Origin of the sequence: Amycolatopsis iheyensis (assembly GCF_024703995.1) — a bacterium.
Lineage (GTDB): Bacteria > Actinomycetota > Actinomycetes > Mycobacteriales > Pseudonocardiaceae > Amycolatopsis > Amycolatopsis iheyensis.
On sequence record NZ_JAMXQV010000014.1, the window covers coordinates 111463 to 224763 of the forward strand.

General features: G+C 71.5%; 112 protein-coding genes, 1 tRNA gene and 1 pseudogene (2 of these 114 cut by a window edge). 70 read left to right on the top strand and 44 right to left on the bottom strand.

Annotation, left to right across the window (positions count from 1 at the left end; all coding sequences use genetic code 11):
- Both M8542_RS25840 and M8542_RS25845 read left to right on the top strand, forming a co-directional pair.
- Window positions 1–334 carry the 3' portion of an ArsR/SmtB family transcription factor gene (locus M8542_RS25840; protein ID WP_257922824.1) on the top strand. 662 nt of this gene lie to the left of the window's left edge, so only the last 334 of its 996 coding nucleotides appear in the window; its start codon lies off the left edge, out of view; its stop codon occupies window positions 332–334.
- A 111-nt stretch (window positions 335–445) separates the two neighbouring features.
- Window positions 446–835 carry a hypothetical protein gene (locus tag M8542_RS25845; RefSeq protein ID WP_257922825.1) on the top strand — a complete coding sequence of 130 codons (390 nt, stop codon included), beginning with the start codon at window positions 446–448 and terminating at the stop codon, window positions 833–835.
- Window positions 836–884: 49 nt separating this feature from the next.
- On the opposite strand, the gene M8542_RS25850 is transcribed toward M8542_RS25845, so the two are convergent.
- Complete coding sequence (locus M8542_RS25850; RefSeq protein WP_257922826.1) at window positions 885–1643, bottom strand: SDR family NAD(P)-dependent oxidoreductase; 759 nt, start codon at window positions 1641–1643, stop codon at window positions 885–887.
- Window positions 1644–1785: 142 nt separating this feature from the next.
- Here M8542_RS25850 and M8542_RS25855 point away from each other — a divergent pair, with 142 nt between their 5' ends.
- The 3 genes from M8542_RS25855 to M8542_RS25865 all read left to right on the top strand — a co-directional run bounded on the left by M8542_RS25855 (window position 1786) and on the right by M8542_RS25865 (window position 5402).
- The gene (locus M8542_RS25855; protein WP_257922827.1) at window positions 1786–3090 is read left to right on the top strand and encodes a UDP-glucose dehydrogenase family protein; all 1305 of its coding nucleotides are present in this window, start codon (window positions 1786–1788) and stop codon (window positions 3088–3090) included.
- 124 nt (window positions 3091–3214) lie between these two features.
- The gene (locus M8542_RS25860) at window positions 3215–3607 is read left to right on the top strand and encodes a VOC family protein (protein ID WP_308210287.1); all 393 of its coding nucleotides are present in this window, start codon (window positions 3215–3217) and stop codon (window positions 3605–3607) included.
- A gap of 28 nt (window positions 3608–3635) precedes the next feature.
- Complete coding sequence (locus M8542_RS25865) at window positions 3636–5402, top strand: gamma-glutamyltransferase family protein (protein ID WP_257922828.1); 1767 nt, start codon at window positions 3636–3638, stop codon at window positions 5400–5402.
- Window positions 5403–5795: 393 nt separating this feature from the next.
- Here M8542_RS25865 and M8542_RS25870 read toward each other — a convergent pair whose 3' ends face one another.
- Genes M8542_RS25870 through M8542_RS25890 form a run of 5 tightly spaced genes read right to left on the bottom strand, consistent with a single transcriptional unit; the run spans window position 5796 to window position 8147 of the window.
- Entirely contained in the window at window positions 5796–5960 is a 165-nt protein-coding gene (locus tag M8542_RS25870; RefSeq protein WP_257922829.1) for a hypothetical protein, read from the bottom strand.
- 36 nt (window positions 5961–5996) lie between these two features.
- Window positions 5997–6374 carry a hypothetical protein gene (locus M8542_RS25875; protein WP_257922830.1) on the bottom strand — a complete coding sequence of 126 codons (378 nt, stop codon included), beginning with the start codon at window positions 6372–6374 and terminating at the stop codon, window positions 5997–5999.
- Between the two features lie 46 nt (window positions 6375–6420).
- Window positions 6421–7299: a VOC family protein gene (locus tag M8542_RS25880; RefSeq protein ID WP_257922831.1), complete on the bottom strand. Its 879-nt coding sequence runs from the start codon at window positions 7297–7299 to the stop codon at window positions 6421–6423.
- A complete protein-coding gene (locus M8542_RS25885) occupies window positions 7292–7816 on the bottom strand; it encodes an RNA polymerase sigma factor (RefSeq protein WP_257922832.1) in 525 nt (174 codons plus the stop codon). Before M8542_RS25885 ends, M8542_RS25880 begins: the two co-directional genes overlap by 8 nt.
- A 4-nt stretch (window positions 7817–7820) precedes the next feature.
- The gene (locus M8542_RS25890) at window positions 7821–8147 is read right to left on the bottom strand and encodes a hypothetical protein (protein WP_257922833.1); all 327 of its coding nucleotides are present in this window, start codon (window positions 8145–8147) and stop codon (window positions 7821–7823) included.
- Window positions 8148–8258: 111 nt separating this feature from the next.
- On the opposite strand from M8542_RS25890, the gene M8542_RS25895 reads away from it, so the two are divergent.
- On the top strand, window positions 8259–9086 hold the full coding sequence (locus tag M8542_RS25895) for a helix-turn-helix domain-containing protein (protein WP_257922975.1): 828 nt from the start codon (window positions 8259–8261) through the stop codon (window positions 9084–9086).
- A 23-nt stretch (window positions 9087–9109) separates the two neighbouring features.
- Window positions 9110–9310: a DUF397 domain-containing protein gene (locus tag M8542_RS25900; protein ID WP_257922834.1), complete on the top strand. Its 201-nt coding sequence runs from the start codon at window positions 9110–9112 to the stop codon at window positions 9308–9310.
- On the opposite strand, the gene M8542_RS25905 is transcribed toward M8542_RS25900, so the two are convergent.
- Window positions 9276–10700 carry an MFS transporter gene (locus M8542_RS25905; protein ID WP_257922835.1) on the bottom strand — a complete coding sequence of 475 codons (1425 nt, stop codon included), beginning with the start codon at window positions 10698–10700 and terminating at the stop codon, window positions 9276–9278. The genes M8542_RS25900 and M8542_RS25905 overlap by 35 nt on opposite strands.
- 102 nt (window positions 10701–10802) lie before the next feature.
- Between M8542_RS25905 and M8542_RS25910 the strand changes: the two genes are divergently transcribed.
- From M8542_RS25910 to M8542_RS25930, 5 genes are all read left to right on the top strand, one after another.
- Window positions 10803–11636, top strand: a complete 834-nt coding sequence (locus tag M8542_RS25910) for a helix-turn-helix transcriptional regulator (RefSeq protein ID WP_257922836.1) — start codon at window positions 10803–10805, stop codon at window positions 11634–11636.
- A gap of 66 nt (window positions 11637–11702) precedes the next feature.
- The gene (locus M8542_RS25915) at window positions 11703–12821 is read left to right on the top strand and encodes a sensor histidine kinase (RefSeq protein ID WP_257922837.1); all 1119 of its coding nucleotides are present in this window, start codon (window positions 11703–11705) and stop codon (window positions 12819–12821) included.
- Window positions 12818–13486, top strand: a complete 669-nt coding sequence (locus M8542_RS25920) for a response regulator (protein WP_257922838.1) — start codon at window positions 12818–12820, stop codon at window positions 13484–13486. The genes M8542_RS25915 and M8542_RS25920 overlap by 4 nt, the downstream gene beginning before the upstream one ends.
- Window positions 13487–13683: 197 nt before the next feature.
- Entirely contained in the window at window positions 13684–14679 is a 996-nt protein-coding gene (gene gmd / locus M8542_RS25925; RefSeq protein ID WP_257922839.1) for a GDP-mannose 4,6-dehydratase, read from the top strand.
- Window positions 14676–15599: an FkbM family methyltransferase gene (locus M8542_RS25930; protein WP_257922840.1), complete on the top strand. Its 924-nt coding sequence runs from the start codon at window positions 14676–14678 to the stop codon at window positions 15597–15599. Before gmd ends, M8542_RS25930 begins: the two co-directional genes overlap by 4 nt.
- Here M8542_RS25930 and M8542_RS25935 read toward each other — a convergent pair.
- The 6 genes from M8542_RS25935 to M8542_RS25960 form a co-directional block, all read right to left on the bottom strand.
- Window positions 15593–17932, bottom strand: a complete 2340-nt coding sequence (locus M8542_RS25935) for a glycosyltransferase family 4 protein (protein WP_257922841.1) — start codon at window positions 17930–17932, stop codon at window positions 15593–15595. The genes M8542_RS25930 and M8542_RS25935 overlap by 7 nt on opposite strands.
- Entirely contained in the window at window positions 17929–19011 is a 1083-nt protein-coding gene (locus tag M8542_RS25940; RefSeq protein WP_257922842.1) for a hypothetical protein, read from the bottom strand. The genes M8542_RS25935 and M8542_RS25940 overlap by 4 nt, the downstream gene beginning before the upstream one ends.
- Before the next feature lie 20 nt (window positions 19012–19031).
- Window positions 19032–20309 (bottom strand): alginate O-acetyltransferase AlgX-related protein, encoded by a 1278-nt coding sequence (locus tag M8542_RS25945; RefSeq protein ID WP_257922843.1) that lies wholly within the window; start codon window positions 20307–20309, stop codon window positions 19032–19034.
- Window positions 20306–22672: a glycosyltransferase gene (locus M8542_RS25950; protein ID WP_257922844.1), complete on the bottom strand. Its 2367-nt coding sequence runs from the start codon at window positions 22670–22672 to the stop codon at window positions 20306–20308. Before M8542_RS25950 ends, M8542_RS25945 begins: the two co-directional genes overlap by 4 nt.
- A 1-nt stretch (window position 22673) precedes the next feature.
- Window positions 22674–23891 (bottom strand): hypothetical protein, encoded by a 1218-nt coding sequence (locus M8542_RS25955; RefSeq protein ID WP_257922845.1) that lies wholly within the window; start codon window positions 23889–23891, stop codon window positions 22674–22676.
- 109 nt (window positions 23892–24000) lie between these two features.
- Window positions 24001–25137, bottom strand: a complete 1137-nt coding sequence (locus M8542_RS25960) for a hypothetical protein (protein ID WP_257922846.1) — start codon at window positions 25135–25137, stop codon at window positions 24001–24003.
- A 211-nt stretch (window positions 25138–25348) separates the two neighbouring features.
- Here M8542_RS25960 and M8542_RS25965 point away from each other — a divergent pair, with 211 nt between their 5' ends.
- From M8542_RS25965 to M8542_RS25975, 3 genes are all read left to right on the top strand, one after another.
- The gene (locus M8542_RS25965; RefSeq protein ID WP_257922847.1) at window positions 25349–27121 is read left to right on the top strand and encodes a hypothetical protein; all 1773 of its coding nucleotides are present in this window, start codon (window positions 25349–25351) and stop codon (window positions 27119–27121) included.
- An 89-nt stretch (window positions 27122–27210) separates the two neighbouring features.
- Window positions 27211–27834: a hypothetical protein gene (locus M8542_RS25970; RefSeq protein WP_257922848.1), complete on the top strand. Its 624-nt coding sequence runs from the start codon at window positions 27211–27213 to the stop codon at window positions 27832–27834.
- Window positions 27835–27904: 70 nt separating this feature from the next.
- Window positions 27905–29464 (top strand): serine/threonine-protein kinase, encoded by a 1560-nt coding sequence (locus tag M8542_RS25975; protein ID WP_257922849.1) that lies wholly within the window; start codon window positions 27905–27907, stop codon window positions 29462–29464.
- Here the strand turns inward: M8542_RS25975 and M8542_RS25980 are convergent.
- Window positions 29449–30126: an alpha/beta hydrolase gene (locus M8542_RS25980; protein WP_257922850.1), complete on the bottom strand. Its 678-nt coding sequence runs from the start codon at window positions 30124–30126 to the stop codon at window positions 29449–29451. The two genes, M8542_RS25975 and M8542_RS25980, sit on opposite strands and share 16 nt — an antisense overlap.
- Window positions 30127–30260: 134 nt before the next feature.
- Between M8542_RS25980 and M8542_RS25985 the strand changes: the two genes are divergently transcribed.
- From M8542_RS25985 to M8542_RS25995, 3 genes are all read left to right on the top strand, one after another.
- Entirely contained in the window at window positions 30261–30800 is a 540-nt protein-coding gene (locus tag M8542_RS25985; RefSeq protein ID WP_257922851.1) for a DUF2716 domain-containing protein, read from the top strand.
- Between the two features lie 33 nt (window positions 30801–30833).
- On the top strand, window positions 30834–31235 hold the full coding sequence (locus tag M8542_RS25990) for an immunity 7 family protein (RefSeq protein WP_257922852.1): 402 nt from the start codon (window positions 30834–30836) through the stop codon (window positions 31233–31235).
- Between the two features lie 74 nt (window positions 31236–31309).
- On the top strand, window positions 31310–31600 hold the full coding sequence (locus M8542_RS25995) for a YiaA/YiaB family inner membrane protein (RefSeq protein ID WP_257922853.1): 291 nt from the start codon (window positions 31310–31312) through the stop codon (window positions 31598–31600).
- Between the two features lie 37 nt (window positions 31601–31637).
- Here M8542_RS25995 and M8542_RS26000 read toward each other — a convergent pair whose 3' ends face one another.
- Both M8542_RS26000 and M8542_RS26005 read right to left on the bottom strand, forming a co-directional pair.
- Window positions 31638–33098, bottom strand: a complete 1461-nt coding sequence (locus tag M8542_RS26000; RefSeq protein WP_257922854.1) for a phosphocholine-specific phospholipase C — start codon at window positions 33096–33098, stop codon at window positions 31638–31640.
- 209 nt (window positions 33099–33307) lie between these two features.
- Window positions 33308–33380: transfer RNA gene (locus M8542_RS26005), tRNA-Gly, on the bottom strand.
- Between the two features lie 188 nt (window positions 33381–33568).
- Here M8542_RS26005 and M8542_RS26010 point away from each other — a divergent pair.
- From M8542_RS26010 to M8542_RS26085, 16 genes and pseudogenes are all read left to right on the top strand, one after another.
- Window positions 33569–35101 carry a sigma-70 family RNA polymerase sigma factor gene (locus M8542_RS26010; RefSeq protein WP_257922855.1) on the top strand — a complete coding sequence of 511 codons (1533 nt, stop codon included), beginning with the start codon at window positions 33569–33571 and terminating at the stop codon, window positions 35099–35101.
- 113 nt (window positions 35102–35214) lie between these two features.
- Window positions 35215–35655, top strand: coding sequence for a DUF983 domain-containing protein (locus tag M8542_RS26015; RefSeq protein WP_257922856.1), 441 nt, complete (start codon window positions 35215–35217; stop codon window positions 35653–35655).
- A gap of 39 nt (window positions 35656–35694) precedes the next feature.
- Entirely contained in the window at window positions 35695–36555 is an 861-nt protein-coding gene (locus M8542_RS26020; RefSeq protein ID WP_257922857.1) for an Fpg/Nei family DNA glycosylase, read from the top strand.
- 248 nt (window positions 36556–36803) lie between these two features.
- Window positions 36804–38129: a histidine kinase gene (locus tag M8542_RS26025; protein WP_257922858.1), complete on the top strand. Its 1326-nt coding sequence runs from the start codon at window positions 36804–36806 to the stop codon at window positions 38127–38129.
- A gap of 19 nt (window positions 38130–38148) precedes the next feature.
- Window positions 38149–38994 (top strand): S49 family peptidase, encoded by an 846-nt coding sequence (locus tag M8542_RS26030; RefSeq protein ID WP_257922859.1) that lies wholly within the window; start codon window positions 38149–38151, stop codon window positions 38992–38994.
- Between the two features lie 48 nt (window positions 38995–39042).
- Window positions 39043–40635: an acyl-CoA synthetase gene (locus M8542_RS26035; RefSeq protein WP_257922976.1), complete on the top strand. Its 1593-nt coding sequence runs from the start codon at window positions 39043–39045 to the stop codon at window positions 40633–40635.
- Entirely contained in the window at window positions 40636–41742 is a 1107-nt protein-coding gene (locus M8542_RS26040) for a TetR/AcrR family transcriptional regulator (protein WP_257922860.1), read from the top strand. It abuts the gene before it with no gap.
- 117 nt (window positions 41743–41859) lie between these two features.
- Entirely contained in the window at window positions 41860–42786 is a 927-nt protein-coding gene (locus M8542_RS26045; RefSeq protein ID WP_257922861.1) for a glycoside hydrolase family 16 protein, read from the top strand.
- A 254-nt stretch (window positions 42787–43040) separates the two neighbouring features.
- Window positions 43041–43214 (top strand): annotated as a pseudogene (locus M8542_RS26050) (carbohydrate-binding protein); the annotation flags it as partial.
- 75 nt (window positions 43215–43289) lie between these two features.
- Window positions 43290–44126, top strand: coding sequence for a LytR/AlgR family response regulator transcription factor (locus tag M8542_RS26055; RefSeq protein WP_257922862.1), 837 nt, complete (start codon window positions 43290–43292; stop codon window positions 44124–44126).
- A 12-nt stretch (window positions 44127–44138) separates the two neighbouring features.
- Window positions 44139–44663 (top strand): hypothetical protein, encoded by a 525-nt coding sequence (locus tag M8542_RS26060; RefSeq protein ID WP_257922863.1) that lies wholly within the window; start codon window positions 44139–44141, stop codon window positions 44661–44663.
- A gap of 30 nt (window positions 44664–44693) precedes the next feature.
- Entirely contained in the window at window positions 44694–46484 is a 1791-nt protein-coding gene (locus M8542_RS26065) for a sodium/solute symporter (RefSeq protein ID WP_257922864.1), read from the top strand.
- A 116-nt stretch (window positions 46485–46600) separates the two neighbouring features.
- A complete protein-coding gene (locus tag M8542_RS26070) occupies window positions 46601–46951 on the top strand; it encodes a DUF485 domain-containing protein (protein WP_257922865.1) in 351 nt (116 codons plus the stop codon).
- On the top strand, window positions 46948–48576 hold the full coding sequence (locus M8542_RS26075) for a monocarboxylic acid transporter (RefSeq protein ID WP_257922866.1): 1629 nt from the start codon (window positions 46948–46950) through the stop codon (window positions 48574–48576). The genes M8542_RS26070 and M8542_RS26075 overlap by 4 nt, the downstream gene beginning before the upstream one ends.
- 208 nt (window positions 48577–48784) lie before the next feature.
- Entirely contained in the window at window positions 48785–49144 is a 360-nt protein-coding gene (locus tag M8542_RS26080; protein ID WP_257922867.1) for a rhodanese-like domain-containing protein, read from the top strand.
- A gap of 2 nt (window positions 49145–49146) precedes the next feature.
- The gene (locus tag M8542_RS26085) at window positions 49147–50169 is read left to right on the top strand and encodes a DUF4328 domain-containing protein (RefSeq protein ID WP_257922868.1); all 1023 of its coding nucleotides are present in this window, start codon (window positions 49147–49149) and stop codon (window positions 50167–50169) included.
- On the opposite strand, the gene M8542_RS26090 is transcribed toward M8542_RS26085, so the two are convergent.
- Window positions 50166–50756, bottom strand: coding sequence for a TetR/AcrR family transcriptional regulator (locus M8542_RS26090; protein ID WP_257922869.1), 591 nt, complete (start codon window positions 50754–50756; stop codon window positions 50166–50168). The two genes, M8542_RS26085 and M8542_RS26090, sit on opposite strands and share 4 nt — an antisense overlap.
- Before the next feature lie 96 nt (window positions 50757–50852).
- Here M8542_RS26090 and M8542_RS26095 point away from each other — a divergent pair, with 96 nt between their 5' ends.
- Window positions 50853–52199, top strand: a complete 1347-nt coding sequence (locus M8542_RS26095; protein WP_257922870.1) for a DHA2 family efflux MFS transporter permease subunit — start codon at window positions 50853–50855, stop codon at window positions 52197–52199.
- A 347-nt stretch (window positions 52200–52546) separates the two neighbouring features.
- Window positions 52547–53398, top strand: a complete 852-nt coding sequence (gene mca, locus M8542_RS26100) for a mycothiol conjugate amidase Mca (RefSeq protein WP_257922871.1) — start codon at window positions 52547–52549, stop codon at window positions 53396–53398.
- Here the strand turns inward: mca and M8542_RS26105 are convergent.
- Entirely contained in the window at window positions 53388–54563 is a 1176-nt protein-coding gene (locus tag M8542_RS26105; protein WP_257922872.1) for a cytochrome P450, read from the bottom strand. The genes mca and M8542_RS26105 overlap by 11 nt on opposite strands.
- A 53-nt stretch (window positions 54564–54616) precedes the next feature.
- Here M8542_RS26105 and M8542_RS26110 point away from each other — a divergent pair, with 53 nt between their 5' ends.
- From M8542_RS26110 to M8542_RS26125, 4 genes are all read left to right on the top strand, one after another.
- Window positions 54617–55498 carry a DUF5926 family protein gene (locus M8542_RS26110; RefSeq protein WP_257922873.1) on the top strand — a complete coding sequence of 294 codons (882 nt, stop codon included), beginning with the start codon at window positions 54617–54619 and terminating at the stop codon, window positions 55496–55498.
- A gap of 231 nt (window positions 55499–55729) precedes the next feature.
- Entirely contained in the window at window positions 55730–56083 is a 354-nt protein-coding gene (locus tag M8542_RS26115; protein ID WP_257922874.1) for a DUF952 domain-containing protein, read from the top strand.
- A 186-nt stretch (window positions 56084–56269) separates the two neighbouring features.
- On the top strand, window positions 56270–56782 hold the full coding sequence (locus M8542_RS26120; protein ID WP_372508605.1) for a SigE family RNA polymerase sigma factor: 513 nt from the start codon (window positions 56270–56272) through the stop codon (window positions 56780–56782).
- Window positions 56779–57600, top strand: coding sequence for a hypothetical protein (locus M8542_RS26125; RefSeq protein WP_257922875.1), 822 nt, complete (start codon window positions 56779–56781; stop codon window positions 57598–57600). Before M8542_RS26120 ends, M8542_RS26125 begins: the two co-directional genes overlap by 4 nt.
- A 110-nt stretch (window positions 57601–57710) precedes the next feature.
- Here M8542_RS26125 and M8542_RS26130 read toward each other — a convergent pair whose 3' ends face one another.
- The 4 genes from M8542_RS26130 to M8542_RS26145 all read right to left on the bottom strand — a co-directional run bounded on the left by M8542_RS26130 (window position 57711) and on the right by M8542_RS26145 (window position 60981).
- A complete protein-coding gene (locus tag M8542_RS26130) occupies window positions 57711–58265 on the bottom strand; it encodes a ferritin (RefSeq protein WP_257922876.1) in 555 nt (184 codons plus the stop codon).
- A gap of 145 nt (window positions 58266–58410) precedes the next feature.
- Complete coding sequence (locus M8542_RS26135; protein ID WP_257922877.1) at window positions 58411–58944, bottom strand: DUF4262 domain-containing protein; 534 nt, start codon at window positions 58942–58944, stop codon at window positions 58411–58413.
- Window positions 58941–60128 (bottom strand): arginine deiminase, encoded by a 1188-nt coding sequence (locus M8542_RS26140; RefSeq protein WP_257922978.1) that lies wholly within the window; start codon window positions 60126–60128, stop codon window positions 58941–58943. The genes M8542_RS26135 and M8542_RS26140 overlap by 4 nt, the downstream gene beginning before the upstream one ends.
- Before the next feature lie 40 nt (window positions 60129–60168).
- Window positions 60169–60981, bottom strand: coding sequence for a CPBP family intramembrane glutamic endopeptidase (locus tag M8542_RS26145; RefSeq protein ID WP_257922878.1), 813 nt, complete (start codon window positions 60979–60981; stop codon window positions 60169–60171).
- A gap of 22 nt (window positions 60982–61003) precedes the next feature.
- Between M8542_RS26145 and M8542_RS26150 the strand changes: the two genes are divergently transcribed.
- The gene (locus M8542_RS26150; RefSeq protein ID WP_257922879.1) at window positions 61004–61465 is read left to right on the top strand and encodes a PPOX class F420-dependent oxidoreductase; all 462 of its coding nucleotides are present in this window, start codon (window positions 61004–61006) and stop codon (window positions 61463–61465) included.
- Here M8542_RS26150 and M8542_RS26155 read toward each other — a convergent pair.
- A complete protein-coding gene (locus tag M8542_RS26155) occupies window positions 61457–62251 on the bottom strand; it encodes a DUF2470 domain-containing protein (RefSeq protein WP_257922880.1) in 795 nt (264 codons plus the stop codon). The genes M8542_RS26150 and M8542_RS26155 overlap by 9 nt on opposite strands.
- A 155-nt stretch (window positions 62252–62406) precedes the next feature.
- Here M8542_RS26155 and M8542_RS26160 point away from each other — a divergent pair, with 155 nt between their 5' ends.
- Window positions 62407–63438 carry a hypothetical protein gene (locus M8542_RS26160; RefSeq protein ID WP_257922881.1) on the top strand — a complete coding sequence of 344 codons (1032 nt, stop codon included), beginning with the start codon at window positions 62407–62409 and terminating at the stop codon, window positions 63436–63438.
- On the opposite strand, the gene M8542_RS26165 is transcribed toward M8542_RS26160, so the two are convergent.
- On the bottom strand, window positions 63405–64322 hold the full coding sequence (locus M8542_RS26165; RefSeq protein WP_257922882.1) for a LysR family transcriptional regulator: 918 nt from the start codon (window positions 64320–64322) through the stop codon (window positions 63405–63407). The genes M8542_RS26160 and M8542_RS26165 overlap by 34 nt on opposite strands.
- 500 nt (window positions 64323–64822) lie before the next feature.
- Here M8542_RS26165 and M8542_RS26170 point away from each other — a divergent pair, with 500 nt between their 5' ends.
- Complete coding sequence (locus M8542_RS26170) at window positions 64823–66037, top strand: MFS transporter (protein ID WP_257922883.1); 1215 nt, start codon at window positions 64823–64825, stop codon at window positions 66035–66037.
- On the opposite strand, the gene M8542_RS26175 is transcribed toward M8542_RS26170, so the two are convergent.
- The 3 genes from M8542_RS26175 to M8542_RS26185 form a co-directional block, all read right to left on the bottom strand.
- On the bottom strand, window positions 66034–66771 hold the full coding sequence (locus tag M8542_RS26175; protein ID WP_257922884.1) for a sensor histidine kinase family protein: 738 nt from the start codon (window positions 66769–66771) through the stop codon (window positions 66034–66036). The genes M8542_RS26170 and M8542_RS26175 overlap by 4 nt on opposite strands.
- A gap of 1 nt (window position 66772) precedes the next feature.
- The gene (locus tag M8542_RS26180; RefSeq protein WP_257922885.1) at window positions 66773–68578 is read right to left on the bottom strand and encodes a substrate-binding and vWA domain-containing protein; all 1806 of its coding nucleotides are present in this window, start codon (window positions 68576–68578) and stop codon (window positions 66773–66775) included.
- A 72-nt stretch (window positions 68579–68650) separates the two neighbouring features.
- Entirely contained in the window at window positions 68651–69820 is a 1170-nt protein-coding gene (locus M8542_RS26185) for a homogentisate 1,2-dioxygenase (RefSeq protein ID WP_257922886.1), read from the bottom strand.
- An 86-nt stretch (window positions 69821–69906) separates the two neighbouring features.
- Between M8542_RS26185 and M8542_RS26190 the strand changes: the two genes are divergently transcribed.
- Together M8542_RS26190 and M8542_RS26195 are read left to right on the top strand one after the other, a co-directional pair.
- Window positions 69907–70761, top strand: coding sequence for a hypothetical protein (locus M8542_RS26190; protein ID WP_308210292.1), 855 nt, complete (start codon window positions 69907–69909; stop codon window positions 70759–70761).
- The gene (locus M8542_RS26195) at window positions 70758–71393 is read left to right on the top strand and encodes an IclR family transcriptional regulator (RefSeq protein WP_257922888.1); all 636 of its coding nucleotides are present in this window, start codon (window positions 70758–70760) and stop codon (window positions 71391–71393) included. Before M8542_RS26190 ends, M8542_RS26195 begins: the two co-directional genes overlap by 4 nt.
- Here the strand turns inward: M8542_RS26195 and M8542_RS26200 are convergent.
- Together M8542_RS26200 and M8542_RS26205 are read right to left on the bottom strand one after the other, a co-directional pair.
- Window positions 71390–72037, bottom strand: a complete 648-nt coding sequence (locus tag M8542_RS26200; RefSeq protein ID WP_257922889.1) for a DUF998 domain-containing protein — start codon at window positions 72035–72037, stop codon at window positions 71390–71392. The genes M8542_RS26195 and M8542_RS26200 overlap by 4 nt on opposite strands.
- 61 nt (window positions 72038–72098) lie before the next feature.
- Window positions 72099–72686, bottom strand: a complete 588-nt coding sequence (locus tag M8542_RS26205) for a TMEM165/GDT1 family protein (protein ID WP_257922979.1) — start codon at window positions 72684–72686, stop codon at window positions 72099–72101.
- 185 nt (window positions 72687–72871) lie between these two features.
- On the opposite strand from M8542_RS26205, the gene M8542_RS26210 reads away from it, so the two are divergent.
- The 5 genes from M8542_RS26210 to M8542_RS26230 all read left to right on the top strand — a co-directional run bounded on the left by M8542_RS26210 (window position 72872) and on the right by M8542_RS26230 (window position 81610).
- Complete coding sequence (locus M8542_RS26210) at window positions 72872–73864, top strand: S41 family peptidase (protein WP_257922890.1); 993 nt, start codon at window positions 72872–72874, stop codon at window positions 73862–73864.
- Window positions 73865–73903: 39 nt separating this feature from the next.
- The gene (locus tag M8542_RS26215) at window positions 73904–75376 is read left to right on the top strand and encodes a cytochrome ubiquinol oxidase subunit I (protein ID WP_257922891.1); all 1473 of its coding nucleotides are present in this window, start codon (window positions 73904–73906) and stop codon (window positions 75374–75376) included.
- 413 nt (window positions 75377–75789) lie between these two features.
- On the top strand, window positions 75790–76797 hold the full coding sequence (gene cydB, locus M8542_RS26220) for a cytochrome d ubiquinol oxidase subunit II (RefSeq protein ID WP_257922892.1): 1008 nt from the start codon (window positions 75790–75792) through the stop codon (window positions 76795–76797).
- Entirely contained in the window at window positions 76794–80279 is a 3486-nt protein-coding gene (locus tag M8542_RS26225) for a thiol reductant ABC exporter subunit CydD/CydC (RefSeq protein ID WP_257922893.1), read from the top strand. Before cydB ends, M8542_RS26225 begins: the two co-directional genes overlap by 4 nt.
- Window positions 80280–80353: 74 nt before the next feature.
- Window positions 80354–81610 carry a GAF domain-containing sensor histidine kinase gene (locus tag M8542_RS26230; RefSeq protein WP_257922980.1) on the top strand — a complete coding sequence of 419 codons (1257 nt, stop codon included), beginning with the start codon at window positions 80354–80356 and terminating at the stop codon, window positions 81608–81610.
- Window positions 81611–81822: 212 nt separating this feature from the next.
- On the opposite strand, the gene M8542_RS26235 is transcribed toward M8542_RS26230, so the two are convergent.
- The gene (locus tag M8542_RS26235; RefSeq protein ID WP_043788689.1) at window positions 81823–82449 is read right to left on the bottom strand and encodes a response regulator; all 627 of its coding nucleotides are present in this window, start codon (window positions 82447–82449) and stop codon (window positions 81823–81825) included.
- Between the two features lie 214 nt (window positions 82450–82663).
- On the opposite strand from M8542_RS26235, the gene M8542_RS26240 reads away from it, so the two are divergent.
- Complete coding sequence (locus M8542_RS26240; RefSeq protein WP_257922894.1) at window positions 82664–83146, top strand: excalibur calcium-binding domain-containing protein; 483 nt, start codon at window positions 82664–82666, stop codon at window positions 83144–83146.
- Entirely contained in the window at window positions 83143–83775 is a 633-nt protein-coding gene (locus M8542_RS26245; protein ID WP_257922895.1) for a class F sortase, read from the top strand. Before M8542_RS26240 ends, M8542_RS26245 begins: the two co-directional genes overlap by 4 nt.
- Here M8542_RS26245 and M8542_RS26250 read toward each other — a convergent pair.
- Both M8542_RS26250 and M8542_RS26255 read right to left on the bottom strand, forming a co-directional pair.
- Entirely contained in the window at window positions 83772–86024 is a 2253-nt protein-coding gene (locus M8542_RS26250; protein ID WP_257922896.1) for a helicase-associated domain-containing protein, read from the bottom strand. The two genes, M8542_RS26245 and M8542_RS26250, sit on opposite strands and share 4 nt — an antisense overlap.
- A 14-nt stretch (window positions 86025–86038) precedes the next feature.
- The gene (locus M8542_RS26255; RefSeq protein WP_257922897.1) at window positions 86039–86812 is read right to left on the bottom strand and encodes a thermonuclease family protein; all 774 of its coding nucleotides are present in this window, start codon (window positions 86810–86812) and stop codon (window positions 86039–86041) included.
- A gap of 191 nt (window positions 86813–87003) precedes the next feature.
- On the opposite strand from M8542_RS26255, the gene M8542_RS26260 reads away from it, so the two are divergent.
- Genes M8542_RS26260 through M8542_RS26270 form a run of 3 tightly spaced genes read left to right on the top strand, consistent with a single transcriptional unit; the run spans window position 87004 to window position 89334 of the window.
- Window positions 87004–88410 (top strand): 3'-5' exonuclease, encoded by a 1407-nt coding sequence (locus M8542_RS26260; RefSeq protein ID WP_257922898.1) that lies wholly within the window; start codon window positions 87004–87006, stop codon window positions 88408–88410.
- 10 nt (window positions 88411–88420) lie between these two features.
- Window positions 88421–88981, top strand: a complete 561-nt coding sequence (locus tag M8542_RS26265; RefSeq protein ID WP_257922899.1) for a P-loop nucleotide/nucleoside kinase family protein — start codon at window positions 88421–88423, stop codon at window positions 88979–88981.
- 23 nt (window positions 88982–89004) lie between these two features.
- The gene (locus M8542_RS26270; protein ID WP_257922900.1) at window positions 89005–89334 is read left to right on the top strand and encodes a DUF3024 domain-containing protein; all 330 of its coding nucleotides are present in this window, start codon (window positions 89005–89007) and stop codon (window positions 89332–89334) included.
- Here M8542_RS26270 and M8542_RS26275 read toward each other — a convergent pair.
- Window positions 89331–89648, bottom strand: coding sequence for a nucleotide pyrophosphohydrolase (locus M8542_RS26275; RefSeq protein WP_257922901.1), 318 nt, complete (start codon window positions 89646–89648; stop codon window positions 89331–89333). The genes M8542_RS26270 and M8542_RS26275 overlap by 4 nt on opposite strands.
- 134 nt (window positions 89649–89782) lie before the next feature.
- Here M8542_RS26275 and M8542_RS26280 point away from each other — a divergent pair, with 134 nt between their 5' ends.
- The 3 genes from M8542_RS26280 to M8542_RS26290 all read left to right on the top strand — a co-directional run bounded on the left by M8542_RS26280 (window position 89783) and on the right by M8542_RS26290 (window position 93883).
- Window positions 89783–90703: a nitrate- and nitrite sensing domain-containing protein gene (locus tag M8542_RS26280; RefSeq protein ID WP_257922902.1), complete on the top strand. Its 921-nt coding sequence runs from the start codon at window positions 89783–89785 to the stop codon at window positions 90701–90703.
- Window positions 90704–90791: 88 nt separating this feature from the next.
- Complete coding sequence (locus M8542_RS26285; protein ID WP_372508601.1) at window positions 90792–92129, top strand: hypothetical protein; 1338 nt, start codon at window positions 90792–90794, stop codon at window positions 92127–92129.
- A gap of 242 nt (window positions 92130–92371) precedes the next feature.
- Complete coding sequence (locus M8542_RS26290) at window positions 92372–93883, top strand: hypothetical protein (RefSeq protein WP_257922903.1); 1512 nt, start codon at window positions 92372–92374, stop codon at window positions 93881–93883.
- 3 nt (window positions 93884–93886) lie between these two features.
- Here M8542_RS26290 and M8542_RS26295 read toward each other — a convergent pair whose 3' ends face one another.
- From M8542_RS26295 to M8542_RS26305, 3 genes are all read right to left on the bottom strand, one after another.
- The gene (locus tag M8542_RS26295) at window positions 93887–94033 is read right to left on the bottom strand and encodes a hypothetical protein (RefSeq protein WP_257922984.1); all 147 of its coding nucleotides are present in this window, start codon (window positions 94031–94033) and stop codon (window positions 93887–93889) included.
- A 220-nt stretch (window positions 94034–94253) separates the two neighbouring features.
- On the bottom strand, window positions 94254–95186 hold the full coding sequence (gene coaA, locus M8542_RS26300; protein ID WP_257922904.1) for a type I pantothenate kinase: 933 nt from the start codon (window positions 95184–95186) through the stop codon (window positions 94254–94256).
- 114 nt (window positions 95187–95300) lie between these two features.
- Window positions 95301–95921 carry a macro domain-containing protein gene (locus M8542_RS26305; RefSeq protein WP_257922905.1) on the bottom strand — a complete coding sequence of 207 codons (621 nt, stop codon included), beginning with the start codon at window positions 95919–95921 and terminating at the stop codon, window positions 95301–95303.
- A 98-nt stretch (window positions 95922–96019) separates the two neighbouring features.
- On the opposite strand from M8542_RS26305, the gene pheA reads away from it, so the two are divergent.
- The 3 genes from pheA (at window position 96020) to M8542_RS26320 (ending at window position 98309) form a co-directional block, all read left to right on the top strand.
- A complete protein-coding gene (gene pheA, locus M8542_RS26310) occupies window positions 96020–96928 on the top strand; it encodes a prephenate dehydratase (protein WP_257922906.1) in 909 nt (302 codons plus the stop codon).
- Complete coding sequence (locus M8542_RS26315; RefSeq protein ID WP_257922907.1) at window positions 96925–97542, top strand: histidine phosphatase family protein; 618 nt, start codon at window positions 96925–96927, stop codon at window positions 97540–97542. The genes pheA and M8542_RS26315 overlap by 4 nt, the downstream gene beginning before the upstream one ends.
- 122 nt (window positions 97543–97664) lie before the next feature.
- A complete protein-coding gene (locus tag M8542_RS26320; RefSeq protein WP_257922908.1) occupies window positions 97665–98309 on the top strand; it encodes a DUF4232 domain-containing protein in 645 nt (214 codons plus the stop codon).
- On the opposite strand, the gene M8542_RS26325 is transcribed toward M8542_RS26320, so the two are convergent.
- The 4 genes from M8542_RS26325 to M8542_RS26340 all read right to left on the bottom strand — a co-directional run bounded on the left by M8542_RS26325 (window position 98306) and on the right by M8542_RS26340 (window position 101544).
- Entirely contained in the window at window positions 98306–98785 is a 480-nt protein-coding gene (locus M8542_RS26325) for a hypothetical protein (RefSeq protein ID WP_257922909.1), read from the bottom strand. The genes M8542_RS26320 and M8542_RS26325 overlap by 4 nt on opposite strands.
- A gap of 38 nt (window positions 98786–98823) precedes the next feature.
- Window positions 98824–100068, bottom strand: coding sequence for an MFS transporter (locus M8542_RS26330; RefSeq protein ID WP_257922910.1), 1245 nt, complete (start codon window positions 100066–100068; stop codon window positions 98824–98826).
- 100 nt (window positions 100069–100168) lie between these two features.
- On the bottom strand, window positions 100169–100519 hold the full coding sequence (locus M8542_RS26335; protein WP_257922911.1) for a metallopeptidase family protein: 351 nt from the start codon (window positions 100517–100519) through the stop codon (window positions 100169–100171).
- Window positions 100519–101544 (bottom strand): septum formation family protein, encoded by a 1026-nt coding sequence (locus tag M8542_RS26340; RefSeq protein WP_257922912.1) that lies wholly within the window; start codon window positions 101542–101544, stop codon window positions 100519–100521. Before M8542_RS26340 ends, M8542_RS26335 begins: the two co-directional genes overlap by 1 nt.
- Window positions 101545–101699: 155 nt before the next feature.
- Between M8542_RS26340 and M8542_RS26345 the strand changes: the two genes are divergently transcribed.
- Genes M8542_RS26345 through M8542_RS26360 form a run of 4 tightly spaced genes read left to right on the top strand, consistent with a single transcriptional unit; the run spans window position 101700 to window position 104888 of the window.
- Window positions 101700–102251 (top strand): hypothetical protein, encoded by a 552-nt coding sequence (locus M8542_RS26345; RefSeq protein ID WP_257922913.1) that lies wholly within the window; start codon window positions 101700–101702, stop codon window positions 102249–102251.
- The gene (locus M8542_RS26350; RefSeq protein WP_257922914.1) at window positions 102252–103418 is read left to right on the top strand and encodes a glutathionylspermidine synthase family protein; all 1167 of its coding nucleotides are present in this window, start codon (window positions 102252–102254) and stop codon (window positions 103416–103418) included.
- Window positions 103419–103461: 43 nt separating this feature from the next.
- Entirely contained in the window at window positions 103462–103914 is a 453-nt protein-coding gene (locus M8542_RS26355; RefSeq protein WP_257922915.1) for a DUF350 domain-containing protein, read from the top strand.
- Between the two features lie 59 nt (window positions 103915–103973).
- Window positions 103974–104888 carry a haloalkane dehalogenase gene (locus M8542_RS26360; protein ID WP_257922916.1) on the top strand — a complete coding sequence of 305 codons (915 nt, stop codon included), beginning with the start codon at window positions 103974–103976 and terminating at the stop codon, window positions 104886–104888.
- Here the strand turns inward: M8542_RS26360 and M8542_RS26365 are convergent.
- On the bottom strand, window positions 104885–105724 hold the full coding sequence (locus M8542_RS26365) for a helix-turn-helix transcriptional regulator (protein ID WP_257922917.1): 840 nt from the start codon (window positions 105722–105724) through the stop codon (window positions 104885–104887). The two genes, M8542_RS26360 and M8542_RS26365, sit on opposite strands and share 4 nt — an antisense overlap.
- Window positions 105725–105825: 101 nt before the next feature.
- Here M8542_RS26365 and M8542_RS26370 point away from each other — a divergent pair, with 101 nt between their 5' ends.
- Entirely contained in the window at window positions 105826–106752 is a 927-nt protein-coding gene (locus M8542_RS26370) for an SDR family NAD(P)-dependent oxidoreductase (RefSeq protein WP_257922918.1), read from the top strand.
- On the opposite strand, the gene M8542_RS26375 is transcribed toward M8542_RS26370, so the two are convergent.
- Window positions 106720–108012 carry an aspartate aminotransferase family protein gene (locus tag M8542_RS26375; RefSeq protein WP_257922919.1) on the bottom strand — a complete coding sequence of 431 codons (1293 nt, stop codon included), beginning with the start codon at window positions 108010–108012 and terminating at the stop codon, window positions 106720–106722. The two genes, M8542_RS26370 and M8542_RS26375, sit on opposite strands and share 33 nt — an antisense overlap.
- A gap of 120 nt (window positions 108013–108132) precedes the next feature.
- Between M8542_RS26375 and serS the strand changes: the two genes are divergently transcribed.
- Together serS and M8542_RS26385 are read left to right on the top strand one after the other, a co-directional pair.
- A complete protein-coding gene (serS, locus tag M8542_RS26380; RefSeq protein ID WP_257922920.1) occupies window positions 108133–109395 on the top strand; it encodes a serine--tRNA ligase in 1263 nt (420 codons plus the stop codon).
- A gap of 64 nt (window positions 109396–109459) precedes the next feature.
- Window positions 109460–110464: a DUF3558 family protein gene (locus M8542_RS26385; protein ID WP_257922921.1), complete on the top strand. Its 1005-nt coding sequence runs from the start codon at window positions 109460–109462 to the stop codon at window positions 110462–110464.
- On the opposite strand, the gene lhgD is transcribed toward M8542_RS26385, so the two are convergent.
- Window positions 110461–111645, bottom strand: coding sequence for an L-2-hydroxyglutarate dehydrogenase (gene lhgD, locus M8542_RS26390; RefSeq protein ID WP_257922922.1), 1185 nt, complete (start codon window positions 111643–111645; stop codon window positions 110461–110463). The genes M8542_RS26385 and lhgD overlap by 4 nt on opposite strands.
- Before the next feature lie 80 nt (window positions 111646–111725).
- Here lhgD and M8542_RS26395 point away from each other — a divergent pair, with 80 nt between their 5' ends.
- Window positions 111726–112334, top strand: a complete 609-nt coding sequence (locus tag M8542_RS26395; protein ID WP_257922923.1) for a TetR/AcrR family transcriptional regulator — start codon at window positions 111726–111728, stop codon at window positions 112332–112334.
- Window positions 112331–112813, top strand: coding sequence for a nuclear transport factor 2 family protein (locus tag M8542_RS26400; RefSeq protein WP_257922924.1), 483 nt, complete (start codon window positions 112331–112333; stop codon window positions 112811–112813). Before M8542_RS26395 ends, M8542_RS26400 begins: the two co-directional genes overlap by 4 nt.
- Window positions 112814–112818: 5 nt before the next feature.
- Here M8542_RS26400 and M8542_RS26405 read toward each other — a convergent pair whose 3' ends face one another.
- A protein-coding gene (locus tag M8542_RS26405; protein WP_257922925.1) for an AfsR/SARP family transcriptional regulator crosses the window boundary here: on the bottom strand, window positions 112819–113301 show its 3' end. Its footprint extends 2607 nt past the window's final position; the window shows 483 of its 3090 coding nt (coding positions 2608–3090); its start codon lies off the right edge, out of view; the stop codon is at window positions 112819–112821.

A 113301-nucleotide genomic window follows, 5' to 3' on the forward strand; every position in this document is an offset into this window, starting at 1 on the left:
GCACCACCCGGTGGCGCTGGCCGACCCGCGGCTGCGCCCGGTCCTGGTGTTCCCGATCGACGCCGGGGCGCGCCTGCTGGCCGCCACGCGCGGCGGCGGCGACCGCGTGAGCGCACTGCTCGGGCCGACCCGCGCCACGATCCTGCGTTCGGCCGTCACCGGCGGCACCACCACGCGGCTGGCGCGCGAGGCGGGGGTCGCCCCGGCGACGGTCAGCCACCACACGAACGTCCTGCGCGACGCCGGGCTCATCACGACCGACCGCCACGAGAACCTCGCCACCCACGTCATCACTTCGCTCGGCCTGGCGGTGCTCACCTCCGGCGACACCTAGCCCGCCAGGAGTGTTTCGAGCGAGTTCGAAGGAGGCCGCCCACCGGTGGCCGCGGTGCCAGAGTCACCCCGGATCTCCTGGTCCGGAACCACGATTCGAGTGGAGGGTGAGATGAAGGTGCTGAAGTGGGGGGCCGCCGGCGCGGCCGCGATCGGCGCGCTGGCGCTGGGTGCTCCGGTGGCGGGGGCCGCGGTCGCCACGGACGTCGCGACGCCGTCCCAGAGCGCTCAGCTGAAGGCGATTCCCTGTGAGAACTGGACGCTCAAGATCGCCGAAGGGCACGCGTCGGGGACGTGGTGCAACAACTACAAGACCGTGAGCGGGACGGTGACCGACGACAAGGCCGACGGCCGGTGCCCGTACGTCCGCTCGCACTGGAGCAACGGCGGGGTCAGCGACAGCGCCTCGATCGGCCCGAAGGGCGCGTCCCGGTCGTTCACGCTGAACGCGCCGTCGGGAACGACGTCGACGCAGGTCACGATCCACTACGTCTTCTGCTGAGCCACGATTCGGGGGCGGCACTTTCACGTGAAAGTGCCGCCCCCGAAGGTCAGCGCGGGGCCATCCGGAGCGAGCCGTCCATGCGGACGACCTCGCCGTTCAGGTAGTCGTGGTCGATCAGCGACAGCGCGAGCTGCGCGTACTCGTCCGGGCGCGCGAGGCGCTTCGGGAACGGGATGCCGGCAGCGAGCGTCGCGCGGAACTCCTCGCTGACCGTGGCGAGCATCGGGGTGTCGACGATGCCCGGGGCGATCGTCAGCACGCGGATGCCGTGCGAGGCCAGGTCGCGGGCCGCGGGGAGCGTCATGCCGACCACGCCGCCCTTGGACGACGAGTAGGCGACCTGCCCGATCTGGCCGTCGAACGCCGCGATCGACGCGGTGTTGATGATGACGCCGCGGGCGTCGTCCTCGAGCGGCTCGGTCTTCGCGATCGCCTCGGCCGCGACGGTCAGCACGTTGAACGTCCCGACCAGGTTGATCTGGATGACCTTCGCGTACAGCGCGAGGTCGTGGCGGCCCTTCTTGGACAGGATCCGCGCGGACGGCCCGATGCCGGCGCAGTTCACCACGGTCCGCAGCGGCACGCCGGAGCCCGAAGCGGTCGCGACGGCGGCCTCGACCTGCTCGACGTCGGTGACGTCGGCCTCGACGTAGGTGATGCCGTCGACCTGCTCGGCCTTCTCGATGGACGGCGCGAGGTCGAGCGCGAAGACCTTCGCGCCCTTGGCCGCGAGGGCCTTCGCCGTCGCGCCGCCGAGGCCGGACGCGCCCCCGGTGACCAGCGCCGCCGTGTCCGTGATCTGCATCGTTGCGGTTCCCTTCGTGCTCCGATTCGCCGCCTCAGGTTAACGCTCGTTCGCATGGGAGGTTCGTGTCTTCGCTCACCGCTCCCGGGGGCGACCGGTTCCGTTAGCGTCGTGGTCAACTCCGGCTGTCACCTTCAGCAGCATGACGCCAGCTCGGATCGTGGTGGTAGGAACGGGTTACGTCGGACTGACCACGGGGGCCTGCCTGGCCGGCCTGGGTCATAACGTCACCTGCGTGGACGTCGACCGCGCGAAGGTGTCCCGGCTGAGTGCCGGCCGCGTGGACATCCTCGAACCGGGGCTGGCCGAGCTGGTCGCCCGCGGGCTGGCGGCCGGGCGGCTCCAGTTCGTCGTCGGCGCGCGGGACGCGGTCCGCACCGCCGAAGCCGTCTTCCTCTGCGTGCCGACGCCGATGGGCGCGGGCGGCTCCGCGGACCTGCGCGCGGTCGAGGCGGTGACCACCGAGATCGGCGACGTCCTGCCCGCCGGCTGCGCGCTCGTCACCAAGTCGACCGTGCCGGTCGGCACCTCGAAGCGGATCGAGGCGATGCTCGGCCGGTCCGACGTGCCGGTCGTGTCGAACCCCGAGTTCCTCCGCGAGGGCACCGCGGTCGCGGACTTCCTCGGCCCGGACCGGATCGTGGTCGGCTCGGACGACCGCGCGGCCGCGCACTGGGTCGGCGAGCTGTACGCCGAGCTCGACGCCCCGGTCGTCGTCGCCGACGCGGCCAGCGCGGAGCTGGTGAAGTACGCCGCGAACTGCTTCCTCGCGCTGAAGCTGTCCTACGTCAACTCGATCGCCGAGCTCTGCGAACGGCTCGACGCGGACATCGACCTCGTCACCGAGGGCATGGGCCACGACCGCCGCATCGGCCGCACGTTCCTCAAGCCGGGCCCGGGCTGGGGTGGCTCCTGCCTGCCGAAGGACACCAGCGCGCTGGTCAAGGTGGCCGAGTCGGTGAACTACGACTTCAAGATGCTGACCTCGGCCATCGACGAGAACATCGCCCAGCGCGACCGGATCGTCGCGAAGATCGCCGGCGCGGTCGGCGGCACGCTGGCCGGCGCCCGGATCGGCGTGCTCGGCCTCGCCTTCAAGGCCGGCACGAACGACCTGCGCGACTCGCCCGCGCTCGCCGTGTCGTCGGTGCTGTGCGCGCTGGGCGCCGAGCTGATCGCCTACGACCCGGCGGTCGACGGCGACATCGCCGGGATGACCGTGGTCGACGACGCCTACCAGGTCGCGAAGGACGCGGACGTGGTCGTCGTGCTGACCGAGTGGGCCGAGTTCAAGCACCTCGACTGGGCCGCGATGGCCGAGCTGATGGAGGGCATCGACGTCGTCGACACGCGGAACCTGCTGGACCCGCGGGTGATCGTCGACGCCGGGCTGTCCTGGCAGGGCGTCGGGCGGCCGCGGGCGGCGGCGCGGATCAAGGTTTCCTGACTTCGCCTCGACGGTTAAGGTGATCGGCACGGCATCGCGTGTCGGTCACCGGCTGGGTGAGGCATGGAGGTGGCGGGAGTGCCCCGGAGGCATTTCACCCGTGTCAGTTTCTGTTTCCGTTGAGTTGAACCATCTGATCGTCCCGTCCCGGAACAACCGGGAATCCGCCGAATTCCTGGCGAACCTGCTCGGCCTGGAAGTGGGCGAAGAGTGGGGTCCGTTCATCCCGGTCGAGACCCGCAACGGCGTCCGCCTGGACTTCGCGACCATCCCCGAAGACGACCTTCGCCTGCAGCACTACTGCTTCCTGATCCCCGAAGCGGACTTCGACGCCGTGTTCGCGCGGCTCGTCGAAACCGGCGTGACCTACCACGCCGACCCGATGGGGAAGCAGGTCGGCGAAATCAACCACAACCACGGCGGCCGTGGTGTCTACTTCCTCGATCCCGGCGGGAACGGGATGGAGATCATCACGCAGCCGTACGAGCCGGAGCGGCGTCGCCCGACGGCTTGGTAATTCCTTAGCAATGCGTACTATCGGGGGCATGTTCACGACGAGGCCGGAGCTGGCCGGCACCTTCGGGATGGTGGCATCGACGCACTGGCTGGCCTCGGCCACCGGGATGGCGGTGCTGGAGGACGGCGGCAACGCGTTCGACGCGGCGGTCGCCGCCGGGTTCGTCCTGCAGGTCGCCGAGCCGCACCTGTGCGGCCCGGCGGGCCAGGTGCCCGGCCTCTTCGTGACGGCGGACGACCCGACCCCGCGGGCGCTGGCGAGCCAAGGGCCGTCGCCCGCGGGGGCCACCGCGTCGCACTTCGCGTCGCTGGGCCTGGACCTGATCCCGGGCAGCGGCCTGCTCCCGGCGACCGTCCCCGGCGCCTGGGACGGCTGGCTCCTGCTGCTGCGCGACTACGGCACGAAGCCGCTTCGGTCGGTGTTGTCGTACGCGATCGGGTACGCGCGCAACGGCGTCCCGCTGGTGTCGCGGGTCGGCGACACGATCAGCGCGGTCTCCCGGTTGTTCACCGAGCACTGGCCGACGTCGGCGGCGTTGTGGATGCCGGACGGAAAGCCGGCGTCCGGCCTGCACAGGAACCCCGTGCTGGCCGACACCTGGGAGCGGCTGCTGCGCGAGGCGGAGGTCGTCTCGGGCCGTGAAGCGCAGATCGACGCCGGACGTCGTGCCTGGTCCCAGGGTTTCGTCGCTGAGGCGATCGATTCGTTCAGTCGCCAGGCGTTCCGCGACGACTCGGGCCGCGACCACGCGGGCCTGCTGACCGGCGAGGACCTGGCGTCGTGGTCGGCGTCGTACGAGGAGCCGGCGTCCGCGGACGTCGGCGACTGGCGGCTGGTGAAGATGGGCGGCTGGACGCAGGGCCCGGCGCTGCTCCAGCAGGCGCTGTTGTTGCACGGCCTCCGCGACGAGCTGTCCTATGTGGACGGAATCCCGTCGGAACGCACGGTGCACCTGGCGACCGAAGCGGCGAAGCTGGCCTTCGCGGACCGCGAGGCCTGGTACGGCGACACGGACGTCCCGCTGGACGTGCTCCTGTCTTCTGCTTATACGGATTCCCGACGGGCTTTGATCGGCGACACGGCGTCTGCCGCACTCCGGCCCGGCGACGCCCGCGGCCCGGCCCGGCTCCCGGCGATCCTGGACTCGCTGCAAGGGGTGCGGGCCGAAGGCGGCGCGACGGGCGAGCCGACGGTCGGCCCCCAGGGCCAGACCCGCGGCGACACGGTCCACCTGGACGTCGTCGACGCGGCGGGCAACCTGGTGTCCCTGACGCCGTCGGGAGGCTGGCTGCAGTCGAGCCCCACGATCCCGTCGCTCGGCTTCTGCCTGGATTCCCGCGGCCAGATGTTCTGGCTGGAGCAGGGGCTGCCGAACTCACTGGCCCCGCGCAAGCGCCCCCGCATCACGCTGTCGCCATCGTTGGCACTGCACGACGGCACCCCGACACTGGCGTTCGGCACCCCGGGCGGCGACCAGCAGGACCAGTGGCAGCTGTGTTTCTGGCTGGCCCACGTGTACGGCGGCCTGAACCTCCAGGAGTCGATCGACGCGCCGGCCTGGCACACGACGGCGTTCCCGAGCTCGTTCTACCCGCGCTCGTGGAACCCGCGCGAGCTGGTGGCCGAGTCCCGGCTGGGAGTGTCCACAATGGACGCCCTCCGCGACCGAGGCCATTCACTGGTCGACGCGGGCGACTGGGCACTGGGCCGCTTGTCGGCAGTCTCCCGCTCGGACGGCTTGTTGCGGGCGGCGGCCAACGCCCGTGGCATGCAGGGCTACGCGGCGGGGCGCTGAAGGGAAGCCCGGCCGTGGTCGGCGAAGTTGCTTGTCAAGCGCGATCGCCCCGCGACAGCCGAGTTGTCCACATCCACTCCGGCTGTCCACAGATTTGCCGCACCACCGTTTTTCAGCCCCACCACCGATACGCTGGAAGCGGGGCCGGCCCCCAGAGGAGGGCGGGGGCTGGGTAGTGACCCAGACAGGCGTTTCCGCGGGGCTGTTTCGGCCAGATCCTCGCCGACGAGCCGAGTTCGAGCCACCGCTGCCACCTGCGGTCAGCTCGTCGTGGTCACGCGGCACCTGCCCGGTCACGTCAACTCCGCGGCGAAGTCCAGCCGCCGCAGTGTCCGCACGCCGAGGGCGTAGTCGCCGTTCAGCAGCTCGGCGCGCTCGTCGTCGAGCGGGCGGCTACAGCTTCCACGTCCAGCTCGCGGTGAGGTCCATCGACGGCACCAGCGCGGCGACAGCGGCATCCGGCGACCCACCCACGGCCAGGATCTCGTCGCAGGCGCCCATCAGCTCGCGCAATCCCCGCACCGCCTCGGTGGGTGGAGGGGCCAGCGCACGAGCCACCCGGCGATCAGCTCGCCGGGGTCACGTGGCCGGCCGCTAGAGCGTCAGCGAGGTCCAGCCACCGCCCTCGGCGAGCAACCTCCGCACGCCGAGTGCATGGTCGGCGAACCCGGCGAGATCGCCGTGCAGCAAGGCCATCCGCTCGTCATCGAGCGCGGTCGTGTCGCCGGACCACAGCTCGCACGTCCAGCTCGCGGCCAGGTACATCGACCGCCCGAGCGCGGCCACTTCGGTCCCCTCGGCCGCGGAAGCGATTTCGTCGCACGCCTTCACCAGATCCCGTAGCCCGCGCACGGCTTCGTCCGGGGTGCCGTCCCAGTCCGGCCTCGGCCACACCGACGAGCCGAGCTCGAGCCACAACCGCCACCCCGCGGTCAGCTCCTCGTGGTCACGCGGCACCCATTGCCCGGCCATGCTTTCGAGTGTGCGCCCGAACGCACGACCCGGCGGATGGGATTCCTCACTGCGCGGGCTGCTGCCAGAGCCAGAACTCGATGCCCTGGTTGTCGGCGCAGTCGGCGGTCAGCCCGTACGGGTGGTTCTCGACCTCGCCCGCCCGGCCGCCCTGTTCGCGCACCCGCGCGAGAGCCGCGTCGAGGTCGTCGACCGCGAACATCAGCTTCCAGCCGATCTGGCGGTCGCCGGCCCACAGGCCGCCTTCGAGGCCGGGGCCCGAGAAGCCCCACGCGTCCGGCACCCGGCCCGGGGTGAACTCCCAGCCCAGCACCGCGCCGTAGAACGACTTCGCCGGCTCGGCTTCGGGCACCTGGAACGTGAAGTACATGGCCTCGCCTTGGCCCGGCGACGGCGCGGCGGGCGGAGTCGCCTGCGAGACCAGCCAGCGCTGGCCGAACGGGTCGCGGAACGAGCCGCCCCGGCCGTACGGCGAGTCGCTCACCGCGCGGATCAGCGTCGCGCCCAGCTCCAGCGCGCGGTTCACCGAGACGTCCGCGTCCGGCACCTCGACCCGCACCGACGCGCCCCCGGCCTGCGGCGCGACGTGCCCGATCTCCGGGTACTCCTCGGCGAGCATCAGCACGGCGTCGCCGATGGCCAGCTCGGCGTGCCCGATCCGGCCGTCGTCCATCAGGATCGGTTCGCCTCGCCGCACAGCGCCGAAGACGTCGACGTAGAAGTCGAGCGCGGCCCGCGCGTCGGACACGGCCAGGTACGGGGTCAGGGACCGCAAAGCGGCGGTTGGTGCCGCTGAAGTCGTGGTGGTCATATCGGCTCCGTTCAAGAGGACGCGACGCAGGTTGTCGCGCAGTTCGGCGGCGAAGTCCGGGTCGGGGTCGACCCGCTCGGAGGGCCTGCGAAGCGCGTCGTAAGGCTCAGGCATCGCGACCCTCCTTCTCCTCGTAGGCACGCCGGAACGCGGCACGGGCCCGCACGAGCAACGCCTCGGTGGCGTGCACGCTGCGCCCCAGGTGGCCGGCGACCTCGGGCACGCCGAGGCCGTCGACGTACCGCAGGGTCAAGGCCGCGCGGTGGTGCGGCCCGAGGGCTTCGAGCACTTGTCTGGCGCGCAGGGCGTCGAGCTGCTCGTCCCACGGGTCGTCGACGTCCGGCTCGCTGTCGTGCACCAGCCGCAGCCCGCGTTCCTCACGTTCTTTGCGCCGCCAGTGGTCGGCGAGCTTGTGCCGGGCGACGCCGATCAGCCACCCGGTGCTCACTGGAGGTGCGTACTCCTTGCGACAGGCGGCGACCGCCCCGAGGAACGTCTCGGAAGTGAGTTCCTCGGCGAGCGTGCGGTCACCGCACCGGGACAGCAGGTACCCGTAGACCTCCGGCAGCGCGGTTTCGTACAGCCCGAGCAGCGCGAAGGCCGGGTCCGGTCGTACCCGAGGTTCCGTCACACCCTCATCGTCGTCCGGCGCGCGGCTTTTCCGACGGGTGAACTTTGGCTTTTTTCGGCGGCCAGGTCACCCGGATGGTGACGACGTGGTCCCGCCGCCCCGGAAACAGCCGGTAGACGGAGACGACGAAGGTCCCGGGCCGGGCGCGTTTGCGGGACAGGTAGTCGTGCGCGCAGGCGGTTCCGTACCGCACGGTCCAGCCTTGGTACCGCTCACTGCGGTGCTCGAGGACGAACCCCATGTCATCGACGAGTTCGGTGTATTCGTGCACCCGCCCGCCCTCGGCCTCACGCCGGTACTCGAGCTCGTGGGGGTAGCCGTAGACGTCCATGACCTGCAGGTTCTCGCCGCAAGTAAGCACGACACGGCGATAAACGGGGAATCCCACATCGGTACGCCCGCCCTACGATTCGTGGTTGATCGACAGCGAGGGGTGACCACCATGGAGCGGCGGACCAAGCCGACCTACCGGCGACGGCAGCTCGGCCGCACCCTGCGCAAGCTACGCGAGGCGGCCGGGCTGAGCCAAGAGGACGCGGGCCGCCCGTTGCGGTTCTCCACGTCGAAGATGAGCCGGATCGAGCAGGGCCACATCCCGGGCTACAACGACTTCCTGGCGCTGCTCGACCGCTACGGGATCATCAGCTCGGACTACGGCGAGTACGTGCGGATGTTCGACTACGCGAAGGAGAAGGGCTGGTGGCAGGCCTTCGGGCTGAGCGATCGCGGTTTTGTGAGCGTGGAAGCCGAGGCGAGCGCGATCTTGACCTACGAGCTGGGTTTCGTACCCGGGCTGCTTCAGGGTGAGTCGTACATGCGCGCCACCTTCGCCGGCACCCGCGAGCCGCTGGATGAGACTCGCCTCGAGAACCGGTTGAAGGTGCGGTTGCAGCGGCAGCGGAGGCTCCGCGAGGAGCCTCCGCTGCGGCTGCACGCGATCATCGACGAGACCGCCTTGCGGCGGCGGATCTGCGATCGGCAGCAGCTCAAGTTGCTGCTCGATGCCGCCGAGCTGCCGAATGTGGATGTGCAGGTCATCGCCGAGTCGGCGGGTTCGCACGATGGCTTGTGCAGCAATTTCACGGTGGCGAGGTTCGCAGATCCGGCGGAGCCGGATCTGGCATACATCGAATACGGGTTCGGTTCGCTGCAGATCGAGAAGGAGGCCGAAGTCTCCGCTGCTAGGCTGATGTTCGCCCACCTCGCCGATCGCGCATTGGATGATCAGGACTCGGCCACACTGATCCGGCGGCTGATCGACGAAAAGTGATCCGAGTCCAGGAGGCGAACTCCGTGGCGATCTGGCTCAAGAGCAGCTACAGCGCCGGCTCCGGCGAGAACGGCAATTGCGTCGAGGTGGCCTTCCGCGACCGCGCCATTGCCGCCCGGGACTCGAAAGCCCCCACGGCCGGGGCACTCGAAGTGCCGCCGGCCGCGTGGTCCGCCTTCCTCTCCGCCGTCACACCCGGGGGTCCGGCAACCGCCGCGCGGTGACGGTCACGATCGCCGCCAGCACCGCCACCACCCCGATCACCAGCGCGAACGCGTCCCGGGTCCCCAGCGACTCCGAGAACCCCGCGTACAAACTCCCCAGCACGGCCACACCCAGCGCCAGCGACGTCTGCTGATTCGTCGTCATCACACCCGACCCCACCCCGGCCAAATCAGTCGGCACGTGGGACAGCACGATCCGGAACAACGTCGTCATCGCGAGGCCGTTGCCCACGCCGATCGCCACCATCGACGGCGCCAGATCGAGAATGGTCACCTGAGGCCAGGCCGCCAGCGTCGTGCACAGCAGCGCCACCATGCCGACCACCACGATGGCCCCGCCCACCGGCACCACCTTCGGCCCGTACCGCGCCACCAGCCGGCTGCTGAGCATCGACACCGTGAAGTACGCGACCGCCATCGGCGTCAGCGCGCCGCCCGCGCCCAGCGGGCCGAAGTGCAGGCCCTCCTGCAACGTCATCGCGTACACGAACATGAACGAGCCGAACGCCGCGAAGAACGGCACCGCCACCATCAGCCCGCTTCGCACGCTGGGCAGCCGCATCACCGACGGCGGCAGCAGCGGTGTGCCGCCCTGTCGTTCCATGCGCCGTTCCACGTGGACGAACGCCGCCGCCGCGAACGGGGACACCACCAGGAGCGCGATCGTCCACGCCGGCCAGCCCAGTGCGCGGCCCTCCATCAGCGGCAGCAGGAGCGAAATCAGCGTCACCGCCAGCAACACCGTGCCGAGGCGGTCGACGCCCAGGGGGTTGTGCGCGCGGCTTTCCGGCAGGCGGCGGGCCAGCACCAGCACCACCAGGCCGATCGGGACGTTCACCAGGAAGATCGGCCGCCAGCCGGTGCCGAACAGGTCCGCCGCCACCAGGGCGCCGCCCGCCAACTGCCCGACGACCGTCGAGAGGCCGCCTGTCGCTCCGAAGAGACCCAGGGCCCGCGAACGCTCTTCGCCCGACGTCGTCGCCTGGATGATCGAGAGCACCTGCGGCAGCAGCAACGCCGAAGCCGCCCCCTGCGCGGCGCGGGCGATCACCAGCGTCGTCGCCGTCGGGGCGAGTCCGCAGGCCAGGGACGTCAGCGTGAAGAGCCACAGCCCGGTCAAGAACAGCCGGCGACGGCCGAACGAGTCGCCGAGGCGGCCGCCGACCACCAGGAGCACCGCGTACGCGATCCCGTACGCCGCGACCACCAGCTCCAGGGTGGCGGTGGACGCATGAAGATCCGCGTTGATCGTCGGCAGCGCGACGTTGACGATGAAGAAGTCGATGATGGGCAGCGCCGCCCCCAGCAGCACCGTGACCAGGCCGGCGGGGGTCAGTCCCGGCCGAAATTGAGCTCTGGCCGAGATCGGCGCGAGTTGAGTCGTGGTCATGACTACTACGATCGACCTCGATTTAACCTGGTACCAGTTGCTGCTTATCCGGGTACCAATCACTACCTGGTACCAGGTTCGATGGCGTGCGATCATGGCACCATGACCACCGCTGTCGAATCCGAACTCCGCCGCCAGGAGCTCGCGAGGTTCCTGCGGAGCCGGCGCGAGCGGATCACGCCCGAGCAGGTCGGCCTCCCGCTCGTGGGCCGCCGCCGGACGCCGGGCCTGCGCCGCGAAGAGGTCGCGCAGCTCGCCGGTGTCGGGGTCACCTGGTACACGTGGCTCGAGCAGGGCCGCGACATCAACGCGTCCGAGCAGGTGCTGCAGGCGGTCGCCCGCACCCTGCGGCTCGACCCGCACGAGCACACCCACCTCTTCCGCCTGGCCGGCGCGCCCCAGCCGGAGAGCGAGAAGGACTGCCAGGTTCTTTCGCCGCAGCTGGAGCTGATGCTGAAGAAGCTGGAGCCGTACCCGGTGGCGGTGCGCAACGCCCGCTGCGACCTGCTCGGCTACAACCGCGGCTACACCTGGCTGATGGGTGACGTCGACGCGATCCCGTTCGAAGACCGCAACACCCTGGTCCAGTGCTTGCTCAACCCGCAGTGGCGCGAGCGGATGCTGGACTGGGAGACGAACATCCCGCGCGTGATCGCGTCCTTCCGCGCGGCGATGGCCGAACACGTCGCGGAGCCGGCGTGGAAGAACCTGGTCAAGCGCCTGAAGGCCGAGTCGCCGCTGTTCGCCGAGCTGTGGCCGCACCACGACGTCAACTCCGAGCCGATCCGCACCAAGCGGTACCTGCACCCGGACGTCGGGCTGCTGCGCTTCAACTTCACCTACCTCTACTCGGGCCGCCGCTCGGAGATCACGGTCTCGACCTACACCCCGGCAGACGACGAGACAGCGGCGAAGCTCCCGCTGATGTTCGACTGACGACGTACGCGGACTGTCGCCCTGTGACGGACGCGCGGACCCGGCGCGACCGGTAGTTTTCGCGACATGAGATGGCAGCCGGGCTGGTCACCGTGGGTGGGGCGCGTGGTGCGCACCATCGTGGTCACGGGGTTCGTGCTCGGCGCGACCAGCGGTGCCTCCCGATGGGATCCCGCCGCGCCGAAGATGACGGCGGGCGCCGCGCTGTGGCTGGTCGCCACCACGCTCACCCTGCTGCTCGTCCACCGCTTCCCGCTGACGCTCTTCCTGGTCACCGCCGGCTCCGCGTTCGGCTACTACGCCTCCGGCCTGCCCGGCGGGCCGGTCATCCTCGTGCCGACCATCGCGTTGTTCGTGCTCACCCGGCAACGCGGGCCGCTCACCGCGGGCAGCACCGGAGTCGCCGCGCTCGCCGCCGCCTACGTCGCGCACGTCGTGATGACCCGGTCGTTCGTGCTGGAGGCCGGCGCCGCCTTCGTCGTCGTCTGGCTGACCGCCGTGATCGGGGTCGGGACCGCCGTCCGGTACCAGCTCGACGCCGTCGCCGCCCGTCGCGAGCAGGCCGACGAGCACCGGCACCGGCTCGCCGAGCAGGAACGGCTGCGGATCGCCCGTGAGGTGCACGACGTCGTCGCGCACAGCCTCGCCATGATCAACGTCCAGGCCGGGGTCGCCGCGCACGTCGCCGACCGGCGGCCCGAGCAGGCCAAGGAGGCGCTGCTGAACATCAAGGCGGCCAGCGCGTCCGCGCTCAAGGACCTGCGCGCGACCCTCGCCGTGCTGCGCAGCGGTGAGGACAAGGCACCCGCGCCGAGCCTCGCCCAGGCCGCCGAGCTGCTGGCACACGCGCGCGACGCCGGGCTCACGGTCGACGTCCACGGCGAGCCCGGTGACCTCCCGGCGCCCGTGGACGCCGCCGCCTACCGGATCCTGCAGGAGTCGCTGACCAACGTCGTGCGGCACGCCGACCAGCCGAACCACGTCGACGTCCGATTCGAACGGAAACCCGGCACTTTCGTCATGAAAGTGCGCGACGACGGCCGCGGCACCGCCCAGCCGACGCCCGGCCACGGCCTGCGGGGCATGTGCGAACGCGCCGCCGCGCTCGGCGGGCAGTGCACCGCCGGGCCGGTCGACGGCGGGTTCGAAGTGCGCGTCGAGCTACCGATCGAGGGGGAAGCATGATCCGCGTCCTGCTGGCCGACGACCAAGTGCTGGTCCGCGCCGGGTTCCGCGTGCTGCTGGAGACCGAAGACGGCTTCGAGGTCGTCGGCGAGGCCGGCGACGGCGAGCAGGCCGTCGCCGGCGCGGTCGAGCACCGGCCGGACATCGTCGTGATGGACGTCCGGATGCCCGGCGTCGACGGCCTCGAAGCCACCCGCCGGATCACCGCGAACCCCGACCTCGCCGGGACGAAGGTGCTGGTCCTGACCACCTTCGACGTCGACGAGTACGTCTACGAGGCCCTGCGCGCGGGCGCCAGCGGGTTCCTGCTGAAGGACACCGAGCCGGTCGAGCTGCTGCGTGCGCTGCGGGTCGTGGCGAGCGGCGAGGCCCTGCTGGCGCCGACGGTCACGCGCCGGCTGATCCAGGAGTTCGTCGGCCGGCCGGAGAACCGGCGCATCGACACCAGCGCCGTCCGCGAGATCACCGACCGCGAGCGTGAGGTCCTCGGCCTGGTCGCGGGCGGCATGTCGAACGACGAAATCGCCGCCCACCTGGTGATTTCGACGGCGACGGCGCGCACCCACGTCAGCCGGATCATGACGAAGATCGGGGCCCGGGACCGCGCTCAGCTGGTGGTGCTCGCCTACGAGTCGGGGCTGGTCACGCCGCGTCGCCCCGCCTGACCCGGCGGACCACCCGCACGGCGCGGACCAGGAACACGAGCGCGAGGACGCTGACCAGGCAGATCCAGATCACGGGGCCTCCTCTCCCGGCCGATGCTCTGCTCAGAAGGCGTCCGAGGGTGGGACCGCGTTCACCGACACGGCGGAAGTCACACCTTCGGGCTAAGTCGATGTGGCTTCCCGGCTATCCTCAGCGGGTGCGTCGTGCGTTGATCACCGGAATCACCGGTCAGGATGGGCAATACCTCGCCGAGCTGCTCCACGAGCAGCAGTACGAGGTCTTCGGCCTGGTCAAGGGGCAGAACAACCCCCGGATCGACATGATCCGCACGGAGTACCCGTTCGTCGAGATCGTCGAGGGCGACCTGCAGGACCTCTCCAGCCTGGTCGGCGTCCTGGAACAGGTGCAGCCCGACGAGGTCTACAACCTGGGCGCGATCTCCTTCGTCGCGCTGAGCTTCAAGCAGGCCGAGCTCACCGCGAACGTCACCGGGCTCGGGGTGCTGCGGCTGCTCGACGCGGTCCGCATGGTCGGCGGCAGCCAGAACAACCCGATCCGCTTCTACCAGGCGTCGAGCTCGGAGATGTTCGGCAAGGTCCGCGAGTCGCCGCAGACCGAGGAGACGCCGTTCTACCCGCGCTCGCCCTACGGCGTGGCGAAGGTGTTCGGGCACGACATCACGGTCAACTACCGCGACAGCTACGGCCTCTTCGCCTGCTCGGGCATCCTCTTCAACCACGAGAGCCCGCGTCGCGGCATCGAGTTCGTCACCCGCAAGGTCACCAACGCCGTCGCGCGGATCAAGCTGGGCCTGCAGGAAAACCTGATGCTCGGCAACCTCGACCCGCGCCGCGACTGGGGCTTCGCCGGCGACTACGTCCGCGCGATGTGGCAGATGCTGCAGCAGGACGAGCCGGGCGACTACGTCGTCGCGACCGGTCGCACGCACAGCGTCCGGAACTTCGTCGACCTCGCGTTCAAGCACGCCGGGATCGACGACTGGGAGCGGTTCGTCCAGCAGGACCCGCGGTTCTTCCGGCCGGCCGAGGTCGACCTCCTGGTCGGCGACGCCACCAAGGCGCACACCGAGCTCGGCTGGAAGCCGGAGGTCGGCTTCGAGGACCTGGTCGCCATGATGGTCGACCACGACCTGCACCTCGAAGCCAAGAAGGCCGGGATCTCGCTCCCGTGATCTCCTACGCGCAGAACGCGGAGGACGTCGTCCTGGCCCGGGTCTTCGCCGGCCAGGCCAACGGTCGCTATGTCGACTTGGGCGCCGGCTATCCGACGCGCGACTCGGTGACCAAGCACTTCTACGACCTGGGCTGGCGTGGCGTCAACGTCGAGCCGGAGCCGGCGCTGGCCGACGAGCTCGACCGGGAGCGGCCCGAGGACGTCAACGTCCGCGTCGCCGTCGGGGCCGCGCCCGGCACGACCGTGCTGCACGTCGTCGACGGCCAGTGGGGCCGCGCGACCGTCGACGACTCGCTCGCCCAGCAGTACAGCGAGGACTGGGCGGTCCGGGACGTCGAGGTCGAGGTCGTCACGCTGGCCGAGCTGCTCGACCGGCACCCGGGACCCGTCGACTTCCTCAAGGTCGACGTCGAAGGCGCGGAACGCGCGGTGATCGAGGGCGCCGACTGGACCCGGCACCGGCCGCGCGTGCTGGTCGTCGAGGCGACCGAGCCCGGTTCGCCGAAGCCCGCCCACGACGAGTGGGAGCCGATGCTGCTGGCCGCGGGCTACCGCTGTGGGCTCTTCGACGGCCTCAACCGCTTCTACGCCCCGGCCGAGGACTCCGACGCGCTCGCGGCGTTGGCCGCGCCCGCGAACGTCTTCGACGACTACGAGCGCTACGCGGCGTTCGAGATCCGCGAGGAGCGGGACCAGCTGCGTCAGGCCCGGCCGTCCGAAGTCGCCTACATCCGGCGGCTAGAAGAGACGGTGGAAGCGGCGCAACAGGCCCGTGGCGAGCTGGGTGCGCAGCTGGACGCCGCCCAGCGGGAGCTCGCGCAGGCCCGCCGGACGGCCGAGGAGCACCGCCGCCGTGCGGCCGCGCTCGAACACCGCGTCGCCGAGCTGGAAGCCCAGCCCGGCGTCCGCCGCTACTGACGTTCGCGCGCGAGCTGCGCCAAGCGGTCCGTCATGACCTTGCCGACCGCGGCCGGGCTGGACCAGTCGCGGATGGCCTCGATCGCCCGCGCACCCATCGACGCGCGCAGCCGGGGGCTGTCGGCGAGCCGGCGCAGCCACTGCGCGGCCTGGTCGAGGTCCGGCTCCGCCCACAGCTGGCCGACCGAGTACCAGTCGCCGAACTCGGCGCCGAAGCGGTGGTCGTGCTTCGAGATCGGACGGACGTCGTAGCCGACGACCGCGGCCGAGCCCGGCGGCATGTAGTCGGTGTTGGCGCTGAACCCGGTGGCCACCACGGGTTTGCCCATGGCCATCGCCTCGGCCATGCCCATCCCGAACCCCTCGGACCGGTGCAGCGACGCATAGATGTCGCAGCTCGCGAGGAGCGTGTCCATGTCGCCGCGGGACATCTCGCGGCGCAGCAGGATGCCGTCGACGGAGGCGACCGCCGCGGTCAGCGCCGCGTCCAGCTCCGGGAAGCGCTCGAGGTTGTTCACCTTGAGCACCAGGTGGGCTTTCGTGCCGCGCTCTTCCGGCGGGAACGCGCGGCGGAACGCCTCGACCAGCGCCCACGGGTTCTTCCGCGCGTCGCTCGAAGACGCGCTGAAGGTGTACAGCACGATCAGGCCGTCTTCGGGCAGCCCGAGCCGCGCCCGGTCGGGCGTGCTGTCGGGGGCCGGCGGGATCACGCTGGGCACGACGAGGATCGGGATGTCGGTGACCGTGCGGAAGGCGTCCGAGACGAACGACGACAGCACCCACAGCTCGTCGATGCCGGGCAGGTGCGGCAGCGCGTGCGGCGGGGGTTCGGGAAGTTCCCACGCCCACAACGCGATCGTGTACCGGTCCAGCGCGTGCTCGGGGATCAGCTGCCACTCGTTGACGTTGACGATCCAGAGGTCGACGTCGAACTCCTTGCCGCGGCGCAGTGCGGCGATGTCCGGCGGGATTTCGACCGAGCGGTACGGCGCCTGGCTGTTGAACTCGGTGTAGGTGAGGTTCGTGCCCGTGGCGGCGAGGGCCTGGATGTGCCGCCGCGCCGATTCCGACAACCCCGTGCTGGCGCGGGCGTCGGCGAAGGTGTTCACACCGTCTCGACGCACTTCGGGCGCCGGTTCGGACAGTGCCGACTCGATGGCCTTCGCGTAACCCTGGGCGGCGATCGGCCAGCTCGCGTTGTCCTGGACCCACTTCCGGGCCAGGTCGCCGGCCGCGCGCAGCTCCTCCGGCCAGGCCATCCCGCGTTCCAGCAGCCGGTAGAGCCAGGCCGCCTCACCCGCCGGGTCGGTCGGCACGGTCCAGACGAACGCCGGGTCGAGGTGGCGGTGCTGCGGCAGGTCGCTCGCGATCACCGTCCGCCCCGCGCCGAGGGCCTGCATCATCACCGCGCTGGTCTCGCCGGCGGTCGGCCAGCGGAGGCTGATCACCGCGTCGGTGGCCAGGATCAGCTCGTCGAACCGGCCTTCGTCCGGCGACAGTTCGATGTGGACGGACCCGGCCGCGCCGCTCTGCTCGATCACCTCGCGAAGTTCTTCCAGCAGCCCGGGTTCGCCGGCGTGCCCGGCGACGACGAGCCGCGCGTTCGGCCAGCGGCGGCGCAGCTCGGCGAAGGCCAGCACGGCGGCCGGGACGCGCTTGTACCGGACCAGGCTGCCGAACACGCCGAACACGACCTGGTCGTCGGTCCAGCCCAGCTCGGCGCGGATCGCGTCGCGCCGGGAGCCGTCGAGCAGGGTCGCGCCGAGCGGCACGGCGTGCACCGGGACCTGGGGGTAGCGCGCCTGCAGGAACTTCGCCGTGTGCGGGTCGTGGACGAGCACCCCGCGGCTGTTCGCGACGAGCCGGCGTTCCATTGTCAGCGTCGCGTAGTCGAGCGTCTTGACGCCGTCGACCTCGATGGCCGGCATGCCGTGCAGCAGCGCGGGATCGGTGGAGTGGCCCCAGATCGGGCCGTGCGCGTACCGCACCTCCGCCCGGAACGCGTCACTGGTGTAGCTGCCGAAGTACCCGGCGTGGAAGTCGACCAGGGCCGGGTCGTGCAGCACGACGACGCCGGGGTTCTCGATGGCCTCGCGGTAGATCTCGCCGTGGACCCCGGCGTGGTTGCCCATGTGGTAGACCGGCACGCCGTCACCGGGGTCGTCCGGTTGCCGTAGCTCGACGCCGTCGGGCACGCGCGCCGACGGCGACTCGTGCACCGCGGTGACGTCGACGAGTTCGGAAAGCGCTTCGAGCAGCCGGTAGCTGTAGTCCGCGATGCCGCTGGTCTGCGGCGGCAGCGGTGTCCACACCGCGGCCCGCGCCCTGCTCATCGGCGGGCGACCAGGCGCAGCCGCTCGCCGAGCCCGTGCGGGGCGTCGACCGAAGCGACCTCGACGTCCGCGAAGCCGGACGCTTCGGCGAGGAACCGCAGGTAGACAGCGGGCAATGCCTTGCGCGCGAACGGATCCAGCTTCAGGTCGGCGTCGGACGCCGGCGTCTCGACGACCAGCACGCCACCGGGCTGCAGTGCCGTCGCGGCGAGGTCGAAGAAGCGCGCGAGGACGTCCGGCGCCAGGCGCTCGGCGTACCGGAACGCCGTCACCGCGCCCAGCGAGCGCGGCGGCCGGGCGGCGAGCGCGGCCAGCGGCTCGCGGGCCTCGACGTCGAAGCCGAGTCCGGCGCAGTGCTTCCGGACCAGCGCGTTGTCCGAGGCCGTCGTGAACGGCAACCCGGCCGAGCGCAGGACTTCCAGCCACTCGCCGCGGGCGGGCGCGACGTCGAAGACCGGGCCGGTGACGAGCGGCAGGTAAGCGCGGCGAGCTTCGCGGACGTGGTCCGCGGGACCGTCGAGCAGCTCGATCAGCGCCAGCTCCAGGAAGGACTCCCGGTCGGCGGCTTCGACTTCGGCGGGCTCCGCCCCGGCGCGGACGCGGTCGAGCGCGAGGTCCAGCTGCGCGTGCCGGAGCCGGACGTCGGTGGCCGCCGACGTCAGCGCGGCGACCTGCGTCTCGAGGGCCTTCAGCCGCTGCTCGACGTCGTCGCCGGTCTCGGCGCTTTCCGCGTGGCGCAACCGGAGCTCGCTCAGCTGCGACTCGACCCGGCCCAGCCCGGAGTACAGCCGCTGGTTGAGCCCGGCGGTCATCGTCTGGTCGTGCCGGCGCAGCTGCTCGATCTCGTGGACCAGCTCGGAGTGCCGCACGAGCCGGCCTTCGCCGCCCTGGGTCTGCTGGTGGACGGCGTCGAGCGCGTCGCGGATCGCCAGGTTGGCCTCGATCTGCCACTTCACCTGACGCTTCCACAGGAACTTCAGGGCCAGCCGGCCCAGCACGTCGCTCTTGCGCAGCGGCAGGTGCAGCTCGCGGTGTTCGTCGAGGCGGGCCAGTGCGGCGGCCACGCGGTCAGCAGGCATTTCGGGTTCCCCGGTCCGGTCTATGGGTTGAGCTTGCGCGAGACGTTCTTCTGCACGGCCGGCGACAGCAGCGAGACCGAGCCGGAGGTGAACCCGCGCTCGGTCAGCTCGAGCACCACGACGTCACTGCGCTGAAGCAGGTTCGCGATCTCCTCGCCGCTGTCGTGGTCGGCCGTGCTCGTGTGGAGCGCGGTCAGGTCGCCGAACGACGCGGCGAGGTAGGGCAGGGCCCGGATGGTGAACGAGTCGCCGATCCAGGCCGTGCGCAGGCCGTAGGTGCCGTCGCCGCTCGTGCTGTCGGTGTGCACCGGCGTGACGTAGTCACTCGGCATCGTGCGGGTCCGGTCGGTCCTGCCGTCGGGCATCAGCGCGTAGTGCGTGCCCGAGGTGACGCCGGTCTTGCCGATCAACGGCGGCAGGTCGGCCGGCAGCTGCCAGTCGGCCTTCGGCTGCAGCCGCCAGCTCTTGCTGATGCCCGGCCGCAGCTTCTCGGCGACGGCGCGGACCGCGGTGATCGCGCCTTCGTCACCCCAGTGCGCGTCCTGCGGGCCGTAGAGCGGCTCACCCTTGCGGTTCGCCCAGTCCTGCATGCCGCCGCGGACGTCGAGCATGAAGTTCTCGCCGTCCACCCGGCGCCAGAAGTCGTCGGCGACCTTCTGGCGGCAGTCCTTGCCCAGGTAGTTGTCGGGCAGGTGCTGCGGGACCATGCCGATCTTGTCCGGCGCGACGACGACCACGAACTGCCGGCCGGACGCCTCGACCGTGTCGCGGAAGCTGCGCAGCCGGGCGAACGTCGTGTCGAGGTCGACCGCCTGAACGCAGTGGCTGGTGGCCTCGTCGCCGAGGTAGAGCCAGCCGTCCTTGCCCTCGATGACGTCGGGGAACTGGCGCGGGTCCATCTTCGTGGGCGCGGTGTCGGCGGGCACCTGCAGCGGGCCCTGCTGGTTTTCCTGGTGCAGTGGCGGCGGTTCGCCGAACACGCCGCGGCTGATGCCGTCGGCGGCGTGCACCGCCTGCTCGCGGAACACCAGGTGGTCGGTCGTCCAGGCGCTGAGCTGCGTGAAGAACGACCAGCCCTGGCCGATGCTCGGGAACGGCGTCAGCTTGCGGTTCTCGAACTCCGACGGCCGCGCGCCGAGGATCGCCGACAGGGCCGGCGTGGCGAAGAAGATCGTCGCGCACAACAACGCGGCCAGCTGCTTGCGGCCGTGGCGCGGCCGGTACAACGCGTGCTCGCGGGGGAGGAACGCCTCGTAGACGGGCGGCAGCGTGGGCTTCGGGCCTTCGGTGCGCGTCACGACGTCACCCCCAGCCGGCGGGCGGCGGCGCGGACCGGCCGGAGCGCGCGGCGGGCGCCGGCGACCAGCGGATGCCGCTGCGGCGCCGGCTGCGGCCGGCCGGCGAGCCACGTCTGGTGGGCTTCGGTCAGCCGCTCCCGCATCCACGCCGCGGCGGTGTCGGTCGAGCGCGTGCGCAGGATGTGCGCGCGGGCGGCCTGCCCGCGCCGGCGAGCCTCGTCCCGGTCGTCGGCGACGGCCCGCATGGCCGCGGCCGCGGCGTCGAGATCGGGGTCGGCCCAGCGGCCTTCGGGCTGGTACGGCGGCCAGTCCGGGCCGACGTCGGTCATCGTGTACGGCACCGGCCAGCCGTGCTCGGACCCGAAGAACTCCGCCGTGCCCGAATAGTCGGTGGCGATCACCGGTATCCCCCTGACCATCGCCTCCGCGACCGTGAGTCCGAATCCCTCGCTGCGGTGCAGCGACACGTAGGCGTCGGTCCCGGCATACAGGGCGCCGAGTTCGGTCACCGTAAGATAACGCTCCCGCAGCTCGATCCGCGGGTCGCCCCCGACGGCGCGGCGCAGGCGCTCGACCGCGGGCGTGTTCAGGTGCCCGTTGGTGGCCTTGAGCACCAGCCGGACGTCTTCGCGGCCGGGGAACGCGCGGTGGAACGCCTCGACGACCCCCCACGGGTTCTTCCGGCCGCCGGTCGAGTTGAAGTCGAAGATGAAGAGGAACTGCGTGACCGGACCCGGATCGCGGGTGGGCTCGCCGGGGTCGGGCACGCCCACCGGAATGGTCCGGACCGGCACCGGCGAGTGCGCCGCGATCGCCCGGGTCGCGAAGTCGCTGGGCGTCCAGATCTCGTCGACCAGCGTGAAGCCGTCGTGCATCTTCGCCGGGAAGTCCTCGAGCTCCCACGCCCACAGCCCGATCCGGTAGCGGCCCGCGCCGGTGTCCGGGTGGGTGTCGAGGATCAGCCGCGTGAAGTCCGAGTTGACGGTCAGCAGGCTGACGCCGAACCGGGGCGCGCCGACGTCGTCGGGCGCGGCGAGCCCGGTGCGGACCGAGCCGGACAGCGAGTGCTCCTCGACGACCGACACCATCGGCACGCCGGCCGCGGCGATGGCCCGCTGGGTCACCCGCGCCATCTCGCCGATGCCGAGCTCGGCGGTCAGGTAGCCGGCGACGTTGACACCGAAGTCGGGCACCGGCGGGACCGGCGCCGGCGGCTCGGCCGGCACGGCCCACTCGGGCACGATGCCTTCCTCGGCGCCGTGGGTCGCGCACCACTGCCGGAAGTTCGCCCGGTCCGCGCCACGCGGGTGCGGGAACACCGCCTGCAGGTCGACGCGGGCCAGCCAGACAGCCGCGGCCAGCCGGGTCAGCCCGGTGGCGGCGTCGAGCGGCGACGCGGGTTCGGCCAGCCACTGCCGGAACGCGCGCCCGCCGTCTTCGCCGAACGGGTGCGGTGGCAGCTTCTCGGCGACCCGGCCGAGCGGGTCCGGCGTGTGGCGCAGGTGTTCCGCGCGGCTCCAGGTGTCGTGGTAGAGCTGCCGCATCTGGGTCGTGATCGGGGTGCCGTCGGCGAACGCCTGGTACCGCGCTTCGGTGTCCTCGGTGGACTTGACGCGCTCGCCGTAGCTCTCGCAGAGTGCGCGCAACGCCGGGTTCGCCGACAGCCGGACCCGCGGCCGGTGCCCGCAGTCGGTGGTCAGCAGCCACGGCGTTTCCGGGTCGTAGCCCCGGAAGACGAGGAACTTCGGCGGACCGGAACGCTCGTGCAGGTTCCAGTAGCCGACGGCCAGCCCGGGATCACGCACGACGAGCGGGTCGAACACCCCGGCCGCGAGGTCCGGCCACCGCCAGGTCGGCTCGGTCCGGTGCGGCGAGCGCAGGCGGGCCTGCCCGGCCCAGTGGTCGAGGAACGGCCGGGCGCCCTGACCCGCGGCGAGGAACCCGTCGAAGACGCCGGGCACCTGCGCCGGCTCCAGGCCGTCGTCCGGCAACGGCTCGAGCAGCGCCGCCGCGACGACCAGCCCGCGCTCGGCCGCGAGCACGCTGACGTCCTCGAACGGCGCGTGCACCTCGGCTTCGGGGTCGAGCAGGACGACGACGTCGTATTCGTCGAGGAGGGTGCGCACGAGCAGCGGCCGCAGGACGTCGGCGAGGTCCGCCCCGGCGTGGCAGGTGACCAGCCGGTGGTACTCGTCCGGGTCGAGGCCGAGCCGGGCGGGCACCGCGTCGCCGTCGGCGGCGAGCACGGTGAACCCGTGGCCGGGGTGGTGCGCGCGGTAGGACGCGGCGAGCACGTCGGCGACGGCCCGCCGGTCCCCGGTGACGACGGTGCAGCCGGTGATCCGGGGACCGCTTCCCGGCATGTCAGCTGCTGGCGGGCAGCTCGGCCAGCTGCTTCGCGAGGATTTCGTCGAACACCTTCGAAACGGTGGCCATGTCGGGCCCGTCGACGTGCACGCGCACGACCGTCTGCTTGTGGACGTAGTGCGCGCGGACGATGGCGACACCGTCCTTGTCCAGCTGCATGACCTCGACGCCCTGCGGCGTGGTGCCGGTGTACTTGACGAGCTTGAACTTGACCTGCTGGTCGGTCAGCCCCTCGACGGCGTTCGACGCGGCGGACGCGTCGGAGGCCAGCACGGTCAGCACGACGGCGGTCGCGCCGGACGGCAGCTTGGACACCGACTGGCGGGCCTTCGTCGGGTTCGCGTCGGCGAGCGCGGTGAACTCGCCTTCGGTGAGGGCCTTGGCCGCCTTGAGGTCGTCGAAGGACGCGAAGTCGTTGGTGGCCAGGACGTTCCCCGGCAGCTTCGCGATCTCGAGGTCGTCCTTCGGCTTCTGCGTCGGCTTCGGCGCCGCGCTCGAAGACTGCGCGACCGGCGGGTTTTCGCCACCCGAGTTGCCGGAGAAGAGGAAGTACCCGCCGACGCCGAGGCCGGCCAGCACGACGACGGCGAGCACGATCGCGATGACCTTCTTGCCGCCCTTGGCCGGGGCCGCCTCGAACGACGGCTCCGGGCCCTGCGCGACCCAGTTGGTGTCGGCCGGGAACTCGGAGCCGCCCCACGGGGTGCTGGTGTCCTGGCTCGGCACGTTCCACGGCATCTGCTGCTGCTGGCCGCCCTGCGGCGGGTGGTACTGCGGGGTCTGCTGGGCGGGGAACCCACCGGAGCCCTGGCCCTGCGGCCGGTAGCCGCCGGCGACCGACTGCGGCGGCACCCCCGGCACGACCTGCGTGCGGTCGGCGTCGCCGGCCTGCGCGCCCGGGGCCCAGCCCTGCGGCGGGCCCTGGCTGACGGCCTGGGTGCGCTCGCCGTCGCCGAAGTTCGAGTTCACGATCTGGGTCTGGTCGGCCGCGGTGGCGCCACCGGGCTGCGCCGGTGTCGGCCCGCTCTGCGGCGCGTTGACCGGGGCGATGATCTGGGTGCTCTCCGCCTGACCACCCTGAGCCGGTGCGGCCTGGGGATCGGCGTTGACGGCCGCGGACAGGACACTGTCCCGGCGCAGCCGGTAGTCGTCGGCCGAAATCTGGCCAGCGGCCAGCTCTTCGTCCAACCGGCGCAGTTCCTCCTGCCAGGACAAACCCGGCCCCCTATCTCGTCAGCGGTTGCCAGCTGAGCCAGCTCACGCATCATTGTGCACTCAGCCCTGCTCACCGGGGCCCGGAGGGTCGTTTCGTGACCCTCGGCCCTCAGCCCGCCGGCAGGACGCTTTCGAACTGCTTCAACATCCCGTCCAGCTGGCCGCTCATCCCGGACTGACCCCGGTAGGGCAGCCCGACGCCGATGACGACGGCGTTGCTGCCCGAGCCGTACCAGCTGGTGTTGAGGAACTGGTTCTCGAACTTCCCGGAGATGGTCCGGACATCGGCGCCGACCGGGCGCATCCCGGACGAAAGCGCCTGCTGGTAGAGCGTCTCGACGACGGTCTGCGCGTTCTGGGCGCTGCCGGTCGGGATGACCAGGGTGAGGTAGTTGACCTCGCCGTCGGAGCTGCCGCGGAACAGCATCTCCTTGGCGCCGTTGGAGGTGAACAGCTCCGCCGTCGGCGCCGGGATCAGCTTGAGCTCCTGCGCCTTCGCGATCGTCAACGTCGAGTTGTTCGGGTTCTGCTCGCCGGGCAGCTTCGGCAGCCGGTCCTCCAGCGGATCGGGCTTGATCCCGGACGCCGACGACGTCCCGGGCGCCGGGGCGTTCGCCGAGGGCGTGTCGTCACCCGAGCCGAGCCACGCGGTCACGCCGACGACCAGCGCCAGCACGACCAGCACGCCGAGGCCGAGGAACAGCCAGGTCGGCCGCCGGCCGTCGCCGGAACGGTGCTTGCCCGGCACCTCTTCGGGCTCGTCGGGCCGGTGGTGCACCGGGCGGCCGAGCGGCGGGAAGCGGCTGATCGGGTCCGGCGCCGGCCCTTCCACCTTCATGTAGCGGGTCGGGTTGATGTCGGCCGGGCTCGGCGCCGTCGTGAGGTGGTCGGGGACCGGCGGGACCACGTTGCTGTGCTGGGAGAGCGTTTTCTGCGCCGCCGAATTGGTGCGCTGCCACGGCGGGGGCGGCTGCGGCCGCTTGTGCCAGCCCGCCGGCGACTCGATGCGCTGGGGCGGCGCGGTCCGCGGGTCGACCGGCGGCTGCTGGTGTGGTTGCGGCCCGGCGGGGTTCGCGCTGTGCCACGCGGTCGCGGGCCGCCGCAGTGGTGAGGGGACCGGTGAGGGCACCGTCGAACCCGACGCCTGCGCGAGCAGCTCGTCGCGTTGTTTCCGGTGCGCGGCCGGCTCGATCCGGCCGGCCGCCAGGTCCGCGTCGAGTCGGCGCAGATCTTCCTGCCAGCTCATCCTTCGACCCCCATCCACCGTTCGGGGCATCAGTCTGGCACGTGCGGCCGACCTGCGAGGTTGCGGTTTGAGGTTGATCGGCAACGTAGCGCAAGTGGCGGGAAATCGGGAGTCCTCGCCGCGCCCGCTTCCCGGACCGGCCTCCGGTACAGTCCGGCTGCCCAGGTCACGGCGGTCGGGGAGCCGGCTGGGCGTTCAGAGGGGAGCCCACGTGACCACCGAAGCACCACCCAGGCCGCCGCGCGCGCTCGGCCGCCTGCGCCCGACCAGCCGCGCCCGCGAAGGCCTGTTCTCGCTGATCGTCGGCGGCGTCCTGGCGGCGCTGTTCAACTACCCCGTGCTGCTGCACCCGAAGTCGGCCGTCACCGCCGACCTCGGCGACCCGCTGCTGCAGGCGTGGCAGCTGGCCTGGCAGCACAACTTCGCCACCGACGGCGGGCCACTGTGGACGGGCAACACGCTCTTCCCGGCGATCGACAGCTTCGCCTTCTCCGACTCGCTGCTCGGCTACCTGCCGCTGACGCTCTTCGGCAACGGCCAGTACGCGGCGATCTTCCGCTACAACATCGTCTTCCTGATCGCCTTCGCGATGGCGTACGCGGGCGCGTACCTGCTGGTGCGCCAGCTGGGCGGGAACTGGCAGGCCGCGGCGCTCGCCGGCGTCGCGTTCGCATGGGCGCCCTGGCGGCTGACCCACATCAGCCACCTCAACATCCTTTCCTCGGGCGGGATCGCCCTCGCGCTCTTCGCGCTGGCCCGCGGGCACGGCTACTCCCTGCGGCACGGCCGCCGTCCCGAGCTGGCCCGCCCGTGGTGGGCGTTCGTCGGCTGGGTGGTCGCGGCCTGGCAGGTGACGCTCGGGTTCGCCGTCGGCCTCCCGTTCGTCTACCTGCTGGGCGTCGTCGGGCTCGTGATCCTCGTGGTGGCGCTGCGGAACTGGCGGACCTTCGGCACCCGGCTGGCGGTCCTGAACGGCGCGGGTGTCGTGGTGTTCCTGGTCGTCACGTACCTGATGACCATCCCGTTCCGGCAGGTCGTCGCCGACTACGGGTTCAACCGGCCCTGGGAAGAGGTGAAGGTCTTCTCGCCACCGGCGGACGGGCTGTTCACCACGCTCAGCTCGACCTGGCTCTGGCAGGGCACCCCGCTGGACCCGAACACCGGCATCCTGGTCGACTCGAACTGGCTCATGCAGCCCGGCGCGTCCGAGAAGGTCCTGTTCCCCGGGCTGGCGCTGCTGGTCGTCGCGCTGGTGGGGCTGTTCTACAGCGCGTGGTCGGTGCGGGTGCGGGTGTCCTTCGGCGTCGCGTCCGTAGTGGTGTTCGTCTTCGCGATGGGCTCGCAGTTCTTCGGCGGCGACTACACCTATTACATCCTGTGGAAGTACCTCCCGGGCTGGGACGCGCTGCGCACGCCCGGCCGCCTGATGCTCTGGGTGATCCTGCTGCTGATCCTGCTCGCGGCGGGCGCGCTGACCCGCGCCGGCGAGTGGCTGCGCGACCGCGACACGACCTACGACCGCGGCCGGTTCCTTCAGCTGCTGCTCGTCGTGCCCGCGCTGTTCGCGCTGGTCGAGGGCATTCCGGACGTGCCGCACCCGTCACCGCCGGGCATCCCGCCGGACCTGGCCGCGACCTTCCGCGACGACCCGCGCCCGGCGGCGATCCTGCCGATGGTCCAGGAGCCCGACCGGCCGTTCAGCGAGTTCGTCTACCAGTTCTGGTCCGTCGAGGGCTTCCCGAAGCTCGCCAACGGCCACAACGGGCTGCTGCCGCCGGAGTACCTCGAGATCAACGCGGCGTTCAAGACGTTCCCGGACGTCCACAGCGTCGACGTCATGCGCAAGTACGGCATCCCGCGCGTGCTGGTGCTGAAGGTCGGCGCGGCCGGGACGCCGTACGAGCAAGCGCTCACCAAGCCGCTGGACGGCCTGCCGCTGACCCGGACCGAGTCCACCGACCTGGTCACCTTCACCCTGCGCTAGTCACCTCTTCGGCCCCGGAAACTGTCGTACATATGTTCTAAAATGGGCGGTGTCCAGGGGAGATGCCGCCCGCACCCGCGGGTGGCGTGATGGAGGAAGGCAGGGCCATGGCCTACATCACCCTGCCCACGTTCGTGGGCTACAGCGCGAGTTCCGGTCCGTCGCGGTCGTCGTTCGTCCGGCGGCAGCGCCGGCTGTACGAGGACCCGGCGCGGGCCGCGTTCAACTACTACCGGCGGGCGGCCAACGCCGTGCGCTCCGGCCGGGCGGCGAACCAGGACGAGGTCGCGCTGCGCGCCCTCGTCAACGCGGCCGACGACCGGACGAAACCGCACTACGCGGCAATCGCCGAGGGCTGGCTGCGCTACCTCGGCCGCAAGTCGCCGCGGCTGGTCGAGGTCGGCCGCGGCCGCTGCCGGATCGGTGAGCTCGAGATCGGCGTCAGCCCGCAGCTCGGCCTGCGCAAGAGCGATGGCCGCCGCTACGCGACCTGGCTCTACTTCAAGGAGGAGCCGCTCACGAAGGACTCCGCGCAGCTCGCGCTGTGGGTGCTGGAGCAGGCGATGCCGGACGTCCTGCCGGGCGGCCACGCGCTGGTGATCGACGTCCGGCGCAGCAAGGAGTTCCGGCTGTCCGACCGCGACCGTGAGCGGCTGCGCCCCTGGGCCCGCAGCGAGGCGTCGGCGTTCCTGACCCTCTGGGACGCCGCCTGACCCGGGGAGGCGCCGGACCCGTCCGGCGCCTCCCCGTTAGCATCGCCCCCGAGCGTTCAGGGGGGCGACGATGAGACTGGTCGCGGGGCGGTACGCGATCTCGGCCGAGCTGGGCCGGGGCGGCATGGGCGTCGTCTGGCGCGCCGAAGACCGGGTGCTCGGGCGGCCGGTCGCGCTGAAGGAGCTGGCCACCCCGCCGGGCACCAACCTCGAGCGCGTCATGCGCGAGGCGCGCACCGCGGGCCGGCTCAACGACCCCGGCGTCGTCACGGTGTACGACGTCGTCAGCGAGCACGGCGCCACCTTCATCGTCATGGAGCTGGTGGTCGCGCCCACGCTCGCCGACATCGTCGGCCGCGAGGGGCCGCTGGCGAACGACCGCGTGGCCGCGCTCGGCCTGCAGGTCCTCAGCGCGCTCGAAAGCGCGCACGCGGCCGGCATCGTGCACCGGGACGTCAAGCCCAGCAACATCATGGTGCTGCCCGGCGACCGCGTGAAGCTCGCCGACTTCGGCATCGCGCGGGCGATGGACGACCCTTCCTTGACCCAGACCGGCGGCGTCATGGGGTCGCCCGGCTACATGGCGCCGGAGCTGTTCGCCGGGGCCGGCCCGTCGCCCGCGACGGACCTCTGGGCCCTCGGCGCGACGCTGTTCCACGCCGCCGAAGGCCGCGCGCCGTTCCAGCGCACCACCACGGCCGCCACGCTGCACGCGATCATGTACGACCAGCCGGTGTTCGAGAACTGCCGCGGCCCGCTCGCCGACGCCGTGCGCGGGCTGCTCACGCAGTCCACTTCGGACCGGCTCGGCGCGACCGGCCTGCGCGGGCTGCTGCAGGCCGCGCGCAGCGCGATCACCGACTCGCCGACCCAGGCCGTCGACCCGGCTTCGCTGCCGACGATCGTCTTCGAACCCGTGACGGCGAAGGTGGCCGCGCCGGCACCGACCACAGTGGACTGGGACCGGCCGCGCAAGAGGCGGCTTCCGTTGGTGCTGACCGGCGTCGCGGTGGCGGTGGTCGCCGCGCTGGGCGCGATCTTCCTGCTGAAGCCGGACACCACGACGCCGGTGACCGCGGGCGCCCCGGGTCCGGCGGGCACGACGACGACGTCGACCTCCGCGACGCCGACGCACCCGAAGTCCAACCCCAAGAAGTCTTCGGCGCCGCCGACCACGAGCGCGTCGGCGTTGCCGGGCGCGAGTTCCGCCGCCGTCCCGCCGCCGTCGAGCGCCGGCGACAAGCCGCACCCCGCCGAGGTGCCGCTGATCCGCTACCACCACCCCGAAGGCGGGCACTTCAGCGCCACGAAGAAGGTCGGGCCGCCGGCCGGGTTCACGAAGGAAGGCGTCTTCGGCTCGCTCGTCGCGACGGCCGAGCCGGGCACGCGGAAACTGTTCGCCTGCAAGGTGAAGGACCAGAAGGACTGGTTCACCTCGACCGACCAGAGCGGCAAGTGCGAAGGCCAGCAATCGCTCGGCCTGCTCGGCCACATCTACGCGAACCCGCCGTCGTGGGCGGGGGCGCGGGCGCTCTACCGCTGCAACGCGGGCGCCAGCCACTTCGACTCGCTCGACGCGGGCTGCGAAGGCAAGACGAAGGAGTTCCTGATGGGCTACGTCGTCGTCTGAAGCAGCACCTCGGCCACCAGCTCCGGCCGCGTGACGAACGGGTGGTGCGCCACCGGCAGCTCGACGACGTCGGTCGCGCGCGCCGCCTGTTCCCGTTGCTTGTCCGGGGGAGTCGCGCGGTCCTCGCCGCACACGACGTAGGTCGACGGGACCGCGTGCCAGGCGGGGTTAGTCACCGGCTGCCCGAACACGACCTCGTTCTGCGGCGCCAGCCGGTCCACGGCCGCCGCGTACGTCGCGTCGTCGAAGTCCTGCGCGAAGAGCGGCCGGACCAGTTCCTCACGGACGCTCGCGGTGCCGTCGCCGTGGCTGAGCTGCCACGGCGGGGGCTCGCCGGGGCCGAAGTCCGCGAGCGCCTGGCCGGCGTCGGGCAGGAACGACGCCACGTAGACGAGCCGGTGGACCGCCGGGTGGTCGCCGGCTTCGGAGAGCACCACCCCGCCGTAGGAGTGCCCGACGAGCAGCGTGGGCTCGTCGGAGGCGTCGAGCAGGGCGCGGACGGCCGCGACGTCGTCGTGGAGATCGCCGCGCGGCTCGCGCTCGCAGCTCGGCAGCACCGCCGCTGAACTGCGCAGACCGTGCCGCTCGAGGACGTCGGCGGTCGGCTGCCACCACCAGGCGCCGTCGCGGACGAAGGCCCCGTGCACGAAGAGAACCCGCATGGTGACAATCTGGCAGAACCCACCCGGTCGAGTGACACAGTTCGCGCGCAGCGGACGAGGACTGGACAAACCGGAGGTCGAACACGAAGCTTTCGCGTGTTCTTCCGCGCCTGGCCAACTCGAAGGTCGAAACAGTGAATGCTGCCTGGGAAGCCGTCTCCCGCGTCGCCGACGAACCCGCCTGGTACTGGGTGTACGACAAGCTGGCGTTCTGGCCGAGCACCTACGCCCACGCCTGGCCGGGGTTCCGCGAGCCCGCGCCGTCACGCACCTGGGACCTCTCGCCCGGCGACCTGGACCGCGCCTCGGCCGAGTTCCGCCTCGGCCCGTACGCCGTCGAAGAGCACCAGGTCGCGGCGATCGCGATGGCGGCGTTCCGCGAGGTCTGCGGCCCGGACGGCTGGCTGTGGGCCCTGCACTGGCAGCACCAGTCCTACCGGGTGCGCCCGCACCTGATGACCCCCGGCGCGCGCTGGCCGGTGCCGGTGTTCCCGCGCGCGGACTACCACTTGTTCGTGGCGTCGGACTTCTCGTTCGGCACGCTCGGCCACCCGTGGGAACGCACGCTCTGCGTGTTCGGCGACAAGCTCGTGCCGGCGTTCGAGCGGCACGGCGAAGGCGTGCTGACGAACGTCCTGCGCCGCGACGGGAAGCCGTCGGCGCTGGCCCGCTGAGCTCGCGGTTGATCTCTTGCTACCGTTCTGCGGGTGTTCGAGTATCACGGCTGGGCGACCATCCAGGCGACCGCGAGCGGCGACGACGACGCGGCGTTGCTGGAGCGTCTCGTCGACCGCGTGCACCGCGCGATCCGCGACGCGGGCGACTTCGACCTGGTCGACCTCCGCTGGAGCGCGGGCATGCCGATGCTCCACTTCGGCGGCTTCGACAAGCACGGCGGCCGCCTGGCCCCGGAGCTCCTGGAGCTGTTCACCCGGGTCGGCGAGCTGGCCCCGGGCTCGTACGGCCTGATGTACGTCTGGGACGACCAGGACACCGAGCACGACAACGACTTCCGCGTCTACCGCATGGCCCGCGGCCAGGTGACCGAACGCGAAGACCCGCACCTGACCCCGGTGGCCCCGACGGTCCTGGACGTCTACGAGCTGTAGCTGTAGCCGCATCGCAACCGCGGCTGAGTAGAACTGCTCAAGACACCCGCGGGCCCCGGCGAGACCGTGGTCACATGACCAAATCCGGAACTTCGTCCCCCACCACGACGGCTTTCTACATCCAGGCGGCCATCTCGTTCGGCTTGGCGCTGGCCGCGGTCATCGGCGGCATCGCGTACCTGCCGGTCGACGGCTGGATCCGCGGTTTCCTCGCCCTCGGCGCGCTCTACCTGGTCACCTCGACCTTCACCCTCGCCAAGTGCGTGCGCGACAGACAGGAGGAGACCTCCGTGGTCTCCCGCGTCGACCAGGCCCGGCTCGACAAGCTCCTCGCCGAGCACGATCCCTTCCAGAGCGCCGTGTGAAACCGGGGACGGCCGGAAGCCGGCCGTCCCCCGCACATCAAGGCAACCGCGGCCGGCGGCCCGGCTCCTGCTTCGGCGGCTTCTGGTCGGCGCCCGGGAACGTCGGCGCCGGCAGGTTCGCCTGCTCGTAGCGCGACAGCGTCAGCGGGCCGGCCGTGTCCGGCAGCACCGGCGGCTGCGCCTTGCGGTCGTGGAAGCGGAACGCCGAGGTCAGGTCCCCGAAGGTGCGGCGGCGCCAGCCGGAGATGTTCGGCTCCGCCACACCCGTCACTTTTTCCAGGAACCGCAGCGTCGACGTGTGGTCGAAGTTCTCACTGCACACCCAGCCGCCCGCGGTCCACGGCGAGACGACGATCGCCGGGACGCGGTAGCCCGCGCCGACCGGGAGACCGCCGCCCGCGGTGCCGCTCGGGGACGTCTTCGTGACGAACTCACCCGGCGTCCCGGCCGGCGGCGTCGGCGGGACGACGTGGTCGAACAGCCCGTCGTTCTCGTCGTAGTTGAGGATGAACACCGTCTTGGCCCAGACGTCCGGGTTGGCCGCGATCGCGTCGATCTTCGACGCCACGAACGCGGCGCCCTCGGCCGGCGTGTACTGCGGGTGCTCCGACGCCGTCGAGGTGCAGATGATCCAGGAGACCGTCGGTAGCTTGTCGTTGCGCGCGTCGTACTCGAACTGGCCTTCGGGGCGGTGCGTGAGGCCGTTGACCACCAGCGGCGAGTCCGCCGGCGCGTTCCGGAAGTTCGCGAACTGCTCGAGCATGTTGCAGCCGTAGGTGTCGCTCTGCTCGTACACCTTCCAGCTGACGCCGGCCGCCTGCAGCCGCTCGGCGTACGTCGTCCAGGTGTAGCCGCCGGCGGGCGCGTGGTTGTCGAGGATCGGGCCGCCGTGTTCGCCGTCGGGGTCGACCGTGCCGGTCATCCACATCATCCGGTTCGGCCAGGTCGGGCCGAGCACCGAGCAGTGGTAGGCGTCGCAGATGGTGAAGGCCTCGGCGAGCGCGAACTGGAACGGCAGGTCCGCGCGGGTGTGGTAGCCCATCACGTACGGCCCGTTCTTGCCGTCGGCCTTGCGGTGCGCCGGCAGCCAGCTGTCCATCTTGCCGCCGTTCCAGGCGTCGTGCTGGACCTGCCAGGCGTGCGACGTCGACGGGATCTTCTGCGCGTTGGTGGCGTGCGTGTCGAGGTGGAACGGCAGTGCGTAGCCCGCCGGGTTCTCGGCGTCGGGCTGGTAGAAGACGGGCTTCCCGTTGGGCAGCTTCGCGGCGTGCGGGTCCCCGAACCCGCGCACCCCGGACAGCGTCCCGAAGTAGTGGTCGAAGGACCGGTTCTCCTGCATGAGCAGCACGACGTGCTCGATGTCCCGGAGCGATCCGTGCTTCGGCGCGCCCTGGGCGAGGGCCCGCTGGACGTTCGGCGGCAGCAGGGTGGCGGCGGCCGCGGTGGCGGCGGCACCGGCGGCCCCACCGAGGAGACGACGACGAGTCAGTTCGGTCATGCCAGCACGATCACGCCCGAGCATCACCCGAAGAGGTGGCTTCCGGCGAACCCCGTCGGAACACGAGATGAAAACGAGTACCGAACCCTGACAAACCCCGTCAGAAGGTAACGGCGACCCCTGTGATGGCGGTCACGTCCGGCGGCGAAGCAGGGTGCGAACGTGAAAAATCCCTGCCCGGATGCCCCGAGCAGGGATTTTCGATCTTGAGCGGATGACGGGATTCGAACCCGCGACCCTCACCTTGGCAAGGTGATGCGCTACCAGCTGCGCTACATCCGCACTGCCTTGCTGATGGAAGAGACTCTATACCCTCCGCCAACTGCTCCGATGAGCGGGTCCCCCAGTGCCCTGACCCGGTGCTTCGGTGTCACAGCTGGCGTACAAGGGGTGACGACGGCTGATTCCCTCCGTATGGTGTCCCCATTCGACCGAATGGGGAGACCTTCGGGGAGGAGGTGCCGGGCCGGATGACCGAGCTGGGCACGGTGCCGCCACCAGCGGCCTCGGAATCCGACGAGCAGGCACTGCTGCAACGGCTTCGCAACGGTGAGGACGCTGCCTTCGGGGAGCTGTTCGAGCTGCACGCCGCCGCCGTCCGGAGACTGGCGCAGAGCCTCGCCTCCGACCGGTCCGAGGCCGAGGACATCACCGCGGAGACGTTCTTCCGCGTGCTGCAGGCCCTCCGCCGTGGCTCCGGCCCCCGCGACTACGTCCGCGCCTACCTCCTCACCGTCGCCCGCCGCGTCTCCTGGGAGTGGCACGGCGCCCGCCGCGACGTCCCGGTCTCCGACGACGAGCTGACCTTCCGCGCCGGCGCGGGCACCGACACGCACGCCCGCACGGCCGAGCACACGCTGATCACCACCGCGTTCACCAGCCTGCCCGAGCGCTGGCGGACCGTGCTCTGGCAGACGGAGGTCGAGGGCGAGCAGCCCGCGATGGTCGCCACGCACTTCGGGCTGAGCGCGAACGCGACCGCGGCGCTGGCCCGGCGGGCCCGGCAGGGCCTGCGCGCGGCCTACTTGCAGGCCCACCTGTCGGTCAGCCGCGGGCCGGACTCGTGCCGCGCGGTCGTCGAAAAGCTCGGCGGGTTCACCGCGGGCAGCGTCACCGGCGCCGAGGCCGAGCGGATCAAGGCGCACCTGCACGGCTGCGTGTCGTGCCGCGCCACCCAGGACGAGCTGCGCGACGTCTGCTCGTCGCTGCGCGCGCACGCCGGGGTGCTGGTGCTGCTGGTGCCGGCCGCGGGTGCCGCGGCGAGCGGCGGCGGCGTGCTGACCGGGCTGGGCGCGGCGGTCAAGGGTGTGCTGGTCGGCTCGAAGGTCAAGATCGGGCTCGCGCTGGCGTCGACCGCGGCCGTGGGCGCCGTCGGCGTCGCGGCCGGGCCGGTGTTGTTCGGCTCGACCCCGGTGCAGGACGTCGGGCTGACCGGCGGGGCGCCCGAGCTCGTGGTCGTGCCGCCGTCCGAGACGCACCACCAGCCACCGCCCCAGCAGCAAGACCCGCACATCGGCATCGGCGTGCTCAACGGCCGCGGCACCGGGGTCTCGGTCCCGGTGCGGCCGCGGTCCGGCGGCGGCCACCTCGGCGCCGACGAGGTGCCGTACGTGCCCGCGGGCGACGTCCCGGCCGGCAGCGTGGACGAGCCCAGCGGCGAAGAGGGCGTCGGCCCGCGTGACGACGTGCCGACGTCGTCGACGTTCAGCACCCCCGACCACTCCTCGACGTCGCCGCGGCTCGACTCGGAGACCCCGAGCCCGGACATGACGATCACCAGCGACTCGCCGACGCCGGACAGCGCCGGCACACCCGAGCTGTCGCCGACCGACTCGTCGCCGACGACGACCAAGCCCGAGCCGACCGACGACGGCACCGAGACGACGAAACCGTCGACGACGGTGACGCCGACGTCCGGCAAGCCCTGGCCGACGCGCCCGTCCGATGTCACTGGTTCGAGCGAACCGGCGGATTCGACCGCGACCGAGCCGTCGGGTTCCTGAGCAGCGGTGATCAACTTCGCGCGGTGGGATGTCCGATTCCGCCCTCGCGCGGTCGAGCCCGCGCACGGTACCGTTGTGCTGCTCACCCTGCGGGCGGCCCTGGAGGCAACTGAATGAACCGGCTGGTACGCGGCGAAGACGGCCGCGACTGGGTGGTCCGTGCCCAGATGGAATGGCGCGCGCCGGCGACGGCCGACGACTTCGAACACGACGTCGCGGGCAGCTATGGCCCGGGCATCGCGATGATCGTGGTCACCGCGCTGCTGGCCGTAATCCTCGTGGTGTGGACGCCGAACGAGGTCAACATCCCCGCGTGGGTGCTGCTGGCGCTGCTGCTCGTGGTGCTGTTCTTCCCGCTGCGGTGGATCCTGCGCCGGCCCTGGACGGTCGTCGCGGAGACCGAAGGCGACATGACCGGCGACCGGCCGTCCGAACGCTGGGTCGGCACCATCCGCGGCATGTTCACCGTGCAGGGCGAGGTCAAGAAGATCTCCAAGACCATCCAGCGGCACTCGCTGCCCGACTTCGACGGGCCGCTGCACCCGGTCGAATAGCGAGTACCGGAATTCGGCCGAAGGGGTGAAACTGGGGGTATGCCCGAGCTGCCCGAGGTCGAAGCACTGGCCCACCACCTGCGTGAGAACGCCGTCGGCGAGACGATCTTCCGCATCGACGTCGCGTCGCTGAGCGTCCTCAAGACCGCGACCCCGCCGTGGACCGACCTGCACGGCCGCGAGATCACCGGCGCGACCCGCCACGGCAAGCACCTCGACGTCGTCGCCGGCGATCTGCACATGGTCGTCCACCTGGCCCGCGCGGGCTGGCTGCGCTGGTCCGACGGCCTGGCCGCGGCGCCGCTCAAGCCGGGCAAGGGCCCGATCTCGCTGCGCGTCCACCTCGAGTCGGCCACCGGGCCGGGGTTCGACCTCACCGAAGCGGGCACGAAGAAGGGCCTCGCGGTGTGGATCGTGAAGGACCCGCAGGAGATCGCGAGCGTGGCGCGCCTGGGCCCCGACGCGCTCGTGCTGGACGCGGGCCGGTTGCGGGAGCTGTTCGCCGGCAAGAACACCCGGCTGAAGTGGGCGCTGACCGACCAGTCGCTGATCGCCGGCATCGGCAACGCCTACTCCGACGAGATCATGCACCGAGCGAAGCTCTCGCCGTACGCGACGATCGGCAAGCTGGACGACGGGGCACTGGAGACCCTGGCGGAAGCGATCGTCGAGATCGAGTCCGACGCGGTCCAGCGCTCGGTCGGCCAGAAGGCGGCGCGGCTGAAGGGGGAGAAGCGCTCGGGCCTGCGGGTCCACGCCCGAACGGGCCTCCCGTGCCCGGTCTGCGGCGACACGATCCGCGAGATCTCGTTCGCCGACAAGTCGTTCCAGTACTGCCCGACCTGCCAGACGGGCGGGAAGCCACTGGCCGACCGCCGGATGTCGCGGCTGCTGAAGTAGCCAGATTCGCCCGTTCGGCCGCACGTGCTGCGCCAGGCGTCCCGAGCACCGCCGTCGAAGCTGTCGAAACCGCGTTCTTCCTGCGGTTTTCACTGGACGGGGTGGAACAGGCCAGGCCCTCCGCGTGTTGCGGACAGTGACCGTGACGGGCTGGTTCCGACTCTGAGTAGGGTCAGCTCAACCCTCGGTCATCACAGTTGGACAGAAAGTGGGAACAGGCCTTGCACCCGGTTGGTCGAGCGCAGAGCATGGACGCCGTGTCCGGGTTTCCGCTTGCGCAGATCATCCCGTGGGGTGTCGCGGTACTGCTCCTCATCGTGGTGGTCGTGCTGCTCGTGAAGCAGCGCAAGCCGGCCAGTGTGGTCGAGGACGCGATGCTGCAGGCCGTGCACCGGATGTCGAAGGCCGCCCCCAACCTCCGCTCGGGCCTGGACGAGGACGCCGCCGACAAGATCACCACCCAGCTGCTGCAGATGCTCGACTGCGTTGCCGTCGGCATCACCGACAGCGAAGGCACGCTGCTGTCCTGGGACGGCGAGGCGAACGAGCACTACGTCGACCTCGTCGACGCGATCGGCGCCGCCATCCGCAAGCACCGCCGCGAGGTCGTCGCGCACGACCGGATGCCCTGCAACCACCGCGGCACCTGCCGGATGAAGACCGCGGTCATCGTGCCGCTGCTGGTCGAGGGCGAGACCGAGGCGGCGCTGATCGTCGTCGGCCGGACCCGTGGCCGGCTCGTGCAGATGGCCGACGCCGTGGCGCAGTTCGTCTGCACCCAGTTCGAGCTGTCCCGGCTCGACGAGTCGAAGCAGCAGCTCCAGCAGGCCGAGATCAAGGCGCTGCGCGCGCAGATCTCGCCGCACTTCGTCTACAACGCGCTCAACACGATTTCCGCGCTGATCCGCACGGATCCCGAAGAGGCGCGAGAGCTGCTTCAGGACTTCGCGGACTTCACGCGCTACTCGTTCCGGACGTCGGGCATGTTCACCTCGCTCGCCGAGGAGCTGCGCAACATCGACCGCTACCTGACCATCGAGAACGCCCGCTTCGGCGGCCGGCTCGAGGTGCGGATGAAGATCGCGCCCGAGGTGCTCAGCGTCGTCGTGCCGTTCCTGATCATCCAGCCGCTGGTGGAGAACGCGGTCAAGCACGGCCTGGCCAGCAAGCCCAGCGGCGGCTGCGTCACCGTCATCGCGCAGGACCACGGCACCGAGGCCCTGATCAGCGTCGAGGACGACGGCATCGGCATGGACCCGCGGCGGCTGCGCGACGTCAAGAACGCGCACAGCACCGGCGCGCACGTCGGGCTCGGCAACATCAGCCAGCGCATGCAGCAGGTCTTCGGCAGCGACTACGCCGTGATGGTCGAGACCGCGCCGGGCGCCGGCATGAAGGTGACGCTGCGGGTGCCGAAGTTCGTCCCGGGTGTCCGGCCCAACATGCCGGACTACAGCGCCGAGAGCGACACGGGCGAAGCCGACGTCCCGGCCCAGGCCGGCCCGGCCCAGCTGAACGGTGCTGAAGTGAACGGCGTCAACGGCACGCGGTCGGGCATCCTCCCCATGGGCTGAATCCCGCTAGCCTGGGGTTATGAGCGTTACGGACAAACTGGCTTCGCGGATCCCGGTGCTCGCCGACCGGGTCGAGCGCAAGGACGTCGTGGCCGTGGTGAAGCTGCACGGTGTGATCACGCCGTCGCCGTCACCGCTGGCCAGGGGCGCGATCAACCTGGCCACCGTCGAGTCGGCGCTGACCAGGGCGTTCGGCCACGAGCGGCTGAAGGCGGTCGCGCTGCTGGTGAACTCGCCCGGCGGCGCCCCGACGCAGTCCGGGCTGGTCGCCGAGCGGATCCGGCAGCTGGCCGACGAGAAGCAGGTGCCGGTGCTGGCGTTCTGCGAGGACGTCGCGGCGTCCGGCGGCTACTGGCTGGCCTGCGCGGCCGACGAGATCTTCGCCCACCGCACGTCGATGGTCGGCTCGATCGGCGTGATCAGCGGCGGCTTCGGGTTCACCGGGCTGCTGGAGCGGTTCGGCATCGAACGGCGGCTGCACACGGCGGGCGCGAACAAGTCGCGCCTCGACCCCTTCTCGCCGGAGAAGCCCGAAGACGTCGAGTGGCTGAAGAAGATGCACACCCAGCTCCACGACCTGTTCGTCGGCTGGGTCAAGGAGCGCCGCGGCACCCGGCTGACCGACGTCGAGGACCTGTTCACCGGCGACGTCTGGCTCGGCCAGAAGGCGCTCGACCTGGGCCTGATCGACGGCCTCGGCAGCCTCCGCCAGATCATCACCCAGCGCTACCCGGACGCCGAAATCTCGGTGGCCGAGCCGAAGCGGCCGCTGCTGGCCCGCCTCGGTGTCGGAGCGCCGGCCGCGGCGTCGGCGGTGCTGGACGCGGTCACCCACAAGGCGGCTTGGTCCCGCTTCGGGCTCTAAATCCTTCCTCGGCTGCTTCCGGCGGCCGAGGTCTGGCCTCCTAAGTGAATCCACGTTAGGCTATGTGAATCAGCGCTAGGGGACCGGACCGCGAAGGAGCGGCGGATGCACCTCACGCAAACCCTCCACCAGGCCGTGCAGCAGGGGCCCGACCGGCCGATGACCGTGTTCGGCGACCGGGTCCGGACCGTGGCCGAGGTCGCCGAGCGCGTTCCGCGGTTCGCCGGGGCGCTCAAGGAGCTCGGCGTCGGCGCGAGCGACCGCGTCGGGATCCTCGCCCTCAACTCCGACCGCTACCACGAGTACCTCCTGGCGGTGCCCTGGGCGAACGCCGTGCTCAACCCGGTCAACATCCGCTGGAGCCCGGCGGAAATCGCCTACTCGCTCACCGAGTCCGACACGCGCGTGCTGCTCGTCGACGACGCTTTCGCCGCCATGGTCCCGAAACTGGGCGACATCGCCACGGTGATCCACATCGGCGACGCGCCGACGCCGGACGGAATGCTCGGCTACGAAGACCTCATCGCCGAAGCCGGCCCGATCGAGGACGCGCGCCGCGGCGGCGACGACCTGCTCGGCGTCTACTACACCGGCGGCACCACCGGCACGCCCAAAGGTGTCATGCTCAGCCACCGCAACCTGCTGACCTCGGCGCTGGGCAGCCTCGCCACCGGCCGCTTCCTCACCCCGCGCGGGAAGCTGCTGCACGCCGCGCCGATGTTCCACCTGGCCGACGGCGCGGCCTGGGCGGCCGGGCAGCTCGTCGGCTCGACGCACGTGATCGTCCCGATGTTCACCCCGGCCGGGGTGCTCGGCGCGATCAGCGGCGAGCGGGTCACGGACACGCTGCTGGTGCCGACGATGATCCAGCTGCTCGTCGACCACCCGGACGTCGAGCGGCACGACCTCACGTCGATGAAGAACGTCGTGTACGGCGCTTCGCCGATCTCCGAGGCCGTGCTCGAACGCGCGCGGAAGACGTTCCCCGGCGCGGGTTTCGTGCAGGCGTACGGCATGACGGAGCTGTCGCCGGTCGCGACGCTGCTGTCCGCGGAGGACCACGACGATCCGGCGCTGCGCCGTGCCGCCGGCCGGGCCGCGCCGCACGCCGAGGTCCGGGTCGTCGACCCCGAAGACGTCGAGGTGCCGCGCGGCACGGTCGGGGAGATCGTCTGCCGCGGCGACCACGTGATGCTCGGTTACTGGAACCGGCCCGACGAGACGGCGTCGGCGCTGCGCGGCGGCTGGATGCACACCGGCGACGGTGGGTACATGGACGAGCGCGGGTACGTTTTCGTCGTCGACCGGATCAAGGACATGATCGTGAGCGGTGGGGAGAACGTGTACTCGGCCGAGGTCGAGAACGCGCTGGCGAAGCACCCGGCGGTGGCCGCGTGCGCGGTGATCGGCGTGCCCGACGAACGGTGGGGCGAGCGGGTGCACGCCGTCGTCGTGCTCCGGGAGGGCCGGGCCGCGACCGGCGACGAGCTGCGTGACTTCTGCCGCGAGGCGATCGCGGGGTACAAGGTTCCGCGCACCCTCGAGTTCACCGACGCGCTCCCGATGTCCGGCGCGGGCAAGATCCTCAAGCGGGAGCTGCGGAAGCGGCACTGGACCGACGGCGACCGCGGGGTCCACTGAGTGTCCGCACCCGCTCGCGGCACCCGGCCGCGCAACCGCCGCGCGCTGATCGTCGCCGCGGCCGCGGACCTGTTCTTCCGCCGCGGCTACCCGCACGTCGGGATGGGGGACATCGCCGAGGCCGTCGCGATCGGGCCGTCCGCGCTGTACCGGCACTTCCGCGGCAAGCAGGAGCTGCTCGCGGAGGTCGTGCGGGACGCGTTGGGCGCGCTGGCCGGCACCGACCTAGCCGAGCTGGCGGCGGGCACGCTCGACCGGCGCGGGGTCGGCGTCCTGTGGCAACGCGAGTCCCGCCACCTCGAGCCGGCCGAACGCCGTCGCGTCGGCGAGCCGCTGGTCCGGCAGGCGGAGCGGCTGGCCGGGGCGTTGCGCGACCGGCGCCGGGAGCTGAGCGCCGACCAGGCGGACCTGCTGGGCTGGGCCGTGCTCGGGGTGCTGGTGAGCGTGTCGTTCCAGCGCGTCGACCTGCCGCGGCCGGCCTACGACGAGCTGATGACGACGCTCGCCGGGACGGTCGCCGACGTCGTCCTCCCGGACCTGGGGCAGCGGCGGCCCGAGCCGGTCACCGAATCGGCGTCCCGGCGCGAGCTGCTGCTGACGACCGCGACCCGGCTGTTCGCCGAGCGCGGCTTCCACAGCGTCGCCATCGAGGAGGTCGGGACGGCGGCCGGGATCGCCGGGCCGAGCGTCTACCACCACTTCGACAGCAAGGCCGAGCTGCTGATGACGGCCCTGCGCGCCGGCGCCGACGCCCTCTCCGGGAGGACGGCGTCCTTGCCGACGCTGCTGCGGACCTACACCGGGTACTCGCTGGCCCACCACCACGTGGTCGACCTGCTGATAACGGAGGTCGGGTTCCTGCCGGAACCCGAGCGGCACGAGCTGCGCCGCACCCAGCGCGAGTACGTCGAAGCGTGGGTCGGCCTGCTCCGCGAGCAGCGGCCGGGCCCGGCCCGCGTGCGCGTCCAGGCCGTCTTGACCGTGGTCAACGACGTCGCCCGGACGCCGCACCTGCGCACGCTGCCCGGCATCGAGGACGCGTTGTACGTCATCGGTTCGGCTCTGCTGGGGCTGTCCGATTCGGGTAGTTCCGGGCATAGTTTGTGACCTGGCTCACTCTTCCCGGGTAACGCCCCTGGCGATCTTCCCGTGCTCGGGAGTCCCCTTGTCGACGGGCTTTGTTGTGACCCGCAACAAATCCGGCTCGACAAGGAGGTCGTTCCGATGCCCCACCTCTCCCGTTCCCTTGGCGCCGCGCTCGGCGCCGCTGTCATCGCCATCCCGCTGACCCTCGCGGCCGCCGCGTCCATCCCGCCGCCCGAAGCGGGCTGGACCACGGTGTTCGCCGACGACTTCACCGGCGGCGCCGGCACGCTCCCGGCCGCGTCGAACTGGATCGTCGACACCGGCCACGCCTACCCCGGCGGCCCGGGCAACTGGGGCACCGGCGAGATCCAGAACTACACGGCCAGCACGTCGAACCTCGCCCAGGACGGCGCGGGCAACCTCCGCATCACGCCGTTGCGCGACGGCGCCGGCAACTGGACGTCGGCCCGGATCGAAACCCAGCGCACCGACTTCAAGCCGCCGGCGGGCGGGGTCATGCGGATCGAAAGCCGGATCCAGATGCCGAACGTCACCGGCGCGGCGGCGCTGGGCTACTGGCCGGCGTTCTGGGCCCTCGGCGGTCCGTACCGCGGCAACTGGTGGAACTGGCCGGCCATCGGCGAGTTCGACATCATGGAGAACGTCAACGGGATCAACTCGGTCTGGGGCGTCATGCACTGCGGCGTCAACCCGGGCGGCCCGTGCAACGAGACGACGGGCATCGTGGCGAACCGCGCGTGTCCCGGCAGCAGCTGCCAGTCGGCGTTCCACACCTACCGCTTCGAGTGGGACGCGAGCGTCAGCCCCCAGGTGTTCCGCTGGTTCGTCGACGGCCAGCAGTTCCACTCGGTGAGCCAGAACCAGGTGGACGCGACGACGTGGGCCAACATGACGAGCCACCAGGGCTATTTCGTGCTGCTGAACGTCGCGATCGGCGGCGCGTTCCCGAACAACAACTCCGGCACGACGACACCGGGGCCGGGCATCGTGCCGGGCCGCCCGATGGTGGTCGACTACGTGACGGTCTCGAGGCGTTCCAGCTGACTCCGGGGAGCACCGCCCGGCAACCTCGCCATGCTGCTGCCGGTGCTCGCGGAGGGCACGCACCCCCGGCCGTGCCGGGGCTTCCAGCCGCCGACCGGCGAGGTCATCCACAGGCCGGCCCCGTTGTGGACAACCGCACCCGCAACGCTGCCGGAACCCGGTTGTTGTCCGCACCCGCCGATACGCTGGACCAGGGACGCCCCCCAGGGAGGGTGGGGGCCTGTCCTGTTGGCCCTCTTGCCGGAACAGCCCTGGCCAACGCGCCGATCGGCAGCTTCGCGGTGGGCAACACGGGCGGCTGGCAGAGCTGGCGCACGATCCCGGCGAACATCACGGCGGTGACGGGCACGCACAACGTGTACCTGACGTTCACGAGCGGCCAGCCGGCCGACTTCGTGAACCTCAACTGGTTCACCTTCGTGCACTGAGACGGGGGCCCGCGCCCGGCGCGGGCCCCACTTAAGGCGGACGGGGGCTGGACATTGCACTCGGCAATGGGCAGGATGCGTTTCACTGTGAGTGCTCACGATGACACCCGGAAGCTCGTGGTCCTGGCTGTGGACGACGAGCCTCGAGGACTGGACGAACTCGTCCACTGCCTGCGCAACAGCCCGCACGTGGCCAAGGTGTTCCCGGCGATCGACGCGTCCGAGGCGCTGCGACTGCTGTCCACCGACGACCCGCGCCTGCGCGAGCGCAAGGACCGCGGCCTGCCGATCGTCGACGCCGTCTTCGCGGACATCGACATGCCCGGGTTGTCCGGCATGGAGATGTCGCGCGTGTTCGCCGCGCTCCGGCCGTCGCCCGCGCTGGTCTTCGTGACCGGGCACGCGGAGGAGGCCGTCAACGCCTTCGACCTCGGCGCGCTCGACTACGTGCTCAAGCCCTACCAGCAGGATCGCCTCGACCGCGCGATCTCGCGCGTGATGGAGAAGCTGGCCTCGGCCGCGGCGCCCACCCCGGGCGCCATGGGTGGCGAGCCCGGCGTGAAGAACGACGACGAGGTCATCCCGGTCGAGCTGGCCGGCACCACCAAGCTCATCCCGCGCTCCTCGGTCCGCTGGGTCGAGGCGCAGGGCGACTACGCGCGGTTGTTCACCACCGAAGGCAGCCACCTGGTCCGCATCCCGCTGGCCCAGCTCGAAGAACGCTGGGAGAAAGCCGGGTTCGTCCGGATCCACCGGTCGTTCCTGGTCGCCCTCCCGCTGATCACCGAGCTGCGCATGGGCCAGGGTGGCTACCAGGTCGTGATCGGCAACGAAGAAAAAGTGCTGCCGGTGAGCCGGCGGCACACCCGGGCGCTGAAGGACCGGCTGGTCGGTTCGGGCCGGAACGGCTGACCTGGGCAGGTCATGACCGACGACTTCTACGACCGCCGCGCGAACGGCGTGCGCGAACCCGATCCGACGCTCGGCCGACGCCCCCGGCCGCTGCCGCAGCCGACGGAACAAGCCGTCGTCGAGTCGCTTCCGCCGGCACCGGACGGCGAGCCGCCGCCGAAGCCGGAGCACCACGCGAAACCCAAGCGGGAGCGAGTGATCCTCGCCGACCCGCGCCGCGGCGCCGGCACCCTGCGCGCCCGCGTCGAGCTGGAAGAGCAGACCAGCTGGGGAAAGCTGCTGGTGCGCGATCACCTGGTGAAGGTGCAGCTGCGGACGGCGGTGCTGCTGGCGCTGCTCGTCGTCGGCGTGTTCGGTTCGCTGCCGGTGTTGTTCTACCTGGTTCCCGGGTTCTCCCGGTTGAGCCTGGGCGGCATCCCGGTGGCGTGGCTGATCCTCGGCGTGCTGCCCTTTCCGTTCCTGTTCGGCGTGGGCATTTGGTACAACCGGCTCGCCGAACGCAACGAACGTGCGTTCGTGGACATGATCGAAAACTAGTTTCCGCACGACTCGTGCGAGGATTCCCCCGTGCAGCTGAACCCGTGGGCGTTGACCGGCATCGTGCTGGTCGCCGTGGTGACCTTCTTCCTCGGTCACCGGTCGTCGCGGTCGGCCACGAGCACCCACGACTTCCTGGTCGCGCGGCGCACCGTGCGGTCCCGGCGCAACGCCGCCGCGATCTCCGGTGAGTACCTGTCCGCGGCGTCGTTCCTCGGCATCGCCGGGATCGTCCTCAAGGACGGCGCCGACGCGCTGTGGTTCCCGATCGGCTTCACCGCGGGCTACCTCGCGCTGATGCTCTTCGTCGCGGCGCCGCTACGGCGTTCCGGCGCGTACACGCTGCCCGACTTCGTCGAGATGCGCCTCGGCTCGCAGGGCCTTCGCCGGTTCTCGACGGCGTTCGTCGTGTTCATCGGGATCCTCTACATGGTCCCGCAGCTGCAGGGCGCCGGCCTGACGCTGGCGACGATCCTGCCGGTGCCGGTGTGGGCCGGCGCGGTCGCGGTGATGGTCGTGGTGGCGTTCAACGTGATCGCCGGCGGCATGCGCGCGATCACCGTCGTCCAGGCGTTCCAGTACTGGCTCAAGCTGTTCGCGATCGCGGTGCCCGCGTTCGTGCTGTGCATGGTCTTCTTCGCCGGCGGCGGCCCCGACGGCTTCCGCCCGCTCGGCGCGCCCGCGCCGCCGGTCTTCACCAGCGACACCACCGTGGACGTGCAGACCGACGTCACGCTGCACGTCACTTCGGACACCTTCTTGTACGCCTACGGCCGCACCGACAACGGTCCCGCCGCCGGGCCGACGCACTGGACGCCGCTCGCCCCGCACTCGGTTTCCGAGGGCACCACGCTGAAGTTCCTGGCCGGCACACCGGTCCCGGTGGTCACCGACTCGGTGGCGGACAACGCGAACTGGCTGCACCCGGCGTCGGGCAGCCTCACCGACCTGCTCCAGACGTACTCGCTGATGTTCGCGACGTTCCTGGGCACGATGGGCCTGCCGCACGTGCTGGTCCGCTTCTACACCAACCCCGACGGCAAGGCGGCGCGCCGCACCACCGTGCACGTCCTGCTGCTGCTCGGGCTGTTCTACCTGTTCCCGACGCTGCTCGGCGCGCTGTCCCGGATGTACGTCCCGGAGCTGCTGGTCACCGGCAAGACGGACGCGGCGATCCTGCGGCTGCCCTCGGCGATCCTGCCGGGCGTCGGCGGCCAGATCCTGGGCGCGGTCACCGCGGCCGGCGCGTTCGCCGCGTTCCTGTCGAGCACGTCGGGGCTGCTGGTGAGCGTCGCCGGGGTGGTGTCGACCGACCTGCTGCCGGGCCGGGTGCGCGACTTCCGCGTCGCCACCGTGCTCGTCGCGCTGTTCCCCATCGCGCTGGCGCTCCTGCTGCGGTCCGAAGACATCTCGCTGTCGATCGGGCTGACGTTCGCGCTCGCCGCGTCGACGTTCAGCCCGTTGCTGGTCCTGGGTATCTGGTGGCGGAAGCTGTCCTGGCCGGGTGCGCTGGCCGGGATGTTCGTCGGCGGCGGCCTGGTGCTGGCCGCGCTGGTGATCAACGTCGTGAGCGGCTACACCGGCGGCTGGGCGCCGTGGTTCGTCAACCAGCCGGCGCTGATCACCGTGCCGGCCGCGTTCGTGACGACGTACCTGGTCAGCCGCGTCACCGGCTACGGCCGCCCGGACCACGTGCACGACATCATGCTGCGGCTGCACGCGCCCGATCCGCTCGGCTTCATGCGAGACAGAGCAGTGGCGCGATTCGGACAAGCCGAAGAAAAGACGCGAATTGCCGGTCGGGGTCGGCACCGCAAGTAATGCGCTGACAGTCAGTAAGAAAGTAATACCCGATCGAGGGATTACGAACTACACGGTCCACCCATACGTTCCGTTGGTTTCTACCAGCACGAAAAACGGGAAGGTGGAGATCCGCCGTGAGCAGCACCGAACACGACATCGGTGGCGCGGAGCCGCAGACCGACTGGGAGAGGGTCCAGGCAAGTCCCGAATTCACGGACCTGCGCCGCCGGTTGCGCACTTTCGTGTTCCCGATGACCGCGTTGTTCCTCGTCTGGTATCTGCTCTACGTGATCCTGGCCGACTACGCGCACGGGTTCATGAGCACGAAGCTGTTCGGCAACATCACCGTCGGCCTGGTCTTCGGCCTGCTGCAGTTCGTTTCGACGTTCGTCATCACGGGCCTGTACGTCCGCTACGCCAACCGGAAGCTCGACCCGGTCGCGGACGAGATCCGCGCCGAAATCGAAGGGAAGCCCGGCCGATGAACCTCGCCGCGGGCGTGGAAGGCAGCAACTCCACCCTCAACATCATCATCTTCCTGGTCTTCGTCGCGATCACGCTGGTCATCGTGTTCCGCGCCAGCCGCAACACGAAGACGGCGTCGGACTACTACGCCGCCGGCCGCGCGTTCACCGGCCCGCAGAACGGCATCGCCATCTCGGGTGACTACCTTTCGGCGGCGTCGTTCCTCGGCATCGCCGGCGCGATCGCCATCAACGGTTACGACGGTTTCCTTTATTCGATCGGCTTCCTGGTGGCGTGGCTGGTCGCGTTGCTGCTGGTCGCGGAACTGCTGCGCAACACCGGCAAGTTCACGATGGGCGACGTCCTCGCGTTCCGCATGAAGCAGACGCCGGTGCGCGCGGCGGCGGCGATTTCCACGCTGGCCGTTTCGTTCTTCTACCTGCTGGCGCAGATGGCGGGCGCCGGCGGGCTGGTCAACCTGCTGCTCGGCATTTCCGGCGAGGCGGGCCAGGACCTGGTGATCGCCGTCGTCGGCGTGATCATGATCGTGTACGTGCTGATCGGCGGTATGAAGGGCACCACCTGGGTGCAGATCATCAAGGCCGCGCTGCTGATCGTCGGCGCGTTCGCGATGACGCTGTGGGTGCTCGGCAAGTACGGCTTCAACCTGTCCGACCTGTTCCAGGCCGCCGTCGACAAGGGCGGAAAGAGCGGCGCGGCGCTGCTCGACCCGGGCAAGCAGTACGGCAAGACGGGCACGACCAAGCTCGACTTCCTGTCGCTGGGCATCGCGCTGGTGCTGGGCACGGCGGGCCTGCCGCACGTCCTGATGCGCTTCTACACGGTGCCGACCGCGCGCGACGCGCGTCGCTCGGTGGTCTGGGCCATCGTCCTGATCGGCGTGTTCTACCTGTTCACGCTGGTGCTGGGCTACGGCGCGGGCGCGATCGTCGGCCCGGACAAGATCGCCAAGGCCCCGGGCACGACGAACTCGGCGGCCCCGCTGCTCGCGTTGGAGCTGGGTGGCCCGGTGCTGCTCGGGTTCATCTCCGCGGTGGCGTTCGCGACGATCCTCGCGGTGGTCGCCGGCCTGACGATCACGGCGTCGGCGTCGTTCGCGCACGACGTCTACGCGAACGTGCTCAAGAAGGGCCAGGTCTCCACGGGTGGTGAGGTCCGCGTCGCGCGGATCACGGCCCTGGTGATCGGCGCGCTGGCCATCGCGGGCGGCATCCTGGCGAAGAGCCAGAACGTCGCGTTCCTGGTGGCACTGGCGTTCGCCGTGGCGGCGTCGGCGAACCTGCCGACGATCCTGTATTCGCTGTTCTGGAAGCGGTTCAACACCCAGGGCGCGCTGTGGTCGATCTACGGCGGCCTGGTCGTGACGATCGTGCTGATCGTGTTCTCGCCGGCGGTGTCGGGCAAGCCGGTCGACCCGAAGACGGGCAAGAGCACGTCGATGATCCAGGGCGTCGACTTCCACTGGTTCCCGCTCGACAACCCGGGCCTGGTCTCGATCCCGGCCGCGTTCCTGCTCGGCTGGCTCGGCACGATCCTGTCGAAGGAGCGCAACGCGAAGAAGTACGCGGAGATGGAGGTGCGCGCGCTGACCGGCGCGGGCGCCGAGAAAGCCGTCACGCACTGACCGGCCGGGGCCTCCCGCATTCCGCGGAAGGCCCCGCCGTGTCGACCCCCCAATCACGCGTGTCGACCCCCCAATCACGCGTGTCGACCCCCCAATCACGCGTGTCGACCCCCCAATCACGCGTGATGCCTCCCGGATCACGGGTGATGCCCCGTTCCGCACGGCCGTCCGTCCACCTCACGCGCGGGCAACGCCCCCGCATGGCAGCATGGAGAACGTGGTGAGCCCTGCTGAACTGCCGACCGCCGAGGTCCGCGACCTGCCCAAGGACGGCCTCGTGCTGCTCGACGTCCGTGAAGACGACGAGTGGGCCGCCGGGCACGCGCCCGGCGCGGTGCACATCCCGATGGGGGAGCTGCCCGCCCGCGTCGGCGAGCTGACCGACCTGCCCGACGACCAGCCGATCCACGTGATCTGCCGCAGCGGCGGCCGGTCCGCCCGCGCGGCCGCGTGGCTCAACCAGAGCGGCTGGGACGCGGTGAACGTCGCCGGCGGCATGGGTTCCTGGCAGCGCGAAGGCCGGCCGATGGTGAGCGAGCACCCCGGCATCGAACCCGAAGTGATCTAGCCTTGCACCCGGGTCCGCCTCCGCCGCCTGGGTACTGGCCGCGCCAGAGCCCGCCGCCCTCCGCGCAGCAGCTGCAGGGCCGGACGCTGGCTGCCCAGCAGGAGCCGTACCCGTACCACCGCCGTCCCGCGCACCGCCCGCGGCTGCGCTGGGTGGCGACTCCGCCGCCGGGCGCGTGGCCGCGCCGCCGGGTCGTCGTGCCCGAGCGGTACTCCGGGCCGCCGTCGTACCCGGTGCCGCCGCGCTGGGGCTTCCCGAACCTGGTCTGGCGCCGGCCGACGTCGGTGCCCGGCACGGCCTCGGACGAGGTCCGCCCGATCGACCGCGTGCCGGTGCTCAGCCGCAGCCTCATCGGCATCCTGTTCGCGTTCGCTGTCCTCTCCGTGGTCGCGGCCGGCGCGGAGATCTGGCGGTACGTGCTGCTCATCCAGGGGCGCGAGGCCGCGTTGAACCGCGCGGTCGTCGCCTTCTCCGACGGCTTCGTGCTGTCCGCGGGCCTGCTGGCGTCGATCCTCGCGCTGCTGCCCGCCGGCCTGTCGATCTGGTGGCTGCTGGTCGCGCGCCAAGCGGCCTCGGACGCTTCGGGCGACGCCCCGCCGCGGCCGGTGTGGCAGGTGCTGGTCGGCGTGCTCGTGCCGATCGCGAACCTGCCCATGGCGTTGTCGATCGTCGGGGAGCTCGAGCACGCGGTGCTGGGCCGCCCGCGCGACGTCCGGCCGAAGCCGTCCCGCCAGGTGCTCGTGTGGTGGGGCGCCTGGCTGCTGAATTGGGTGCTGCTGGGCGTGACGATCGTCTGGCGCTTCCGCGATGACGTGCAGTCGATGGCCGACAGCGTCGTCCTGGTCGCGGTCACCGACCTCTCGGCGGCGTTCCTGGCGGTGGTGACCGCCCTGGTCGTGCGGCGGTTCTCGGCGTTGCTGGCGCCGTCGGACGCGCGGGCCGTGCGCTCGATGCGCGTGCTCAAGGTGGCCGGTGCGCCGGAGCCCGAGCTGCGCACCGCGCGGCCTTCCGGCGCCGCCCGCTAGAACTCCCCGAAGACCGGTTCGAGCTGGTCGAAGGCCTGTTCCGCGAGGGGCCAGACGGCGTCGGCGATACCCTTCTCGTTCTCGGCGGTCCGGTCGAAGACCTCCTGGAAGAGCACCCGCAGCACCGTCGCGAGGTGCGCGGCGGCCAGCACCTGCTGCAGCTGCTGCTCGGGGTGGCGCCGGATCAGCAGGTGCGTCAGGGAGTTCTCGCGCTCGCGGTGCATCTCGTGCAGGGCGTTCGTCAGGACCGGGCTCTCCTTGATCATGCGCGCGAAACCGGGGCCCGAGAAGCCGACCAGCGCGTGCTCGGCGCCGAGGGCTTCGAAGTAGAGCTCGCGGGTGTCGTGGAAGACGCTGTCGTGGATCAGCTTCGCCGGCCAGGCCGCGAAGTCGTCCCGGATGTCGAAGACCAGGTCTTCCTTGCGCGGGAAGTGGTTCGTCACGGTCATCTTGGCGACCCGCGCCGCGGCGGCGATGTCCGCGATGGTGACGTCCTCGAAGCCCTCGCGGATGAACAGCTTCGTCGCGACGTCGGAGATGTTCCTCCTGGTCTCGTGCTTCTTCTGGGTCCGGAGTCCCTCACTCATGCGCGTCACCCTACTGGGTCGGACCCAAGTTTGTGCTTGACCCAGTGAGTGGGTCGGACCTAATCTGAGGTTCGACCTAACCAACTGGGGGTGAGCATGACAACGGCGGTTCGACCCGATGCGGCGCTGTGGCGGCTCGGCGGCGTGCTGATCATGGGCGCGGTGCTGTCGATCCTGGACGCGACGATCGTGACGGTCGGGATCGACTCGATCGCCCGAGACCTCGGCAGTCCGCTGCCGACGGTGCAGTGGGTGGCCAGCGCGTACCTGCTGGCGGCGTCGGTGGCGATCCCGTTGTCGGGCTGGCTGGTGGACCGCTTCGGTGGCCGCGCGGTCTGGCTGGCGGCGGTGGCGATCTTCACGGCGGGCACGCTGCTGTGCGGGTTCGCCTGGTCGGCGCCGGCGTTGATCGCGTTCCGGGTGCTGCACGGCCTGGGCGGCGGGCTGATGCAGCCGGTCGGGCAGGCGGTGTTCGCGCAGGCGGCGGGCCCGGCGCTGGGGCGCATGATCGGCGTGATCACGCTCCCGGCCACGGTGGCCCCGGTGCTGGGCCCGCTGCTCGGCGGCGTGCTGGTGGCGGACTTCGGCTGGCGCTGGATGTTCTTCGGCATCGTCCCGCTGGGCGTGGCCACGTTCGCCTTCGCGCGCCGGCTCCTGCCGGCCCCGTCACCTTCCGGAGCCCGCGCCCCGCTCGACGTCCGCGGCATCCTCCTGCTTTCGCCGGGCCTGGGCGCGTTCGTGTACGGCTTGGCCGAGGGGGTCGTTGTGGCGTGGCTCGCCGGAGCGGTCCTGCTGGTGGCGTACGGCATCCACGCGACCCGGGTGCCGCATGCGGTGCTGGACCTGAAGTTGTTCCGGGATAAGGGTTTCACGGTGGCGAGCGTGAGCACGTTCTTGCTGGGCGCGTCGCTGTACAGCTCGATGCTGCTGCTTCCGCTGTACTACGAGCAGGTCACCCACGCGAGCGCGTGGCAAGCGGGCCTGCTGCTGGCCCCGCAGGCGGCCGGCTCGGCGGCGGTCCTCTTGACCGGTGGCCGCCTGTTGTCCCGGTTCGGCCCCCGCACGATGATGCTGACCGGCATCGCCTCGTCCCTGCTGGGCACACTCGCGTTCACCCAGCTCGGCTCGGCGCCGAACGGAGTGTGGTTGACGCTGTCGTTGCTGGTCCGCGGCGCGGGCCTGGGCGCTTCGACGGTCCCGGGAATGACCACGCTGTACAGCTCCTTGGAGCGTTCGCGCATCCCCCACGCGGCAAGCGCGGTCAACGTGCTCAACCGCATCGGCGGCTCCCTGGGCACCGCCCTGCTGGCGGCGATCCTCCACAAGGAACTCACTTCGGCAGCGGCGCCGGTGGCCTTCGGCACAACGTTCACGTGGGCACTGGGCCTTTCCGCTCTGACTCTCCTGCCCGCGGCGCTCTTTCCCCGAAGGAGCACCGCTTAGCGCCCCGCTCACCCCGCATCGGACAACGGCCGCCCTCCGCACACGCCTACGCGCGGAGGAAAGCCCGCCGCCGGAACCACGACACCCCCCGCAGCCCACTGGTTGCCCCGCTCCGACAACCCCGCTCACCCGACAATCTCGCCGACTTGCCCAGCCCGACCGCGCACTCCCGCCGGCCCTGTCACCCCACCCGCCATCGCCGTCCCGGCTCCCGCGTGGAGCCCGGGCTCGCCGCCGGGTTGTGGCGCTCGACCCAGAGACTCTCCGATCGCCCGCTGGTTCCCCGGCGACCTCGCCGACTTGCCAGCCCGACCCCGCCGATCCCACCGTCCGAAAAGGAGCCACCGATGACCCTCCGCCTCCTCACCGTCCACGCCCACCCCGACGACGAGTCCAGCAAGGGCGCGGCCACTCTCGCCCGCTACGCGGCCGAAGGCGTCGACGTCCTGATCGCCACCTGCACCGGCGGCGAACGCGGCGACATCCTCAACCCGGCCGTCGACACCGCCGAAACCCGCGCCGACCTCCCGGCGATCCGCCGTCGCGAAATGGCCGCCGCGGCCGGAATCCTCGGTGTCCGCCAGTGCTTCCTCGGCTTCACCGACTCCGGGCTGCCCGGCGAAGGCGAGCCATTACCCGAAGGCTGCTTCGCGGCGACCCCGCTCGAAGAGGCCACCGCCCCGCTGGTCGCGTTGATCCGCGACTTCCGTCCCCACGTCGTCATCACCTACGACGAAACCGGCGGCTACCCGCACCCCGACCACATCCGCACGCACGAGGTGACCGTCGAAGCCTTCGCCGCGGCCGCCGACCCGGCGCGCTACCCCGGCGCCGGCGAGCCCTGGCAACCGCAGAAGCTCTACTACCAGGCAACCCTGAGCCGCGCGTGGTTCCAAGCCCTCCACGACGCGACCGTGGCCGCCGGCCTCGAGTCCGCGATGGGCGATGTCCTCGAGGAACTCCCGGCCGAAGACGCCCTGGCCGTCACCACCCGGATCCGCTGCGAGGCGCACTTCGCCACCCGTGACCGAGCCCTCCTGGCTCACACCACCCAGGTCGACCCGGCCCACCCGTTCTTCGCCCACTCACGCGAGATCGAACGCCAGGTCTGGCCCTACGAGGACTACCACCTGGCCCACCCGGCCCAAGCCGGACCGGAGACCGACCTCTTCGCCGGCGTGACGGGGGTCAGGCCGTGACCCGCAGCTCCCGCAGGCCCCGGATCACGAACTCCGGCCGGCGCCGCGGGGTCTCCGCCAGCTTCAACCCCGGCAGCTTCGCCGTCAACGCGCTCAGCGCCGCGGCGATCTCCACCCGCGCGAGAGGAGCACCCACGCAGTAGTGGATCCCCAGCCCGAAGCCGAGGTGCGCGTTCGGCGTCCGGCCGATGTCGAGCCGGTCCGGTTCGTCGAACACCTTCGGATCGCGGGCCGCGGCGCCCAGCAGCGCGCCGATCTTCTGGCCACGGGAAACGACGTAGCCGGCGATCGTGACGTCCTCGGTGGCCGTCCGCTCGAACAACTGCAGCGGCGCGTCGAAGCGGATCAGCTCTTCGACGCACGAATCCAGCAAGGAAGGAGTCGCCAGGAGACGTTCCCACTGGTCCCGGTGCGTGAGGAGCGCCGTGATCCCGTTGCCGAGCACGTTCACCGTTGCCTCGTGGCCGGCCATCAGCAGCAGCACGGCCGTCGCCACCAGCTCGTCCGGGGTCAGCTCGCTGCGCAGCAGGTCGCTGATGATGTCGTCGCCCGGAGACCCGGGAGCCGACGCGCGGGCCGCGGCCACCGAGCGGACGTACGAGACGAACTCGGCCGCCGCCTCCTCGGCGGTGTCGCGACCCTCCTCGGAGAGGCCGTACTCGTACATCTTCACGATCGCGTTGGACAGCTGGACCATCCGCGGCCCGTCGGTCCCCGGCACGCCCAGCAGTTCGGCGATCACCGCGACCGGCAGCGGCTGGGCGAGGTGGGCCAGCAGGTCGGCGCTGCCGTCGGCGGCGATCGCGGCCGCCAGGTCGTCGACCATGCCGGCGGCGAGCGTCGCGACCATCGGGCGCAGCCGCTGCACGTGGCCGCGGCCGAACGCGCCCGCGATGAGCCGGCGCAGCCGGGTGTGGGCCGGCGGCTCGTTCTCCAGCAGCGAGTTGCGGTGCAGCAGGTTGAACGAGGCGAACCGCTCCAGCGGCTGGGCGTCCTGCCAGATCCGGCCCAGCCCGCGGTGGCGCAACACGGCCGAAGACGCGGCGTGCGAAACGGCCACGGCGAGGCCGAGCCCCTCATGGAGATGGACGTCGCCCTCGGCGCGGAGCGCGGCGAACGCCGGGTACGGGTCTTCGAGGAACGAGGGATCGCGGGGGTCGAACACGTCGCGAGACTAACCCTTCGATAGCGTTCGAAGCCGAGCCAGAGGAGGCAGCAGTGGGCAAGGGCGCGCGCAAGAAGGGTCCCAAGCAGGCGTCGGACCGCAAGCCGAAGGTGCGCGACGTCTTCGTCGGCCAGCCGTTCGAGGGGCTGGCGGCCGAACCCGAGCTGATCGCGCTGCGCGAGTTCGTGCCGTCCGCGACGGCCAAGCTGACCCTCGCCGACGGCGGCGACGTCACCCTCGGCACCGTGCTGCCGATGGCTGCCGCCGCGTTCGTCCGCTCCGACGGCGAGCGCTACCTCGGCCTGCAGGTGCAGACCCGCTCCTCCGACATCAGCCGCGACCTCGGCCGCTCGCTGAAGTGGCTGCTGGACGCCAAGGAGGGCGACGTCCTCGGCGTGCCGGACACCACCACCCCGCCCGAGGCCGACGAGCACGCCCGCCTCCAGGACCTGCTGACCCCGGGCGCCGAGCTCGACGTCACGCTGCACAAGGACTTCGCCTGGTGGCTGCCCGAGGACGCCGACGCCACCGGTGACGTCGCGGTCTCCCTCGAGCGCGCGAACGCCGCCATCATGCCCACCGAGCGGCTCGGCTCGGGTGCCTACTGGGTCCTCGCCGGCGAGAAGGCGCACCTGCGCTGGGTCCGCCCGGAGCCGGAGAACCTGCTGCTCCAGGCCCTGGCCCGGCTGTCCGCGGCCGGCGAGCTCGGCCTCGGCGAGGGCTCGCGCTACGCGGGCTCGTTCCGCGCGCACGGCCTGCTCGTCCCGGTCTGGGACCTCGACCCGGAGGCCCACGCCCGCGAATGGGCCGACGCCAAGGACGCCCTCGGCGTCCGGCTCGACACGGCGTTCAAGTCGCTCGACGCCGAGCCGCTGAACGCCGCCGAGCGCCGGGCTCGCGACGGCCTCATCGGCCGTCAGCTCACCCTGCGCTGAGCGTCGTCAGGAAGCACCGGACTCCCGGTCCGGATCGGTGCTCCGCACCTACTCGCTGAGCGTTCAACCAGACGTTGCCAATCCGGCCAAAAGTAGGCCGGCCCCTCGAGCGGTACGTGCCATTTCCACAAAAGTCATCCGGCCGTGACTGTGGCCGGATTGGCAACCAATGGCAGAGTATGTGGTGCACGAGACACCGCCGTCGCTTCGGCGTGGTGGGACCATTCTCGCGTGATACTCCACATCTGCGGGGCGGCCGACTGGGCCGAAGTGGGCGAAGGCGGCGAGTACCGGCCGTCGTCGCTGGAGGACGTCGGGTTCATCCACTGCTCCGACTTCGGCACGGCACACCTGCCGGCCAACGCGCTCTACCGGGGCCGCACCGACCTGGTGCTGCTCGAGATCGACCCGGCGAAGCTGGGTGTCCCGGTCCGCTGGGAGGACGGCGAGCCGCCGCACCCGGCCGGGGTCTGGTTCCCGCACGTGTACGGGCCGCTGCCGCACGCCGCGGTCGTCGGCGTGCACGAATTCGGCGAGGTGGACGGCGGCGGCTTCCGGCTGCCGTCCTCGCTCGCGCACCGCTGACGTGGGCAGATCGACCCGCCCGGATTCGGGCGGCAACGCGGGCAACCTGAGGGGGCTGTGATGCGTGTTGGGGGAGAAAGCGACTGTCCGACCCCGATGGGAGGCGATACGGTGACCGCTGCGGCACCCGTCTTCACCGGGGGAGACACCTGGATGACCAGCGCGGGCCGCGGGAGGGCCGCGACGGTGCCGGGTGAGTTCGGCGACTTCGGCGACTTCGTGCAGGCCACCCTGCCGGGCTTGCTGCGGTACGGCCACGCACTCACCGGCAACCCGCACGACGCCGCGGACCTGGTCCAGACCGTGCTGGAGAAGATGGGCTCGCGCTGGACGTACGTGCACGAGAAGACCGGCGACCCGCTGGCCTACGTCCGCCGTTCGATGGCGAACGCGCACGTCAGCCGCTGGCGCCGCACGCGCCGCGAGAACCTGGTGGCCGACCTGCCGGACACCAGCCCGCACGTGCCGGCCGATCCCTTCGAGCACGAGCCGCTGTGGCGCGCGTTACGGACGCTGCCGCCGAGGCAACGCGCCGTGATGGTGCTGCGTTACTACGAGGGTCTGTCCGAAGCGGAGATCGCGGGCGCGCTGGGCGTCACGCAGGGCACCGTCAAGAGCCAGGCCAGCAAGGCGATCTCGTCGCTGCGGATGAAGCTCAAGGCCGCCGACGTCGAAGGTGAAGGGAGTGACGCGCGTTGAACATCTCCGAGGAGGAGCTGGAGCAGCGGCTGCGCGCGCTCTTCGCCGATGAGCGGCTCGACTTGCCCCCGCCGGCGAACGCCGCGCCGGGCATCGTCGCCGGTGCGCGACGGCGTCGGCGCCGTCGCCGCACCGTGCAGGTCGTGGCCGGTGTCGCGGTGGCCGTGGTGGCCGTCTCCGGTGGGCTGACCATGCTTCGCCTCCACACCGAAGACGGCACCGCGGTGATGACCGCCGACGGTGGCGAGATCAGCGTCAAACCCCCGGAGAACCTCACGCCCGGCCGGCAGCCGCAGCCGTCGACGCCCGGGCCGACGAGCACTCACGACATCCAGGTGTCCTCGACCCCGGGCACCCCAGCGCAGACGGCTCCGGACGCGCCGCCACCCGTTTCCGGGACGAAACTCCCCGGAACCGACACCGCGCTGCTGCGGCCGGACGGCTTCGGCAAGCTCAAGCTCGGCATGTCCGAGGCGGACTTGACCGCGCAGGCCGTCACGCTCACCAACGCGCAGACGGTGGCCAACTGCACCACCTACGAGGCGCAGGCCGGCGGGCTGCCCGCTTCGGCGAGCGTCGTCATCTCGAAGGCGGCCGGGCTCATCGTCATCAACCCGGACGTCGCGCCCCAGACCGCCGAAGGCATCGGTGCCGGAGCCACCAAGGACCAGGTGCTCGAGGCCTATCCCGCGGCCAAGGAAGAGCCCGGTGGCGTGGTCGCCCCGGTGAGCGACGTCGCCGCATACCACTTCCGGCTCGACGGGACCTCGGTCGTCGGGACGAGCCTCGCGAGCGTCAACCAGGACTGTGCTAACTGAATGACTGTGCCAACTGAATGACTGCCGGCTGATGTCCGGCGCACAAACGGAACCCCGGGCTGTCCACAGGGGGAGAGCCCGGGGTTCCGCTTCTTCGTGGTGGGAAGCTGTCAGAGCGCCCCGCCGGCGACCGGCGGCATGGCGGAGTCGCGGCCGCCGTCGCCGACCGACTCGCGGTGCAGGTGGTTCTCGACCTCGAACAGGTTGCCGTTCGCGCGCTTGACGACGTTCAGCAGCGTGCTCATCTGGGAGATCTCTTCGACCTGCTCCTTGAGGAACCACTGCGTGAACTGCTCGCTGATGTAGTCCTCTTCGGCCCGGGCGGCCTTCGCCATGGCGGAGATGTCGACGGCCACCTCCTTCTCCTGCTCGAGCGCGAGCTCGATGAGCTCGGTGACGCCGGAGAAGTCGTTGCGCACCTCGCCGGTGCCGGGAATCTCGACGTGGTGGTCGCGGTCGAGCATGTACTGCACGAGCGCCATCGCGTGGTTGCGTTCTTCGACCGACTGCTTGTAGAAGTGCTTCGCCAGCTGCGGCAGGTCCTCGGAGTCGAACCAGACCGCGAGCGCGATGTACTGCTGGGACGCGTTGAACTCGTTGTGGATCTGCGCCTGCAGCAGTTCGTAGAACTTCGAGCGCGGTTCTTTCTTCTTGGTGAGGGCCATGCAAACCAGAATAGGTCAAGTTTGCCGGAAAAGCCACTTGGGCCTGGTGATCTACCCCCTATTAGGGTTACCATTCCTAAAGAAGACGAACCTTATTTAAGTAAGCCTTCCCTAAAAAATCGTACTCATTTAGGGAAGGCTTACTTCATTCCGCTTCGTCGCGCCACGGCCCGGCCGGGTGCTCGGCCACGGGCTGCCACAGGTTCGGCTGCGCGTCGGCGAGCCGGCCGGGATAGCCGTCCTGCCAAGGGAATCGACCGTCCGCATCGGACCAGACGACCTGGTGCGTCGGCACGCCGCGGGTGGCGCGGTAGAAGCCGATCGACGTGCCGAACAACGGCGCCCGCCACGAATCGTCGGTCTCGCGAACGGCGAGCCGCGTCCGGCCTTCGAGCAGGTCGTCGATTTCGGTGTCCGCCGCCGGCGGGTGGCCGGCCTTCACTCGCTCGGCCAGCTGGTTCAGCAGTTCGTGCATGACGTCGGCGTCGAGCCCGAACATCGCGAGCTCGGGCGCCCGGTAGGAGTGCCAGAGGCCGATGGTGAACGCCCAGCTCGGGTCCTCGGGGACCTTCAGCACCGCCCACCCGGGGTCGGCCACCGCCCGCGCCAGGCTCGTGTCGACGTCGTCGAGCTGATCCTGGTCGCCGTAGTCCTGGCAGACCAGGCAGCGGCAGCTCATGCCAACGGGTCCCGGCGCACCGGGCACGACATGCACCGCGGGCCGCCGCGGCCCGAGCCCAGCTCGGAGCCCGTGATCGGCAGCACCTCGATGCCGGCCGCCTCCAGCCGCTCGTTCGTCTCGACGTTCCGCTCGTACCCGACGACCACGCCGGGCGCCAGGGCGAGCGTGTTGTTCCCGTCGTCCCACTGCTCGCGTTCGGCGGTCACCGGGTCGAGGCCGGTGTCGATGACGCGCAGCCGGTCGATTCCCATCGCCTCGGCCGCGGCGGTCAGGAACGGCGCCGGGCCGGCCACCTTGACGCCGCCGTCGCCGGTCGGGCGCAGCGTGAACGCCGTCAGGGAGTCGCGGGCCAGCGGGTACATCACCACCGCGTCGGCGTCGACCATCGTGCACACCGTGTCCAGGTGCATGGTCGCGCGGGACTGCTCGATCGGCACCGCCAGCACGGTGTGCGCGATGCCGTCGGCGAACACCGACCGGGCCAGCGACTCCGCGCCCGCCGCCGTCGTCCGCTCGCCGACGCCGATGGCGAGCACGCCCGGCGCCAGCAGCATCACGTCGCCGCCCTCGATCGGCGCCGAATGGGCGCCGTACGCGCGGGCCGCGTGCCGGAAGTACGGGTGGTAGGCGTAGATCAGGTCCAGCACCGCGGTCTCGCGGCGGCGCGCCGGCATGGTCAGCGACGAGATCGCCACCCGGTCGGCGATCCACGCCGACGAGTCGCGCGTGAACAGCAGGTTCGGCAGCGGGTCGACGGCGAAGTCGTGCGGGTGGTTCATCATCCGCACCAGCGACGCGCCCTCCGCGGACGGCAGCTCCTCGAACGTCATCCCGGCCATCAGCACCTCGGCCAGGCCGGCCGCGTCGACGCCGGAAAGGTGCGACCGCAGCGAGTCGGCGAGATCGCCGCCGAGGCGCCGGTCGTCGACCGCCGCGTGCACGCCGGCCGCGTGGGCGCGGTCGTCGTCCAGCGCCGTCCGCAGGGCGTCGGCCAGCAGCAGGACCTCGACGCCGCGGCCGCGCAGCACGTCGGCGAACGCGTCGTGCTCGGCCTGGGCCCGGTCGACCCACGGGATGGAGTCGAACAGGAGCTGGTCGTTGTTGCGGGGCGTCAGCCTTTTGAGCTCGTTGCCGGGCCGGTGCAGCAGCACCGCGCGCAGGGGTCCGACTTCGCTGTCCACCCGGGGAGGTGTCGTTTCGTCGATCACCACCCGAGCTTAGTCAGGGCAACCAGGAAAGGTGACCCTTGAGCAGCGAGTACCCGACGAAAGACACGAAGTCGAACAGCGTGTGCGCGGCCACCAGCGGCCACAGCCGGTTCGTCTTCTGCCACAGCCGCCCGAACACCAGGCCCATGATGAAGTTCCCGACGAACCCGCCGAAGCCCTGGTACAGGTGGTAGGACCCGCGCAGCACGGCGGCGCCGAACACCGCGGTGTTCTCCCGGACGCCGAGCTGGCGCAGCCGCGTCAGCAGGTAGCCGATCACCAGGACCTCTTCGGCGAACGCGTTGCCGAACGCCGAGAGCGTCAGCGTGATCGGCCGCCACCAGGTGTCGTTCAAAGTGGACGGTTGCACCGCCAGGCTGAACCCCAGGTGGTAGGAGACGAAGTACAGCGCCAGGCCGGGAATCCCGATCAGCGCGGCGAGCCCGAGCGTCAGCAGCGCGTCGCGGCCCGGTGTCCGGCGATCCAGCCCGACCTGCGCCAGCTTGATCCCCGCGCGCCACAGGAAGTACAGCCCGAGCGCGCCCCAGCCGACCAGCTGGGCGGCCGAGAGCAGCTGCTTGAGCAGGTCGATCAGGCTCGCCGTGGCCTGCGGGACGTTGAGCTGGACCTGCTGCTGGGCCAACGGCGCCGGCTGCAGCAGCGAGTCCACAAGGGACAGCAGGCTGCGCACGCCGGACAGGCCGAGCGTGATGCCGAAGACGATCAGCAGCTCGACCTTGATCGCCCGGCGCTCCCGCGGGTCCTCGATCGCCTCGGGGAACTCCGGCCGGGCCGGGGCCAGCCACGATCGCGCGGTGAACGTCATGAGCGCACGCTACCTTCGGGGTATGCCGAGGAGCATCGCCACCAACGAAACCGTCGACCGCGCCGCGCTGGTCGAGTTCCTGTCCACCCGCCACCGCGCGATCCTGCTGGCCACGAAGGCCGACGGGAGCCCGCAGCTCTCGCCGGTCACCTGCGGCGTCGACGCCGAGGGCCGGCTGGTCATCTCGACCTACCCGAAGCGCGCGAAGGTCGTGAACATCAAGCGCAACCCCAAGGTCTCGGCCTGCATCCTCTCCGACGAGTGGAACGACCAGTGGGTGCAGCTGAACGGGACCGCCGAGGTGCTCGACATCCCGGAGTCGGTCGAGCCGCTCGTCGAGTACTTCCGCGCCATTTCGGGCGAACACCCGGACTGGGACGAATACCGCGAGGCCATGGTCAAGCAGGGCAAGAGCATCATCCGCGTGACGATCGAAAGCTGGGGCCCGCTCGCCAAGGGCGGCTTCCCCGCCGAACTAGCCTGACGTCCCCCGCAGGAACGGGCAGCCGACCAGCCGCCGCAGCTCCATCGCGAGCTGCGGCGGGCTGTCGACGGACTTCGAGAACGCCAGCCGGACGTCGTGGTCGCCGGCGTCGGACTCGACGCGCAGCCGCAGCCCGAACCGGTCGAGCCCGAGCGGGCGGATCCGCCCGCCGCGCAGCTCGGGCGGCAGGTGCTTGGCCAGCTGCTCGACGACGTCGGAGTGGTCGCTCTCCAGGTGCCGCAGCCACTGGGCCTCGTAGTCGTGGAACGGGTCGGGCGGAGCCGCGCTGAAGGTGTGCGGGCGCAGCGAGTGCGTGCCTTCGGCGTCGGCGAGCACGAGCGACGCCGGGGTGAGCCGCAGCAGCGTCACGCCGTGGCCGACGTCGAGCAGGCGCTCGTCCGGCCGCGACTCGGCGATCGCGATCGCCCGCGCGCGGGCCGAAACCGGGGACAGCGGCCGCAGCCAGCCGGTGATCCAGAGCAGCCCGCGGATGGGCTCCCGCAGCTCGACCGGCGCCTGGTCGGCGAGCTCGACCATCACGGCCAGCTCGCCGCGCTGGGTTTGCTTGGCCGCGCGGACCATCGGGTGCTCGTCGGGCAGCAGCACGCTGACGCTGCCGCTGTGGTGCACGTGGTGCAGGACCGGGACGACGCGCTCGCTGTCGAGACCGGCGCGCTCGCACGTCGGCATCAAGGACGCGGGCCCGTTGCGGGTCGCGATCGTCTTGGCGCGCTCGGCGGGGTTCGGCGCCGGCGGGCGGCGGATGGATGTCGGTGCCTCGGTCACGGCTCACCTCCTACTTAGGTGAGCCTAACCTGAATCTCGCGGTCTGGATAGTCACCCGCGTCACGTGTCCGCTCCGCTGAACGGAGCATCCGGTAACGCGAGTGACCGCTTTGCCGAAAAGCCGGTGACCAGTGCCGACACGGTGGGGGCCCAGCGTGCAGATCGTCCCGGTGCCCGAACGCGTGCCCGCGTTCGAATTGGACCCCGCCATGCCGTCGGGGGCCTTGCCGATCTTCGGCGAGTACCTCGACCGGATCGGCCGGAACACCGCGAGCCAGCGGCTGCTGTCGGTGTTCTTCCTGGTCTTCGCGGCCGCCCAGTTCTGCACCGGCGCCGGGTGGGCGCTGTCGCTGAGTACGCTCGCGCTGGCCGGCTCGGTCGAGGCGTGGTGGCTGTACCGCGCGTACGTCTGGGTGCCCGAGACGCGGTTGAAGCGCGAAGCGTTCCGCCAGGTGGACATCACCGACGGCGGCCTGGTCGCGGCGGGCCGCACGGTCGGCATCCGCCTGCCGGACGGCCGCTGGCTGCGCGTCCGCCTCGACGAGGCGTACCGCCTGCTGCTGGCCGGGCACCGGCGGGTGTGGCTGCTGGGGCGCGGCCCGAAGGTGTTCGTCGGCTTCTCCGGGGTGGTCCGGGTCCGCCGCGCCCGGATCTTCGACGCGCCCCCGGCGGGCGCCGCGGCCGTGTCCGCCCCGGTCTGGTCCGGCTCGCCGCGGTTGGACCCGGTGCTGACGGCGCACCGCCGCCAGCTCGCCCGCGAACTGCGCGCGACAGCGGCGGTCCTGCTGGTCCTGGCCGGGTTCGCGCTGTGGGCCCTGCTCGACTTCCCGGCCGTGGGGTGGCTCGCCTGGCCGTTCGCGGCCGGCGTGCTCCTGAACGCGCTCGCGGCCGCGCTGCGCTCGTTCGCCCACGCCCGCCCGCTCCCGGCCGAGCACTGGACCGAGCTGCGGGCGGTGCTGGACGGCCCGGTGCGGATGAGCCGCCGTGGCGGCGCGGCCCGGCTGAGCGGCCTGACCATGCTGGCCGACGGAACCGTGGTCGGCTTCCGCCTCCCGAAGGCGGACCCGTCGATGGCGGCGAACATCGCGGCGACGGGCCGGCTGTGGATCGTGGGCGTGCCGCGGCCGGGCTCGGTGAAGACGGGCGTGCCGGGCTACCCGGTGCTGGGCACGGTCCGGCTGGGCTGAGCCCAGCTCGGCCGCCACGCGCCGGTGGCGTGCTGCTCCCGGCCGAGGTACGTGCGCAAGGCGGTCAACGCCGGGTGCGCGTTGTCCCGGCGCCAGACCAGCGAGTGCGGGTACACGGGCGCCGGGTTCTCGATCGGCACGCGCCGCAGGTCGTGTCCCGGTGGCCACAGCACGCGGCTCCCCGCCCCGACGAGCGTCGCCACCTCCGCCGACTCCGCAAGGGTGTCGAGCACGACCTCGGTGCCGAAGTTCGGCCCGGCGGCGTCGATCGACAGCCCGAACGCGGCCGCGAACCCGGCGTAGTAGGCGCCCCACTCGGTCCCGGGCACCACCCCGGGCATCCAGAGCCGGTGCCCCGCCAGCTCGGCCGGGGTCACCGAAGCCGCGCCGGCCAGTGGGTGGGTGGGACCGCACAACAGCTGGAGCGGCTCGTCGTGCACCCACTGCGCCGCGAGGTCTTCGGGCAGCTCGACGACCGCGCGGAAGGAGGCGTCGACCGAGCCGTCGTGGAGGGCGGACGTGTCGAAGAGGGTCACGACTTCCAGCGCGATGTCCGGGTGGGCCTCGTGGAACTCGCGCAGCAGGGAGGCGGGGCACAGGCGCCGGCCGATGACGTCGACCCGAAGCGGGCCGCTGCGCACGGACGCGAGCGCCCGTAGTTCGGCACGGAGGAGTTCGCGCGCGTGCGGCAGGAAGGCTCGCCCGTCCCCGGTGAGCACGGCGCCCCGCGCGGTGCGGGTGAACAGCCGCGTGCCGAGCGACTTCTCCAACGCGGCGATGCGCTTCGAGACGGCTTGCTGCGTGACCGAGAGATCGGCCGCGGCATCCTGGAACCGCCCGGCATCCGCGGCGGCGACGAAGGTGCGCACGGCATCGAGGTCCACAGCGGTCGACTCTAGATCGGCGACGCGGTGTGGTGGCTTGCCGCCTGGTGGGTTGTGTGCCGGCGCGGCGGTGGGTTGGCGGTGCCGTCGGTTCTGCGGCGGCGACGCGGTGTGGTGGCTTGCCGCCTGGTGGGTTGTGTGCCGGCGCGGCGGTGGGTTGGCGGTGCCGTCGGTTCTGCGGCGGCGACGCGGTGTGGTGGCTTGCCGCCTGGTGGGTTGTGTGCCGGCGCGGCGGTGGGTTGGCGGTGCCGTCGGTTCTGCGGCGGCGACGCGGTGTGGTGGCTTGCCGCCTGGTGGGTTGTGTGCCGGCGTGGCGGTGGGTTGGCGGTGCCGTCGGTTCTGCGGCGGCGACGCGGTGTGGTGGCTTGCCGCCTGGTGGGTTGTGTGCCGGCGTGGCGGTGGTCGGCGGCGCCGCCGACTTCTGGCCACAACGCGCCGTTGTGGCTCGCCGCCGTGCCGGTTGTTTGCTCCGCGCGGCCCTCCCCGGCTTTGATCTCCCCGTGATGCGCGGGCGGTCGCTGGGGCCGCGGTTCAGGTGGCTCTGGTCGGCGTACGCGGTGAGCGCGTTCGGGACCTGGCTCGGCTTCGGCGCCTTCCCGATGCTGGCCATCCTCGTGCTGCACGCCGGGCCCGCGGCGGTTTCGGCGCTCGCCGCGGTCGGGCCGGCCGTCGGGGCGCTCGTGGCCGTTCCGCTGGGTCCGTGGGTCGACCGGCGCCGGAAGCGGCCGGTCATGGTCGCCATGGACGTCGTCCGGTTCGCCGCGCTGCTCAGCGTGCCCGCCCTCTACCTCCTCGGGTCGCTGAGCTTCGGGCAGCTGCTCGCCGTGTCGGTGGTCGTCGCCGCGGCGGACATCACCTTCACCTCCGCCAGCGGCGCCTTCCTGAAGGGCCTGGTGCCGCCCGAAGACCTGCTCGTCGCCAACGGGCGCTTCGAGTCGACGAACTGGACCGCCACCGCGCTCGGCCCGCCGCTCGGCGGGGCCGCGTTCGCGTTGTTCGGCCCGGTGACCGCGGTCGCCGCGAACGCCGTCAGCTTCCTGCTCTCCGCACTCGGGATCCGGGCGATCGGCGGCGAGGAACCCCGCCCGAAGCAGGCCGCCCGGCTGCGTGCGCGTGACCTCGCCGATGGCTGGCGCACCATCCTGACCCACCCGGGGCTGCGGCCGCTGTACTTCAACGTCCTGCTGTTCAACGGCCTGATCATGGCCACCGAACCGCTGCTCGCCGTGCTGATGCTGAACCAGCTCGGGTTCACGCCGTGGCAGTACGGGCTCGCCTTCGCCGTCCCGTGCCTCGGCGGGCTGGCCGGCTCGCGGCTGACCCCGCGGCTCGTCCGGCGGTTCGGCAGGCACCCCGTCCTGCTGACGTCGGGCGCGGTCCGCGCCTGCTGGCTGCTCGCGCTCGCCTTCCTCCCGGCGGGCGGTGGCGGGCTCGCCTTCGTCATGCTCGTCGAGCTGGGCCTGATCGCGAGCTGCAGTGTGTTCAACCCCGTCCTCGCGACCTACCGGCTCGAACAACTCCCGGCGGACCGCGTCGCGAGCACGCTCTCGGCGTGGTCGGTCAGCACCAAGGCGTCGATCGCCACGCTGACCGCGCTCTGGGGTGTCCTCGCGAGCTTCACGGGACCGCGGGTCGCGATCGGCGTCGCCGGGGTTCTGGTGCTCGTGACACCGTTGCTGCTGCCGCGTCGCGACCGGACGCCGGTGGCCGTCTAACCCAGCGGCTTCCGCGTCGCCTGCTCGGTCTCCAGCACGCCCTGCCGGATCCCCTCCAGCTGGTCGCTCAGCTCCCGCACCGCGCCGGTGTCCACCGCGACGTCCGTGGTCGCGGCGGTCAGCTCCGCGACCCGCGCCACCAGGCTGTCCAGCCCCAGCGCGCCGGACTGCAGCTGCGCCAGCAGCTTTTCCCGCGCCGCCGAAAGGCGGGCGTGGACGTCCGCCTGGGCCCGGACCGCCGTCAGTGCCTGCTCCAGGTCACCCCGGACCTCCTCACCGGCCGAACTCAGCGACTGCTCCAGCCGCCGCCGTTCCCGCGCGACGGCGTCGAGGTCGACCCGCGAAAGCGCCTTCCCCGTCGCCGACGCGCGGCCCGCCAGGCGCCGCAACGTCGACAGCGTCTCCCGGACCACCGGTGTCATCTCCGCGACGCGGTCGGCCAGCGGACCCGGGTCGAGCGACGAGCTCAGCGACGCGAACCCGCCGGCCGCGCCCTCGGCCCGGTGCAGCCAGTTCTCCTCGTCGGACCCCGCCGCGACATCGAGCACCCGCGCCGCGCGCGGTTCCGGCGCCCGCTCGCGGCCCACGGACGCCACGCCCGCGCGCGCGAGGAGCACCGCCACCCCGATCAGGACGGCGACGAGCACCGGCAGCTGCACCGCCCACGCCACCCCGGCGGAGGTGGCGGCGAGCAGCAGGCCCCACGGTTCGGCGAGCTCACGGGCGAACTTCATGTCAGAAGTTCGAGATCACGGACGTGAACACCTGGTTGATCGAGTCCGGTTTGGACGAGTCGTACTCCGATCCCTCGGTCGCTTCCGCGATCTGCTTGAGCACGTCCTGGTCGGCGTCCGAGCCGTAGGCGATGGTGAACAGCCGGACCGTCTCCGCGTTGCCCTCCGGCCGCAGCTGCGGCAGCAGGTGCTCGAGGTCGACGCCGCCGGAGTCCTCGTTGCGGCCGTCGGTCAGCACGACGACCGCGTTGATCGCCGCCGGGTCGATGTGCGCCTTCATGTACTCGTAAGCGGCCTGCGAGGAGTCGTAGAGCCCGGTGCCCGCCTGCGGCGTCAACCCGCTCAGCCGCATGGCCAGCGTCTCCTTGCCGCTGGTCCCGAGCGCCTGCACCGGGACCAGCTCCTGGTAGTCCTTATCGCCGTCGAGGTGGGTGGAGAACTGCCAGAGCCCGACCTGGTCGCGCGGCACGAACTGGCCCAGCGCGTCGATCGCGGCCTGCTTGGCCAGGTCGATCTTGCTCTTGCCGGTGCCCTTGACCTCGTCGCCCATCGAGCCCGAGACGTCCACGACCAGCAGCACGTTCGCCTTCTTGCGCAGCTCGGTCCACGACGCCAGCAGCTTCGACAGCACCGTCGGCGACGGCGGCCGGATGAAGTTGATCTTCGCGTCCGGCTGGACGCCGTTCGCGGTGGTCGCCTGCGGGCCGGGCTTGCCCTCGAACGACCGGAAGCCCAGCGCGGCGAACCGCGCTTGCGTCTCCGGGCCGCGCAGGTAGCCGAGGAAGTCGGCGGCGATCTGCTTGCGCGTCGGGTCGGCCCAGTTCAGCGTGACGAAGGGGTGGTCGGAGTTGAGCGTGCCGTCCGCCGGGTAGATCGCGACGATCGGCACCTTCGGCGGCGCGTGCTGGCCGACCTTGGCCGGGTCGTTCGTCGGGTTGCCCTGGTTGTAGCCGATCAGCGAGCTCTCCTCGACGGTCACCGCCGAGATGTAGGACAGCGCCGCGCCGCGGTCGTCGGCCTTCTGCAGGTTCGTCAGGAACGTGAGCGTGTTGTCGCCGTAGTGCACGATCGCCTGCTCGATGTTCGAGACGAACTGCTTCGCCTCGGGCTTCTCGAGCGCGGCGGCGGTGAGGTCGGACGACGTCCCGGTGGCCGCGTAGTACGCGCCGATGGTCGCGTTCAGGCCGGCGGTGGAGATGTTCGGGTTCGTCTTGCCCAGCCGGAACTTGCCCCACTCGGGGTGACCGTACTTCGCCCAGCCCGCCGGGTCGGTCGCCAGCGTGGCGAGGTCCTTCCAGCCGATCGGCTTGGCCGGCCAGCCCAGCGCCTCGGCCATCGGCTTCGGCATGGCGACGGTCAGCGGCGAGTTCGCGATCGACTGCGGGTCGCCGTCCGGCACGATCGAGCCGGTGTCGCCCTTCGCGTTGACGCGCAGCAGGTTGACCCAGCCGCTCGCGGCCGGCGTCCAGACGTCCGGGCGCGGCCCGTCGGTGGCCTCGTTCCAGCCGTTCGCCAGCGCCTGCATCGCGATGCCCGACGACTTCGATTTCACCAGCACGTCGACACAATGGCCGGCGACGGTCCGTCCGGAGTAGGCCTTCGCGGCCTCTTGGACTATTCCGACCTTTTCCGGGGACGACGCGACGTTGATCGCGATGGCGTCGGTGCCGGTGCATTTCGGCGCGTCGGCCTCATCGGAACCGCTGGTCCAGTACCGGATGCCGATGATCAGCCCGGCGGCGACCACGATCGCGGCCAGGAACGGGAGAAACTTTCTCTTGCGCCGTGCTGGTTGGGAATTGATCATTGAAACCCTCCCCGTCCGCCACCCGGAAAAACCATTATCGGGCAGCGGAACGGGGCGGGGACGGTAATTTGACTATTCCTTAGGGCCGCGCTTCGACCACGTCCACGCGTACCCCGGGTCCTCGGACGCGTCGGCGGCTTCGCCGAGCTCCAGCGGCGCGAACGTGTCGACCATGACGGCGGTCTCGTCGAAGAACTCGGCGCCGATCGACGCCTCCGCCGCGCCCGGCTGCGGCCCGTGCGTGAAGCCCGACGGGTGCAGCGACAGCGAGCCGACGCCGATGCCGGACCCCTTGCGGGCCTCGTAGTTGCCGCGCACGTAGAACATCAGCTCGTCGGAGTCGACGTTCGCGTGGTTGTACGGCACCGGGATCGAGTCCTGGTGGTAGTCGACCTTCCGCGGGCAGAAGGAGCAGACGACGAAGTTCGGGCCCTCGAACGTCTGGTGCACGGGCGGCGGCTGGTGCACGCGGCCGGTGATCGGCTCGAAGTCGTCGATGTTGAACACCCACGGATAGAGGCAGCCGTCCCAGCCGACGACGTCGAAGGGGTGCGTCGCGTAGGTGTAGCGCGTCAGGCCCGCGCGGTGGCGCACGAGGACCTCGACGTCCTCGCCGTCCACCACCAGCGGCGCCGAAGGCCCGCGGATGTCGCGCTCGCAGTACGGCGAGTGTTCGAGGAACTGGCCCTTCGCGGACAGGTACCGCTTCGGCGGCCCGATGTGCCCGCGCGCCTCCAGGATGAACAGGCCGACCTCGCCGTGGGGCAGGACGCGGTAGGTGCACGACGTCGGCAGCACGAGGTAGTCGCCGTCGCCGATCTCGAGGCTGCCGTAGCTCGTCTCGACGGTCGCGGAGCCGCCCTGGACGTAGAAGAGCTCGTCGCCGGCCGCGTTGCGGTACAGCGGGCTGGGCGCGGTCGCGGTGACGAAGCCGATGGTGACGTCGTGGTTGCCGAACAGCCGCCGCCGGTCGGTCACCGCGTCGGCGTCGCCGAACTTGAGGTCCTGGGTCTTGAACGCGCGCGGCTTGAGGGGCAGGTTCGGGGTGAGCGACCCGCGGTCCTCCTCGACGGTCACGGCGTCGACGATCGCCGTCGGCAGGCCGCGGTGGTAGAGCAGCGCGGAGTCGGCGGAGAAGCCCTCGACACCCATCAGCTCCTCGGCGTAGAGGCCGCCGCCGGGCTTGCGGAACGCGGTGTGCCGCTTGTGCGGGATCTCGCCTACTTGCCGGTAGTAAGGCATCGGCGCTCCCTCCAAAAGGCGTCCGTTGTGCGAACGATTTTGTCCTCATGTCGTACGCTACTAGCGTGTCAGTCGTGTCAAGCGCTGTGGAACTCACGCCCCCCGGCCCCCGTGGAATTCCTCCCCTGTTCGCGAGGCTCGTCGACGACTCGGCGTTGTTCCCTCCGGGCGATGCGGCCATGCCCGAAGCCCTGCGCGCGCACTTCGCGAGCCGGGAGTCCGAGCACGCCGGTGTCCTGGGGGTTTTCCTCTGCCAGGCGTCCCGGCTGCCGGAGCTGATCACCGAGCTGATCAAGATCAAGCCGAAGCAGCCGCTGCCGCTTTCGCTGATCATCGACACCGGTCTCGGCGGGGTGCCGAAGGCGATCTCGATCGTCGAGTCGCGCAGCGAGCTGCTCGCGCTGCGGATGGTCGAGATGCCGGCGCCGTCGGACGTCGACGAGGTCTGGCTGGAGCGCGTCTCGGAGTTCGTCCCCGAGGACGTCATCCGGGTGGTCGAGCCGCGGCGCGGCGTCGGCTGGCTCGACGGCGTCCGCAAGGTGATCGAGCACGGCAGCTGGCCGAAGATCCGCTGCGGCGGCAAGGCGGGCGAGAACTTCCCCAACGTCGACGAGGTGGCGGACTTCCTCGCCGTCGTCAGCGGGTCCACCGGGGCGTCGTTCAAGGCGACGAACAGCCTGCACCGCGCGGTCCGGCACACCGACCCGGACACCGGGTTCGTGCACCACGGCTTCCTCAACCTGCTCGTGGCCTCCGCGCGCAGCCTCGCCGGCGGTGACGTCCGCGCGGCGCTGGAGTCGACCGACGCCGAAGCGCTGGCCGACGAGGCCCGCGGGTTGTCCGAGCAGGCCGCGAAGGCCGTGCGGGCGCTCTTCGCGTCGTACGCGGCGGCGTCGTTCGAGCAGCCGGTGCGCGACATGGGCGAACTCGGCTTGCTGTGACCAGCCGGGAGGGGTCGCTGACGCTCGACCGCGGCTTGGCGCTGCTGCAGGCGGTGGCCGACGCCGGCGGCGACGCGGCGACCATCTCCGAGCTGGCCGTGGCCATCGGGGCCAGCCGCGCGGCCGTCTACCGGCTCCTCGTGCCGCTGTCGGAGCGCGGGCTGGTCTGGCGGGACGGCACGAAGGTCCGGCTCGGTGTCGGCCTGCTCCGGCTGGCCGGGCAGGTGCTCCCGCAGCTGCGGGACGCCGCCGGCCCGGTGCTGCGCGAGCTGGCCGAGAAGGTCGGCGCGACCGCGCACCTGTCGGTCGCGCAGGGGACGCAAGCGCTTGCGGTGGCCGTCGTCGAGCCGTCGTGGACGAGCTTCCACGTCGCTTACCGCGTCGGCAGCCGGCACTCGCTGACGTCGGGCGCGGCGGGCCGGGCGATGTCGCTGCGCCCGGGCGGCGACGGCTGGGTGACGTCGACGGGTGAGCTGGAGGCGGGCGCGTCCGGCGTCGCGGCGCCGGTGCGTGGGGTGCCGGGGCTGAAGGCGAGCGTCGGGGTCGTCTCGCTGGAGCCGCTCAAGGCCGCCGAGGTGGGCCCTCAGGTCGTCGCGGCCGCCGGCCGACTGGCCGACATCCTGAAGGTCTAGCGCAGCGGCTTGACCATCGTCAGCAGCAGCGTGACGTCGATCGTGAACAGCAGCCGCTCGAACAGCCCCAGCGTGACCTCCTGGTTGGCCGGACCGAGCACGAGTGTCAGGACGAACCCGCCGAGCACGACGCCGATGCTGGCGAAGCTCGCCGTGGCCAGCCGCCGGATCGTCGTCCGGCGCGGCTCCCACGGGCAGCGCTCGCGGCCCTTCTTCGTCAGCACGAACGCGGCCGCGGGCAGGGCGACGAACGCCGTGAGCGCGGCGAGGTTGTGGACCTGCCCGGCCAGTGAGCGCGCCTGGCCGTCGGGGTCGACGGGCACGAGCCCGCACACGAGCAGTCCGGCCGACCAGACACCGAGCAGCACGCAGACGGTCGTGGTGCCCGGCCGGTGCGCCCGCGCGATGCCGGCGAGCAACGCGACCGAGCCGAACGACAGGGCCAGGCACATCACGCTGAACAGGGGCGCGGCCGAGGCCGAGCCGAGCTTGCCGTAGACGTACTCCGAGAGCGTCTGCCAGATCGGGCTGACCTGGCCGGACAGGCGCAGGTGCAGTTCGATCGAGATGGCCACGGCGAGGCCGATGCCGCCGAGCGCGATCCGGCCGTGCACCGGCGAGACCGCAGGCAGGGGCTTGTTCACCTGGCTTCCACCCTTTCGTTTCCGAAAGGTTACCCGGCGACCCTGTGAAAGAGCTGTCGGCTCAGAAGGCCAGCTGGATCAGCGCAAAAGCCGAGAAGCCGGCGAACACGAACCCGGCGCAACGCTGGATCAGCTTCGGCTTGATCCGGCTGCGGATCTTCGCGCCGATGAACACGGCCAGCCCGGCGACGATCACGAGCGCGGCGAACGCGCCGACGCCGACGGCGACCGGGTTGCCGATCCGGGCGGTGAGGCTCGCCGTCGCGAGCTGGGAGGCGTCACCCCACTCGGCGGCGAAGAGCACGCCGAACGACGTCATCGCGGAGCGCAGGAAGGACAGCGGTGCGGGGCCGACGCGCGAAGCGTCTTCGCCCGCTTCGTCGGCTTTGCTGAATCCCTCGCGAAGCAGCATGAATGCGCCGAGGCCGAACATGCCGGCGACCACCAGGGAAAGGACGAGATCGGGCAACAGCGTCAGCACACTGCCGAACGCGACCGCGATGACGCATTGCACGGCGAACGCCGCGCAGACCCCGGCGAATACCGGCCCACCCCGGAAACGGGTGGTCAGCACCAGGGTCGCCACGAGCGTCTTGTCCGGCAGCTCCACGGCGAGGACCAGGCCGAACGCGCTGATCAGCGCCACCATCGCGGAAGTCATGAGTCTTTTCGCCCCTTTCACTGCAACGATAAAGGGGTGATTCAGAAGACCGCAAGCTGATGGCATCCGCGAAATCGGCCGATCGGCAGCCATGAATTTGTCATCCAGCCGCGGCGCACAATTTATTTCGGTGTGCCGAAAATCCGATTGTGGCCCGGGGTAGGTTGACGGGCATGGGGTCTGAAGCGCGGGTAGCGCAGGTCAACGAGGTCATCCGCCGGCTGGACGCGCACTACGTGTTCCCGGACGTCGCGGCGAAGCTGGCGGAAGTGCTGCAGCAGCGGCTCGCCGAAGGTGCCTACGAGGGCCTCGAGGACGCGGAGTTCGCGACGCTCGTCACAACGGACCTGCAGTCGGTCAACGGTGACCAGCACCTGCGGCTGCGCCACCACGCCGACCCGGTGGCCGAGGACGGCGACGCGGCGATGAACTCCGACGCGTTCCGGATCGAGGCCGAGCTGGAGAGTTTCGGCGTCGCGGAGGTCAAGCGGCTGCCGGGCAACGTCGGTTACCTCGACACGACGCTGCTCTACCCGCCCGAGCTGGCGGGCCCGGCGATCGCGGCGGCGATGACCCTGCTCGCGGCCACCGACGCGCTGCTGCTGGACGTGCGCCGCAACCGCGGCGGCACCCCCGGAACGAGCGCGCTGCTGCAGACCTACCTCGTCGACGAGCAGGTGCACTACCTCGACATCTACGGGCGCGAGGGGCACCAGACGACGCAGATGTGGACGCTGCCGTACGTCCCGGGCCTGCGCTTCGGCGGCGCCAAGCCGGTGTGGGTGCTGACCGGGCCGCGCACGTTCTCCGGCGGCGAGGACCTCGCGTTCTCCCTCCAGCAGCAGGGCCGCGCGAAGACGGTCGGGGAAGCGACCCGCGGCGGCGCCCACCCGCGCGAGCAGTACAAGGTGGACACCTACCTCGACGTGACGGTGTCGATCGCGCGCTCGTTCCACCCGGAGACGGGGGAGAACTGGGAGGGCGTCGGCGTCCGGCCGGACCTCCCGGTGAACGCGGAGAAGGCGTTCGACACGGCGTACGCGCTGGCGCTCGAGCACGTGCTCTCGCTGGGGTCGGCCGGGCCGCGTCGCGTCGTCGCCGAGGAGGCCCGCGAGGCACTCGAGCGGGTGAAGGACGTTGGTCCCGGGAGGGACGGGACCGTTTGATCTGGCCGCCCCCACCGGCGCCGGAGCACGCTGGAGGGCGTGGAGGTCCTTGAGCTAGCGCGGTGGCAGTTCGGCATCACCACCGTCTACCACTTCCTGATGGTCCCGCTGACCATCGGGCTGTCGATCCTGGTCGCGGCGATGCAGACCCGCTGGGTCCGCACCGGCGATCCGCGGCACCTGAAGATGACCAAGTTCTGGGGCAAGCTGCTGCTGGTCAACTTCGCCATGGGCGTGGTGACCGGCATCGTGCAGGAGTTCCAGTTCGGGATGAACTGGAGCGCGTACTCGCGCTTCGTCGGCGACGTCTTCGGCGCGCCGCTCGCGATGGAAGGGCTCGTCGCGTTCTTCGTCGAGTCGACCTTCCTCGGCCTGTGGATCTTCGGCTGGGACCGGCTGCCGAAGAAGGTCCACCTGGCGTGCGCGTGGGCGTTTTCGCTGGCCACGATGGCGTCGGCGTACTTCATCCTGGCCGCGAACTCGTGGATGCAGCACCCGGTGGGCGTGACGTTCGAGAACGGCAAGCCGACCATGAACTCGATCTGGGCGGTGTTGACGAACAACACGGCACTGGCCGCGATCCCGCACACCCTGGCCGGCGCGTTCTCGGTGGCGGCGGCGTTCCTGGTGGGCGTCGGGGGCTGGCACCTGTGGCGGCGGCGCGGTCACGAAGACGTCTGGCGCTCGTCGGTGCGCCTCGGCGGCTGGGTCGGCGTCGCGGCGTTCGCGGTCCTCGCGATCACCGGTGACACGCAGGGCAAGCTGATGTTCGAGCAGCAGCCGATGAAGATGGCGTCGGCGGAAGCGCTGTGCCACACGGAACAGCCGGCGAGCTTCTCGATCATCGCGATCGGCGACGTGGCGGGCTCGAACTGCGAGGACGTCAAGACGTTCAACGTGCCGGCGCTGCTGTCGTTCCTGGCCCACAACGACTTCAAGACCGAGGTCAAGGGCGTCGAGGACCTGATCACCCAGTACCAGGCCAAGTACGGCACGAACTACCCGGACGACCCCGACCTGGGCTCGCTGGCGGGCAAGCCGATCGACTACGTGCCGAACCTCCCGGTGACGTACTGGGGCTTCCGCATGATGATCGGCTTCGGCGCGGTGTCGGCGGGCATCGGGCTGCTGGCCCTGTGGCTGACCCGCCGGAACCGCATCCCGACCGGCCGCTGGTTCCCCATGCTGGTCCTGGGCGGCATCGCGACGCCGTTCCTGGGCAACAGCGCGGGCTGGATCTTCACGGAGATGGGCCGTCAGCCGTTCGTGGTGGCCCCCAACCCGAGCGGCGTCGACGGGGTGTGGATGTTCACGGCCCAGGCGGTGTCGAGGTTGACGACGGGCGAGGTCTGGACGTCGCTGATCGCGCTGACCACGGTGTACGCGGCCCTGGGCGTGGTGGAGCTGTACCTGATGCGCAAGTACATCCGCGGCGGCATCGAAGCGGTGATGCCCCCGGAGAAGAAGGACACCGACGAGGCCGAGGGCGACACGCTCGCCTTCGCGTACTGAGGGGGCGAGATGCCAAAACCGCAGCTCAGCGGCTGTGCAGCAGCCCCCGCCCAGCCCGGCAGGGTTACGGCAAAGTCGTGTTGGTGCGGACCTGCTGGTGCGCGTTCTCCCGTTCCCGCTGTGCCGTTTCGGGTGGGTGATGGCCAGGTTGCCGACCTGCGCGTTCTTCTCACGCAGAGGCCAGATCCGAAGGGCGCGCAGTCGTTCACCGCGACCAGTGCCCGGGTCCAGCGCTGCACCGGCGGGGCGAGGCCGCGTGCGGTCGCGGTGGACGGCACATTGCCCCTCCCAGGGGCGCGTCTCCGAACCCAGCGTATCGGCTTGATCACTCCCACGGGTTACCCACAGCAAATCTGTGGACAACTCGCCCGGATGTGGATAACTCGCGGCGACCGTGCGAAAGGTGGGACCCGATGACCCTCGAGACAGTCTGGTTCGTCGTCGTCGCCTTCTTCTGGCTCGGCTACCTCTTCCTCGAAGGCTTCGACTTCGGCGTCGGCATGCTGCTGCCCGTCCTCGCGAAGGACAACACCGAACGCCGCGTCATGGTCAACACCATCGGGCCGGTCTGGGACGGCAACGAGGTCTGGCTCATCGTCGCCGGCGGTGCGATGTTCGCCGCCTTCCCCGGCTGGTACGCGGGCCTGTTCTCGGCCGCCTACCTGCCGCTCCTGATCGTGCTCATCGCCCTGATCGGCCGCGGCGTCGCCTTCGAATACCGCGGCAAGGTCGACTCCGACCGCTGGCGCCGCACCTGGGACCGCGTGATCATGACCGGCTCGTGGGTCGCGCCGCTGGGCGTCGGCCTCATCATCGCCACCACCGTCCTCGGCCTGCCCCTGGACGCCGAGGGCAACCGGGTCGGCTCCGCGTTCGCCGCCTTCCGCTGGGACACCCTGCTCGGCGCGGTCGCGATCGCCGCCTTCTCGATGACCCACGGCGCCGCGTTCCTCGCCCTCAAGACCAGCGGTGACCTGCGGGAACGCGCGCGCAGCCTGGCGCTCAAGCTGCTGCCGGCCGCGATGGTGCCGATCGTTGCCTTCCTGGCGATCGTCCAGTGGCGCGAAGGCACGTTGTGGACACTGCTCGCGTTTGGGATCAGTGCTCTCGCCGCGGCCGTCGCCTGGCTGCGGCTGCGTGCCGACCGCGACGGGCAGGCCTTCGCCGCGCTCGGCGTGGTCATCGCCGGGGCCGCGGTCGTGCTGTTCGGCGCGCTCTTCCCGAACGTCCTGCCCTCGACGCTCGACGCCGCGAACAACCTGACCATCGAAGGCACCGCGTCGAGCCCGTACACGCTGACGGTGATGACCTGGGTCGCCGTCTTCGGCGCGCCGGCCGTGCTGATCTACCAGGGCTGGACGTACTGGGTGTTCCGCAAGCGCATCGGCACCCAGCACATTCCGGCGGTCCACGCGCCATGACCAAGCTTCCCGGCCGCGCTCCTCTTCCCGCCTCGGAGTCCACAACGGACTCGGCGCGGCCGGGAAAGGGCCCGCTCGGCGCATTGCCGGCCCTCGTGCCTGCCGTGCGCCGGGCGCTCGCCCTCGTCGGCTTCCTGTCCTTCCTCAACGCCGCCGCGCTGGTGGCACAGGCGTTCCTGCTCGCCGACGTCCTCGCGGCGATCGTCGGAGCAGGGTCCGGGGGACGCACCGCCCAGCTGGCCGTGCTGCTCGCGCTCGTCGCGACGCGCGCGTTGACCGGCTGGGCGGTGCGCACGGTCTCCGCCCGCGCCGCCGCGACCGCGCAACGCGAGCTGCGCGCGCGAGCCGTCGACCACGCCCTGCGCCTCGGCCCGGAGTGGATCGCCCGCCGCGGCCACGGCGAGCTGACCGCGTTGACGACCCGCGGCCTCGACGCGCTCGACGCCTACTTCCGCGAGTACCTGCCCGCCCTGGTGACGGCGGCGGTCGTGCCGCTCGGCGCCGGCGCGGCGATCCTCTTCGCCGACTGGCCGTCCGGCGTGATCGTCGCGCTGACCGTGCCGCTGCTGCCGATGTTCGCGATCCTCGTCGGCAAGTACACCGCCGGCCGCGTCGCCGGCGCGACGGACGCGACGCACCGGATGTCCGAGCGGCTGCTGGAGCTCGTGCGCGTGCTGCCGGTGCTGACGGCGTTCCGGCGCGCGTCCGCGCAGGCCGAGACCGTCCGCCGGCTGTCGGAACGGCACCGCCGCGCGACGCTCAAGACGTTGAAGGTCGCGTTCTCCTCGGCGTTCGTGCTCGAACTGATCGCGACGCTGTCGGTGGCGCTGGTCGCGGTGGTGATCGGGGTCCGGCTCGCCGGCGGGCACCTGCCGCTGGCCATCGGGCTGGGCGTGCTGATTCTCGCGCCCGAGTGCTACCAGCCGCTGCGCGCGGTCGGGGCGGCGTTCCACGCCAGCGAGGACGGCGTCGAGGCGGTCCGGCGCGTCGCCGACCTGCTCGCGGTGCCCGCGCCCGCTGCCGGGAGCGCGGTCCCGGTCGGCCGTGACCTGCGGGTTTCGTCGCTGCGGGTGGCCCGGCGCGATGGCTTCGCCCCGGACGGCGAGACGTTCACGGTCCGCCCGGGCGAGACGGTCTGGCTCCGCGCGCCGAGCGGCGGCGGCAAGTCGACGACGCTCTCGGCACTGCTCGGCTTCGTCCCGGCGCACGACGGCGCCATCACGATCGGCACGACGGACCTCGCGGACGCCGGTCTCGAGCGCTGGCGCGAACAGGTCGCCTGGGTGCCGCAGTCGCCGGTGTTCACCGGCGGCACGGTCCGCGAGGAGATCGGCTCGGCTGCCCTGCTCGGCGAGCTCGGCCTGACCGGGCTCGCCGACCGCCCGGTGGCGAAGCTTTCGCTGGGCCAACGCCAGCGCGTCGCCGTCGCCCGCGCCCTGTGGCGGGTCCGGAACGGCGCGTGGCTGCTGCTCCTCGACGAGCCGACGGCGCACCTGGACGAGACCAACGCCCGCCTGGTGCTGGACGCGGTCCAGCGAGCGGTCGACAACGGCGCCGCGGCGATCATCGCGGCCCACGAGCGCACCGCGGCGGTCGACGTCGCACCGGACGCTTCCGAAGTTTCGGAATCGTCCACAGTGGACTCATTGGGGCGACCGCTCCGGTGGCGCGCCCTCTTGGACGGCCGCCTGTTCGGCGGCGCCGCGCTGGGTGCGGTGGCGCTCCTGGCCGGGGTGGCGCTGACCGCGACGTCGGGTTGGCTGATCGCCAAGGCGTCGCAGCAGCCGCCGATCCTGACGCTGACGGTCGCGGTGGTGGGCGTGCGCGCGTTCGGGCTCGGCCGCGCGGGGCTGCGGTACGTGGAACGCCTGGTCACCCACGACGCGGCGTTCCGCATCGCGGGCCGCCTGCGGGTGCGGCTGTGGAATTCCCTGGTTCGCCTCGGACCGGCGCGGAGCCTGCGCGCGGGCGAGGGGCAGCGTCGCTTGGTCGCGGACGTCGACACGGTGCGGGATCTGCTGCCCCGGGTGGTGTCGCCGCCGCTGGTGGTGACGCTGGTCGCGGCGGGCGCGATCGCGGTGCAGACGTGGGTGCTGCCGGCGGCGGGCCTCACCCTCGCGGCGGCGGTGGCCCTCGGGCTGTGCGCGCCATGGGTGGCCCTGCGCGCGGAACGCCGGGCGACATCGGCGCTGGCGGCCGGCCGTCGCGACGTGGCCGCGCGGGTGTTGGCGCTGTTCGAGGCGGCGGCGGAACTGCTGGCGTTCGGCAAGGCCCGCACCCACCGCGACGCCTTGGCCGAAGCCGACACACGCCTGGCGACGCAGGCCCGCCGGCAGGCGTTCGGCGCGGGAGCGGCAGAGGCCCTGGTGACACTGGTCTGCGGAGCGGCGACGATCATCAGCACGGCCCTGGCGGCGGCCGCGGTGACGGCGGGACGGCTCGATCCGGTGCTGGCGCCGCTGCTGGCGTTGGTGCCGCTCGCGCTGGCGGAGGTGCTGGCGCTGCTGCCGCCGATGGCGCAGCACTGGGACACGCTGCAGCAGGCCCGGCACCGCTTGGCTGCGGACGAGGTCGAGTCGTTGGCGCGGGTCGGTTCGTCGGGTCAGGGTGCGGGCCGGCAGTTGGGTCGCGGTGTGGTTGCGGGTGAGGGCGAGTCGTTGGCGCGGGTCGGTTCGTCGGGTCAGGGTGCGGGCCGGCAGTTGGGCCGCGGTGTGGTTGCGGGTGAGGGCGAGTCGTTGCCGCGGGTCGGTTCGTCGGGCCAGGGTGCGGGCCGGCAGTTCGGCCGCGGTGTGGTCGCGGGCGAGGCCGACTCATCGCCGCCGGTCGGCGACCGGCCTGGCCGGGGGCCGAGCGGGTCGGTCGGCGGCTCGGTCGAGTTGCGGGGTGCGGATCTCGGCTGGCCCGGTGGACCCGTGGTGCTGCGCGATGTCGATCTCGACCTGCCGCCGGGTACCTACGCGGCTGTCGTCGGCCCCAGTGGGGCCGGCAAGTCGACGCTGGTTGCCGCGTTGCTGGGGTTCCTTGCTCCTCGGCGGGGGCTGGTCGCCTTGCCTGATGCCGTTGCCTGGGCGCCGCAGGAGCCGATGCTGGCCGGGACCACCGTGGGTGAGAACCTCCGGCTGGCCCGGCCGACCGCCACCGACGACGAGCTTCGGGCTGTGCTGCACCTGGCCGCGCTCGACGAGGTCAGTCCGGCGACCCTGCTCGGCAGCGGTGGCAGTGGCTTGTCCGGTGGGCAGGCTCAGCGCGTCGCGCTGGCTCGGGCGTTGCTCGGGGCGCCGGACGCCGGGCTCGTGCTGCTCGACGAGCCCACCGCGCACCTCGACGAGCCGACCGCGCAGGTCGTGCGCGCGCGGCTGCGGGAGGCGCTCGCGGGACGGACCGTCGTGCACGTCACGCACCGCGCCGACGAGGCCGACGGCGCCGACCTGGTGCTCGAGGTCCGTGCTGGCCGGGTGGCCGCTCGGGTGCCGGTGCCGTGATCGATTCCCGAGGCTTTGCTTCACACAGCGTGCTTGCCTCGCCCTCGCGGCGGCGCGCGATAATGACGGAACTCATGGATCCGACGCTTGCCGCGCGGGCACTGTCCGCCGCCACCGAGATCACGAGCACCGCGCTGTCCGGCGATGACCCGGGAGCGGTGCTCGACACGGTCGTCGCCCGAGCGGCCGAGCTTGCCGACGCGGACCTGGGCCTGGCCATGGTCAGCGCCGAAGACGGCCGGGTGGTGGTCGAGGCCGCGCACTACACCACCGCCCACTACACCACCGCCCACGCAGGCGACGGTGTGCCAACCCAGCTCGCTGACGACGAGACCGAACCAACCGCAGGCGACAGCGCCGCGCCGGCCGCCGACGAACCGGACGCCGCCGCCCGTGAGTCCCTTCGTGGTCTCGCCCTTCCCGCTGACTCCGCGGCGGGACGCGTCGCGAGGGGTGGCGAACCCGTCGCCAGTGATGACTTCATCGTCGACCCGCGGACCGCGCCCTACGTTCCCGCCGAACTCCACGGCTATGGGCCCTTCGCCGCCGCTCCTTTCGGGTCCGGGGGGCGGGTTCTCGGTGCTCTCACCGTCTACCGGAAGCGGGGGCGGGAGCCCTTCTCCGCCGGGACCGTCGAGATGCTCGTCGCCTTCGCGGCGCAAGCCGGCGTTGTGCTCGCCCTGGCCGAGGGCGCCAACGCCCGCCACCGCGTCGCGCTCTACGAAGAGCGGGAACGCATTGCCCGGGAGCTCCACGACGTCATCGTCCAGCGGCTCTACGGCGCCGGGATGCAGCTCGACCGGGTTCGGCGCAACATGCGCAAGCGGTTCGCCCAAGCCGACGGTGCGCGCCTCTCCGACGCCATCGACCAGCTCGACCAGACCATCGAGGAAATCCGCGGCACCGTGCGCGCGCTGAGGTCACCGGAGCCTCGCCACGACACCGGCACGCCCACCGACCTCGCCGAGTCGGCGCGCGGCGAGGTCCGCATCGCCGGCGAGCTGCTCGGATACCCACCGACCCTGGAGTTGTCCGGCGAATTCGCCGACATCCCCGCAGAGCGCGCCGACCACATCCGGGCCGCACTGCGCGAAGCACTGTCCAATGTGGTCAGACACTCCGGCGCCAGCGAAACCCGCGTGACACTGACCAGGGACTCCGGTGGCGTCAAACTCCGCGTCCGGGACAACGGTTCCGGTGTTCCCCAAGGTGTCGCCACCCGTGGCCTGCGCCATCTCGCCGAACGCGCGGACGCCGCGGGCGGGAAGTTCTTCCTGAACTCCTCACCCAGTCTCGGCACGCTCGTCGCGTTCGACCTGCCGCTCGACTGACTCGGGCATCACCCTTCTCGGGTCATCCAAGCCTCCCTTCCTCGCCCTCGACCAAGCCCTCGACAACGATCTTACCGAAGGTTCGAACATATATTCGACTCACGTTCGAGTGAATCTGGTGCGAGGAAACCGCTGGTCGGCGTGGCGGACCGTGACGGTCGTTGAAAAGCTCGCCGCGAACGGCGGCTTGCGGCCGGGAAGCCTGCGGAGAGTTACTTTTCGCGGCGCGCGATCCAGGCGGCCGCCTGCGTCCGGCGCTGCATGCCCAGCTTCGCCAGCACGGACGTCACGTAGTTCTTGACCGTCTTCTCGGCGAGGAACAGCCGCTCGGCGATCTCGCGGTTCGACAGCCCCTGGCCGATCAGCTCCAGCACGTCGCGTTCGCGCTCGGTCAGCGTGGCCAGCTCGTCCGTCGGCGGGTGGCGCATCTTGTCCAGCACCCGCGCCGTGCTCACCGGGTCCAGCAGCGACCGCCCGGCCGCGACCTCGCGGACCGCGTTGACCACGTCCTGGCCGCGCACCTGCTTCAGCAGGTACCCGGCGGCGCCGGCCATGATCGCGCCGACCATCGCCTCCTCGTCGTCGAACGCCGTGAGCATCAGGCACGCCGGCGGGTTCGGCTTGGACCGCAGCTCCCGGCACAGCGTGATGCCGTCGCCGTCGCCGAGGCGGACGTCGACCACCGCGACCTCCGGCTCGACGTGCATCGCCACCGCCAGGGCCTCTTCGACGCTGCTCGCCTCGGCGACGACCTCGATGTCGGGCTCGTCGCCGAGGAGGTCGCGAAGCCCGCGGCGGACCAGTTCGTGGTCGTCGACGAGCAGTACCTGGATCGGCATCTCCCCAGGTTACGGGGTGCGTGCACGCCGTGGCGGCCACCCGTCGGCACCGTCACACCCGATTGCCCCGGCGAAATCGAGAAAGAATCACCGGCCACCGCGTTCTTCGTCAAACATTGGCATTTCCGGAAAATCGGAACAATCCGTAACAGCTCGGACGCGGCCGCGATAGTAACCAACGCAATCGCCCCATTCTCCTCGGAAAGGACTTCCGTTGTCCTTGTTTCGTCGTGCCCTGATCACGGCCGCCGCCGTCGCCGGGCTCGCCCTCGTCGGCCCCGTCCCCTTCGCCTCCGCGCAGCTCGCGGTCCCGCTCGCCGCCGACCGGGACTGCAAAGACTTCAAATACCAGGAAGACGCCCAGGCCGTTTACAACCAGGATCCCAGCGACCCCAACCGGCTCGACGAAGACAACGACGGCATCGCCTGCGAATCCCTGCCGCACCGGGCGCAGCAAAGCACCACCCCGACGTCGGAAAAGCCGACGACGAAGACGCACACCGCGCCGAAATCGACGACGACCAAGAAGCCCGCCACGACGGGCGGCCAGGTCAAGGTGAAGCCGGTCGGCGGCGTGGCCACCGGCGGCGGTGAGCCCGACGACGGCACCCCCGCGTTCCTCGTGCTCAGCGGCGCGGTGCTCGCCGCGGCGGCGTCCGGCGGCATGGTGCTTTACCTGCGCCGGCGCGCGAGTTGAGGCACCCACGCCTGTGGCCGGCGGTCACGGCGGTCGTCGCCGCGCTCGGGGTCGTCCTGGCCGTGGCCCTCGTTCTCGCGTTCTCACCCCGTGCGCAGGCGCCGGAGCAGGTCGCCCCGCCGAGCCCGGTCGCCGCGAGCACCTCGAGCGTCGCGACGGCGACCGGCCTGCCGGCCGCGAAACCGGCGTCCCTGAGCATCCCCGCGATCGGCGTCCGCGCCGACGCGATCAAGGACCTCGGGCTGACGCCGGAGGGCGAGCTCGAGGTCCCGGGCGACGCGAAGACGGTCGGCTGGTTCACCGGCGCGCCCTCGCCCGGCGAGGTCGGGCCGGCGGTGCTGGCCGCGCACGTCGACTACAAGCACGTGCCCGGCGCCTTCTCCCGGCTCAAGGACCTGCGGGCCGGCGAGCAGGCGAGGGTCGGCCGCACCGACGGCCGGACGGCGGTCTTCACCGTCTACCGCGTCGACCGCTACGCGAAGGCCGAGTTCCCGACGAACGAGGTGTACGGCGACACCGCCGAGCCCGAACTGCGGCTCATCACGTGCGGCGGCGCGTTCGACCACTCGAGCGGCAACTACCTCGACAACGTCGTGGTCTACGCGCGGCTCACCACCGTCGAGACCTAGGTCAGGTCGATCCGCGCGAGCTCGAGCCGGCGGTAGGCGCGCTCGCCGAGCGACCAGACGTCCAGCACGTCGCCGTCGAGCTCGGGGTACGCGATCACCAGCCGCGCGGGGCCGTCGTCCGCGCGGTACCGGACGTCCGCGGGGATGCCGGCTTCGAGCTGCCAGCAGAGCTGCTGCTGTTTCGGGGTGAGCCGCCCCGCGTAGCGGTCGCTCATCGCCCGCGCGAGCTGGCCGCGCAGCAGCGCCGGGCCGGTGGCCGGCACCGCCAGCAGCCGCTCGGCGTGGTCGAGCGGGCCGGGGCTCTCGTCCGGCTCGGCGTCGCGGACGACCGCCTTCGCCGGCGCCGCCGGTTCGCGGGACGGCAGCACGATGCTGCCGTCGGCGGCGTGCCGGGTCGGTGCGTAACCGGCTTCGCGCAACGCTTCGAGCGTGCCACTCGCGTCCACAGTGGACGTCAGCACGGTCGGCGCGACCGCGGTCAGGCCGAGCCGCGCGAGCTTGCGGTGCGCGGCCAGTTCGGCGAGCACGGCGGGCTCGCCGACGACGACGCTCGCGACGTCGACCACCCGGGCCTCGCCGTGCCGGCGCGCGACGTCGTTGACCAGGTACACCAGCGGCTGCGGCAGCTCGCCGGTGGCGATCGCGCGCAGTTCGCCGAGCAGTTCCGCGGCCGTCGAGCCCTGGTCGAACGCCCGCCGGACGGTCGCGGGGGAGAACCGCCAGCTCGTCGCGGTGCCCTGCGCCTCCCGGTCGGCGACGCGGTCCAGCGCCGCCGCGAGCCGGGCGTCGGGTGAGCCGGGCACGATCGCGGTCAGGTCGGTGCCGAACAACGCCGTCGTCCGCGCCCGCGCGACCAATCCGTCGGTGACCTCGACGAGCCCGGCCGGCCCGAGCAGGGCCCGCCCGGCCGCGGTGACGGCGCCGTGCGCGAGCACGCCGAGCAGCTCGGCGTCGGCCAGCGCTTCCCGGACGCACGCGGCGAAGTCCTCGGCCGGCAGGTTCGGCGCGTGCCATTCCGCGAGCTCGGTGAGCCCGCCGGTGATCGCGTCGCCGGGCGCCAGCCGCGCCAGGAGCCGCACGACCAGCCGCCGGAGGTGCGCCTCGACGTCGGTTTCGTGGTCGGGCGGCGGCGGTTCCCACCAGGTCGTCAGCAGCAGGCGGTAGAGCAACGCCGGCGCGGGCCGCGCGAGGTCGGGGTTCGGCACGAGCGTGGCCGGCCGCGCCTTCTGCCCGCGGCGCGGCACCGGCGGCTCGTCGGCGACCAGCAGCCCGGCCTGCGCGGCGAGGTCGATGGCCAGCCCGAGCTCCGCCGGCGTGCCCCCGGTGTCCTTGGCGATCTTCCTGACCAGCCGCGTGCCGATCGTGCCGTCCTTGAGCAGCGGGAGCGGCTCGGCGGCGGCCAGCTCGAGGACCGCCGACACGCGGTCGAGCAGCCGCAACGCGGCGGCCGACGAAGTGGCTTCGGCCGACTCGACGCCGATGTGCGTGGTCGTGCACTCGGGCTCGTCGGGGGTGAACGGCAGCTGGTGGCCGGGGCCGCGCAGGGCCAGCGCCACTTCGAGCGGCATGGCCGTGCTGCCGTAGTAGGTGGCGAAGACGAAACCGTGGTCGAACGCCCAGTCCCCGGTGGTGCCGAACGAGGGCACCCCGCTGACCTCGGGGACGCCGGCGGCCATGTCCAGCAACACTTTCCGGGCCGGCTCGGGCGCGCCGGCGAACAGTTCGCGGACGCGTTCGGCGTCCCGGTAGAACCGGTCGAGCTCCGCGCGCCCGGGCGGCAGGCCGAGGGCGCCCGACAGCTGCCCGAGGCGGGTCCTGCCCAGCTCGTCGAGCAGGTCCGCGACCGGGACCCCGAGCCCCTCGGACCGGAACACGGTGCGCTGCAGCAGATCCGGGAGCACGACCGTGTCGGAGTCGCGCCACACCAGCGCCCGGTCCACCAGACCATCCACAACGGACTCGACGGCGGCGGGCTCCGCGCCGAGCAGCCGCGCGGCGCGGTCGACGGGCACCGGCTCGCGGGTGATCGCGTGGCCCAGCTGGAAGGCCCGCAGGACCTGCAGGTGGGGTCGCGGCAGCGCGAGCAGGGCTTCGTTGACGGACGCGGCCGAGGCGAGCCGCGCCGCGACGACGTCGAGCCGCCGCGGCCACGGTTCGCGCAGCACGTCGGGCCGGTGGGCCAGAACGTTCGCCAGGCCATCCCGGTCGAGGGCGGCGAGCCTGCCGAGCAACTCGTCGGCGGTGGTCATCGGCCCAGGCTAGATCACCGTTCGCAGGCCACGCCGTCGCCGTCCCGGTCCAGCGCGGGCCGGTAGCCGGGTTCGCCGCGGTGCAGCGGCGCGGCGCCGGCGGCCTTCGCCGCGGTGCAGTTCTTGTAGTACGCGGCGGAGGTGTCGGGTTCCGGCGCTGCTTCGGTGGTCTCGACGACCGGCGGCGGCTTCGGGGCGGCCTTGGTGGCCGGCGCCGCGGGCGCCGGCGCGGGGGCCGGGGCGTCGATGGTCCCGTGGCACGGCGACCCCCACAGCCCGCTCGCGGCTTGCTTCGCCGTGTTTTCGGCGGCCTCGAGCCCGGACTGCGCCGCACTCGCCACGTATTTGAGATAGCCGCTTTGGAGCGCGAGCGCCGCGTAATCCTGACCGTCGGCGAGGGTCAGCGTGACACCCTGCGCCGTTTCCGCGCCGAGCGTCACGGCTTTGCCGGAAAGCGTGGCGAGCGCCCAGGTCTGCGATTCCGTCCAGTAACACCCGGTGTTGACGACCGGCGCGACGACGCCGAGCACACGCACTGTCCGGGTGGTGCCGTCACTGCCGTTCACGACGACAGTCGCGCCGTCCGTCACCGTCGCGACGGTGTAGGTCACGGCGACCGGCGTCGGCGTCGGGGACGCGGAGGTGCTGGTCGGCGGCGGTGTCGGCGAGGCCGGAGCCGCGACGGACACCGGCTCGGGCGTCGGTGACTTCCCGAAGACCGCCCCGAGCACGAACAGGACGCCGAAGGCGGCCAAAACGATCTTCAGCCAGTTCGGAAAGCGTTTCATCCCGGGATTCCTCGTTCCTCGACGGACGTGCCGACGGTGTACTCGGGAAAGCTCCCGCCCTTGTTACGCCCGGGGTCGTGATCGACCACCAGTCGTTATCCGGCGGAATGTTGCCGTCACGATCTCGTCACGAACCGCGGTTCGACGCGGAAAAGGTGTCACAACCGCGGCCGCGGGAACGACCAGCGGGCGTGATCGAATCCCTCCCGTTGCTCGGCGCCGGCGGCCATTCCACGGCGGGCGTCGACTTCACCGCGCTGGAGATCCGGACCACCGGCCTGCGGCCCGGCCACGTCGTCGAGCTCGCCGCGGTGCGAGTCCGCGCCGACGGTTTCGTCGTCGGCGAGCTCTCGACGCTGGTCGATCCCGGGCCCGGGATCCCGCCCGGGCCGGCGGTCGTGCACGGCATCACGCGCGAAGACCTCGACGGCGCGCCGGCGTTCGGCGCCGCCTTGGGCTCGCTGCTGAACCTCTGCCGCGGCAGTGTCGTCGTGACGCACGATCTCCCGCTCGTCGATGCCTTCCTGCGCCACGAGGTGACGCGGATCGGCGCGCGGGTGCCCGTGCTGCCGGGCGTCGGCACCCTCGCCGCCGCGCGGGCCGCCCTGCCGCTGCCCAACTACCGGCTCGCCACCGTCGCGCACGCGTTCGGGATCGCGGCCCGGCCCGGGCCGTCCGCCCTGTCCGGGGCGCGGACCGTCGCGCAGCTGGCCGTCGGCCTGTTGGGCCGGCACGGGTTCACCTTCGCCGTGCCGCCCGTTCCGCCGGCCCTGCCGCAGTTCGCCGTGGGGCCGGTGCGGCCGCGGCCCGAGGAGCCACTGGACGAGCCCGGCTGGATGGCCGAAGCGCTCGAGCGGGTCGTGGCCGGCCAGGGCGGGGACGCGTACCTGGACCTTCTCGCCGGTGTCGTCGCCGACCAGCACCTGACGGCGGACGAAGTGGCCGAGCTGGCCGCGCTCGCCGCCGAGGCCGGCTGGCCGGCCGACCGCGTGCGCGCCACGCACGAGCGGTTCGTCGTGGCCGTGCGGGAGATCGCCGAACGGGACGGCGTCGTGACCGCGGCCGAGGCCCGCGAGCTGCGTCAGGTGGCCACCGCGCTCGGCGTCGGGGAAGCCGGTGACCTGCGGCCCAGCACGGCCGGGAAGCCGACGCGGGTCCTGGTGCTCGGCACCACCGTCGCGGCGGACCGGCTGCGGGCGCGGGTGCTCGCCGAGGGCGTCAAGCCGGCCAAGAAACTGACCGCGAGCGTCACGCACCTCGTGGTCGACGCGACGGTGCCGGTGAACGAGCCCCGGCTGACCCGCGCCGCCGAGCTGGGCGCCGTCGTGCTCGACGTTCGCGCCGCGCCGGTCGAGCTCGGGTTCGAGCCGCCGCCGGCGCCGCGGCCAGTCGTCGTCGCGCCGGACCGGACCGCGGCCGTCGTGGGTGGGCGGCTCCTGATGGGTGTCGGGCTGCTGCTGATGTTCATCGTCGTCGTCGCCATGTTCGCCGGGTCGACGCTGGGCGCGGGGATCTTCCTGGCCGTGCTCGGGGTCGGCGCGCTGCTCGGGGGCTGGTGGATCGCCGAACCCGCGCCGCCGCGCCCCGGACTTCGGTAGCGTCGGCCGGGTGCCACGACTGATTCACCTGAACGGGCCGTCCGGGATCGGGAAGTCCACCATCGCCCGGTCCTACGCCGAGCGGCACCCCGGGGTGCTCAACCTCGACACCGATCACGTCGTGCGGCTCATCGGCGGCTGGCGCGACACCTTCTTCGAGACCTTCAAGGCCGCGCAGCTGCTCACCCGCGCCATGGCCGAAACGCACCTGCGGACCGGGCACGACGTCGTCATGCCGCAGCTCGCGACCCGGGTGGCCGACATCGCTCCCTTCGAGGCCGCCGCGGCCGAATGCGGCGTCGAGTACCGGGAAATCCTGCTCACCGCCGCCAAGCCGGCCGCGCTCGAGCGGTTCGCCGGCCGGGTCGCCGACGGCGACGCCGAGACCAAGGGGATCGACGACGTCGTGCAGGAGCGGGGTGGCACCGCGATCGTCGGCCGGATCCACGACCAGCTCGCCGCCTACCTGCCGCTGCGGCCGCACTGCGTCGTGGTGCCCACCGACGGGCGGGTGCCCGAGCAGACCTACGAAGACGTCGTCGCCGCGCTCGCCCCCGTGCGGCGCGGCTGAGCCGGTCCGGTTCACTGGTCCGCATGGCGGCACTCCCCGAATTCGCGCTGCGGCAGATCGAACGCTGGTGCGCCCAGCGCGTGCCCGCGCGCCTGCGGGACCAGGTCCGGGTCGAGTGCCGCACGCGCGGCCGGTCGGTCACCATCGTCGAGCGCCGGTCGCCGGAAGCCGGGACCGAGTGGACCGAGCAGAAGATCGCGCAGCTGCGGCTCGACGAGTTCGGTATCTGGTCGGTGCGCCGGCCCGATCGCAACGGGCGGTGGCTGACCTACCCGGACGCGCCGGTCGCCAGCTCGCCACCCGCGCTGCTGGCCGAGATCGACCGCAACCCGGACGGCATCTTCTGGGGCTAGGCCGGGGGCGGGAACCGCAGCTCGTTGCGGTCGATCTTCGCGTGCGCCGCGGCCGCCAGGTCGACGCCGAGGCGGTCCGCCAGCTGCAGCAGGTAGAGCGTGACGTCGGCGATCTCGTCCAGGACGTTCGCCTCGAGCGCCGGGTCCTCGCGCCAGGCGTCCGACTCCTCCGGCGTCAGCCACTGGAACAGCGACGTCAGCTCGCCGGCTTCGCCGGACAATGCCATCACGAGGTTCTTCGGGGTGTGGTACGGCTCCCAGGAGCGGGCCGCCGCGAAGTCCCGCAGCCGCTGGGTCACGTCGTCGAAGGTCACGACGTCGATTGTCCTCGACGGTCACGGTGCGCTAACGGCCGTATGGCGGACTGCCGTTGACCGGTGAATCTCTCACTCAATAGGTTGACCACCGTCGGGATGCTTGCGGGGCTTGAGGCTGGGAAAGGAACGTCTTGAAGTACCTGCGATCCGTCCGCGGCCGCATGCTGTGCATCGCGTTCGTCCCGGGTGGCGCGCTCGTCGTCGTGGCCGTCGTGATCGCCGTTTTCCTGATCCACCAAGCGAACCGCGCGCGTGACGGCGCCGTCGAGACGGCGGCCGCCGCGGACCGCACGGCCCGGGCCGTGGTCGCCCTGCAGGCCCAGCGCGGCGAGGCGATGGCGGTGCCCGACCACCGCACCGAGGCGTACGCGAATTTCACCCAGCGGATCGACACCGCGATCGCCGCGCTGCGCGACGTCGCCCGCCACGCGCCGGACGCCGAATCCGGCTACCAGCAGACCACGGCCGTCGAGCTGCTTTCCGTCGCCGAAGGCATGAACCGCGCCGATTCCCTCGCCCTGGCGGGCCTCGACACCGTGACGCGCAAGCCGTTCGCCGCCGCGGTGGCGACCTACCGGGCCGAACTGGACCGGCTCGCCCCGCAGCTCACCGAGAGTGGGCGGCTGGCGTACGAGTCGCTCACCCGTGGCGCCGACTGGAGCAGGCTGACCGCCGCCGAGGACGCACTCGCCGCCGCCGAACCGTTGCCCGTCCCCGAGTCCGTGTGGCGCAGTGCCGCTTACGCCGTCTCACAGCAGCTCGGCCTGCTGTACTCGCAGCAGAGCCAGTACGCCGTGCAGTTGACCCTCGACGACGGCCGCCGCACCCTCGCCGGCGCGCTCGCCGCGAGCACGGCGTTGCTGCTGTGCGCCGCGCTCCTGCTCGTCGTCGTGCGCCGGCTGGTGGCGCGGGTGCCGGTGCCGGTCGTCCCGATCATGGTGCCGACGGTCCGCGCGACCATCCCGCGACCCCGGCACGCACGGTCACGACGGCCGCGCGTGCCCGAGCCGTGGCCGCTGAAAGCCGTGCTCGACGACCTGCGCCGCCCGTGAGCGCGTCACCGAGAGTCACGGATTACGCCGAAAAGAGCACGCTGTTGGCCCACACGCCAGCTTGCCGGGGTCGGGCAGACTAGTGCCCGTGAGTCCCCACTCGGATCTTCGTCCCTACCTGCGCACTTTGGGCGCGGAGACGCTGGCGGACCTGCTGCACGCCCAGGCGGAGCGCGACCCCGAGCTGCGGCACACGCTCGAACTGCGCGCCGCCACCCAATCCGGTGACGTCAGCGAGGCGCACCGGCTGCTCGACACCGCGGTGACCGACGGGAACGGCGAGTACACCGCGAAGATCGGCGCGGTCCTCGACACGCTGCAGCGGATGCTCGACGCCGGCAGCCGCGCCGACCTGGCGCCGCTGGCCCGCCGCACGGTCGACGACGTCAGCGAGGTGCTCGAGCAGTCCGGAGACCACACCGGCGACCTCGGCGAACGGCTGGACCGGGCCGTCGAGCTCTACGCCCGCGCGTGCGCCGCCCGGCCACCGGACCCGGAGAAGCTGGCCGACTGGATCCTCGAAGTCGAGTTCGACGGGCCCGGCCGCCCGGCGATCGACCTGGCCGACTTCGCGACGGCGCTGGGTGAGCCCGGCCTGCGCCGCATCAAGTCCACTGTGGACGACGTGCTCGCGGCGAGCGGCCCCGGCCACCGCCGGGAGGTGGCCGAGGGCCTGCGCGAACAGCTGGCCGAGGTGCTCGGCGACGTCGACGAGCTGGTCGCGATCCTGTCCGCCAAACCGCCGCGGCGCGAGATAAGCCTCAAGATCGTCCGGGTGCTGCGGGCCGCCGGGCGGCACAGCGAGGCCATCGCGCACGCCGCCCGCGCGCTCACCCAGGACAAGAACCCGAAGCCGCCACCGCCACCGCAGCAGTCACCGCCCGACGACGAAACTTCCCGGCGCCGCCAGGCGTTCGACGCCGAGCCGGGCCGCGAGACGTACACCGCGCTGCGCGAAGCCGCGACGGCCGACGGGAAATGGCCCGCGCAGCGCCGGGCCGCGCTGGTCCGCCTGCGCGAACGCGCCGCGGAGGGCGGAGCCGACGAGCTGGCCCGCGTCCTGCTCGACGACGGCCGTCCCGACGAGGCCTGGCGCGCCTGCGTGCGCTTCGGGGCCTCGCCGGAGCTGAAGCGGGAGCTGGCCGAGCAGCGGGCCGCGGAGCACCCGGCCGAGACGATCCCGGTGTTCCGCGAGCACGTCGAGGAGCTCATCGAGCACAAGGACCCGGCGGCCTACCAGGAGGCCGCGCGGCGGCTGAAGCTGTTGCGCACCTTGCACAAGCGCGCCGAAACGCCGGACGAATTCACCGCTTACCTCGCTTCGCTGGTGGAAACCCACCGGCGGAAAACCCGTCTGATCACGGAAATCCGCACCGCGCGGATCGCTTTGCCGAAGGCCGTAACCAACTCCCGAACACCTCGTTGACCGGATTGAACCGGTGATTCACGTGCACCGGGACATCGAAGGCCCGCCAAGGCGATGACGCCTCTGGCCAGCGATGTCGCGGTGGCCCTGTTCCGCCGTCCGGCTCGGCGCCTCCCCGTCGAGCACCCGGCGGGACCCGCGCCAGGGCCACCGCGACCAGCTCTGTGACATCCGGGGCTTCGCCCCGGGCCGGGGGCTCCGCCACCCGGAACCCCCGAGAGCCCGCGTGAAACGATGTCTCCATGAGCCCGGTCAGTCGCGCCCGCAAGAAACCCCAGCAGCCCGTCACCCACAGCGTGACCGGCCTGTTCAAGGACATCCTGAACGACTTCTCCGCGCTGGGCGCGGACCCCGCTCCGGTCGACGTCGAGCTGCTCGCCTCCGAGGTGCTCGGCCAGTTCCACGACGTGCCGCTCGAGGACGGTGAGGAGTCCGTCGCCTGCGAGCTCATCGCTTTCGCGCAGCGCAAGATCACGCCGGGCGCGGCGGCGCTGCTGGCCGCGCTGAAGGTCGTCGCGGAGCAGGACGTCGAGCGCAAGGCCGCCGACGACGGCCTGCAGGTCGTCCTCGGCCGCGGCATCCCCGCGCCGGACTGGGCCGGCGCGCTGGGCCGGGTCACCGCCGGCGAGTGCTGGCGCACCGGGGACGTCTACGGCGACGAGTCGTCCCTGCTCTGCGTCTTCGCCCACGACGACCAGGTCCACGGCCTGCTCGCCCTGCTCGACTTCACCGAGGGCGGCCGGGTGCGCGACCTCGTCGTGATCGAGCAGCCCGCCGACGTCCTCGCCGAGATGCGCGAGCAGGCCGAGGCCGACCCCGAGCTGGTCGTACTGGAGGCGGTCGACCCCGCCGAGGCGCACCGCCTGATCGCGGACGGCCTCGCGGCGACCGACCACCTCGACGAGGCCGACGTCAGCGAGGACTACGCGCGCTTCCACGCCGTCGCGCTCCTGTGGAGCCGCGCGCTGCCCGAGCCCGCGCTCGTGCCCGAGGTGGCCGCGTGGACCGAAGACGAACGCGCCGCCGTCGTCGAGCAGTTCGTCGCGGCGAGCGGCGAAGAAGCCGACGCCGCCCGCGCCATCGGCAGCCTGCTCCTGGAGCACGGCCTGCGGACCGACCCGGCGAACCCGCTGCGCGTCGGGCCGGAGAAGATCGCGCGCTTCCTCGAAGGGCTGCTGGGCGAGGAGTTCGAGCTCGACGCCGACCACGAGGACGCCGTCGAGCCCGTGGTCCTGGCCTGGGTGCAGTGGTCGGCCGAGCGGGCCGGGCTGACCGAGACCGCGGTCGCGGCCCTCGACGAGGCCGTCGCCGACTACCTGAGCGAGTACAACGACGACGGGGACGACTCGCCGCTGGAGCGCTACTTCGGCGACATCGGCGAGCTGGCCCCCAGCGAGCTGGCCGACGCGTTCGAACGCCGGATGTTCGCGGTGCCGTCGCTGACGGCGGAGATCGACGAGGAAGAGGTCGACCTCGACCCGACCGACCCGGACCAGCGCCGCGCGCTCGTCATCAGCGCGGCCGACGAAGACGAGGAAGAGCAGCGGCTGATCCTGCGCGCGACCGTCGTCGACCAGCTGTGGGACGACGAGCCGGTCGAAGCCTGGCAGGCCGCGCAGCGGCTGCAGGAGGGCGAGCTCGAGCGCGACGAGATCTTCGACCAGCTCATCGACGCGCTGGAAGGCACCCTGCTGGACTCGGAAACGCTCGAATACGACGCCGACGCCTACGTCGAGGCGCTCACCGAACTCTGACGGCTACGGGAGGGGGCCCGCCGGCTCGGCGGGCTTTCCCTTGCGCCGGCGCTCCTGCAGCCGGTCGTCGAAGTCGACGACGAACGTTCCGGCGGCCATCGCGATCAGCAGGACCAGACCGAGCACCGCACCGACCCACGTAAGCACCATCGCGAACATCGTGGGCCTCCTCCCCAGCTCAGAGCCGTTTTCCTGACTCCTTCAGGGTCGCTTCCGCGTGGCGGTACCGGTATCGGCCAACCGGTTACGGCACCTCGGCCGATCGGCCGGGTTCTGGCGCGGAGAGTCGCGAAGAGGCAACGAACCGTGCCCGGTCGTTCGCCCAGCGTTCACCTGAGACGCATGTGGGTGATGGGTGGCGTAACCGGTCTCAGAGCTTGCGCAGCCGCACGCGGTTGATCGTGTGGTCGGCGTCCTTGCGCAGCACCAGCGTCGCCCGCGGCCGGGTCGGCTTGATGTTCTCCATCAGGTTCGGCTCGTTGATCGAACGCCACAGGTGCCGCGCCTCGGCGCGGGCCTCGTCGTCCGGCAGGCCGGCGAAGTGGTGGAAGTGCGACGCCGGGTCCGCGAACGCCGTGTGCCGCAGCTCCAGGAACCGCTCGATGTACCAGCGCTGGATGTCGTCGGTGTGCGCGTCGACGTAGATCGAGAAGTCGAAGAGGTCGGACACCATCAGCCGCGGCCCCGGCTGGAGCACGTTCAGGCCCTCGAGGATGAGGATGTCCGGCTGCTGCACCACCTGCTCCTGGCCGGGCAGGATGTCGTAGGCCAGGTGCGAGTACACCGGCGCGGCGACGCGCTCGGCGCCCGACTTGACCTCGGTGACGAACCGCAGCAGCGCGCGGCGGTCGTAGCTCTCCGGGAAACCCTTGCGGTGCATGATCCCGCGCCGCATCAGCTCGGCGCGCGGGTACAGGAAGCCGTCGGTGGTGACCAGGTCGACGCGGGGGTGGTCCGGCCAGCGGGCGAGCAGGGTGCGCAGGATGCGGGCGGTGGTCGACTTGCCGACCGCCACGCTCCCGGCGATGCCGATCACGTACGGGACCTTCGTGTTCCGGCAGTCCTCGCCGAGGAACGTCGTGGTGGCTTCGTAGAGCCGCTGGCGCGCGGCGACCTGCAGGTTGATCAGGCGGGACAGCGGCAGGTAGACGTCGGCGACCTCGGCCAGATCGACCTGCTCGCCGAGACCCCGCAGGCGAAGCAGCTCCGCGCCCGTCAGCGGCAGTGGCGTGGAACTGCGCAGTTCTTTCCATTGTTCCCGGTGCAGCTCGACATACGGGCTGAGTTCGCGGACCCGGGTCATCGCACACTCCTCCGGCCGTCGCCTGCGCTGGCGGACGTTTCTCCTGCGCGATCAACGGTAGGGCTTACTCGCGGTGAACGCCCTGTGATCTAGTCCACCCCCTGTTTTCGGTGATCACCGAGGGTGACGGTGCCCGAAGACCTCGTCCCACGCCGCCGCGACCTGCCGGGCACACGTCGCCGGGTCCACGCCGCCGACGCCGGTGCCGAGCCCCGGCATCGCGATCGTGTCGACGGACTCCCGCACCGGCCCGTGGTCGAGCCGGCCGTCGCGCCACACCAGGAACACCGCCCGCGCCGCGAGGTAGGGGTGGACGGTGTCGGCCGGCAGCCGCTCGGCGGGCTCCCGCATGGTCGGCGCGCTGATCAGCCACGCCGGCTCGGCTTCGCCGGTCGGGACGACGACGGCCTCGCCGATGGGCAGCTCGCCGCCGTGAAACGCCAGGACCGCGCTGCGGACGTGCTGCTCCACACCCGGGAACGCGCGGGCGTAGACGGCGTCGATGCCGCCGCGCATCCAGCCGTAGGAGTTGGCCGGGCTGACCACCGCCTGGGCGACGACGTCGAGCACCGACCCGCGGTGCACCCGGACCCGGCCGGCCAGCTTCTGCGCGGCGGACGTCCAAGCGGTGGCTAGTGGTTCATCGACGGCGCACAGCACCAGCTCCGGTGTGCGAGGGGAGACCGGCGGGTGCGTGCCCTCACGGCCGGTGTGCGTGCCCGAGTCGGCGGTCACATCCCTAGCATCGCAAAAAATGCCACCCGGCGTAACCGGTTCCCGTACCGGCTGTCCGAGTGAAAGTCGCCACGGTCCGCCCCCGTAGCCTGGGGCCTGTGTCACGGATCGCATACTTCGGCCCCCAAGGGACCTTCACCGAACAGGCCGCGCGGGTCCTCGCCGCCGGCGACGAGCTGATTCCGGTCGAGACCGTCCGGTCGGCCATGGCGGCCGTCCGGAAGGGCGAAGCGGACGCCGCGTGCGTCCCCATCGAGAACTCCGTCGAGGGCGTGGTGCCCGCCACGCTCGACGGGCTCAGCGAGTCGACCCCGCTGGTCGCCGTGGCCGAAGCCATCCTGCCGATCCACTTCAGCGTGCTGAAGCGCCGCGGTGACGCTCCGATCCGCACCGTCGCCAGCCACCCGCACGCGCTCGCGCAGGTCCGCGAGTGGCTCGAGGTCAACCTGCCGGACGCGCACCCGGTGGCGTCGTCCTCGACGTCGGCCGCCGCGGTCGGCGTGCTGGACGGCGAGTTCGACGCCGCGGTCTGCGCCCCGGTCGCCGTCGAGCACTACGACCTCGAGGTGCTGGCCACCGAGGTCGCCGACGTCACCGACGCGGCCACACGGTTCCTGCTGGTCCGCGCGCCCGGCGCGCTGCCCGAGCCGACAGGCGCCGACCGGACGTCGGTGGTCGCCGCGGCCGTCAACCGCACCGGCACGCTCGCCGAGCTGCTCACCGCGCTCGCCGACCGCGGCATCAACCTGACCCGGCTCGACGCCCGGCCGACGCGGAACAACTTCGGCGAGTACCGCTTCTTCATCGACTTCGAGGGGCACGTGGCCGAGCCGCGGATCCTCGACGCGCTGACGGCGTTGCGCCGGCACTGCCGCAACCTGCGGTTCCTCGGCTCGCACCCGCGTGCCGACGGCACCCGCAGCACGATCGAGCCCGGCTTCGGCAACGACGACTTCGCCGACGCCGCCGGGTGGGCGGCCGCCGTCCGCAAGGGGGAGCTGGCGTGAGGCTCCTGCTCATCCGCCACGGCCAGACCGACGGGAACGTCCGCGGCGCGCTCGACACCGCGCTGCCCGGGCCGCCGCTCACCGAGCTGGGCCGCAGCCAGGCCGGCGAGCTGGCGACGCGGCTGGCGGGGGAGCCGATCGTCGCGGTCTACGCGTCCCAGGCGACCCGCGCCCAGCAGACCGCCGCGCCGCTGGCCGAGCACTTCGGCCTCGATGTCCAGGTCGTCGACGGCGTCCAGGAGGTCGGCGCGGGTGACCTGGAAGGGGCCACCGACCGCGACTCGATCCGCGTCTACATGGAGACGGTCCGGCAGTGGACCCTCGGCGAGCTGGCCCCGGCCATGCCCGGCGGCGAAAGCGGCATCGGCGTGCGGACCCGCATGCTCGACGCGGTCGGCCGGCTGCGCGCCAAGCACGAGCAGGCCGACCCGGACGGCGTGGTCGCCCTGGTCAGCCACGGCGGCGCGATCCGGCTGACCGGTGAGTGGCTGGCCGCGAACGTCCACGCGGACGTCGCGAACGCGGCGCTGATCCCGAACACCGGCCTGGTGGAGCTCGACGCACGCCCGGACGGGCAGTGGCACTGCCTGACTTGGGTCGACACCCCGCTCTGAGCAACCCGAAAGTGGGCTGCCGTCACGTTTGAGACACGTTTGGTGGGGAATTAACACCGGGACCCAACCTGCCGGAGATCCGCACGTCCACCCAGTAGCACCACACCAGGGAGGCGATTGAAATGGCTCGGAAGAAGCTTTCACGGTTGTTCCCGGTCGTCGCGGCTTCGGCTGGCGTACTGGCGCTTTCCGCCTGCGGGGGCGGCGGAACCACGAACGCGGCGAGCAGCTCGACCCCGTCGACGTCGGAGTCGCCGACCGCCACCACCGCGACCACGTCCGCCCCCAGCGCGACCAGCTCGGCGCCGACGTCGGCACCGGTCGCCGCGCCGCCCGCCGACAACGGGCTCTGCAAGGCCGGGGACGTCCAGCTGTCCCTCGGCCAGGGCGACGCCGGCGCCGGCTCGGTCTACCGGCCGCTGCTCATCAAGAACACCAGCGCGAAGCCGTGCGAGATCCAGGGCTTCCCCGGGGTCTCCTACGTGGCGGGCAACGACGGGCACCAGGTCGGCAAGGACGCGTTCCGCGAAGGCACCAAGGGCAACGCGGTCAAGCTGAACCCGGGCCAGTCCGCGGCCGCCGACATCCAGTTCGTCAACGTGCGGAACTTCGACTCGGGCACCTGCCAGCCGACCGCGGTGAAGGGCCTGCGCATCTACCTGCCGCAGGAGACCGCGTCGAACTTCGTGCCCACCGACGGCACGGCCTGCGCGAGCACGAAGATCCCCGGCAACCAGCTGGCCGTGAAGACGGTCCACCCTGCCTAGATGCGGGCGCAGATTTCTTGCGCCTGAACCAGGTGCCGCTGGCCGGAGATGTCGTTGAAGTGCAGGCTCAGCACCATCCGCGTGACACCGTCGATGTGGTCGGCCAGCGGCTGGTAGTTGGCGTTCACCTGGGCGGCCGCCGCGGACAGCTCGCGTGCGGCCGTCATCCGGTGCAGCCGCTCCGGGGTCAGGCCGGGCGTCAGCGACGGCTGCGCGTCCCGGCTCGTGTCGGGCAGCTCGCCGACCCGGTCGAGGGCCTGGCACGCCGCGAGGGCGTCGTCGAGCGCTCCGGCGTGCACGCCGGAAAGGCCCCACAGCAGACCGAGCACGCTGCCGCCGAGCACGAACCCGGCGACGGCGCACAACACCAGCATCCGGCGTGACTGCGGCGGGGCCTTGACCTCTTCGGACTCCTCCGAAGCCGCGGGCTCGTCGTAGTCGGGGCCGGCTTCTTCGCCGGTTTCCGCGGTGCGCATGGCCGCCTCCCGTCACCTGAGTGATGACGTATTTCAGCTCACAATCCCCGATCGTGGTGCGTCAGCGCCGCGGCTGAGTCCGATTTGTCATCGAGGGAGACCCGGCGCAAGGCCGCGAAGGCGAACCCGGCGATCACCAGCATGGCCAGCCCGGACACCGCGAACGTCCGCGCGGCGGTGCCGAGCGCCTCGGTCAGCACGCCGCCGAGCAGGGCGCCGACCGGGATCGCGCCCCAGACGACCGTCCGCCACACCCCGAGCACCCGCCCGAGCAGCTCGCCGGGCACCAGCGTGTGCCGCGCGGTCGCGAGCACGACGTTCACCGCGACCACCGCGGCCGCGAACAGGCCGAACAGCGCCGCGCCCGCGACCGGCGAGCGCACCAGCCCCATCCCGCCGAACCCGGCGCCGCAGCAGAGGATGCCGCCGACCACGACCGCGCGACGGCCGCCCGCGCGCACCAGCCGCGGCGCGATGCCCGCCCCGAGCAGCCCGCCGATCCCGCCGACGAACGCGAAGAGCCCGAAGGTCGCGTCGGACAGGTGGAGGTCCTCCAGCGCGTACAGCACCAGCTGCGCCTGCGCGAGCTCGCTGACCAGGCTGAGCAGCCCGGCGACGGCGACCAGCCGCAGCAGCAGCGGGTGCCGGCGCAGCCAGCGCAGGCCGTCGGCCAGCTCGGTGCGCAGCTTCGCCGGCTGGTGCGTCTCGCCCTGCGCGCGGTAGGTGCCGGCCAGCCCGAGCAGCACCGCGGCCGCGATCGCGAAGCCGGCGGAGTTGAGCACGAACGGGAAGGCCGCGAAGAGCGCGAAGGTCAGGCTGCCGACCGGGCCGCCGAGGAACGTCTGGCCGACGATCTCGCACGCCTGCAGCTTGCTGTTGGCCGCGTCGAGCGAACCGTCGCCGACGACCGCCGGGATCAGGGCGTTGGCCGCGCTGTCGGCGACCGTCTCGGCCGTCCCGATGACCAGCGCGGTCAGGTAGACCAGCCAGATCGTCATCCCGCCGGTCGCCACGAGCACGGCCAGCACGCCGACGGCGACGGCGCGCGCGGCGTTCGCGACGACCATCGCCCGCCGCCGGTCGATCCGGTCGACCAGCGCGCCGGCCACCGCCGCGAACAGCAGCCAGGGCAGGAACTGGGTGGCCGACAACCCGGCGATGAGCACGGGGTCCCGGGTCAGCGTCGTGGCCAGCAGCGGCAACGCGACCTTGCCGATGCCGTCGCCCAGGTGCGACGCCGCGCTCGAGGTCAGCAGCCACGTGAGTCTTCGCGCGTTGTCCATCGGGGCCCCCGGCACACATCGCAGTCACCCAATGACGTCGAGTAACAGGATAAGGGCACGGTCACCCGATGGTGGTCACGGTGTCACTACTAGTTGCCGGTCAGCCCCAGCCGAGCTCGTGCAGCCGGGCGTCGTCGATGCCGAAGTGGTGACCCAGCTCGTGCACGACGGTGATCAGCACCTCTTCGACGACCTCGTCCTCGTCTTCGCACATCGAGAGGATCGGCTGCCGGTAGATCGAGATGCGGTCCGGCAGCACCCCGCCGTACGACGTCGTGCGCTCGGTCAGTGCGATGCCGTGGTAGAGCCCGAGGATGTCCGGCGCCTCGTCGTTGAACTCCTCGACGAGCACGACGACGTTGTCCATCGCCTTCGCGAACTCCGCCGGCACCTCGTCGAGCGCTTCCGAGACGAGCTCCTCGAAGCGCTCCCGGCTCATCTCGACGGGCATCAGCCGTTGGTCTTCGACGACGGCGGGGCCGAGCTCGACGTCGCCGGGCCGCCGCCACCGTCCGACGGCGGGCCGCCGTCCTGGGGCTGGCCGCCATCGCCGGCGGGCGCGGCCTTGACGCTGCCGGTGACCGCCTGCAGGCCGCTGTTGTCCGGCAGCTTCGCCGCGACCTTGCAGTTGACCTTCGTCGACCCGGCGTCCCAGCTCTCCTGCTCCCGCAGGTCCCAGGTCAGGATCAGGTGCTTCGCGTCGAGGTCGGCGCCGCCCGTGTAGTCCGCGGCCTGCTTGGTGCACTCGGTGTCGAGCCAGGCCTTCTGGTCGTCCTGTGAGGGGTAGGCGTCCTTGAACTTCGACTTGAGGTCGAGGGTCGCGATGATCTCGTAGGAGTGCGGCTTGGTGCACTCGATCGGATCGCCGACGCCCTTGCCCAGCAGCGCGAGGCAGGTGCCCGGCTCGAAGACGGGCGACTGGTCCTGCTCCTTCGCCGGCCCGGTGGTCGGCAGCAGCGTGCCGCCGGGGCCCGCCCACTGCAGGCCGCAGCGCAGCTGGCGGTCGCCGTCGTCCCACTGGGACGGCGTCGGGCGCAGGAGGTTGGTCGTCAGCTTTCCGTAAGGATCGAGGCTGTGGCCGAGGTACGGCTTCACGTCCGAGGTGCACTTCTGCTGCGCGATCTGCTGCCACTGCTCCAGCGACGGCGCCGGCGCGCCCTCCGGGAACTGGGCGCCGATGTCCACGAGCGCGGTCACCTCGAACTTGTGCGGCTGCGTGCAGGGCACCTTGTTCGCGTCGCTCGCGTCGGCGTTGTTCCAGGTCAGGCAGCTGCCCGGGGGTGAGTGGAACGCCTCCTCCGCCTCGGGGGAGAGCTTTCCCGCCCCGCCGCCGGCCCCGCCGGCGAAGCCGCCGCTGCCGGTGAACAGGACGCTGAGGGCGAGCGCGATGAGCGCACCCGCGAAGATCCCGCCCATCACGACGCGGGTGCGCAGCGTCTGCGTGGCGGTGGGGAACCGATCGGCGCTGGGAGACATCGCAGTCCATGATGCCCGCGCCGCGCGCGACGTGCGCGACCTAGGGTGGTTAGGGTGGGTCACGGTTTCGTGGTGGCCGGGATTACGGAGCGCACATGACGCAGGACAGCAACACTGGGGACCAGCCGCCCCCCGAGCCGCCGAAGCGCGGTTCGATGAGATTCCAGGACTCGAATACGCAGCCTCGCCAGCCTTCGGTCGCCGAGCAGCGCGCCCGTCAGCAGGCCCTCGCGCAGGAGGAACGGGACGCCGAGCTGGCCCGCCAGGCCGACGCCAAGGCGGCCACGCGGCGCAAGATCCTCATCGGCAGCGGCGTGACCGTCGGCCTCGTCGGCCTGGTCGCGACGTTCTACTCGGTCGCCAAGCCGGCCGGTGAGGTCACCGCCGTCTGCACCGACAAGGACGGCATCGTCCAGAACGACGACAACTGCGACGAGCACTACGTCACGACCCACGGGGGCTACTCCAGCGGTGGCTTCCTGTTCCTGCCGATCAACACCGGCGGCTACCAGAGCTACCGGTACAACTACGGCGGCACCGGCACCATCGGCCAGCGCGTGACCGGCGGCTCGTACGACGCGCCGTCGTCGCGGACCAGCGTGAACACCAAGTCGGGCAAGTCCGTCCAGCGCGGCGGCTTCGGCATCAGCGGGAAGAGCGGCAGCACCGGGAGCACCGGCGGCACCGGCAAGAGCGGGGGATCCTAGGTGTACCGGGACCGGCGTGAGCCGCGGCGAGACTGGCAGCGGATCGTCGAGGAGCAGGGACTCGTCTACGGCACGCCGGCCCGCGACAACAGCGGTCGCATGCGGCCGTACTGGGACGAGTCGGTCCACTACGTCTTCGACATGGACGAGGTCCTCTCGCTCGAAGCCGACGTCGAACTGCTGCACTCGATGTGCCTGGAAGCGGTCGACAACGTCGTGACGACCGAGGGCTACCAGCGCTTCGGCATCCCCGAGTGGGTCTGGCCGCACATCGCCGAGTCGTGGAAGCGGCAGGACCCGCACGTCTATGGCCGGTTCGACCTGCGCTACGACGGCAAGTCGCCGGCGAAGCTGCTGGAGTACAACGCGGACACGCCGACCACGCTGCTGGAGGCGTCGCTGCTGCAGTGGCACTGGAAGACCGACGTCTTCCCGGACGACGACCAGTGGAACTCGATCCACGAGAAGCTCGTCGAGCGCTGGTCGTTCCTGCAGGACAAGCTGCCGTCGAACGAGCTGCACTTCACCTGGTCGGCGGCGGATCCGAGCGGCGAGGACAACGTCACCACCGCGTACCTCCAGGAGACCGCGGCCGAGGCCGGGCTCGACACGGTGGGCCTGGCGATCGAGGAGATCGGCTGGGACCCGCTGCTCAAGCGGTTCGTCGACCTCGAAGAGGCGCAGATGGCGACCGTGCTGAAGCTGTACCCGTGGGAGTGGGTGGTCGACGAGGAGTTCGGCCGCAACGCCGTCGAGTCGCTGCCGCGGACGCTGTGGATCGAGCCCCTCTGGAAGATGATCCTCTCCAACAAGACGCTGCTGGCGATCCTGTGGGAGAACTACCCGGGCCACCCGAACCTGCTGCCCGCCTTCGCCGACGACCCGGGCCTGCTCACCGAGTACGTCCGGAAGCCGAAGCTGGGCCGCGAGGGTGCGAACGTGCAGATCGTCGCGACCGGCTACGAGACCCAGACCGACGGCGTGTACGGCGCCGAAGGGTTCGTCTACCAGGCGTTCGACCCGCTGCCCGAGTTCGACGGCTACCGGCCGGCGCTGGGCGCGTGGATCGTCGGCGACAGCTCGGCCGGCCTGGGGATCCGGGAGACCGGCGGCCTGGTCACCGACGACGGTGCGGCATTTGTCCCACATCGCATCGTCGAGTCGTGATACAACACCGTCGCTGATCAGCTCTTTCCCTGGGAGACAATTCGTGAACACGACCCTTGCGCTGTCCGACACGTTCGGCTCCGACCTCGTGCGGGGGATCGGCGCGATCCTGCTCTACGGCGTCGTCGGCCTGCTGCTGATGTTCGCCGGCTTCTACGCGATCGACTGGACCACGCCGGGCAAGCTGTCGAAGCTGGTCACGCAGGGCCTGCCGAACGCGGTCATCGTGACCGCGTCCGGGATGCTGTCGATGGCGTTCATCGTCGTCGTGGCGATCTTCAACTCGGCGAGTGACCTGACCGAGGGCCTGATCACGTCGCTGGTCTACGGCCTGCTCGGGATCATCGTCCAGGTGGTCGCGGTGCGGCTGCTGGAGTGGGCGACCCGCATCGACGTGGCGTCGACCATCGAGAGCGAGAAGTTCGCGCCGGTGAGCATCGTGGTCGCGGCCGCGCACATCGGCCTGGGCCTCGTGGTGGCGGTCGGCATCTCCTGAACCGGGTTTGGTGAGCCGGGTCACGCGCTGCGTGGCCCGGCTCTGCCGTTCGCACTAGCGTGGGGTTCGTGCGCCTGCTGAGGACACCGGACGACCGGTTCACGGACCTGCCCGACTTCCCCTTCGAGCCCCGGTACATCGAGCTCGACGACCCGCACGGCGGCCTGATCAGAGTCGGTTACGTGGAGGCCGGCCCGGCCGACGGCCCCGTGGTGCTGCTGCTCCACGGCGAGCCCAGCTGGTCCTACCTCTACCGCAAGATGCTGCCCGTGCTGGCCGCCGCCGGCCTGCGCGCGATCGCCCCGGACCTGGTCGGCTTCGGCCGCTCGGACAAGCCGGGCGACCTGGTCGACCACACCTACGCGCGGCACGTGGAGTGGATGCGCGGCTTCGCCTTCGACGCGCTGGACCTGCACGACGTCACCCTCGTCGGCCAGGACTGGGGTGGCCTGATCGGCCTCCGCCTGGTCGCCGAGAACCCGTCCCGCTTCGCCGGGGTCGTCGCGGCCAACACCGGCCTGCCCACCGGCGACGTCGACATGCCGGCGGTCTGGCACCAGTTCCGCGAGGCCGTCGAGAACGCCCAGGTGCTGGACATCGCGCGGTTCGTCCAGTCCGGCTGCACGTCGACGCTGTCGGAGGAGGAGCGCGCGGCGTACGACGCGCCGTTCCCCAACGAGATGTACAAGGCCGCGCCGCGGGCCATGCCGTCGCTGGTGCCGTTCCGGCCGGACGACCCGGCCTCGGAAGCCAACCGCGCGGCCTGGAAGACGTTGACGGAGCTGGAAATCCCGTTCCTGGTGGCGTTCTCCGACGGCGACCCGATCACCGGCGGGATGGCCCCGATCCTGAAGCGCTCGATGAAGGGCGCGGCGGGGCTGGAACACCCGGTGATCGCGGGGGCCGGGCACTTCCTGCAGGAAGACGCGGGCGCGGAGCTGGCCGAGCAGGTGGCTCGCTTCGTGCGCGGCTAGATCTCCAGCGACTGGGTGCCGAGGACGGTGGCGAGCTCCAGCCGGTTCGCGTCCTCGGTGCCCGGCTCGGCCGTGTACACCGTGATCCGCAGGTCGTCCTGGGTGACGAGCAGGGTGTCGCAGTCCAAGGTGATCGGCCCGACCGGGTGGTTGATCGTCTTCCGCCGCGCCGGGTCGGTCAACGCCGGCGGCTCGGCGTCCCAGAGGGAGGCGAACCGCGGGCTGCCCGCGGTCAGCTCGGTGATCAAGCGCCGCAACGCGTGGTCGGCCGGGTAGCGGGACGTCGTCAGGCGCAGGTCGGCCACCAGCCGGGCTTCGTGCTCGGCCTGCTCCTCGGGCGTGTGCACGACGCGCGAAGGCAAGCGCGTGACGTTGCGCCAGACCGCGTTGCGTTCGAGACCGCGCCAGGCGGTCGTGTCGCCCATGAGCGCGTTGTACGGCGCGTTGGCCAGCACGAGCGTCCAGCTCGCGTCGTAGACGACCACCGGGGTGTGGGACAGCCGGTCGAGCAGCCGCTGGATGCTCGGGGTGACCCGCGACGGCACGACGTCCGGGCCGGGTGCCGCGTGCCCCGCGAGGCGGTAGAGCAGATCGCGCTCGGGGCCGGACACGCGCAGCGCGCGAGCCAGCGCCTCCACCACCTGCGCCGACGGTGCGGTCGCGCGCCCCTGTTCGAGGCGGGTCAGGTAGTCGGCCGAGATGCCGGCGAGGGTGGCCAGTTCTTCGCGGCGCAACCCACTGGCCCGGCGACGGCGGCCCGCGGGCACGCCGACGGCCTCGGGCGCCACGCGGTCGCGCCAGCGGCGCACCGTCCGGCCGAACTCCCAGTCCTCCACCCGGCCATTCTGGAGCAGCCCGCCGCGGTTGTCCTGGCCCCGGCAGTCCTACGAAAACCGGACGGCTGGTTGACGCCGGAGCGTTTCCGCAGGCTGGAGCCATGACCGAACCCGGAACCGTGCTCATCACCGGCCCGACCCGCAACCTGGGCCGGCACACCGTCCTGTCCCTGGCCGCCCGCCCCGGGCGACCCGACCTGCTGCTCGTCGGCCGCGCCGGGCGTGACCTGACCGCGGTCGCCGACGAAGCCCGCGCGCTCGGCGCGAACGTCCACGAGATCGGCTGCGACCTGGCGAGCCTGGCCGACGTCCGGGCCGCCGCGGCCACCGCGCGCGAGCTGCTCGACACCGGCGCCGTCCGGCCGCTGCGGGCGCTGATCGCCAACGCCGGAGTCATGTCGGCCGACACGCGACGAGCGTCCGCCGACGGCTACGAGCTGACGTTCGCCGTCAACCACCTGGCCCACGCGCAGCTCATCGGCGACCTGCTCGGCTCGTTCACCACCCCGGCGCGGATCGTGCTGATCGGCTCGAACACCTACCACGCCAACTTCTGGCGCAAGCTGCTGCACGTGGCCGAGGCCGACTGGGCCGACCCCGTCGAGCTGGCCCGCCCGGCCACCGGCGAGCCGAGCGTGGAGGCGTCCGGCGTCGCCTACTCCAACGCCAAGCTGGCGATCCTCTACTACGCCCACGAGCTGCAACGGCACACGGACGTCAACGTGTCCGTGTTCGAGCCCGGCTGGATGCCCGGCACCGCCCTGGGCCGGGGCGCGCCCGCGGCGTTCCAGGCGATGAGCCGCGCCCTGGCCCGGATCCCCGGCGTCTCGACGCCCCAGCGCTCGGGGCCGCTCCTGGCCGCGCTGGCCGTCGACGACAAGTGGGCGCACGTGCGCGACGGCGCCTTCGTGGTGAAGGACAAGCTGACGGAGGTCCAGCCGGTCGCCCACGACCGCGGTCGTGAGCGCCGGCTGTGGGAAGCGACCGCCGAGCTGCTAGGCGAGCGCCGCGTGGGTCGCCGCCAGTGAGTCGACGAGGATGTCCAGGCCCTCCTGGGCTTCCTCGGCGGTGAGGGTCATCGGCGGGCCGAGGCGCAGGACGTTGCCGTGCAGGCCGCCCTTGCCGATCAGCAGGCCGCGCTTCTTCGTCTCCTCAAGCATGCGGGCCGCGGCCGCCACGAAAGGCTCGGTGGTGCCCGGCTTGATCAGCTCGACGCCGATCATCAGGCCCTTGCCCCGCACCTCGGCCACGATCGGCGACCCGGCGGCCTGGAGACCCGAGATGAGCTGCGAACCGCGGGCCGCGCAGTTGGCCTGCAGGTCGTGGTCCTTGATGTAGTCGAGCACCGCCGTCGCGCCGGCCATGGACACCGGGTTGCCGCCGAAGGTCGAGAACGACTGGGCCTGGAAGCAGTCGAGGACGTCGCCGCGGGCGACCACGCCACCCACCGCGAGGCCGTTGCCGAGGCCCTTCGCGAAGGTCATCATGTCCGGCGTCACGCCGTGCGCGTCGATGCCCCAGAAGTGCTCGCCGGTGCGGCCCCAGCCGGTCTGGACCTCGTCCGAGACGAACAGCACGCCGTAGGAGTCGAGGACCTCCTTCATCGCCCGGAACAGCCCGTCCGGCGGGAGGCTGAACCCGCCGACGCCCTGGATCGGCTCGGCGATCAGGCAGGCGACGTCGCCCGCGGTCGCCGTGTCGAGGACGTCCACCAGGTCTGCCACGCAGGCCTTGATGTAGTCCGCGTCGGACATGTCCCGGAAGGGGCTGCGGTAGCGGTAGCCGCCGTGGACGTAGCTGACCTTCACCGGGCTCAGCGCCGACGCCGACCAGCCGCGGTTGCCGGTGATCGCGACCGTCCCGAAGGACCGGCCGTGGTAGGAGTTGCGCATCGCCAGCACCTGGTTGCTGCGCCGGAACTGCGTCGCCAGCATCAGCGCGGTGTCGTTCGCCTCGCTGCCGGAGTTGGTGAAGAACACCTTCGCGTCCGGGATGTTCGACAGCTTCGCGATCCGCTCGGCCAGCTCGACCTGCGACCGGATCAGGTACAGCGTCGAGGTGTGCAGGATGCCGGTGTCGAGCTGCTTGCGGACCGCGTCGCCGATCTCGGCGACGTCGTAGCCCATCGAGTTCGTCAGCACGCCGGCGAAGAAGTCGAGGTAGGTGCGCCCCTGCGAGTCCGTCATCCGGCGGTCGTGGGCGTGCACGATCTCGATCGGCTCTTCGTAGAGCAGGGACATCCAGGACGGCATCACAGCGCGGTGCCGGGCGAGCAGCTCGTCGGTCATCGGGGCGCCTCCTCCGGGGTTTCTTGGAGTATGGGGACGCCGTGAACAGCGCTTCAACGATCAGACTGTCGGGATAACCCAGTACGGCCGCACAGTCTGTACGGACTACCCTCTGTCTTCGTGATTGACCCCAGGACTCTGCGCGAAGACCCGGAAGCCGTGCGCGCGTCGCAGCGCGCCCGTGGTGAAGACGAGGGAGTGGTCGACAAGCTGCTCTCCCTCGACACCCGGCGCCGCTCTTCCATCGCCGCCGCGGACAAGCTGCGCAACGAGCAGAAGCTCCTGGGCAAGCAGATCCCGAAGGCGCCGCCGGAGGAGAAGCAGCAGCTGCTGGCCACGGCCAAGGAGCTCGCCGCGCAGGTCAAGGCCGCCGAGGTGGAGCAGAACACGTCGTCGGAGGAGTTCGACCAGCTCTTCCGCACGCTGCCGAACCTCGTCCACCCGGCCGCGCCCATCGGCGGCGAAGACGACTTCGCCGTGCTCAAGCACGTCGGCGAGCCGACGAAGTTCGACTTCACCCCGAAGGACCACCTCGAGCTGCTCGAAGCACTCGGCGGCGTCGACATGGAACGCGGCGCGAAGGTGTCGGGCTCGCGGTTCTACTTCCTCACCGGCGTCGGCGCGCAGCTGCAGCTCGGCCTGCTCAACATGGCCATCGCGCAGGCGCTCGAAAACGGCTTCACGCCGATGATCACGCCGTCGCTGGTGCGCCCGGAGATCATGGCCGGCACCGGCTTCCTCGGCCAGCACTCGAGCGAGATCTACCACCTCGCCGACGACGACCTGTACCTCGTCGGGACGTCGGAGGTGCCGCTCGCGGGCTTCCACGCCGACGAGATCCTCGACCTGAACGACGGCCCGAACCGCTACGCGGGCTGGTCGTCCTGCTACCGGCGCGAAGCCGGCTCGTACGGCAAGGACACCCGCGGCATCATCCGCGTGCACCAGTTCGACAAGGTCGAGATGTTCGTCTACGCCAAGCCGGCCGACGCCGAGGCGGAGCACGAGCGGCTGCTCGGCTGGGAAGAGCAGATGCTCGCCAAGATCGAGGTGCCCTACCGGGTGATCGACACCGCGACCGGCGACCTCGGCACGTCCGCGCACCGCAAGTTCGACTGCGAGGCGTGGATCCCGACGCAGGACACCTACCGCGAGCTGACCTCGACGTCGAACTGCACGACGTTCCAGGCCCGCCGCCTCTCGGTCCGCTACCGCGACGAGAACGGCAAGCCGCAGATCGCCGCGACGCTCAACGGCACGCTGGCCACCACCCGGTGGATCGTCGCGATCGTCGAGAACCACCAGCAGGCGGACGGCTCGATCCGCGTGCCGGAGGCGCTGCGGCCGTTCGTCGGCGGCAAGGAAGTCCTCACGCCCCGCTGAATCGGGCGGATCCGCGGTGCTGCTCCGTTCGTCCCAGTAGTGTCCGGGCCGAACGGGAGGATTCATGCGCATGAAGTGGCAGGTCGTGGTGGCGCTGGCGGCCCTGACCGTGGTGTCCGGCTGCACGGTGGCCGTCAGCGGGACGGCGGCGCCGGTGCCCGGCCAGGGCCCGGTCGTCACGTCCGTCGACGCCTGCACGCTGCTCGACGAGGGCCAGCTCGACGCGCTGGGCTACGAGGCCAAGGGCCGCTCGGTGCAGGAGAACAAGGAGCGGCTGCAGACGCCGATGTGCCTGTGGAACCGCAAGGACGACGTCGAGCCGTCGGCCATCCTGAACGTCGGGTACACCACGGACCTCGACTTCAACGAGTACATCGCGGGTGCCGTGCCCAAGTCGGAGCCACAGCAGATCGGCGGCTTCAGCTGGACGCAGTACCCGTCGATCCTCGCCGACGACTGCGTCTTCTACGCGCTCCTCAACGACAAGTCCTTCGCCTACGTCAGTGTGTCGGAGCCGCCGATCGACAAGTCGTGCGAGCTCGCGAAGGCGGTGATCCCGCAGGTCGCCGCCCACCTGCCCGGCGGGCAGGAGGCGCCGTCGATCACCCCGACGGGCCCGGCGAAGGCGGAGCCGGGCGGGCCGCTGCTTTCGGCGGACCCGTGCGCGATGCTGAAGCCGGAGCAGGTCGCGCAGCTGAAGAACATCTCGCCCACCGGCGAGAAGGACACGTCGTCCACGGTGCCGAACGCGTCCTACTGCCTGTGGGACGACACCGACGGCGACGGCGGCCAGAAGGCGTTCGAGGTCTGGTTCGGGCCGAGCACCCCGGTCGCGGACTGGCCCGGCGTCAACGGCGTCACCCCGGCCGAAACCGTCGACGTCGGCGGCAAGAAGTGGGGCATCTTCCCGAACCTGGGTGGCCTGCGCGTGACCTGCGGCGCGTTCCTGCCGATCACCGAGACGTCGTCGGTGCAGGTGATCAGCGGGTTCATCGGCGACGACACCAAGACGTGCGACCTCGTGAAGCAGGGCTTGCCGCTGGTGACGGCCAACCTGCCGACCGCCTAGGCCGACACCTGGTCCGCGATGTGGCGCGCGATCTCGAGCGCGCTGGTCGCGGCCGGTGACGGCGCGTTCAGGACGTGCACCTGGTCGCGCGCGGTCTCGATGAGGAAGTCGTCGACCAGCGAGCCGTCGCGGCGCATGGCCTGGGCGCGCACGCCGGAGCCGTGGCGGACGATGTCGTCCTCGGTCACGGCCGGGACGAGCCGGGCCAGGCTCGCGGCGAACCGCTTCTTCGAGAACGAGCGCCGCACCTCGTCGAGGCCGGTCGGGAAGGCGTACTTCTTCGCGAGCCGCCAGACGCCGGGGAAGGCCGCGACCTCGGCGACGTCCTTCGCGGAGAAGTCGCCCCAGCGGTAGCCCTCGCGGCGCAGCGCGAGCACCGCGTTCGGGCCGGCGTGCACGCTGCCGTCGAGCATCCGGGTGAGGTGCACGCCGAGGAACGGCAGCGTCGGGTCCGGCACCGGGTAGATCAGGCCCTTGACCAGGCCCCGGCGTTCGGGCTTGAGCTCGTAGTACTCGCCGCGGAAGGGCACGATCTTCGCCGACGGCGTCAGCCCGGCCAGCCGCGCGACGCGGTCGGAGTGCAGCCCGGCGCAGTTCACCAGCCCGTCCGCGATGACGACGTCTTCCCCGGTGGCGACCTCGACCCCGCCGTTCGCGCCGGCCCGGATGGCCAGCGCGGGGCTGTTCAGCCGCAGGTCGACGCCGGCTTCGTCGAGCAGCCGGACGAGTGCTTCGCAGACCGCGGGGAAGTCGATGATGCCGGTGGACTCGACCCGCAACGCGGCGACGCAGGAGACCTCGGGCTCGTACTCGCGCGCCTCGGCGGGGGAGATCTTCTTCGCCGGGACGCCGTTCGCTTCGGCCCGCTCGGCCAGGGTGTTCAGTGCCGGGATCTCACGCTCGTCGGTGGCGACGACGAGCTTCCCGCACACCTCGACGGGCACGCCGTACTGCCGCGCGAAGTCCACGATGGACCGGTTCCCGGCCACGGACATCCGCGCCTTGAAGGAGCCGGGCTTGTAGTAGAGCCCGGCGTGGACGACGTTCGAGTTGTGCCCGGTCTGGTGCGCGGCCCAGCGCGCTTCCTTCTCGAGCACCGTGACGTCCAGCCCGCGCCTGGTCAGCTCCCAGGCCACGGCCAGCCCGACGATCCCGCCCCCGACGATCACCACGTTGCGCACGATCGACCAGGCTACGCGAACGCCTGGTCGGGGTCTTGCCCTGGCGTTACCTAACAGTCGTCAGGTACGGTACCTAACCGATGTCAGGTAAGCGGTTGACGCGGGAAGCGCGGCGCGAGCGGATCCTCGCCGCGGCCGCCGGGGTGTTCGCCTCGGCGGGGTACGACGCGGCCGGGATGCGCGAGGTCGCCGCGGCGGCCGGGATCAGCACGCCGGTGCTCTACGACCACTTCCCGGCGAAGGCGCGGCTGTACGCGGCCCTGCTGGAGTCCGAAGTGGACGACCTGCTGGCCGGCTGGGCCGCGCTCCCGCCGTCGGACGATCCGGAAGTGCTGCTGCGCAGCCGCGTCTCGGCGATCTTCGCGTGGCTGGAGGCGCACGAGCGCGGCTGGCGGATGATCTTCGCCGAGCCGCCGTCGGACCCGGCGGTCGCGTCGGTGCACCGCCGCGGCCAGGAGCGGGCGACGGCCAACCTGGCCGCGTTGTTCCACGGGGTGCCGCTGGACCTGACCGCCCGCATCCCGCGCCCGCTGGCCGACGAGGTGCTGGCCGAGGCGTGCAAGAGCGCGTTGAACGGGGTGGCGACGTGGTGGTGGGACCACCGCGACGTCCCGCGCGAGGAGGTCGTGGCGCTCACGGCGGACCTGCTGTGGCGCGGCCTGGGGAAACTGACCGAGGGGGAGCGATGAGCACGGAGACCTACCGCCGCGCGGCCGAAACGGGCGACGTCGACCTGGCGCTGACAGCGTTCGCGCCGGACGCGGTGCTGCATTCGCCGCTCACTTCGCGGGTGGTGTTCACCGGCCACGCGCAGCTGCGGCCGCTGCTCGAGGTGGCGTTCTCGCACCTCACGGAGCTCACCTTCCACACCGACGCCGGCGACGACCGGACCCGCGTGGTGGTCTACACCGCCCGGATCGGCGGCGAGGCGATCGAGGAGGCGGCGGTGCTCCGGCTGAACGCGGCCGGGCTGATCGAGGACGCGACGTTGTTCGTGCGGACGTTGCCGGCGCTGGTGGCGTTGATGGACCGCTTCGGCCCGGACATCGCCCGCCGCAACGGCCGCCCGCTGGCCGCGCGGGTGCTGGGCGTGCTGGCGAAGCCGCTGCTGGCGATGGTCCGCTCCGGCGACCGCCACGCCGTCCCGCTGGCCGCGCCCCGGACCTGAGCGCGTCAGTCCGCGAGGCCGGCCGCCGTCAGCGCCTTCTGGGCGCTCATGCCGAGCCCGGTCCCGTAGGCCCGCTCGAAACCGGCGGCCCCGAGCGAGCCGAGCACCCGGGTCCGCACCGACGAGACGTCCGGGTCGCCGGCGATCGACGTCCCCCGCACGCCGACCGCCGCGCCCAGCAGCGTTGCGGCCTGTTCCGGTGAGGCGACCCCGGCCAGGCCCTCCAGCGCGAACGCCACCACGTCACTCGCGTGCCACTGCCGGCCGGCCAGCAGGGCCGTGCGGTGCAACTGGGCCGCTTCCCGCGGCCGGCCCTCGGCCAGCGCCAGCCAGCCCAGCGCGATCGTCGCCATCGCGCGGACGGTCTCCGCGGCGAACGAGCCGCCCGGGCATTCCGCCAACGCCCGCTCGCACCACGAACGGGCCGCCGGCAGATCACCGGCGAAGCGGGCCAGGTTCGCCAAGCCGATGTACGCCGCCGCGCGGGT

Coding starts and splice junctions, on each gene's coding strand:
- M8542_RS25845 (WP_257922825.1), top strand. CDS start 446: ATGAAGGTGCTGAAGTGGGGGGCCGCCGGCGCGGCCGCGATCGGCGCG.
- M8542_RS25850 (WP_257922826.1), bottom strand. CDS start 1,643: ATGCAGATCACGGACACGGCGGCGCTGGTCACCGGGGGCGCGTCCGGC.
- M8542_RS25855 (WP_257922827.1), top strand. CDS start 1,786: ATGACGCCAGCTCGGATCGTGGTGGTAGGAACGGGTTACGTCGGACTG.
- M8542_RS25865 (WP_257922828.1), top strand. CDS start 3,636: ATGTTCACGACGAGGCCGGAGCTGGCCGGCACCTTCGGGATGGTGGCA.
- M8542_RS25875 (WP_257922830.1), bottom strand. CDS start 6,374: ATGGCCGGGCAATGGGTGCCGCGTGACCACGAGGAGCTGACCGCGGGG.
- M8542_RS25880 (WP_257922831.1), bottom strand. CDS start 7,299: ATGCCTGAGCCTTACGACGCGCTTCGCAGGCCCTCCGAGCGGGTCGAC.
- M8542_RS25890 (WP_257922833.1), bottom strand. CDS start 8,147: ATGGACGTCTACGGCTACCCCCACGAGCTCGAGTACCGGCGTGAGGCC.
- M8542_RS25895 (WP_257922975.1), top strand. CDS start 8,259: ATGGAGCGGCGGACCAAGCCGACCTACCGGCGACGGCAGCTCGGCCGC.
- M8542_RS25905 (WP_257922835.1), bottom strand. CDS start 10,700: ATGACCACGACTCAACTCGCGCCGATCTCGGCCAGAGCTCAATTTCGG.
- M8542_RS25910 (WP_257922836.1), top strand. CDS start 10,803: ATGACCACCGCTGTCGAATCCGAACTCCGCCGCCAGGAGCTCGCGAGG.
- M8542_RS25915 (WP_257922837.1), top strand. CDS start 11,703: ATGAGATGGCAGCCGGGCTGGTCACCGTGGGTGGGGCGCGTGGTGCGC.
- M8542_RS25920 (WP_257922838.1), top strand. CDS start 12,818: ATGATCCGCGTCCTGCTGGCCGACGACCAAGTGCTGGTCCGCGCCGGG.
- M8542_RS25935 (WP_257922841.1), bottom strand. CDS start 17,932: ATGAGCAGGGCGCGGGCCGCGGTGTGGACACCGCTGCCGCCGCAGACC.
- M8542_RS25940 (WP_257922842.1), bottom strand. CDS start 19,011: ATGCCTGCTGACCGCGTGGCCGCCGCACTGGCCCGCCTCGACGAACAC.
- M8542_RS25950 (WP_257922844.1), bottom strand. CDS start 22,672: ATGCCGGGAAGCGGTCCCCGGATCACCGGCTGCACCGTCGTCACCGGG.
- M8542_RS25960 (WP_257922846.1), bottom strand. CDS start 25,137: ATGAGCTGGCAGGAAGATCTGCGCCGACTCGACGCGGACCTGGCGGCC.
- M8542_RS25970 (WP_257922848.1), top strand. CDS start 27,211: ATGGAGGAAGGCAGGGCCATGGCCTACATCACCCTGCCCACGTTCGTG.
- M8542_RS25975 (WP_257922849.1), top strand. CDS start 27,905: ATGAGACTGGTCGCGGGGCGGTACGCGATCTCGGCCGAGCTGGGCCGG.
- M8542_RS25980 (WP_257922850.1), bottom strand. CDS start 30,126: ATGCGGGTTCTCTTCGTGCACGGGGCCTTCGTCCGCGACGGCGCCTGG.
- M8542_RS25995 (WP_257922853.1), top strand. CDS start 31,310: ATGACCAAATCCGGAACTTCGTCCCCCACCACGACGGCTTTCTACATC.
- M8542_RS26000 (WP_257922854.1), bottom strand. CDS start 33,098: ATGACCGAACTGACTCGTCGTCGTCTCCTCGGTGGGGCCGCCGGTGCC.
- M8542_RS26010 (WP_257922855.1), top strand. CDS start 33,569: ATGACCGAGCTGGGCACGGTGCCGCCACCAGCGGCCTCGGAATCCGAC.
- M8542_RS26015 (WP_257922856.1), top strand. CDS start 35,215: ATGAACCGGCTGGTACGCGGCGAAGACGGCCGCGACTGGGTGGTCCGT.
- M8542_RS26020 (WP_257922857.1), top strand. CDS start 35,695: ATGCCCGAGCTGCCCGAGGTCGAAGCACTGGCCCACCACCTGCGTGAG.
- M8542_RS26025 (WP_257922858.1), top strand. CDS start 36,804: ATGGACGCCGTGTCCGGGTTTCCGCTTGCGCAGATCATCCCGTGGGGT.
- M8542_RS26030 (WP_257922859.1), top strand. CDS start 38,149: ATGAGCGTTACGGACAAACTGGCTTCGCGGATCCCGGTGCTCGCCGAC.
- M8542_RS26045 (WP_257922861.1), top strand. CDS start 41,860: ATGCCCCACCTCTCCCGTTCCCTTGGCGCCGCGCTCGGCGCCGCTGTC.
- M8542_RS26055 (WP_257922862.1), top strand. CDS start 43,290: ATGCGTTTCACTGTGAGTGCTCACGATGACACCCGGAAGCTCGTGGTC.
- M8542_RS26060 (WP_257922863.1), top strand. CDS start 44,139: ATGACCGACGACTTCTACGACCGCCGCGCGAACGGCGTGCGCGAACCC.
- M8542_RS26075 (WP_257922866.1), top strand. CDS start 46,948: ATGAACCTCGCCGCGGGCGTGGAAGGCAGCAACTCCACCCTCAACATC.
- M8542_RS26080 (WP_257922867.1), top strand. CDS start 48,785: ATGGAGAACGTGGTGAGCCCTGCTGAACTGCCGACCGCCGAGGTCCGC.
- M8542_RS26090 (WP_257922869.1), bottom strand. CDS start 50,756: ATGAGTGAGGGACTCCGGACCCAGAAGAAGCACGAGACCAGGAGGAAC.
- M8542_RS26095 (WP_257922870.1), top strand. CDS start 50,853: ATGACAACGGCGGTTCGACCCGATGCGGCGCTGTGGCGGCTCGGCGGC.
- mca (WP_257922871.1), top strand. CDS start 52,547: ATGACCCTCCGCCTCCTCACCGTCCACGCCCACCCCGACGACGAGTCC.
- M8542_RS26130 (WP_257922876.1), bottom strand. CDS start 58,265: ATGGCCCTCACCAAGAAGAAAGAACCGCGCTCGAAGTTCTACGAACTG.
- M8542_RS26135 (WP_257922877.1), bottom strand. CDS start 58,944: ATGAGCTGCCGCTGCCTGGTCTGCCAGGACTACGGCGACCAGGATCAG.
- M8542_RS26145 (WP_257922878.1), bottom strand. CDS start 60,981: ATGACGTTCACCGCGCGATCGTGGCTGGCCCCGGCCCGGCCGGAGTTC.
- M8542_RS26150 (WP_257922879.1), top strand. CDS start 61,004: ATGCCGAGGAGCATCGCCACCAACGAAACCGTCGACCGCGCCGCGCTG.
- M8542_RS26175 (WP_257922884.1), bottom strand. CDS start 66,771: ATGAAGTTCGCCCGTGAGCTCGCCGAACCGTGGGGCCTGCTGCTCGCC.
- M8542_RS26180 (WP_257922885.1), bottom strand. CDS start 68,578: ATGATCAATTCCCAACCAGCACGGCGCAAGAGAAAGTTTCTCCCGTTC.
- M8542_RS26185 (WP_257922886.1), bottom strand. CDS start 69,820: ATGCCTTACTACCGGCAAGTAGGCGAGATCCCGCACAAGCGGCACACC.
- M8542_RS26205 (WP_257922979.1), bottom strand. CDS start 72,686: ATGGTGGCGCTGATCAGCGCGTTCGGCCTGGTCCTCGCCGTGGAGCTG.
- M8542_RS26210 (WP_257922890.1), top strand. CDS start 72,872: ATGGGGTCTGAAGCGCGGGTAGCGCAGGTCAACGAGGTCATCCGCCGG.
- cydB (WP_257922892.1), top strand. CDS start 75,790: ATGACCCTCGAGACAGTCTGGTTCGTCGTCGTCGCCTTCTTCTGGCTC.
- M8542_RS26225 (WP_257922893.1), top strand. CDS start 76,794: ATGACCAAGCTTCCCGGCCGCGCTCCTCTTCCCGCCTCGGAGTCCACA.
- M8542_RS26230 (WP_257922980.1), top strand. CDS start 80,354: ATGGATCCGACGCTTGCCGCGCGGGCACTGTCCGCCGCCACCGAGATC.
- M8542_RS26235 (WP_043788689.1), bottom strand. CDS start 82,449: ATGCCGATCCAGGTACTGCTCGTCGACGACCACGAACTGGTCCGCCGC.
- M8542_RS26250 (WP_257922896.1), bottom strand. CDS start 86,024: ATGACCACCGCCGACGAGTTGCTCGGCAGGCTCGCCGCCCTCGACCGG.
- M8542_RS26255 (WP_257922897.1), bottom strand. CDS start 86,812: ATGAAACGCTTTCCGAACTGGCTGAAGATCGTTTTGGCCGCCTTCGGC.
- M8542_RS26270 (WP_257922900.1), top strand. CDS start 89,005: ATGGCGGCACTCCCCGAATTCGCGCTGCGGCAGATCGAACGCTGGTGC.
- M8542_RS26290 (WP_257922903.1), top strand. CDS start 92,372: ATGAGCCCGGTCAGTCGCGCCCGCAAGAAACCCCAGCAGCCCGTCACC.
- M8542_RS26295 (WP_257922984.1), bottom strand. CDS start 94,033: ATGGTGCTTACGTGGGTCGGTGCGGTGCTCGGTCTGGTCCTGCTGATC.
- coaA (WP_257922904.1), bottom strand. CDS start 95,186: ATGACCCGGGTCCGCGAACTCAGCCCGTATGTCGAGCTGCACCGGGAA.
- M8542_RS26320 (WP_257922908.1), top strand. CDS start 97,665: ATGGCTCGGAAGAAGCTTTCACGGTTGTTCCCGGTCGTCGCGGCTTCG.
- M8542_RS26325 (WP_257922909.1), bottom strand. CDS start 98,785: ATGCGCACCGCGGAAACCGGCGAAGAAGCCGGCCCCGACTACGACGAG.
- M8542_RS26330 (WP_257922910.1), bottom strand. CDS start 100,068: ATGGACAACGCGCGAAGACTCACGTGGCTGCTGACCTCGAGCGCGGCG.
- M8542_RS26335 (WP_257922911.1), bottom strand. CDS start 100,519: ATGCCCGTCGAGATGAGCCGGGAGCGCTTCGAGGAGCTCGTCTCGGAA.
- M8542_RS26340 (WP_257922912.1), bottom strand. CDS start 101,544: ATGTCTCCCAGCGCCGATCGGTTCCCCACCGCCACGCAGACGCTGCGC.
- M8542_RS26345 (WP_257922913.1), top strand. CDS start 101,700: ATGAGATTCCAGGACTCGAATACGCAGCCTCGCCAGCCTTCGGTCGCC.
- M8542_RS26370 (WP_257922918.1), top strand. CDS start 105,826: ATGACCGAACCCGGAACCGTGCTCATCACCGGCCCGACCCGCAACCTG.
- M8542_RS26375 (WP_257922919.1), bottom strand. CDS start 108,012: ATGACCGACGAGCTGCTCGCCCGGCACCGCGCTGTGATGCCGTCCTGG.
- M8542_RS26385 (WP_257922921.1), top strand. CDS start 109,460: ATGCGCATGAAGTGGCAGGTCGTGGTGGCGCTGGCGGCCCTGACCGTG.
- M8542_RS26395 (WP_257922923.1), top strand. CDS start 111,726: ATGTCAGGTAAGCGGTTGACGCGGGAAGCGCGGCGCGAGCGGATCCTC.
- M8542_RS26400 (WP_257922924.1), top strand. CDS start 112,331: ATGAGCACGGAGACCTACCGCCGCGCGGCCGAAACGGGCGACGTCGAC.